Genomic DNA, 113,092 nt, shown 5'->3' with positions numbered 1-113,092 from the left:
CTGTCAGGCGAGTTGTGCAGCGTGTGTTCGTTGCTATACACCAGGCATAGGTACTTCATGGAAGGCTCCGTGTTCGGACTGATCAACTATGGACGGCAGGATGACACCCGGTGAAAAAACCGACGATCAGGGCTGCAGGTCGAACAGCGCCGTCCCGGCCATCGGGTCGAACGGAGCGGACCAATGTTCATGGACGATCCGCCATTGTCCCGCTACACGCTGGTAGCAGGCCGTCACACGCATCCAGCAGGCCTGTTCCTCGCCTTTTTCGTTGGTACCACCGCAATAGGCCAGCCAGTGGGCGAAGGCGATGTTGTCGGCCGGAGTAATCTTGACCTGATGAAAGTCGAACTTATGCGGGCCGGGGCACATTTCCATGCAGGCTTGCCAATGGGCCCGGTAAGCGGTCTTGCCCTTGAATTGCAGGGCCTGGATGGCATCGAACGAGACAATGTTCTCGTCATAGAGCGCCATGACTTTTTCGACGTCCTTGGCCATGACGGCTTGACGATAGGTGTCGATCAGGGCCTGGATTTCGGTTTCAGTGGCTTGCGTATTCATGGTGATTCTCCGCATTTTTTTGTTGAAGACACCTTTTGTCGTTTGGAGAAACAGCGAATCGACAATCCAACAAAATAATTCAAAGAAAAAATTCGCTAGAATCCAAGTCCTATTCTGCCGGCAAACATTGGACGTTTCTGTGACCGCTCAACTCGTCCCCTACGAAGACCTGACCGCGCTGCAACGCGACCAAGTCAGCGCCATCGAACTCCACCCCGAACAGATCAAGTTCGCCGGCGATATCCATGGCGCCCTGCACATGCTGCTGTCCCGGCCCGGCCCGGGGGTAAAAGGCTTTGCGCTATTGGCTGGGGAGGTGCCGGTGGCCTTCCTGCTGCTCAAGCGCCCGCCGGTACTGCCCGCCTGGGCCAACGAACACAGCGCCACCCTGCATGCCTTGCAAGTCGACCACCGGGCCCAGGGCAAAGGGTATGGCAAAGCCTGCCTGCAGGCGCTGCCCGCCGTGGCACGAGCCGCCTGGCCGGATATCCACGGACTGGAGCTCTCGGTCGACCCCGATAATGTCTCGGCCATTGGCCTGTACGCCCGCCTGGGCTGGGTCGACAGTGGCGAAGCCTACAAGGGCCGCATCGGTTATGAGCGGCGGATGGGGTTGGTGTTCTGACAAACAGAATCAACGATCGATAGGCACTGAATGTGGAAGCGAGCTTGCTGGCGATAGCGGTGTTTCAGTCAACATCAAAGTGGCTGGCCTGACGCTATCGCAAGCAAGCTCGCTCCCACAGGGGACCCGCAACGATCAGCTTGGCTTGAGCGGGATCCAGATCTCCAGGGTGCCTTGGCCTGTCCTGGGGTTGAAGTCTTCGCTGTAGCGCTCGAATTCAGGCTCATCCGCCGCTTCGTAACCGGAATGGGGCAGCCACTCGTTCCAGATGTACTGGAACGTATCTGGCAGCTTTTTCAATGGCCCTTTGTGTTCGAAGACCGCGTAATGGCCTGGCTGGACTTCGATCCAGCGGTATTGCTCCGGCAAATCGTCGAGCCGGCTGATTTCCACGCCGGCGATGTATTCGAACCCACCCTTCCCGTCCGGGTTGCAACACACACCGTAGGTCACTTCATCTTTCTGCCCTGGCACCTTGCCGAGCCAGGGCAGGAACTTTTCCCAGAGCAAAGGGATGTCTTGGGCGGTGTCCTGGGTAAACCGAGCACCAAAGCCGGCGATGAGCTGAAAACATCCCTGTTCAAAGCGTGGTACGGCTGTGCAATCGCGTTTGGGCTTTTCCATGCGGCAACACTCCAGCAAAACGTGAAGTCGGGCTTGGCAGTATAGAAGCCAAACCGTGATTGCCAGGCCCGTTTCGCTTGTCAAATGCCAGGGAGGGGCCCGGTGACGGCGTTTCCTACAAACTCGTTGTAGCCAGAAACGATCACGTACACCGCGAAATAACAGAAGATCGCGGCGGATGCCCAATAGGAATAACGCAACAATTTATCCCCCAACAGTTTGCCGCCCTGGGTTGCCGCCAGGCACAAGGCCGCGCACCACAGGAGCCCGGCGCAGAGAAAACCACTGAGAAACAGCGCCGAGCTGAGCAAGGTTCCGCCGCCCGAACGGGCGATCAGCGTACCGCCCACCGCCGCGAACCAGAGGATGGCACTGGGCGATGACATGGCCAGGAAAATCCCGCGCAAGAACTCCTGGCGCGAAGAGTTGCCCTGCACGTCACCCGCCTCGGCCAGTACCGCGCTGTGATAGATCGCCGAGTGGATCATCTTCGCCGCGAAATACAGCAACAGTACCGAGCCGCCGACCCATAGCACCCAGCGCACCGCTTCGTATTGCAGCAATACGGTCATGCCGGCCAAGGCCAGGACGGCATAGATCAGATCGCCCACACAGGTGCCCAGGCCCAGGGCGAACCCCTGGAAATACCCGCGCTGCATCGCCAGGGTGATCATCGCGATATTGGCCACGCCAATGTCCAGGCACAGCGAAAGGCTCAGCAGGAAGCCGCTGGAAAATTCCATCATTCGTTCCATCAGGATTGGGTGAGACAGGTTCAACAAGCCGCTGCGACCGTCGATGGCGCCGCGGCCAGGGCGACAGTGTCGTCGAAAATAGTTCGGCGCGGCTACTGGACAATCCGACATCCGCCCGATTATCTTGCGCCGCAGGCCACCGCAGTGGCCAACGTCGCTCGGACGGTTCCGGGCGCTCACGTATCTCGAGGCAACAATGGCCGAACAAGGTTCGCCGCGCCGCTTTGCGCGCATCGATCGACTCCCCCCGTATGTATTCAATATCACTGCCGAGCTGAAGATGGCTGCGCGTCGGCGCGGCGAAGACATCATCGACTTGAGCATGGGTAATCCCGACGGCGCCACGCCTCCACACATCGTGGAAAAACTGGTTACCGTCGCCCAGCGTGAAGACACCCACGGTTACTCCACCTCCAAAGGCATCCCGCGCCTGCGCCGCGCCATTTCGCGCTGGTACAAGGACCGCTACGAAGTGGACATCGACCCGGAAACCGAAGCCATTGTCACCATCGGTTCCAAGGAAGGCCTGGCCCACCTGATGCTGGCCACCCTGGACCAGGGCGACACGGTGCTGGTGCCCAACCCCAGCTATCCGATCCACATCTACGGCGCGGTGATCGCTGGCGCCCAGGTACGCTCGGTGCCGTTGGTGCCAGGGGTGGATTTCTTCGACGAACTGGAGCGGGCCATTCGCGGCTCGATCCCCAAGCCGAAGATGATGATCCTCGGCTTCCCATCCAACCCCACCGCCCAGTGCGTGGAACTGGACTTCTTCGAGCGAGTCATCGCCCTGGCCAAGCAGTACGACGTGCTGGTGATCCACGACCTGGCCTACGCCGACATCGTGTATGACGGCTGGAAAGCCCCGTCGATCATGCAAGTGCCGGGCGCGAAAGACATCGCGGTGGAATTCTTCACCCTGTCCAAGAGCTACAACATGGCCGGCTGGCGCATCGGCTTCATGGTGGGCAACCCGGAACTGGTCAGCGCCCTGGCGCGGATCAAGAGCTACCACGACTACGGCACCTTTACCCCATTGCAGGTGGCGGCCATCGCGGCCCTCGAAGGCGACCAGCAATGCGTGCGCGACATCGCCGAGCAGTACCGCCAGCGCCGCAACGTACTGGTCAAGGGCCTGCATGAGCTGGGCTGGATGGTAGAGAACCCGAAGGCATCGATGTACGTCTGGGCCAAGATTCCCGAGGCCTACGCGCACCTGGGTTCGTTGGAGTTCGCCAAGAAACTGTTGGCCGAGGCCAAGGTCTGCGTCTCGCCGGGGGTGGGGTTCGGGGAATATGGGGATGATCACGTGCGCTTTGCGCTGATCGAAAACCAGGACCGGATCCGCCAGGCGGTGCGTGGGATCCGTGGGATGTTCCGGGCGGATGGGTTGGTTCACAAAACCAACGGCTGAGACAAAAACCCAATGTGGGTATTTCCCTGGATTTGTTGATCACCAGAAACCAGTGTGGGAGCGGGCTTGCTCGCGAAGGCGATATAACATTCAACCTATTTGTTGACTGTCAGTCCGCCTTCGCGAGCAAGCCCGCTCCCACATTGACTACAGTGTTGTCGGTTAGACCACCAGCGACAGCAGCAGGATAAAGATCAATCCCACCACGGACAGGATGGTTTCCATCGCGGTCCAGGTCTTGAAGGTCTCGGCCACGGTCATGTTGAAGTACTGCTTGACCAGCCAGAAGCCCGCATCGTTGACGTGGGACAGGATCAACGAACCGGCACCGGTCGCCAGCACCAGCAGCTCACGGTTCACACCCGGCATCATCCCCACCACCGGCACCACGATACCGGCACCGGTAATGGTCGCCACCGTCGCCGAACCTGTGGCAATACGGATCACTGCGGCCACCAGCCACGCCAGCAGGATCGGCGAGATCTGCGCACTCACCGCCATGTGACCGATCACATCGCCCACGCCGCTGGTGACCAGCATCTGCTTGAAGCCACCACCGGCACCGATGATCAGGATGATCGCGGCGGTCGGCGCAAGGCTGGCGTCCAGCCATTTGAGCATCTGGCTGGAACCGATGCCCTGCTTGTAGCCGAAGGTGTACAGCGACAGCAACAACGCCAGCAGCAACGCCGAGATCGGGTGACCGATCATGTCCATCCAGGCGCGGAAGAGGTTGCCGTCCGGCAGCGCCACGTCAGCGAAGGTCTTGAGCAGCATCAGGAACACCGGCGACAGCACGGTGATCAAGGTGATGCTGAAGCTTGGCAGCTCGGCGGCGCTCGTCTCGCGGGCCAGTTGGTCCACCAGCTCCTGGTTCGGATGGCCGGGGATGTGCTTGGCAATGAACGTACCGAAGATCGGGCCGGCAATGATGGCAGTCGGCAGCGCGACGATCAGGCCATAGAGAATGGTCTTGCCGATGTCGGCGCCAAATATGCCAATCGCCAGCAACGGCCCCGGGTGCGGCGGCACCAGGCCGTGGACCGCGGAAAGACCGGCCAGCAGCGGGATACCGATCTTGATGATCGACACGCCGGTGCGGCGCGCGACGATGAACACCAGCGGGATCAGCAGCACGAAGCCGATTTCGAAGAATAGTGGGATGCCCACCAGGAAGGCGGCGAACATCATCGCCCACTGCACCTTGTCCTTGCCGAAGGCGCGGATCAGGGTCTGGGCGATCTGATCGGCCCCGCCCGACTCGGCCATCATTTTGCCGAGCATCGTGCCCAGCGCGAGGATGATGCCGACAAAGCCCAGCACGCCACCGAAGCCGTCCTGGAACGCCTTGATGATGGTGCCGGTCGGCATGCCCGACGTCAGGCCGAGGAACGCGGCGGCGATGGTCAGGGCAATGAACGGGTGGAATTTGAACTTGGTGATGAGGACGATGAGTCCGATCACCGTGACCACTGCATCAAGCAGTAGGAACGTCTCGTGGGACATGCCGAACATGGGAGGTGTCTCCTGATTTGTTGTTGTTATTGAAGCAGTTATTTATGAGTCGTCGGGACAGCGCTATCTTTCTGACGCAAATTTTTGAAACTCAACTGGCCAGCTTCAAACCGTGGGCCAACCACCAGAGGTAAGCCTGCTGCGCCAGTTCGTCAACGCTGTGGCTGGACGCGTCCAGAGCCAGGGTCAGGGGCTCGCCGACAGGGGATTCAAGGGTGGCGAACTGGCTGTCGATCAGGGTCGACGGCATGAAATGGCCGGGACGATGGGAAACGCGGTCGGCGGCCACTTCGGGGGTCAATTCAAGGAACACGAAGCCCAGGCCGGGCAAGGCGCTGCGCAGGCGCTCGCGATAACTGTGCTTGAGGGCCGAACAGGTCAGCACCGGGCGCTCGCCCGTGGCATCGACACGGCGCAACTCATCGCACAGGCTGTCGAGCCAGCCGGCACGGTCGTCGTCGTTCAAGGGGATACCGGCGCTCATCTTCTGGATGTTGGCCGCAGGGTGGAACGTGTCGCCTTCAATGGCGGTGGCGCCGCTCAACTGGCACAGGGCCTGGCTGACACACGTTTTGCCGCAACCGGCAACGCCCATGATGACCAGGGCGGTGATGGGATTGTTCATGTAACACCTCAGCGCGCAGACAGCGCTACCTTTGCCAGTTATGACACCGCAGCAAAAGCAGAAGTTGCCGACGCCTTCTTGTCATTTTTGTGGTTGCAGCATGTTCGTTCACGACACCCACGGACGGGGGATCAGGCAACCCCCGCTCACGCATTTGCAGCGGCGTCGAGACAGCGCTACCTTAGTACCTTGATTTTTGTTTGGCAAGCCGCCCTGATGACCGTCCCTAAAAACGATAAGAATACGCGCACCACCGGTCGCCCCACGCTCAACGAAGTCGCACGCCTGGCCGGTGTCAGCCCTATCACCGCCTCCCGTGCCCTGCGTGGCGTCAGCACCGTCGCCTCGGAACTGGTGGAAAAAGTCCGCCGGGCCGCCGTGGAACTCAACTACGTGGTCAATCCCGCGGCCCGTGCCCTGGCTTCGGCCCAGAGCCATTCGGTGGTGGTGCTGGTGCCGTCGTTGTCCAACCTGTTGTTCATCGACACCCTGGAAGCCATCCATCGGGTGCTGCGGCCCAAGGGCTTCGAAGTGGTGATCGGCAACTACCACTACTCCCGGGAAGAGGAAGAAGACCTGTTGCGCAACTACATGGCCTATCAGCCACGGGGGTTGCTGCTGACCGGTTTCGACCGCACCGAAAGCGCCCGGCGCATGATCGAGGCCAGCAACATCCCGTGCGTATACATGATGGAACTGGACCCCGGCGCCGGGCTCAACTGCGTCGGTTTTTCCCAGCTCAAGGCTGGCGAAACGGCGGCCGAGCACTTGATTTCCAAGGGCCGCAAGCGCCTGGCCTACATCGGCGCGCAACTGGACCAGCGCACCCTGCTGCGCGGCGAAGGGTTTCGCCGCGCCCTGCAACAAGCCGGTTTGTATGACCCGGACCTGGAACTGCTGACCCCGCGTCCATCCTCGGTGGGCCTGGGCGGGGAATTGTTCCTGCAATTGCTCGACAGCCACCCGGATGTCGATGCGATCTTCTTCGGCAACGACGACCTGGCCCACGGCGCCCTGTTCGAAGCATTGCGCTGCGGCATCAAGATCCCCGAGCAGGTCTCGGTCCTGGGCTTCAACGACCTGCCCGCCTCGGCCCATATGGTGCCGCGCCTGAGCAGCATCAGCACCCCACGGGAAGCCATCGGCCGCCGCGCCGCCGAACAGATGCTGACGCTGATGGCTGGCAACCGCATCGCGCAGCCGGTGGTGGACATGGGTTTCGAGCTCAAGGTTCGCGAAAGCACCTGAAGCGCCACGCTCAAGCGGTCGATCCATGCCGTCCGACGGCAAGGGTTGGCCGCCCCCGCTCGCCGCGCATTTGTCCATACCCCTTGGAATACGGCCAACGCGCAGGCGGCATGGGAATTGCTCCTGCCCATCGCTCAGCCATTACCTACAGGTGTTCATCATGTTGGTCAGTGCCAAACAGCAAGCGATGGTCTTGCCACTCAAACGCCCGGGCGAGGATCCCACCGCCGAAGCCGCCAGCGGCCTGCAAAGCGCCGCGTTGCAGGCGTTGCGCGATAACGTCCAGGCCCAAGCCAGCCAGGGCAGTGCCCAGGTCCAGGATTCCTTCACCCAACGAGCCACGCAACAGGTCAATGCCGCCACCGCCATCAGCGACAAGGTGGATGAGGCGTTCGCCAAGACGCGCGTGCAATTGCAGACCGTGGCCTCGTCAATGCCTGAAAAGGCCACGACACTGGGCGGCTCCGCCACGGCAGAGTTCAAGGACTACATGAGCAAGACGCCCGAAGAGCGACTGCGCGACAGCATTCTCGAAGAGATGGGCATTACCGAGGAAGAGTTCGAGGCGATGCCGCCCGAGAAGCAGTTGGCTGTCAGCCAGGAGATTGCCCAGCGCATGCAGGACAAGTCGGCGATGGCCCAAGTGGAAAAGGCCCAGGAGAGCCGCACGGGCGACAAAACCTCGGCCACGGACATGTTTCTCGCCTCCCTTTGAGCCTGGGCACATCACGAAGCGTTTGAGCTGGGGCGACCGCCCAGCTCAAACCTGAGGCCCGCCAAGGCGGTACCGGTTCAATGACCGAACAGGTTCACCTTTTTGGTTTTCTTGTCGGCGCGCTTTTCATCGGCGGTCTTCGCCGGTTTTTTCTTTGCCGCTTTTTTTGAATCCATGCCTTTGGCCATGATACGTACTCCAGTCATACGGGATGTGAAGTCAGGTATACACCTATCGCCGCACTCGTGTTCTTTTATAATCGCCCTCCCCTTATCGTCCGCGACCCCGCCATGTCCGAAATCCACTACACACAGCTCGAAGAACCGCTGTGGCCGCTGATGAACAAGTTCTATCGCGCTCACCAATCCTCGATGAAAGCGGTGCGTGACGCGCAGCTGTGGGTGGCACGGTGCGATGAGATCGTCGCCGCCCTGTGCTTGCGGCCGGTGTCGGGTGGGCATTGGTTGACGGGGTTGTTCGTCGACCCGGCGTACCGCGTCCAGGGCATTGCCGCGCGATTGATCGCCGAAGCGGTGAACGGTGTGGACGAGCCGGTGTGGCTGTTCTGTCACCCGGACTTGCGCGGCTTTTATGAGCGGCGTGGTTTCAGCTTCGACCCTGAACTGCCCTATGCGATGGCTGAACGCCTGAGCCGCTATGCCCGCAGCAAGCCGATGATTGCGATGGGGTTGAGCTAAATACCCTGACCTGGAATGCAATACATATCTCATGTGGGAGCGGGCTTGCTCGCGAAGACGGCGGCACATTCAACATCCATGCAAGCTGACCTACCGCTTTCGCGAGCAAGCCCGCTCCCACAGGGGGTTGCGTCCGGCAATCAGTCGTCTGCAGCCGGGTCCAGGTCCGGGAACATCACTTCGGTAAAGCCGAACTTGCTGAAATCAGTGATGCGCGACGGGTACAAGCGCCCGATCAGATGATCGCATTCATGCTGCACCACCCGCGCATGGAAGCCCGATGCGTAACGTACGATCGGCTCGCCCTTGGGATCGAAGCCTTCATAGCGGATGTGTTGGTAGCGCTCCACCGCACCGCGCAGGCCCGGCACCGATAGGCAACCTTCGAAACCCTCTTCCATCTGCGGGCCCAGGGGGGTGATCAGCGGGTTGATCAGGATGGTCTGGGGCACCGTCTCGGCGTCGGGGTAACGCTCGCTGTGCTCAAAGCCGAAGATCACCAGCTGCAGATCGACGCCAATCTGCGGCGCCGCCAGGCCGACACCGCCGACGCTTTCCATGGTCTGGAACATGTCATCGATCAATTGCCACAACTCTGGGCTGTCGAACATTTCGGCGGGCACCGGCGAGGCGATGCGCAGTAGGCGTTCGTCGCCCATTTTCAAGATGTCACGGATCATGGTCGGGCTTCGTCAGGGTGGGTGTGAGGAATGGAATGGTCGCGCCCCAGGCCCGACACATGCTGCTTTTCGTGCTCGCCCGCGCTCTTTTCACCCGGGTTCTTGCCCTCGGTGGACATGTGCTCGATCACCGCATTCATTTCCGCGCCGAGCAACAGCACCGCCGAAGAAATATAGAAATACAGCAACAACACAATGATCGCGCCGATGCTGCCATACATGGCGTTGTAGTTAGCAAAGGTCTTGACGTAAAACGCGAACCCCAGGGACGCGATGATCCACACCACCACCGCCAGCACCGACCCCGGCGTGATGAAGCGAAACTCCTGCTTGACGTCGGGCATCACGTAATAGATCAGCGCCACAGCCACCATCAGCAAGAACACGATCACCGGCCAGCGCACGATCGTCCAGAGCGTGACGATGAACTCCTCCAGCCCGACCTGGGCCGCAATCCAGCCCATCACCTGCGGCCCGAGCACCATCAACGCCGCAGCGGCCAGCAGCATGCCGGCGATGCCGACGGTGTAGAAGATCGACAGCGGGAAGCGCTTCCAGGCCGGACGGCCTTCCACGACGTCGTAGGCAGCGTTCATCGCGCTCATCATCAGCCGCACGCCCGCCGAAGCGGTCCACAAGGCAATGACGATACCCACCGACAACAAGCCGCCCTTGGATTGCTGGAGCTGGTCGATCACCGGGTTGACCTGCTCCAAGGCCTGGGGCGGCAGCACCAGCTCCGATTGCAGGCGCAACCACGAGAAGAAGTCCGGCAAGTGCAGGAAACCGATCAAGGCAATCAGGAAGAGAATGAAGGGGAACAGCGAAAACAGCATCTGGTAGGCCAGTGCCGAGGCATAGGTCGACATCTCGTCGTCGAGAAACTCGGTCACGGTACGCATCATCACACGATGCAAAGGTAAGCCTTTCAAGGCCGGAAACATCATGTGCGTCTCCTTTCGCCGCAAAAAAGGAAGGTCGCCTGGCGACTCATGGGGTTGTTATCCAAGACAAAGTAACCTGTTTGGCGACTTTGGAACAATTTCCCCGGCGCAAGTTCGAGCCGACATGAAAACGGCCACCCGCAGATGACCGTTCCAATCGCGTTACTACAGGCAGGTTATGCCTCGTCGACGCCTTTCTTGACCGCATCCTTGGCCTTGCCCACGGCTTGTTGGGCCTCGCCTTTTTTCTCCTGGACTACGCCCTCGGCGCGCATGCGGTCATTGTCGGTGGCCTTGCCGACGCCCTGCTTGATGTTGCCAACGGCTTCGTTGGCAACGCCCTTCACTTTATCGCTCGTGCTACTCATGATGTCTCTCCTGTGAAAAACAGTACGAAAACTCATTACATAAGGGTTGACCGGGGCCGTTCGCGGGGAGTTTCATTTTTTTCAGCGGCACATTTCATCGTTGAATGCAGGTTGCACTTTATGTTTGTCGATCAACCCCCGAGAATGCCCCACGTATTCAAGCTGCGGCTTGAAGCTCCAACCCCGTAGGAACGTTATGAAACTCGATAAAAAGCAGGCCATCGCCCGCAGGAACCAAGCACTGGGCGGCGCCGTACTGGGCGTCAACAACTGCCACTTCAGCGAATTGAACCGCAACCGCAACATCTTCTGGTTCGATATCCCGGTGGCGCGCCTGGCCATTGGTCAATACGAATGGATCCACCTGCTGCTGCACACGCCGGCCACCGATGAGTTGCTGCACTTGAAGGTACCGACCGTGTTCCTGCGGGAAAAAATGGAAGGCCTGGAAGTGCGCAACCAAGGCAAGCGCAAGGCAGCCCTGAGCCTGGAACTGAGCGCCGACAAGGACGCCTACCTGCAGGACATGCGGCCGGGTGGCACCAACCTGGATTTCGCGCAGTTCAGGTTGTAACCGAACCCGAGAGGCACCGGTTCCCTGTGGCGAGGGAGCTTGCTCCCGCTGGACGCGCAGCGGCCCTTGCGGTGTGTCAGTAGAATCGCAGGGGCCTGCTGCGCAGCCCAGCGGGAGCAAGCTCCCTCGCCACAAAAGCGCTCTCGCTTCAGGTTATCGCCCAACAAAAAGCCCCGCTTCCGCGGGGCTTTCGTCTACAAGCTTTTACTTTTTCAGCCCCAGTTTCCGGAGCTCTTCATCCCGCAACTCGCGGCGCAGGATCTTGCCCACGTTGGTGGTCGGCAAGGCATCGCGGAACTCCACGGCCTTGGGCACCTTGTAGCCGGTGACGTTGGCACGCATGTGTTCCATCACCTGCTCCTTGGTCAACGTGACACCCGGCCGTGCGACGATGAAAATCTTGATCGCCTCGCCAGACTTCTCGTCCGGTACGCCGATGGCCGCGCATTGCAGCACGCCCGGCAGGGTTGCCAGCACATCTTCCAGTTCGTTGGGGTACACGTTGAAACCGGAGATCAGGATCATGTCCTTCTTGCGATCGACGATGCGCATGTAGCCGTCCGGCTGGATCACCGCGATATCGCCGGTCTTGAGCCAGCCGTCGCTGTCGAGGATCTCATCGGTGGCGTCCTGGCGCTGCCAGTAGCCCTTCATGACCTGCGGACCTTTCACACACAGTTCGCCGATTTCGCCCAATGGCTGTTCGACGCCCGCATCGTTGATCACCTTGCACAGCGTCGACGGAACGGGAATGCCGATGGTGCCGATCTGGATGTTCTGGATCGGGTTGACGGTGGCCACCGGACTGGTCTCAGTCATGCCATAGCCTTCGCAGATCGGGCAACCGGTCACCGCTTTCCAGCGCTCGGCCGCGGCCAATTGCAACGCCATGCCTCCGGACAGGGTGACTTTCAGTGCCGAGAAGTCCAGCTTGCGGAAGGCTTCGTTGTTGCACAGGGCCACGAACAGCGTGTTGAGACCGACGAAACCGCTGAACTTCCACTTCGACAGTTCCTTGACCATCGCCGAAAGGTCGCGGGGGTTGCTGATCAGGATATTGTGGTTGCCGATCAGCATCATCGCCATGCAATGAAAAGTGAAGGCATAGATGTGGTACAGCGGCAGCGGCGTGATCAACACCTCGCAACCTTCATTGAGGTTGGAGCCCATCAGCGCCTTGCACTGCAGCATGTTCGCCACCAGGTTGCGATGGCTGAGCATCGCGCCCTTGGCCACGCCGGTGGTGCCGCCGGTGTATTGCAGCACGGCCACATCGTCGCTGGTGGGGTTGGCTTCGTTCACCGGCTGGCCGTGGCCTTTGCTCAGCACGTCGTTGAACTTGACGGCCTTGGGCAAGTGATAAGCCGGGACCATCTTCTTGACGTACTTGATCACGCTGTTGATCAACAGGCGCTTGAGCGGTGGCAGCAGGTCGGCGACCTCGGTGACGATGACGTGCTTGACGCCCGTCTTCGGCACCACGGCTTCCGCCAGGTGCGCCATGTTCGCCAGGCACACCAGCGCCTTGGCGCCGGAGTCGTTGAACTGATGTTCCATTTCCCGCGCGGTGTACAACGGGTTGGTGTTGACCACGATCAGCCCGGCACGGATCGCACCGAACACAGCCACCGGGTATTGGAGGACGTTGGGCAACTGCACGGCGATTCGATCGCCCGGCTGTAAATCGGTATGCTGTTGCAGGTACGCGGCAAACGCCCCGGACAACTCGTAGAGCTCACCGTAGGTGATCGTCTTGCCGAGGTTGCTGAATGCCGGCTTGTTGGCAAAGCGTTGGCAGGACTGCTTCAACACCGCCTGAATATTCGGATACTCGTCTGGATTGATGTCGGCAGCAATCCCAGCTGGGTACTTATCCTTCCAAAAGTCTTCGATCATGGAAGCCCACTCCTCAGCAACGCGAATTCTCACCGCATTTGATGCGATTATTATTGGTGTGTGTTTATTGGTGAATCTGGCTTGAATCAAGGCCGAGAAGTCACAAAGCGCGCCGAGAGTAGCAGCTTTGCCCAGGGTCGCCTAGAGCCAAAAACAACCCCTACAGTCATAAACATGACTCTTGAATATTTCATGGTCATTTTTAGAGTAAAAATTCTAAGCCCTGGATAATGACCCCGAATACATAAAAAACGATGGGAGCGAGCTTGCTCGCGATGGCGGGGTATCAGCCAACATCTCTGTCACTGACCTACCGCCATCGCGAACGAGCTCGCTCCCACAGGGTTTCCATGAGGCAGGTGCCTCAGGCGATATCCCGCAACTCCCGCCGCAGGATCTTGCCCACCGGCGTCATCGGCAATGAGTCCCGCAACACGATGTGCTTGGGGATCTTGTAGCCGGTGAAGTTCTCCTTGCAGTAGGCCTTGAGTTCTTCAAGGCTGACCCCGCTTTCCCGCGCCACCACGAACAACTTCACCGCCTCCCCCGAACGCTCGTCCGGCACGCCGATCACCGCGCAGTTGGCCACCTTGGGATGGGCCATCACCACATCTTCGATCTCGTTGGGGTACACATTGAAACCCGAGACGATGATCATGTCCTTCTTGCGGTCGACGATGCGCACGAACCCGTCCGGGTCGATCACCGCGATATCGCCAGACTTGAACCAGCCCTCGCTGTCCAGCACTTCGGCCGTGGCCTCGGGCTTGTTCCAATAGCCTTTCATGATCTGCGGCCCCTTGATGCACAGCTCGCCGCGCTCGCCCAGGGGCTGCTCGACGCCATCGTCGTTGATCACTTTCATCAGCGTACCCGGCACCGGCATCCCCACCGTGCCCAACCGAGACTTGCCACCATACGGATTGGCACTCGCCACCGGTGAGGTTTCGGTCAGGCCATAGCCCTCGGTAATACCGCAACCGGTGAGCTGCTGCCAACGCTCGGCGGTGGCCTTGATCAACGCGGTACCACCGGAGTTGGTGACCTTGAGGTGGGAAAAATCCAGGGTCTTGAAATCCGGATGGTCCATCAACGCCACGAACAGCGTGTTGAGCCCCAGCAGCAACGAGAAACGCCAGTTCTTCAGTTCCTTGATAAAGCCGCCGATGTCCCGTGGATTGGTGATCAGCACGTTGTGATTGCCGGTCACCATCATGCACATGCAGTTCGCCGTGAACGCATAGATATGGTACAGCGGCAGTGGCGCGATCATGACCTCCTGGCCTTCGCGCAGCAGCGGCTGGCCGTCATCGCCGAGCTGTCCCAGACAGGCCCGGGCCTGTTGCATGTTGGCCACCAGGTTGCCGTGGGTCAGCATCGCGCCCTTCGCCAACCCGGTAGTGCCGCCGGTGTATTGCAATACCGCAATATCGTCGAGGCTGACCTTCAGCGGCTTGATGCCCTGCCCACGTCCCAGGCGCAAGGCGCTTTTGAAGGAAACGGCCTGGGGCAGCGAATAGGCCGGCACCATTTTCTTGACCTTGCTCACCATCGTGTTGACCAGCCAGCCCTTGGCGGTGGGCATCAGGTCGCCCATCTTCGCTTCGATCAGGTACTGCAGGTCCGTATCGGGCAACACCTCCTGGACTTTCTGCCCGAACATGTTCAGGTACACCAGCGCCCGGGCACCGGAGTCCTTGAACTGATGACGCATTTCCCGCGCGGTGTACAGCGGGTTGGTGTTGACCACGATCAGCCCGGCGCGCAAGGCACCGAACACGGCGATCGGGTATTGCAGGATGTTAGGCATCTGCACCGCGATACGATCGCCAGGCGCCAGGTCGGTATGGGTTTGCAGGTAGCCGGCGAAGGCCGCGCTGTAGCGCTCGAGCTCGGCATAGGTGAGGGTCACCCCCATATTGCTGAACGCCGGACGGTCGGCAAATTTCTTGCAGGAACGCTCGAACACCTCGATCACCGACTTGTAGGCGCCCAAGTCGACGTCCAGGGGCACGCCGGCCGGGCGTTTGTCATTCCAGAAATCAGGCTGCATTGTTTTTGTCCTCTTTACCTGAGCATGTCCGGGCCGCGTCTGTATCGCTTGCAGAGGCGGAGCTCTTGGGACACTAGCAGCTATGGCCAATCAGGCAAATATGGCAACCTGCGTCATAGATTGTGTGAATCTTCTTGCCATGGCGTGGCCTGATCAGGCGAGACGCAACGGATGCGCTATACAATGCAGCGACGCTGCGTCTGACTTTGTGCAAAGGAATCGCCATGATCCACCAAACGTTCTGGCTGACCGCGACCGACCATAGCCGCCTGTTCGTCAACCAGTGGCTGCCCGAAACCGCCCCGTTGGCGGTGATCATGCTGGCCCACGGCATGGCCGAACATAGCGGCCGCTACGCCCGCCTGGCCCAGGCGCTGTGCGACGCAGGCTACGGTGTCTATGGGATGGACCTGCGCGGCCATGGCAAGACCGGCGAGGAAGCGACTCTCGGCCACTTTGCCGACGAGGACGGCTGGGCCAAAGTCGTGGGCGACTTGGCCAGCCTCAACCATCACATCGGCCAGCAACATCCCGATACGCCCATCCTGCTGCTGGGTCACAGCATGGGCAGCTACATCGCCCAGGGATACCTGCTGCATCACAGCGCCAGCCTGCACGGGGCGATTCTCAGCGGTTCGAACTTCCAGCCGGTGACGCTCTACCGCAGCGCTCGCCTGATCGCCCGCTTCGAACGCCGGCGCCAGGGTGCGACGGGGCGCAGTGCCTTGATCGAGTGGCTGTCGTTCGGCAGTTTCAACAAGAAATTCAAACCGACCCGTACCCCCTTCGACTGGCTCAGTCGCGATCCGGTCGAAGTCGACAAGTACGTCCAGGACCCGCTGTGCGGCTTTCGCTGCACCAATCAACTGTGGATCGACCTGCTCGGCGGCTTGCAGCAAATCAGCAAAGCGTCCAATCTCGCCCAGATCGATCCGGGCCTGCCCCTGCTGGTGATCGGTGGCGAATGTGATCCGGTGAGCGAAGGCAAGCGTCTGAAGGATCTGGCCGACGCCTTGCGCGACGCCGGCAGCCAGCACCTGCAATTGACGATTTACCCGCAGGCCCGGCACGAATTGTTCAATGAAACCAACCGCGATGAAGTGACCGCCGACGTGCTGGCCTGGATTGCCCAGGCCCTGGACCACAAGCGGCCGCCACGCAGCGAGTAGGCTTGCCGCGTTTTCCTTTATTCCACAGGATCTGAAACAGATGACCCAGGTTACCAACACCCCTTACGAAGCCCTCGAAATCGGCCAGACCGCCAGCTACAGCAAAACCGTCGAAGAACGCGACATCCAGCTGTTCGCGGCGATGTCGGGCGATCACAACCCGGTGCATCTGGACGCTGAATTCGCCGCGGCGAGCATGTTCAAGGAGCGCATCGCCCACGGCATGTTCAGCGGTGCGCTGATCAGCGCGGCGGTGGCGTGCGAGCTGCCTGGGCCGGGCACGATCTATATCGGCCAGCAGATGAGCTTCCAGAAACCGGTGAAAATCGGCGACACCCTGACCGTGCGCCTGGAAATCCTGGAAAAGATGCCGAAGTTCCGTGTACGCATCGCCACACGTGTGTTCAACCAGCGCGATGAGCTGGTGGTGGACGGCGAAGCCGAAATCCTCGCCCCGCGCAAGCAGCAGACCGTGACCTTGCCGACGTTGCCGGCGATCAGCATTGGCTAACAGCTTCTGCGTGACCTTGTGGGAGCGAGCTCGCTCGCGATGAGTCGGACCGTCGACCTCGATGGAGAATGCCAGGCCGCCATCGCGAGCAAGCTCGCTCCCACAAGTTATTGCTGGCCCTCCTGCACCTGCACGCTCGCCGTCATCCCGGCGCTCAGGTTCACGCCCTCCGGCACCTTGTCCAGCTTGATCCGCACCGGGATCCGCTGGGCCAGGCGCACCCAGTTGAAAGTCGGCTCCACCTCCGCCAGCAACTGCGCATCGGGGTTGGTGTTGCGGTCGGTAATGCCGCGGCTGATGCTTTCGACATGCCCCTCTAGCGCATGGCCGGCACTCATCAGCCAGATCTTGACCGGATCGCCCACACGAATCCTGGGCAACTTGGTTTCTTCGAAATAGGCCTGCACATAGAACGTCGAGTCGTCGATCAGCGCCATGACCGGCTGCCCGGCATTCACGTAGTTGCCTTCGGCCAGGCGCAGGTTGGTGATGTGGCCGCTGCGAGGGGCCAGGACCTGGCTGCGGGCCAGGTTGAGCTCGGCGACCTTGGCCTCGGCCTGGGCTTCGCGCAGTTCGCCGCGGGCGATGCCGGCGTTGATCTGGGCGTTTTCCCGTAGTTCGGCACTGATGGCCTGGGGCCCCAGGGCGGCGCGGCGACTGGCTTCATGTTCGCGCAGACTCAGCTGCTGCTGGCGTGTCTGGACCACAGCCCGGGCCTTCTCCACCGCCGCCTCGAAACGCTCGCGGTCGATGCTCAACAATAGATCACCGGCCTTGACCTGCTGGTTATCCACAGCCTTGAGTTCGCGCACCCAGCCCGAGACGTCGGGTGCGATCACCACCACGTCGGCGCGGATCCGCGCATCGCGAGTCCAGGGCGTGAGCATGTAGTACTGCCACAGGTGAAAGCCGGCGAAGATCGCCACGGCCACCATGCACAGCGTGACGGCGACACGTACGGAAGTACGCATGTTCAACTCCTATAGCGGCCCGAGGACCACGGTAATGACAGTCAGGACACAGACATACAGCGCGCAGTCGAACAAGGCTTCATGCCAGATCCAGCGCCCGGCCGGCACCAGGCTGAGCAACAGGCGCAGCGCGCCGGTCACCAGCAACGCCAGCACCACATAAATCAGGAACGGGCTGAGCAACACCCCGCCAATCGACCATTCACGCAAGCCCATGGCTGTGCTCCCGTCGTTCTGGTTCGTGCTGGCTGCACCAGGCGCGCCAGCTGTTTTGCAATTGCACCACCGCCCCCTGGGCCAGCTTCAGTGCATCGCTGGTCGGCTGGGTCGACAACACATTCAGGAATGCGGCGCTCGCCGGGGCCAGCGCATCGGCCTGGTCACCGGCCGGACCACGCTCGAGCACCCGCTCCAGCGCTTCGAAATAACGGCGCTGCGCCCGGGTATCGGGCACTTGGGCGACGGCCAGGCTCAGGCGCAAATGCAACAGTTCATCGCCGATGTCCAGGCCAAGCAAACCATCATCCCAACGGCTGCGCGACTGCACCGGCAGTTCAGGGTAATGCCTGGCGAGCTGTAACAGCCGGTCGGCCATGCGCCCGCCGAACCAACTCTCGGCCCCCGGCAGGCGGCGATGGGTCAGGCGCACCAGATCGTGAAGGGTCGCGGCCAGCAGACGGCGACTGTGCCAGGCCGGGTTGCGCAAAATCAGCAGATTGAAGGCCAGCACCGCCGCCCCCACACCGATCATCATGGCCTGGGCGTTATTGAAGAACGCCGCGACGTCGTATTTCATGGCATTGAGCGGTGAAATCAACACCACGAAATGCAGGCAGAACGACGTCGCCGTGGCGAAGATCTGCGGCTTGGCCATGCCCAATGCCCCGAAAAACAACGGCACGCCCATGGCCAGGCACAGCATCGCGAAACTACTCCATTGTGGCAGCACGAGTTCGCCGATCACGAAGGCCGTCGGCACAGCCAAAAAGATGCCTCGCAGAAAACTCATGCCGATCTGCGCGCCGTTTTCGCGACTGGCGAACAGGCTGCACACCACACACGTCAGTACCAGCGCACCCGATGCGGCGGGCCAGGCGGTCGCCAGCCAGAAACAGGCCACCGCCAGGAATGCCAGGGCGCTGCGCGCGCCGAAGACCATGGCCAGGGACAAGTCGCGATGGGGCGTCAAGGTGCGGGGTGGGTCTGCCGCCTCCCTGCCCTCCTGCACCGCCGTCAAGGCTGCGCAGGCGGCCAGGGCGGTATCGAGCAACAAGGCGAACCGCGCCAGGCAGTAGCTTTGCGCCGCACTGATCTGCGGATCGTGGGACGCATCCCACACCCGAGGGCGCAGGGCTTGCAGGGTCGCGCTGTCGGCATCGAGGGCTTGCTGCACCTCGTTCATCCACGGCTGGAGCGCCACGGTTTCCTCGGGGTCAAGCTGCTTCCACTGTCGGCGCACCGAGCGCGAAATACGCAGCAGCATCAGCAATTTCTGGCTCAAGCCGCTGATGGCCCGGGCTCGCTGTCGACCACGGCTGCCTTCGAACCAGGCATGTTCGCGCTGGGCATCCACCGCGACGATCCTGCCCAGAATTTCCAGCAACCCTTTACGGGCCTGGGCATCGCCCGCTAGGGTCGCACGGGCTGCCTGCATGCCACTCTGCCAGGCAGCCAGGGCCTGACCGGCCAGTTGCCGCTCGACCCGCAACGGCCAGAGCAAGGCACTGGCCGCCGTGGCACAGACGATGCCCAGGCTAATCTCGGTGCAGCGCGCCACCGCTTGGTCAAACACCCCCAGCGGATGGGAAATGGCTGGCAAGGCAATGATCGCCACCGTGTAGCCGGCCAACACGAATGAATACGACCAGGCACTGCGCAGCAGCGTCGAACAGGCCGTGCAAAGGCCCAGCCAGAGCGCCAAGGCCAGCAGGAACAACCAGGGCGCCTGGGCAAACAGGCCCATGAACACCACCGACATGACGGTGCCCACCAACGTGCCGACCAATCGCGCCAGCCCTTTCTGCACCACCATCCCGGACAGTGGCTGGGCGACGATGATCGCCGTCATCAGCGCCCACGACGGCTGCTCCAACCCCCAGCGCAACGCCAGCCACAACGCCAGCCCAGCGCCGAGCACGGTCTTGATGGCGAACTGCACAGCGAGGCGGTCGGGGGCGAACAAGGCCTGGAAGGTAATGGGCACGCGAAAAACTCTTTGGGGGACGCCAATAACAATAGATGCAATGCGGAGGGATAGGTGGCGCAATTATTAGCTAGCTACCTATTAGAGTCCAGAGCTGATTATTGATGGATTGAACAACACACTTTTTCTGATTGAGGCTGAGTGAGCCAACCTGATTCGCTACAACAGTGTCACCTTCAATCCGAGCCCCAAACAAAAAAAACGCCAGGCAAGCTGGCGTTTTTTTAACTCAAGGCGTGTTAAGAGCGGGCACGCGCCTGGTTACGCAGCGCCTTGACCTGATCATGGTTGCGTTGCACACCATGGTACTGGCGCTCGACCAAGTCCCGAATACCGACCAGGTTGTGCTTGTTGATTTTCTCCAGCGCCTCTTTGTAAGCCTTGAGCGCATGGTCCTCGCCTCGCTCGGCTTCGTTGAGCACCGCTTCTTCATCCTTGCCGGTGAACATGGATTTCACGTCCACCCAGCGACGGTGCAGGTCACCGGCGACGCTGGTGGAGGTTTCCGGATCACCGCCCAGCGAACGAACGGCCGCTTGCAGTTCGGCTGCCGCAGTAGCGCAATCGGCGGCACGCTGGACGAACAGCGTCTTGAGCTCTGGATGCTTGATGTCTTCAGCGCAGGTCTTGAACCCTTCCTGGCCATCCTTGCTGGTCTCGATCAGGTCGTTCAAGACGGAGATGGATTCTTTGTTGATGTCAGTCATTTTTCAGTTCCTTTGCTGGTGAATAAAAAACCTGCAAGGGATATTGCATCAGCCATGCCAGCCATCAATCACAATAAAATTACTTAAAAATCAAATAGTTAATAAACAGCCTGAAATCTGTATCCGCGCTATTTGCATGATCTGTCATTTGGCCTGCATGCAGAATGCCTGTATTTTCAGGACAGGTTTGAATCAAGACGATTGCCATGAATCCAGAAAAGCTCGAGTTGCTCGTCACGCGTCAAATGCCCTTTGGTAAATACAAGGGCCGAATCCTTGCCGACCTGCCGGGTCAATACCTCAACTGGTTCGCTCGCGAGGGTTTCCCCCACGGTGAACTCGGTGGTTTGCTGGCATTGATGCAGGAAATCGATCATAACGGTTTGTCCGACCTGCTGGACCCGCTGCGCGCCAAACATGGCCTGCCCAAACCTCGCCATTGACTGAGAGACCCACCATGCCCGAGAACACGCTGCGCGCCCACGATGAAGCCTTCTGGCGAACCTTCGTCGACCGCTACGACATCGATCCCGACGGGCCACTCAACCTGGAAAACGGCTACTTCGGGCGCATGTCCCGCACCGTGGTGGAGGAATACCAGCGCAACATCGAATTCATCAACCGCGGCAACTCGATGTATGTGCGCCAGCAGTTCGACCGGGAACACGGCGAAGCCATTCGGAGAGAGGTGGCCCGGCTGATCCACGCCTCCCCCCAGAGCGTGACGTTGGCCAACAGCGCGGTGGATGCTCTGCAAACGTTGATTCGCAATTACAACGGCCTCAAGCCGGGCGATCAAGTGCTGATCTGTGACGTGGAATATACCTCGGTCAAAAGCGCCATGCGCTGGCTGGCCCGCCAGCGTGGCGTGGAGGTGATCGAAATCGTCCACCAGCACCCCGCCAGTTTCGACAGCCTGGTGGGCACTTACCGCGAAGCCTTCATTCGCTACCCTCGCCTCAAGCTGATGGCGCTGACCTACGTCAACCACCTGACCGGGCTGGTGATGCCGGTCCAGGCCATTGCCGAGAACGCCCGGGAGTTTGCCGTCGACATCATCCTCGACGGTGCCCACGCCCTGGGCCAGATCGATTTCGACCTGAAGAAGCTCGGGATCGAATTTGCCGGGTTCAACCTGCAGAAGTGGATCGGCGGCCCGCTCTCCCTGGGTTTCCTGTACATCGCCCCGCAGCGGTTGGCCGACATCGACCCGGACATGGACGAAGACAACTACCCCGCCACCGACGTCCGCTCGCGCACGCCCCACAGCACGCCCAATATCCCGGCCTTGCTCACCCTGCCCCTGGTCTTCGAAGAACACCGGAGCCTGGGCGGCGCCTTGGCCAAAGGCGCGCGCCTCTGCTACCTGCGCGACCTGTGGGTGAATGCCGTGCGCGATCTGCCGGGCATCGAGGTGATGACCCCGGATGACCGACGGCTCTATTGCGGCATCACGGCGATGCGCTTCACCGCCCAGGCCGATCAACAGGCGATGGCCGATCGACTGCTCAATGAGCACGGGATCTTCACGGTGGTGCGCCATACCAGTGTCGGGCCGTGCATCCGCATTACCCCAGGGTTGATTACCTTGGCGAGTGATATCGAACGGTTGACCGAGGCACTGATCCATCTGAGCCGTACCTAGATCCCTGGCCACAGGAAATCTGTGCCAGCATAAAAACCCAGGCAAAAAAAAACGGTGCGCCGACCAAGCGCACCGTAAAACCGTAGAACACCCAACGAGGTTCGGTAAAACAATCAGTCCAGCAGCGCCAAGGCCTCGGCGGTGCATTCCTGAATGCGGGCCCAGTCGCCGTTCTTGATCCACTCCGGATCAAGCATCCAGCTTCCGCCCACGCACATCACGTTTTTCAACGCCATGTAGCTCTTGATGTTGGCTGGGCTCACGCCGCCGGTCGGGCAGAATTTCACTTCGCCGAACGGGCCGCCCAAGGCCTTGATGGCCGCGACGCCACCGCTGACTTCGGCCGGGAACAGTTTGAAGCGGCGATAGCCCAGGCTGTAGCCTTCCATGATGCCCGAGGCATTGCTGATGCCCGGCAACAAGGGGATGGAGCTGTAGACACTGGCTTCGAGCAGGTCACGGGTGATGCCCGGGGTGACGATGAACTGCGAGCCGGCCGCCTCGGCGGCGTCCAGCATGTGGCGATCGAGCACCGTGCCGGCACCGGTCACCAGTTCCGGACGCTGCTCGCGCAGCACCTGGATGGCCTTGAGGCCGTGTTGAGAACGCAACGTCACTTCCAGCGCCGTCAGGCCACCGGCGGCCAGGGCATCGGCCAGCGGCAGGATGTCCTGTTCACGGGCGACGGTGATCACCGGCAGGATCCGCGCCTTGGCGCAGAGGCTGTCGATCAGGGCAACTTTGTCCGCCATGGAAACGGTCGGGGATGGGTTTGTCATAGCGGCTGATCCTTGGTTCATGGGCACCAGTAAATCTCTAACGTAGGTTGCAAAAACGCACGGATCGGCATTTCGGCGACATCGTCACCTGCCACCGCGGCGTTCAGGGTGGTCAATTTCGACTGACCGGAAATCGACAGCACTTTGTGTTGCGCCGAAGCCAGCAAGGCGCGGCTCATGGTCAAGCGCTGGTGCGGCACGGTCGGTGCCAGCATCGGCCAGCATCGGCGTGCGCCATTGGCGTCCAAGGCTTGGGCCAGGTTCGGACTGTTGGGGAACAGCGAGGCGGTGTGCCCGTCATCGCCCATGCCCAATACCAGCACGTCGATGGGCGGCAACTCGGCCAGCAAACGATCGGCCTGCTCGGCAGCCGCTTCCAGGTGAGCGCTGGCGCTGTAGAGGCTCAGGAACTGGGCCTTGGCCGCCGCGCCTTGCAACAGGTAACGCTTGAGCAAACCGGCATTGCTGTCGGCGTGTTCAACCGGTACCCAGCGCTCGTCGGCGAGGCTGACCACCACCTTGGACCAGTCCAGCGCCTGCTTGGCCAAGTGCTGGAAAAACGCCACCGGGCTGCGGCCACCGGACACCACCAGGGTCGCCGTGCCGCGTGCATCGATCGCATTGCGCAACTGCTCGGCCACGTTCAGCGCCAGGCCTTCGGCCAGCAGCACCGGGTTCTTGAATTCACGGGCGCTGACGCCCTGGGGCAGTTTCACTTCAGATATCGCCATACCATGACCTCCCATCCCGCGTGATCAGTGCAATGGAGCTCATCGGCCCCCAGGACCCAGCCGCATACGGCTTGGGCGCATCGCCGGATTTTTTCCACCCGGCAATCAACTGGTCACACCACGTCCACGCGGCTTCGATTTCATCTTTACGGACAAACAGGTTCTGATTGCCGTTCATGACTTCCAGCAACAACCGCTCGTAGGCATCGGGAATCCGCGCGCTGCGATAGGTGTCGGAGAAGTTGAGTTGCAGCGGACCGCTGCGCAATTGCATGCCCTTGTCCAGGCCCTGCTCCTTGGTCATCACCCGCAAGGAAATCCCTTCGTCCGGCTGCAGGCGGATGATCAGCTTGTTGCTGATCTGCAAACGCTGCTCGGGCGCGAAGATGTAGTGGGACGGCTCCTTGAAGTGGATGACGATCTGCGACAGCTTCTGCGGCATGCGCTTGCCGGTTCGCAGGTAAAACGGTACCCCGGCCCAGCGCCAGTTGCGGATGTCGGCGCGCAGGGCGACGAACGTCTCGGTGTCGCTCTGGGTGTTGGAATTGGGTTCTTCGAGGTAGCCAGGCACCGACTTGCCCTCGCTGTGGCCAGCGATGTACTGGCCCCGCACCACCTGGGTGGTCAAGCCTTCCGGGCTGATCGGCGCGAGGGCCTTGAGCACCTTGACCTTCTCGTCACGGATGCTGTCGGCGGACAAGTCGGCCGGTGGGTCCATCGCGATCAGGCACAGTAGCTGCAGCAGGTGATTCTGGATCATGTCCCGCAGTTGGCCGGCCTTGTCGAAATAGCCCCAGCGGCCTTCGATACCAACCTTCTCGGCCACGGTGATTTCCACGTGGGAAATGTAGTTCTGGTTCCACTGGGTTTCGAACAGACTGTTGGCGAACCGCAGCGCGATCAGGTTCTGGACCGTCTCTTTGCCCAGGTAATGGTCGATGCGATAGGTACGGTTTTCCGGGAAGAACTGCGCCACGGCATCGTTGACCTTGCGCGACGACTCCAGGTCCGAGCCAATGGGTTTCTCCAACACGACCCGGGTGTTCTCGCTCAAGCCGACCTTCGCCAGGTTCTCGCAGATCGCCCCATACACCGCCGCAGGGGTGGCGAAATAGGCAATGACCTGCTGGGTCGAACCGGCTGCTTCGGCCAGGGCGACATAATCGTCGGCCTTGAGGAAATCCACGTGCAGGTAGGTCAAACGTGCCAGGAAGCGCTCGAGTACGGCTTCGTCCAGATCTTTTTCGCCGACATAACGGCGCAGCTCGGCGGCGATGAATGCCAGGTGCTGCTGCTCGCCGCCGGGCTCACGGGCCAGCGCGATGATCCGCGTGTCCTCGTGCAACAATTGGGCGCCATCGAGCTGGTACAGGGCAGGAAAGAGCTTGCGCAAGGCCAGATCGCCCAACGCGCCGAACAAGGCAAAGGTGCACGGTTCAACCGTAATCGAAGGCATGATGTTTGTTCTTTTATCAAGTTAAACTACAAATACCTTTTTTCAAGGTATCACTCAAGGAAAAATGTAGTAATAACCACAACATTTTTCGAAAATACCGATTCCGAGTGGTGGTCCGCCGGAGCCATCAGTAGGATAGGCCACCGCTAAGGGTCGTATCAAAGACCCGTCTTCCTAGGAATCTTGTATGGACCGCGTGCGAAACTTACTGGAACAGATCCAGAGTCGCCTTGAAGACCTGAACAAGGCCGAACGCAAGGTGGCCGAGATCATCCTGCTCAATCCGCAGCAGGCGACCCGCTTCAGCATCGCCGCCCTCGCCCAGGCGGCTTCGGTCAGCGAACCGACCGTCAACCGTTTCTGCCGCTCGTTCGGCGTCAGCGGTTATCCGGAACTCAAACTGCAACTGGCCCAGAGCCTGGCCAGCGGCGCCGCTTATGTCAGCCGCGCGGTAGAAGCCGACGACAACCCGGAAGCTTATACCCGCAAGATCTTTGGCAGTGCCATTGCCTCATTGGACAGCGCCTGCCAGGCCCTTGATCCCAATTTGATCAGTCGCGCCGTGGACCTGCTGATCCAGGCCCGGCAGATCCACTTCTTCGGCCTCGGCGCCTCCGCCCCGGTGGCCCTGGATGCCCAGCACAAGTTTTTCCGCTTCAACCTGGCAGTGACCGCGCACGCCGACGTACTGATGCAGCGCATGATTGCGTCGGTGGCCCATACCGGCGAGCTGTTCGTGATCATTTCCTACACCGGCCGTACCCGCGAGCTGGTGGAAGTGGCACGTATCGCCCGGGAAAACGGCGCGTCGGTGCTGGGCCTGACTGCCGAAGGCTCGCCGCTGGCCAAGGCCAGTACCCTGAGCCTGAACATCCCCCTGCCCGAAGACACTGACATCTATATGCCGATGACCTCGCGGATCATCCAGCTCACCGTGCTTGACGTGCTCGCCACCGGCATGACCCTGCGTCGGGGCGTGGACTTCCAGCCGCATCTGCGCAAGATCAAGGAAAGCCTGAATGCCAGCCGGTATCCGGTGGGGGATGAGTTCAACTGATTCGATCCAGAATCCTCGCCGCCTGATGGTCCGTCTTCGCGAGCAAGCTCGCTCCCACATGGGTTTTGTGTGGGAGCGAGCTTGCTCGCGATGGGGCCAGCAGTCTCACCACCCCCCCTGCATCAAGCCCCCACCCACGCCTGCAAACTCAAATGCGCCCGCTCCCCCGGTGCCAGGCAAAGGCTGTCGGTGCCACCACTGGCCGCCTCGACGCAGACAAATTCACTGACCTCGTCCCAACTCACCCCCAGCAACGGCCGCGCTCCCGGATGCCACACCACGGTGTCGGCACTGTCGCCGGTGTCGATACGCAATTCGCGCTGCCAGGCGTGGTCCTTGAGCTGCAATTCCCCCTCATGCTGGAACACCCGCTGGCAACCACCCTCGACCCGCAACTCGCCTTCCTGCTGGCAAACCGCACGGCTCAACTGGTCGTAACCCTGGGCGCCTTCAAGGCCAGACAGCGCTACCTCACCGACGTCACCAATACGCCAATAGGCGTGCAAGGCCTGGCTCAATTGGCACGGTTGGCTGTCCTGGTGCTCGGTGCTCAAGCGCAGTTCCATGCGCTCACCCAGGTCCGCGTGCAGGTCCACTTGCCAGTCGCACAATTGCAGTTGCCAGTGTAAATGCACACCGTCTTCATCACTGCGGCTGTCGAGCAGCTTCCAATCGATCAACCGCGCCCAACCGTGGGACGGCCAGGCATTTTCGCTGGGATGGCGGCCATACCACGGCCAGCACACCGGCACTCCGCCGCGGATCGCACCGACATGGGGCCATTTGGCCGCGCACCATAACCAGGGCTTCTGGCCTCGCGGCTGGAAGTGCAGCAACTGCGCGCCCTGGCGACTGAACACCGCCTGGCACAACGGATGATCGATCACCAACACATCCCGTTGCCGATAGCGCTCCCACGCGAACACCGGGCGTTCGCGCAAGGATCTGAAAAAGCGTTGTAGCGGATGCTCATGCATGGGCCGCGGTCCTGGAGATCATTGAATACTCAACTAAGTACGACACTATTTTTGTGGCGAGGGAGCTTGCCCCCGCTCGGCTGCGAAGCAGTCGTAAACGGGACAAACGCGATCTGGCTGAAGCACCGCAGTGAATGGCTTTGGGGTCGCTTCGCAACCCAGCGGGAGCAAGCTCTTCGCCACAGGTTGGCCATGCACCCAACGCGCTTCCCAAAAAAAAGCGGACAGCCTTGGCCGTCCGCAAATATGCGCACATAGAGAGGAGCTTATCGCAACAGCGTTAGAACACCGACTGAATTTTCAGGCCGGCCACCAGCGCGTTGTCGACTTCATCCACACCGCCCGGGTGAGTGATGTACTGCAGGTTCGGACGCACGGTCAGCCAGTTGGTCACGTGGAAACCGTAGTTGAGTTCGTAGTTGTACTCAGTGCTACGCAGTGGCGCGAACAGCGGATTATCGTAGTCGCTGACACCATTGGCGGCGTTGACCAGTTCAGAGTTTTTCTTCACATCTTCGTTGACATGGATACGGGAGAAACCGATGCCGACATCGTCTTTTGGACGTGCATCGAACGGCCCTTTGTACACGAACATCAGCGACTGGTAGTTGTCGACGACGTTGGTTTCCTTGTCGTGGAAGGTGGCGTTGGCCGCGATGTTCAGGCCGCGCGAAGCATCACCGTTGTGGGTAGTGAGTTGTTGTTGCGCGACGAACCAGTAGCCGTCCTTGCTGCTGTGGCTGCGATAGGCGTTGCCGGTGGTCGCGGCGTCGTTGCCATCGTCGTCCTCACGGACGTCATCGGCCTTGGCCGTACTTTTGTAGTAACCGACACGGTACTCGCCCGGCAGGTTATTGATCTTGGGTGACCAGACCAACTCGACCGGAATGAGGGTACCCTTGGTACCGCTGCCGCTGAGTTTGTAGCGGTTGTTGTTTTCCAGTTGTGAAGGGTTCTGGTTGTAGGCACCGATTTGCGCATAGAGCTCTGGCGTGAGGTTATATTTGACGCGAATCGCCGCCTGCATGATCGGCCAGTTGTACCAGATGCCGGTCGCCCAGTTACCCGCTTGTGAACCGCAGAACGCCAGGTTCTGGAACTCGCACGGGAAGGTATTGAAGTCTTCGCCCTCACCGAAGTAACCGGCTTTGACATCCAGTTTGCTGTCGAAGTATTTCTGCTTGATCCACAACTGGGTCAGACGAGTGGTTTGCCCACGACCCCAGACTTCCTGGGAAGAACTGAGGGTACCGGCACGGGGATCACCGATACGGTCGTTGGAGATGTTGCGACCGTCACGCCGGGTGAACTGGATCTTGGCTTCCGTATCGCCCCAGCCCGCCAGCTTCTCCAGATCGAGCGCGACGCCCAGGCCAAACTGCTGGGACCAGCGCGCGGTCTTGTCATCGTTGTAGCCGCCGTGGAGGTTGGCACCCATCTCCCCGACAAAGTCAGCCTTGATATCGATACCTTGCTCGATCAGCTTGGTCCGTTCACCGCCCCAATCGCCCGTCATCCACTTCGAGTCGGCGCTGAACGCGTCGGCTGCGTGTGCGCTACCGGCCAGCATCATCGCCGCAACGGCTGACAACTGGCAGATAAGCTGGGCGTTGTTTTTCTTTTTCATCCCTACATCCTCGTCTTTATTTATTGTTATTAACTGTTTTTATCTAACGCGGTTTACAACGATTGCGGCGAATGTCCCCATCCACCGCATACTCCTTTCCTGTGGGAGCAAGCCTGTTCCCACACTTATTCTTCACCGGCCCTTGAACTGCGCTACGTTTGCAGTCCGGGCATCTGTTTGCGGCTGGCCGGCCACGCCCAGGCGTTCGCCGGACTGGGCATCGAACAGCAGCACTTTCGATGGATCGAATTGCAGCGTCAGGGTCTCCCCGACTTGCGGCGCCACGTCCGGTGCCAGGCGGCAGCAAACCTTGGTGTCGTTGAGGCTGACGAACACCAGGGTGTCCGGCCCGGTAGGCTCGGTGACCTGCACTTCGGCGCGAATGGTCGGCAAGCCATTGGGCTCGCTGCCCGCCAGCATGATCTGCTCCGGGCGCATGCCCAGGATCACTTCGCGGTCTTCCAGGCCGGCGTCCTGCATGCCCATCGGCAACTCGCAACGGGCCTGGCCGCTGTCGAGCAGCGCCAGCAGGCGGCCGTCCTTGCGTTGCAGGCGCAGCGGGATGAAGTTCATCGGCGGCGAACCGATGAAGCTCGCCACGAACAGGTTGGCCGGGTTGGTGTAGATGTCTTTCGGAGTGCCGAACTGCTGGATGATCCCGTCCTTCATCACCGCCACTTTGTCGCCCAGGGTCATGGCTTCGATCTGGTCGTGGGTCACGTAGACCGTGGTGGTCTTCAGACGCTGGTGCATCAGCTTCATTTCGGTACGCATCTCGACCCGCAGCTTGGCGTCGAGGTTGGACAGCGGTTCGTCGAACAGGTAGATCTTCGGCCGCCGCGCGAGCGCCCGGCCCATGGCCACGCGCTGTTGCTGGCCGCCGGAAAGCTGGCCGGGCTTGCGATTGAGCAGGTGCTCGATCTGCAGCAGCTTGGCCACGCGATTGACTTCTTCGTCGATGGCCGACTGGTTCATCTTGCGGATTTTCAGGCCGAACTCGATGTTCTCGCGCACGCTCATGGTCGGGTACAGCGCGTAGGACTGGAACACCATCGCGATGTCACGATCCTTCGGGCTCATGCCGCTGACATCCTGGTCACCAATCATGATCGCGCCGCCGGTAATGGTCTCGAGGCCGGCGATGCAGTTCATCAGCGTCGACTTGCCGCAGCCCGAAGGGCCGACGAGGATCAGGAACTCACCGTCCTTGATCGACAACTCGATGTTCTTCAGGGTGTCCGGCAGGCCGGCACCATAGGTCTTGTTTACGTTGCGAAGTTCAAGCGTTGCCATGATTACCCCTTGACTGCGCCGGCCGTCAGGCCGCGCACGAAATACTTGCCTGCGACCACATAGACCAGCAGGGTCGGCAGCCCGGCGATCATCGCCGCCGCCATGTCCACGTTGTATTCCTTGGCCCCGGTACTGGTGTTGACCAAGTTGTTCAGCGCCACGGTGATGGGTTGCGAATCACCGCTGGAGAACACCACGCCGAACAGGAAGTCGTTCCAGATCTGCGTGAACTGCCAGATCAAGCACACCATGATGATCGGGGTGGACATCGGCAGGATGATCCGCCGGAAGATGGTGAAGAAACCCGCACCGTCCAGTCGCGCCGCCTTCACCAGTGCATCGGGAATGCTCACGTAGTAGTTACGGAAGAACAGCGTGGTGAACGCCAGGCCATAGACCACGTGCACGAACACCAGGCCCGTTGTGGTGCTGGCCAGGCCCATCTTGCCGAGGGTGAACGAGGCCGGCAGCAGAACCGTCTGGAACGGCAGGAAGCACCCGAACAGCAACAGGCCGAAGAACAACTGCGAACCGCGAAAACGCCACATCGACAACACGTAGCCGTTCAAGGCACCGATAGCGGTAGAGATCAGCACCGCCGGAACGGTGATCTTGATCGAGTTCCAGAAGTAGCCATCCACCGTGGCCCAGGCCTTGACCCAGCCAATGCCGCTGACCACGGTCGGCCAGCTCAACAGGTTGCCGGTACTGATGTCTTCCGGCGTCTTGAAGCTGGTCAACAACATGACCACCAATGGCACCAGGTAAAGCAGTACGGCGAGGATCAGCACCGCGTAGATCGCGATGCGACTCAGGCTGATGGAAGGTTTGGCAGCGAGACTAGTCATGACGCTTGGTCCTCAGCTCGGAGTACAGGTAAGGCACGATGATTGCGAGGATCGCACCGAGCATCAGGATTGCACTGGCCGAGCCCATGCCCATCTGGCCGCGACTGAAAGTGAAGGAATACATGAACATCGCTGGCAGGTCGGAGGAATAACCCGGCCCACCGGCCGTCATCGCCGCCACCAGGTCGAAGCTCTTGATCGCGATGTGCGCCAGGATCATCACGGCGCTGAAGAACACCGGGCGCAGGCTCGGCAGCACCACTTTCCAGTAGATGCGCGGCATGCTCGCGCCATCGATCTGCGCGGCACGGATGATCGATTGATCGACACCCCGCAGGCCAGCCAGGAACATCGCCATGATGAAGCCCGAGGCCTGCCACACCGCCGCGATCACCAGGCAGTACACCACGCGGTCCGGGTCGATCAGCCAGTCCAGGCGGAAGCCTTCCCAACCCCAGTCACGCAACAATTTGTCCAGGCCCATGCCCGGGTTGAGCAGCCATTTCCAGGCCGTACCGGTGACGATCATCGAGAGCGCCATCGGGTACAGGTAAATGGTGCGGATGAAACCTTCGCGACGAATGCGCTGATCGAGAAACACCGCCAGCAGCACACCGATCACCAGGGTGATGCCGATGAACATGCCGCCAAAGAGCACCAGGTTCTTGCTCGCCACCCACCAGCGGTCGTTGTCCATCAGCCGCGCGTATTGCGCCAGGCCGGCCCATTTGTAGTTCGGCAAGAACGTCGAGGTGGTGAACGACAGGACGAGCGTCCACAAGATATAGCCATAGAAGCCCACCAGAACGACGAACATGCTCGGCGCCAGCACCAGTTTCGGGAGCCAGCGCTGCAATACATCGAACGGCGAGGCCTTGCTGAACACAGCAACAGAACTCATGGGAAGATCCAAAACAAGGTTACAAGGGTATCCCTTTGTGGGAGCGAGCTTGCTCGCGATGACAGTGTGTCAGTGACTCATCTGCTGCCTGACACTTCGCTATCGCGAGCAAGCTCGCTCCCACAAGGGACCGGGACCGCGGCGCAAATTACTTGGCCGATGCGACCGCTGCGCCCAGTTTCTTCGCAGCATCAGCCGGGTCGGCTTTCGGGTCGTTGATGTAGTTGGTCACCACGTCAAAGAACGCACCCTGTACCGCCAGCGTGGTCGCCATGTTGTGCGCCATGCTCGGTTGCAGGCCGCCGGACTTGGCGTCCGCCAGGAAGTCCTTGGCCGCGGTCTGGGCGCAGGAATCGAAACCGTACTTGGCCATATCGCCCAGCATGTCGTTGCGCACCGGGATCGAGCCTTTGTTGATGCTGAAGACTTTCTGGAAGTTCTCACCCAGCACGACCTTGGCGATATCCTGCTGACCGGCCGCAGTGCCTTTGTCTTTCTGCTTGAACACCGCCAGGGAGTCGATGTTGTAGGTGAAGGCCTTGTCGGTGCCCGGGAAGGCCACGCACTCGTAGTCCTTGCCGGCGACTTTCTTCGCCGCGGTCCACTCGCTCTTGGCCCAGTCACCCATGATCTGCATGCCGGCCTTGCCGTTGATGACCTTGGCCGCTTCCAGGTTCCAGTCCTGGCCCTTGCCATCGGCGTCCATGTAGGTCGCGACTTTCTTCAGTTCGGTCAGTGCCTTGACCATTTCCGGACCGGTCAGGGCCTTGTTGTCCAGGTCGACCAGGGCCTTCTTGTAGCCATCAGCCCCCATCACCGAGAGCACCACGGCTTCGAACACGGTGCTGTCCTGCCAAGGCTGGCCACCGTGGGCGAGCGGAATGAAGCCTGCGGCCTTGAGCTTGTCGCCGGCCGCGTAGAATTCTTCGAGGGTGGTTGGGTTCTTGGTGATGCCGGCCTTCTTGAAGACTTCCGGGTTGATCCACAGCCAGTTGACGCGGTGGATGTTCACCGGCACGGCGACGTAGTCACCGTCGTACTTCACGGTATCGGAGACTTTCTTGTCGAGCAGGCTGTCCCACTTCTCGGCCTTGGCAACGTCCTTGAGGATATCGGTGTCGAGCAGCCCGGTGGACGCCCATTCCTGGATGTCCGGGCCCTTGATCTGGGCGACACCCGGTGGGTTGCCGGCCACGGCACGGCTCTTGAGCACGGTCATGGCAGTGGAACCGCCACCACCGGCGACAGCGCCGTCCTTCCAGGTAAAGCCGTCTTTCTCTACCTGGGCCTTGAGCACATCGACCGCGGCTTTTTCACCACCCGACGTCCACCAGTGGACAACTTCCACGGAACCTTTGGATTCGGCGGCAAGGGTAGTGACAGGGAAGGCTGCGACGGGAAGCAGGGAAGCAAGAGAAATGACAGTAGCGAGGCGAGAAATCGCATTCATCTAGAATTACCTTTCTTGTTGTTATGCATGCAAGTCTGGTGCTTGCGCTGCATGGATTCTAATCAGAGGGAATCCCTTCGCAGGTAACGAAGGGACGTGCAAATGTCACGACATGGTTACACAGGCGCAGGGCTGGATAACTGCGCCAGGGCTGACGCCATGCTCGGCGCCAGGGGCAGGCGCGGGATCAGGACCGCCTGCCAGGCGTGATACAGGTCCGGCTTGCCCGGCCAGATATCGGCGCTGGGACGGTTTTGCGGATCGAGTTCGTGATGCCAGCTGCCGTTGCAGCGATCGATGAAATGTTTGTCACAGAACTCCCAGAAGCACCGGTACCAGGCTTCGTACTTCGCCTCGTCGGTGCGTTTGAGCAAGGCGCTGGCAGCCGCCGCCGCTTCGGCGTGGACCCAATGCAGGCGGTGACGAACCACCGCGCGGTTATCCCAGTCCAGGGTGTAGACGATGCCCGGCGCGCCATCGACGTCCCAGCCATGGCGGCAGTTCTGATCGAAGAGTTTTTGCGCGTCCTGGGCCAGCCATCCCGGGGTCAGCATGCCGATCTGGACCCGCGCGGCTTCAAGGTGCAGAAGCAACCGCGCCCATTCGAAACCGTGGCCGGGAGTGGTGCCATAAGGGCGAAAACCATCGGCAGGATTGTCCTGGTTGTATTCGCGCAGCGGCTGCCAGTGGCGGTCGAAATGCTCCACCACCAGGTAGTCGTTGGCGGCGGCATGGCCGTGGATCACCCGCTCGACGATACGCAGGGCACGGGCCAACCAACGAGGATCGTCGGCGGCATCGGCCAGGGCCAGGAAGGCTTCGGTGGCGTGCATGTTGCTGTTGGCGCCGCGATAGGCCTCTTCCTCGCTCCAGTCACGGTTGAAGGATTCGCGCAACGCGCCCTCCTCCTCACACCAGAAATGCTCATCGATGATCCGTACCGCTTCGTCCAGCAACGCCGCAGCGCCAGGACGCTGGGCCACCACCGCGGAACTGGCCGCCAGGGCAACGAATGCATGCAGGTAGGCCGCCTTGCCAGCACCGTCTTCATCAGGCCGTGTCGTGGCGAACCAGCCACCGTGCTCGGCGTCGCGCAAACGGCCGTTGAGGGCCTGGATGCCGTGGTCCACCAGTTCGGCAAAACCCGGCAGGCCCTGGATGTGAGCCATGGCGAAGCTGTGGGTCATGCGCGCGGTGTTCATGGTTTCGGCCCGGGCATCGGCCGGCAGGCGCCCAAGCTCATCCAGGTTGCCAAAGCCGTCCGGCAGCTTCGAGGCCTTGGCGAACGCCAGCAGCCGCAAGCCTTCGGCGGCAAGCCATTGCTGGTGGGCAGGGGCATTCAGCCAACTGCTGAAGGCCGGTTGGAAGGTGTCCATCGGGGTACCTTTTTTTGTTGTTTTGACGCAGGGAGTCTAAACAAGGGATGGCCGGCGACAGGTAACGAAAGGGGCGAGTTATGTCACCGACTTGTGACATTTGAATGAGAGAGATGGATTGAGACGACTGGCGCCATCGCGAGCAAGCTCGCTCCCACAGGGGTTTTGTGAACGCAGAAGATCCAGTGTGGGAGCGAGCTTGCTCGCGATGAACGATAACGCGGTCCGATCAATCCACACTGCGAGGCAACTGTAAGGTCACCCTCAACCCACCCTCACGCAGATTCTGCAGGCTCACCTCACCACCATGGCTGTGGGCGATGTTGCGGGCGATGCCCAGGCCCAGGCCATAGCCCTGCTGTTGCCCGGCGAGGCGGAAGTGCGGTTCGAAGACTTGCTCCAGGCGCTGCTCCGGCACCCCCGGCCCTTCGTCGTCGACGTGCAGGATGAACGCGGTTTCATCGTCGTCGATGTGCAAGTGGGCGTTCTGTCCGTACTTCAAGGCGTTGTCGATCAGGTTGCCGATGCAGCGCTTGAGGGCCAGCGGCTTGCCGGGATACGGCGCCAGCGCCCGGCCATCCTGGGTCACCCGGCCGTTGCCGTTAGGCGCCAGGTAAGGCTCGACCAGGCAATCGAGCACATGGTTGAGATCCACCGGCTCGATGTTTTCGTGGATGTCGGTGTCCTTGACGCATTGCAGCGCACCTTTGACCAGCAGCTCCAGCTCATCCAGGTCACGGCCGAACTTGGCTTGCAGGTTTTCGTCCTCCAGCAGCTCGACCCGCAGCCGCAATCGAGTGATCGGTGTGCGCAAGTCGTGGGAAATCGCGCTGAACAACTGGCTGCGCTCCGTCAGGTAACGGCTGATGCGTTCGCGCATGGCATTGAACGCTCGCCCCACTTCCACCACTTCGCTGCCACCGCCCTCGGCCACCGGTTCCACTTCGGCCCCCAGGGACATGTCGCGCGCGGCCCGGGCCAGACGCTTGAGGGGCCGGCTCTGCCAGTGCACCAGCAAACCGATGAACAGCAATAACAGGCTGCTGGTGAGCACGATGAAACCGACCTGTTGCTTGGGCAAGTCTTGTTCTTCGAGGCTGGTGTAGGGTTCTGGCAGCAGCGAGGCGATGTACAGCCATTCCCCCGGCGCCATCTGGATTTGCGTGACCAGCACCGGCGGATTCACCGGTTCCAACGTCAGGGCATAGTGGGCCCACGAACGGGGCAGCTCATCGAGCTTGAGCCCGGCGTTGAAAATCCGCAGGTCGTCGGGGCTGACAAACGTCACCGAGATGTCGGCGTTGGCGCCCAAGGAGCGACGCAGCACTTCATCCACGGCCTTGAGCACCGCTTGCTTGCGCGGCGTCACCGGCAGCACGTCCATGCCCAGGGGCTTGTCGTTGAGGGTGACGACGAACCGCGTACCGCCCATGCTGCGCAGTTGGTCCAGCACCAATGGCCGGTACGCCACTGGCAGCGAACGCAAGTAACTGACGCTGGCGGTCATCGAATGGGCCAGGCTACGGGCGCTGGTGACCAGGCCTTCGAGCTGGGTGGCGCGCAGTTGCGAGACCCAGATCAGGCTGGACAAGGTCTGGGCGAACAACACCACCAGCAAGGTCAGCAGCAGCATCCGGCCCAGCAACGAGTGCGGTACCGGCACCCGTCGGGCGATTTTCCTGACCCAGTCAATGCCCATTGCTGGCAACCACACTGGCCGCCAGTTGATAACCGCTGCCACGCACCGTGCGAATCAGCCGCGGTGGTTTGTCGGTGTCACGCAGGCGCTGGCGCAGGCGACTGACCGCCATGTCGACGATCCGGTCCAGGGGCATCAACTCACGACCACGGGTCGCATTGCCGATGGTGTCGCGGTCGAGGATTTCCTGGGGATGATCGAGAAACAGCTTGAGCAGGGCGAAGTCGGCGCCGGAGAGAATCACTTCTTCACCGTCGGTGTGGAACAGCCGATGGCTGACCATGTCCAGCCGCCATTCATCGAAGGCCAGCACTTCCCCGCCGGAGCGTTCCTGGCCGAATTGCGCCCGGCGCAGCAGCGCCTTGATGCGCGCCTGCAATTCACGCGGGCTGAAAGGCTTGCCCAGGTAATCATCGGCGCCCAGCTCAAGGCCGATAACCCGATCGGCCTCGTCGGAACTGGCGGTGAGCATGATGATCGGCACATGAGCCTGGCGTGGGTGCTGGCGAACCCAGCGGCAAAGGCTGAAGCCGTCTTCATCGGGCAGCATCACATCGAGGATCACCAGGTCGCTCGGCGCATCGTTGAACGCCTGGCGAAACCCGGCGCCGTCGGGCGTGGTCCGCACCTGGAACCCCGCACGACTGAGGTAGGTGTCCAGCAGTTCGCGAATCTCCTGGTCGTCGTCGACCAACAAAATCGATTTGTTTACTGAACTCACGAGCCTCGTCCTTGTTGTTTGGATTGGGGCGATTATGCCTGATGGACAAGGCCTACAAACACACTGCAAAAACTCTGTGGGAGCGGGCTTGCTCGCGATAGCGGTGCAGCAGTCAACCTCAATGGCGACTGGCACTCCGTCATCGCGAGCAAGCTCGCTCCCACAGGGGGTGGGTATCTACCAAACTTTAAGCGGCGGCGGATTGCTCCAACGCCACGCCGGCGCCCATCAGGCCGGAATACGGCGCCGTGACCAGCCAGACCGGAATGCCCTTGAAGTAATCGCTCATGCAACCCTTGTCGGCGAAGCAGCGGGCGAAACCGCTTTCGAGGAAGAAATCGGCAAAGCGCGGGACCACGCCACCGACGATGTAGACCCCGCCGCGTCCGCCCAGCGTCAACACGTTGTTGCCGGCCACACGCCCCAGCCAGCGGCAGAACTGCTCGAGCACTTCCAGGGCGATGGGGTCGCCGGCCAGGCCGGCCGCGGTGATGGATTCGGGAGAATCGAGTACCGGCGCATGGCCGTCCACTGCGCAAATGGCCCGGTACACCCGAGGCAAACCGCTGCCGCTCAAGGCGGTTTCGGCGCTGACGTGGCCGATCTCGTTGTAGATGTGCTGCCACAGCTGGGTTTCCCGCGGACTGCTCATGGGCAGGTCGACATGGCCGCCCTCCCCCGGCAACGCGGCGAAACGGCCCTCACCCAGATCCAGCAACGTGCCGACGCCCAACCCGGTACCCGGCCCGATCACCACCGCCGGACGCATCGGCTCCGGGGTGCCTTCGCACACGACCCGGTACTCATCGGGACGCAAGCAGGTCATGCCCAAGGCCATGGCCGAGAAATCGTTGACCAGCAACAGCTGCTCCACCTGCAGGGTCTGGCAGAACGCCAGATTGCTCAGGCGCCAGTGATTGTTGGTAAAGCGAAACTCATCGCCGCTCACGGGTCCGGCCACCGACAGGCACACCGAACCGATGGCGCCCGGTTTCAGACCCAGGCCGCCCAGGTACACCTGGATGGCATCTTCCGGGCAGGCATAATCCGCCGTTGCCAACACCTGGATGTTTTCCAGGGTGTGGTTTTTCCACAGCGCGAAGCGTGCGTTGGTCCCACCGATGTCACCGACCAAAGCCAGTTTCAATTAAGCGTCTCCAGGGCAGATGTGAAGGCGCTGGCGCCCTGCTCCGCCGAGCTGAAGGCCATGCGCATGAAACCGAACAGCTCGCGGCCGGTGCCGATGTTGTTGCCCAACAGGCCCTTGGCCGGCGTGCGCGCGGCGAATTCCTCGGCGTCCACCTTCAATTCCAAGGTGCCTTTGACGCCATCGACACGGATGATATCGCCCTCCTGCACCCGGGCCAACGCACCACCGACATAAGCTTCAGGACTGACATGGATGGCCGCCGGGATTTTCCCCGACGCGCCGGACATTCGGCCGTCGGTCACCAGCGCCACTTTGAAGCCACGGTCCTGCAATACCCCCAGGAATGGCGTCATCTTGTGCAGCTCCGGCATGCCGTTGGAGCGCGGGCCCTGGAAGCGCATCACCGCGACAAAATCCTTTTCCAGCAGGCCGGCCTTGAACGCGTCCGCCAGGTCCTGTTGGTCCTGGAAGACCATGGCCGGGGCTTCGACAATCTGGTTTTCCAGGGCCACGGCCGAGACCTTCATCACCCCACGGCCCAGGTTGCCTTCCATCACGCGCAACCCACCTTCTGGCGAGAAGGCGCGGGCCACCGGGCGCAGGATGTTTTCGTCGAGACTTTCGATCGGGCCGTCGCGCCACACCAACTCGCCATCCTCCAGGAACGGTTCCTGGGTGTAGCGGCTCAGGCCATGACCGAGCACGGTGTTGACGTTTTCATGAAGCAAACCGGCTTCGAGCAACTCACGGATCAGGAACGACATGCCGCCGGCCGCCTGGAAGTGGTTGATGTCGGCCTTGCCGTTCGGGTAGACGTGGCTCAGGGTCGGCACTACCTCGGAGAGGTCGGCCATGTCTTGCCAGGTCAACTGGATACCCGCCGCCATGGCGATGGCCGGCATGTGCAGGGTGTGGTTGGTGGAGCCGCCGGTGGCGTGCAGCGCAACGATGGAATTGACCAGCGAGCGCTCGTCGACGATTTCGCCGATGGGCATGAAATTGCCGCTTTGCTTGGTCATGCGCGTCACCTGGAACGCCGCCTCACGAGTCAGGGCATCGCGCAGCGGCGTGTTCGGGTTGACGAACGAGGCGCCCGGCAAGTGCAGGCCCATCACTTCCATCAGCAACTGGTTGGTGTTGGCGGTGCCGTAGAAGGTGCAGGTGCCGGGACTGTGGTAGGACTTCATCTCCGATTCCAGCAGCTCTTCGCGGGTGGCCTTGCCTTCGGCGTAGCGCTGGCGCACGTCGGCTTTTTCCTTGTTGGAAATGCCCGAGACCATCGGCCCGCCTGGCACAAAGATCGTCGGCAAATGACCGAAGCGCAGCGCGCCCATCATCAGGCCTGGGACGATCTTGTCGCAAATGCCGAGCATCAGCGCGCCGTCGAACATGTTGTGGGACAGCGCCACCGCCGTGGACAGCGCGATCACTTCGCGGCTCGGCAGGCTCAGTTCCATCCCCGCCTCGCCCTGGGTCACGCCGTCGCACATCGCCGGCGTGCCTCCGGCGAACTGGCCGACCGAGCCGACCTCGCGCAGGGCTTTCTTGATCTGCTCCGGGAAGGTTTCGTAGGGCTGGTGGGCCGAGAGCATGTCGTTATAGGACGACACGATGGCGATGTTGGCGGCGTTCATCATCCGCAGGTGGTGTTTATCTTCGGTGCCGCAACCGGCCACACCGTGAGCGAAGTTGGCGCATTGCAGCTTGCCGCGCATCGGACCGTCGCTGGCGGCACCACGGATCAATGCAAGGTAAGCCTGACGCGTGGCGCGGCTGCGGGCGATAAGCCGTTCGGTGACCTCAAGAACGCGGGGATGCATGTGTAGAACTCCAGGCTAACGGGTGTGGCGACCTGATTGTCTATGCTGGTCAAAAGCCCGCTGCACGCTGTGTGGAAGGCGAGGCGACAGACGGTTTTTGACCATTCGGACCAGTTGATTCAGGTCACTCGTTGTAGATAAAACAAAATATTGCCACTAAAAAGGCTTGTTTTCTATTTTTATGCGAATAATCTTGTAATTCCAACAACAAATCGACGGCGGCGCAGTTAATGACTCTTCGAATCGCAATCAATGGTTTTGGCCGCATCGGCCGCAACGTCCTCCGTGCACTGTATACCCAAGGCTATCGTCGCGACTTGCAGATCGTCGCCATCAACGACCTGGGCGACAGTGCAATCAATGCTCATCTGCTCAAGTTCGACACCGTGCATGGCACCTTCGACGCCGACGTCCAGCACGATCACGAAAGCCTGACGGTCAATGGCGACCGCATCTCGGTCAGCGCCATCCGCAACCCGGCCGAACTGCCTTGGGCGGCCGAGAAGATCGACGTGGTGTTCGAATGCACCGGCCTGTTTACCGACCGCAACAAGGCGGCCGCCCATATCAGCGCCGGTGCCCGCAAGGTGATCATCTCGGCCCCGGCCAAGGGCGCCGATGCCACCGTCGTGTATGGCGTGAACCACGACATCCTGCGCCAGTCCCACCAGATCATCTCCAACGCTTCGTGCACCACCAACTGCCTGGCCCCGGTGGCCCAGGTGCTGCACCGCGAGCTGGGCATCGAAAGCGGCCTGATGACCACCATCCATGCATACACCAACGACCAGAACCTGACCGACGTCTACCACAGCGACCCGTACCGTGCTCGCTCGGCCACCCAGAACATGATCCCAAGCAAGACCGGCGCCGCCGAAGCGGTGGGCCTGGTGCTGCCGGAACTGGCCGGCAAGCTGACCGGCATGGCGGTGCGCGTACCAGTGATCAACGTCTCGCTGGTCGACCTCACCGTGCAGCTCAAGCGCGAAGCGTCGGCCGAGGAAGTCAACGAACTGCTGCGCCAGGCCAGCCAGCATTCGAAGATCCTCGGCTACAACACCCTGCCGCTGGTCTCCAGCGATTTCAACCACAACCCGCTGTCGTCGATCTTCGACGCCAACCACACCAAGGCCAGCGGCAAGCTCCTCAAGGTATTGGCCTGGTATGACAACGAGTGGGGTTTCTCCAACCGCATGCTGGATAACTGCCTGGCGTTGTGTAATGCCGAATAACTGACACGGCAGTATCGAGCTTCTGTGGGAGCGAGCTTGCTCGCGATAGCGCTGTATCAGCCAACATCGATGGCGACTGACACGCCATCATCGCGAGCAAGCTCGCTCCCACAAGGCTTCAAATTCTTGAAATGAATGAAGGCTTGACCCGCGACGTAGATGATAAGCATTATCATCAACTCAAACCGGATCGGGCCCTACCGTGAGTCAATCGCGCTTTCATCACGTCTTCCTCGCCCAGCGCACGCCGCTGCTGCGCACCCTCGAGCGCATGGTCAGCAACCCCAGTACCGCCGAAGACCTGCTTCAAGAAACCTACCTGCGTGTCACCCGCGCATTGGCCGAACGCACGGTCGAGCACCTCGAACCTTTTGTTTTCCAGACCGCCCGCAACCTCGCGCTGGACCATTTGCGTGCCCGACGCGCCCAGGCCCGGACCCTGCTGGATGACGTGCCGCTGGAAGTCGTCCAAAACGTCGTCGCCCCCCAGAGCAGCGCCGAGGACGCCGCCCATGCCCAGCAACTGCTCGAGCGCCTGAATGTCAGCCTGCAGGCCTTGAGCCCGCGACAACGGCAGATCTTCATCCTCAGCCGCCTGCATGGCCACCGTTACCAGGAAATCGCCGAACGGCTGGGCGTGTCCTTGAGTACGGTGCAAAAGGAACTGAAACTGATCATGGCGATCTGTGTGGGACAACTGCAGCGATGAGATTCAAGCTGCAGTTGTGTGCAGGCTTGGGCTTGCGACTTGAAACTTGAAGCTTGTAACTTGCCGCTGAACCGAGAAACGAGAACCCACCGTGACGGACAACTCCCCTTCTCCTGCACCGACGCCGGAAACCGCCCATGCCATGGAGCAGGCGCTGGATTGGCTGATCCTGCTGGACAGCCCCTGCGAGGAACAGACGCGGCAGTTCCAGGCCTGGCTGGCGGCCGACCCACGTCATGGCGAGGCGTTCGCCCGGGCCCAGGCGATCTGGAACGGGCCACAGGTGATGGAAAGTGCCCGCCAACTTGAAACCGCGCCCAAGGTCACCGCGCTGTCGCGCCTGCGTGCCCACTGGAAACCCCTGGCCACCGCCGCCGTGTTGTTTCTCGGCCTGTTCAATTTCAGCGACCTGCCCCTGCGCTTGCAGGCCGATCACCTGACCGTGGTCGGTGAGCGCCAGCGCCTGCAATTGGAAGACGGCTCCAAGGTCCTGCTCAATACCGACTCGGCGTTCTCCAGCACATTCAACGAACAACGGTACGTGGCCCGCTTGTACAAGGGCGAGGCCTTCTTCGAGGTCCCGGGCAACCGCACCCTGCCGCTGGAAATCGACGCTGGCCCGGTCACCGCCAGCGTCAGCGACACCACGTTCGCCGTGCGTTACCTCGACGGCGTGGCCCAGGTCCAGGTCCAGCGTGGCGATGTGGATCTGCGGGCCAATCGCAACGACACCCATGTGCGGCTGTCGGCCGGGGAGAGCATCCGCATCGGCCCCAACGGCTTCGACCGTCCGGCCCGTCTCGATGCCAACACCGACCTGGCCTGGGTCCAGGGTCGGCTGGTGTTCAAGAACCGGCCGTTGAGCCAGGTACTGGCCGAGCTGCGCCGCTACTACCCCGGCTGGATCATCAACAGTAACGAACAGTTGGCCAATGTCGCGGTGACCGGCAATTACCGCCTCGATCAGCCGTTGGACGTGGTCCGCTCCCTGGCCCATATCACCTCGGCGCGGCTTCAGGAGTTCCCGGCACTGGTGATCTTGAACTAAATGAGAATTATTTTTACTCGATAGGCTCCGCTGGTTCGTCTCGTTATAGCCAATGCAATTGATTCGCATCCAGCGATGCGATCTGCACCTATAACAGATGCGACACGGAGCGCTATCGATGTCCTCTCGCCTTACTTGCCGGTTTCTTTCCCCCTCTTGCACGCTGTCATTGCTCACCGCCGCCATCCTGATGGCCGGCACTGCGCCGCTCGCCTTGGCTGCCACCGCCGTGCAGCCCCCTGCCCGCAACATGGGCGACTACACCTTTGCCATCGCCCGACAGCCACTGGTCTCGGCCTTGAATGCATTCACCGCGGTCACCGGCTGGCAAGTCGGCATGCCGGCGGAGCTGGCCGAAGGCGTCGCGTCGCCAGGGGTGAACGGCTCGCTGCCGCCTGAAAAAGCCCTGGAGCGCCTGTTGGTGGGGACCCAACTGGGCTACCGCAAGCTCGGCGACAACAGCATCGTGCTGGAAAGACGCAGCAGCGGCAGCGCGATGGAGCTGCAACAGGTGACAATCAGCGCCACCCGCCAGGAACAGGACATCACCAGCGTACCCAGCACGGTCACCGTCCACGACCGCCAGGAACTGGACCGCAACAACGTCAATACCCTCAAGGACCTGGTGCGCTATGAACCGGGCGTGTCGGTGGGCGGTGCGGGCCAGCGCGGCGGCATCAGTGGCTATAACATTCGCGGCATCGACGGCAACCGGATCCTGACCCAGGTCGACGGCGTGGAAGTACCCGGCGGTTTCTTCAACGGCCCCTACGCCAAGACCCAGCGCAATTACGTCGACCCGGAAATCATCAAGCGCGTGGAAATCCTCCGCGGTCCGGCCTCGGTGCTGTACGGCAGCAATGCCATTGGCGGTGCCGTCAGCTACTTCACCCTCGATCCGGACGACATCATCAAGCCCGGCCAGGACGTTGGCGCCCGCCTGAAGACCGGCTACAGCTCCGCCGACGAGAGCTGGCTCAAGTCCGCCACCGTCGCCGGCCGCAGCGGCCCATTCGACGGCCTGCTGCACTACAGCCAGCGCGACGGTCACGAAACCGAGTCCTACGGCAGCCACAACGGCACCGGCCTGGACCGCACCGCGGCCAACCCGGAAGACGTGCGCGCCAACAACGTGCTGGCCAAGCTCGGCTGGAACTACAGCGATGACGCACGCCTTGGCCTGGTCTACGAGAAATACAAGGACGACCGCGACAGCGACCTGAAAAGCGCCTACGGCGGCCCCTACGCCAACGGCCAGCCGGCGATCCCCGACTTTGTACTACCCGGGGGCATGTACCAGTGGCGTACCGGCAACGACACCATCACCCGCGAGCGTTTCGGCCTGGAGCACAGCTTCGCCCTCGACAGCCTGCTGGCCGACCACGTCAAGTGGAGCCTGAACCACCAGGTCGCCAAGACCGACCAGAGCACCGCCGAGTTCTATTTCCCGATCACCCGCCAGGTCCTGCGCACCCGGGACACTCTCTACGAAGAAAAGCAGTGGGTCTTCGATGCGCAACTGGACAAGGCCTTCAGCATCGCCGACACCGATCACGCGCTGACCTACGGCACCACGATCAAGCAACAGAAAGTCACCGGTTCGCGCAGCGGCAATGGCGTGTGCCTGGCGGTCGGGGTCGGTTGCTCTGCGGTGGGCGCCATCAGTACCCGGGACGTGCTGGCAAAAGCCAGTGACTTCCCCGATCCGACCATCAATAGCTATGCCCTGTTCGTCCAGGACCAGATCAGTTGGGATAAATGGACCTTCACGCCCGGCCTGCGCTACGACTACACCCAGCTCAAGCCCCATCTGACCGAGGAATTCCTCAACACCGTGGACCCCACCGGCGGTGGTGAAGTCAGCGACAAGAACAAGACCTGGCATCGCGTCTCGCCCAAATTCGGCCTGACCTATGCCCTGAACGATGAGTACACCTGGTATGGCCAGTACGCAGAAGGCTTTCGCACGCCGACCGCCAAGGCCTTGTACGGTCGTTTCGACAACCCCAACGCCGGCTATAGCGTGGAACCCAACCCCGACCTGGAACCGGAAAAAAGCAAAAGCTACGAGACTGGCCTGCGTGGGCGTTTCGACTCCGGCTCGTTCGATGTGGCGGTGTTCTATAACAAGTACCGCGATTTCATCAACGAGGACGCCATCACCCCCGGCGCCAACCAGTTGACCTTCCAGAGCAACAACATCAAGCACGCCACCATCAAGGGCGCCGAGGTCAAGGGACGCCTTGAGCTGGATGTGCTGGGCGCGCCAAAGGGCCTGTACACCCAAGGTTCGGTGGCCTACGCCTACGGTCGCAACAACGACACGGGCGAGCCGCTCAACAGCGTCAACCCGCTCACCGGCGTGTTTGGCCTGGGCTACGACCAGGAGCAGTTCGGCACGTTGCTCAGCTGGACCCTGGTCAAGAAAAAGGACCGCGTCGACGACAGCAACTTCAACTCGCCCGATGGCGTGAGCAGCCAGTTCAAGACACCAGGCTTCGGCATCCTCGACCTGACGGGTTTCTACAAGGTGACCCGCGACGTGACCGTCAGCGGCGGCCTCTACAACCTCACCGACAAGAAATACTGGCTGTGGGATGACGTACGCGGCTACGACAGCGTCGGCGAAGCGGCCGTGCTGAGCCCCGCCAACCTCGATCGCCTGACCGCGCCCGGGCGTAACTTCGCGGTGAACCTGATCTGGGATATCTGACCCAGACCCAAGGATTTCCCCTGTGGCGAGGGAGCTTGCTCCCGCTGGGCTGCGAAGCGGCCCCTGGATTTTGCGGTCGCTGCGCAACCGAGCGGGAGCAAGCTCCCTCGCCACAATGTGCTCACTCAAAGGATTCTTTTCATGAATACCCAGCGTCCCGCTTCACGCTCCCAACGCCTGAACCAGATCACCCACGAGCCTCACAGCAAGCTCGACGCCCTGGTCAAGGCCCACGCCCCGTTCGAAACCCCGGCCAGCTTCGCCCGTTTCGTCGTCGCCCAGTACTTGTTCCAGTCGGAACTGGTGGCGCTGTACAACGACGCCGAGCTGTCCGCCCTGATTCCCGACCTGCCGGCCCGTTGCCGGGCCGACGCTGCCAGGGCAGATCTCGCCGACCTGGACACCGAAGTCCCCGCGCCGGTGACCGGTGCGGTACACAATCCGACCCAGGCCGAAGCCCTGGGCTGGCTGTTCGTCTCCGAAGGTTCCAAGCTCGGCGCCGCGTTCCTGATCAAGCGTGCCGTGGGCCTGGGGCTGAGCGAAACCTTCGGCGCCCGGCACCTGGCGGAACCTGCCGGCGGGCGCGCCGAAGGCTGGAAAACCTTCACCCGCACCCTCGACGGCCTGGCCTTCACCGAACAGCAGGAAGCCGAGGCGGATAAAGGCGCGCTGGATGCTTTCAACCGCTTTACCGTGCTGCTGGAACAGGCTTATGCGGTGGAACAGGCCTGAGCTTAGTCCACTGTGGGAGCCGGCTTGCTCGCGAAAGCGGTGTGTCAGTCAAAATAACTGTGCCTGTTACTCCGCCTTCGCGAGCAAGCCCGCTCCCACATGGAAATGTGTATGCCTGAAAGGTACCGATGAACCATCCCTCGAAACTCACCCAATTTCTCTTCACCCTGCTTGCCTACACCAGCCTGGCCATCGGCCTGGTCGCCATCGTCGTGCCCGGCCTGCCGACCACCGAGTTCATCCTGCTGGCCGCCTGGGCCGCGACCCGCAGTTCGCCGCGCCTGAGCGCCTGGCTGGAGAACCACCGGTTGTTCGGGCCGATGCTGCACAACTGGCGCAACGGCAAGGTCATCCCGCGCCGGGCCAAGGTGGCTGCCACCGTCAGCATGCTGCTGTGTGCCGGGCTGATGCTGGTAATGCTCGACCACGGCTGGCCGGTTTACCTGGCGCTCGCGGGCATGGGCCTGGGCAATCTGTGGATCTGGTCGCGCCCGGAACAGGCACAGGGCACTTGTGGCGAGGGCGCTTGCTCCCGCTGGGCCGCAAAGCGGCCCCCAACGGATTTTTGATCTATGATCGCCCTCTCGTACTGGAGGGCTTTCGATGTCAGATCTGCTCACGTCCATGCAAACCGCACTCGGCTTGCCCACGACCCCAATCACCTTCAGCGACGAAGGCGCCCTGCCCTCGGCCTTCGCCGTCACGGAGTTGGCCAGCGCCAGCATCGCCGTGGCGGGCCAGGCAGCGGTCGCGCTCATCCACCAGCAAACCGGACGCCAGGCGCCCGTCGAGGTCGACCGGCGCCTGGCGTCGTTCTGGTTCTCTACCTCCCTGCGCCCCATCGGCTGGAGCGTGCCGCCGATGTGGGACCCGGTGGCCGGTGACTATGCCTGCGCCGACGGCTGGATTCGCCTGCACACCAACGCGCCGCATCATCGCCTGGCCGCGGAAAAGGTCCTCGGCACCTGTACCGACCGCGCCGACATGGCGGCGAGGGTGGTCCGTTGGAACAAGGCCGAGCTGGAACAGGCCGTGGTCGACGCCGGCGGTTGCGCCGCCCAGATGCGTTCGTGGCAGTCCTGGCAGGCTCACCCCCAAGGCATGGCGGTGAATGCCGAACCGCTGGTGCATCTGAGTGAAACGACTGCAGAACAGCGCAAGCCCTGGCTCGGCTCCGTGACCCAGCCACTGGCGGGCCTCAAGGTGTTGGACCTGACCCGCGTGCTGGCCGGCCCCGTCGCCAGCCGATTCCTCGCTGGCCTGGGAGCCGACGTGCTGCGCATCGACCCACCGACCTGGAACGAACCCGGCGTGGTCCCGGAAGTCACGCTGGGTAAACGCTGCGCCCGCCTCGACTTGCATCGGCCCGATGATCGCGCGGTGTTCGAGGCACTGCTCAAAGACACCGACATCCTCCTGCACGGCTACCGTGCCGATGCCCTGGAGCACCTGGGTTATGGCGCCGAACAGCGTCGACAACTGGCCCCGGGCCTGATCGACGTCAGCCTCAACGCCTACGGCTGGAGCGGCCCTTGGCAGAACCGGCGCGGCTTCGACAGCCTGGTGCAGATGAGCAGCGGCATTGCCGAGGCCGGCATGGCTTGGAAACACACCGACAAACCGACACCGCTGCCGGTGCAGGCGCTGGACCATGGCACCGGCTACCTGATGGTGGCCAGCGCCCTGGTGCTACTGTCCCGACGCCTGGAAAGCGGTCACGGCGGCTCGGCACGCCTGTCACTGGCACGCACGGCGAAGCTGTTGATCGAGCGTGGCCCAGGGGACCCTACGCCATTGCGCGCCGAGAACGACGATGATCAGGGTCTGGTGGTCGAACAAACGCCATGGGGGCCAGCCCACCGCTTGCAGGTGCCGTTGAAAATCACCGGGACGCCTCTGCAATGGACCTTGCCGGCGGCAGAACTGGGCGCCCATCGCCCGCAGTGGTGAAGAAGGCCTGTGGCGAGGGAGCTTGCTCCCGCTGGGGCGCGTAGCGGCCCTGTTTTTTTGGGGCTGCTGAGCAGCCCAGCGGGAGCAAGCTCCCTCGCCACGGGAACCGCACGAGCCTTACAACACCAGCACGCCAACGTACAACCCATACGCCGCCACGCCCGCCCCGGACATCACACACGCAAAGACGCCTTTCTCCACAGGGGTGAACAAGGGTTGGCGCTGCTCGCGCTTGGCCTGGGCAAACAGGATCACCCCCGGCGCGTACAACAGCGCCGACAGCAGCAGGTATTTCACGCCGCCGGCATACAGCAGCCACACCGCATAGCACAGCGCAACGCCACCCATGCACAGGTCCTTCATGCGCCGGGCCGAGGCCTGCCCATAGGTTTCGCCCCGTGCGCAAAGCAACACCGCATAGGCTGCCGACCACAGGTACGGCACCAGGATCATCGATGACGCGAGGTAGATCAGGCTGGTATAGGTGCCTGCGGAAAACAGGGTAATCAGCAAAAACATTTGGATCATGCCATTGGTCAGCCACAACGCGTTGACCGGCGCACGGTTGGCGTTTTCCTTGGTCAGGAACGCCGGCATCGTCTTGTCCCTGGCGGTGGCATAGAGAATTTCGGCGCATAACAGCGCCCAGGACAACAGCGCGCCCAACAACGACACCGCCAGGCCGAGGCTGATCAACACCGCGCCCCAAGGCCCGACGATATGTTCCAGAACGCCGGCCAGGGACGGGTTCTGCAGTTGCGCCAGGGCAGGCTGGCTCATGATCCCCAGGGACAACACGTTCACCAGCACTAGCAGCGCCAGGACCCCGAGGAAACCGATCACCGTCGCACGTCCGACGTCCGCGCGTTTTTCCGCCCGCGCCGAGTAGACACTGGCGCCTTCGATGCCAATGAACACGAACACCGTGACCAGCATCATGTGGCGCACCTGGTCCATCACGCTGCCCAGGTCCGGGTTCATCCCGCCCCAGATGTCCCGGGTGAACACCTCGGCTTTGAACGCCACTGCGGCGATGACAATGAACATCACCAGCGGCACCACTTTGGCGATGGTGGTCACCAGGTTGATGAACGCCGCCTCCTTGATCCCGCGCAATACCAGGAAATGTACCGCCCACAGCAGCAACGATGCACAGGCGATGGCCACCGGCGTGTTGCCCTGGCCGAACACCGGGAAAAAATACCCCAGGGTGCTGAACAGCAACACGAAGTAACCCACGTTGCCCATCCAGGCACTGATCCAGTAGCCCCACGCACAAGAGAAGCCCATGTAGTCGCCGAAACCGGCCTTGGCGTAGGCATAGACACCCGAGTCCAGCTCGGGCTTGCGATTGGCCAGGGTCTGAAAGACAAAAGCGAGGGTCAGCATGCCGACGGCGGTAATCGCCCAACCGATCAGCACCGCGCCGACGTCGGCCCGGGCCGCCATGTTCTGCGGCAGGGAAAAGATCCCGCCGCCGATCATCGACCCCACCACCAGCGCGACCAGCGCACCGAGTCGTAACTTTTCAATCGGCTGCGGCATCTTTTTCGCTCATTAAGTAAATAATGCGGCATAACGTTTTTGAATAACGTCGTGCGCGTAAAGTCCAAGGATTATTTCCTCGATCACTGTCCAGAACGGCAATAATAAAGGCCAATACAGCCAATTGTTTTTTGCCAGAAAGCCACCTACAAAATAGTTGCGATCCACTGGAAATCAACTAGCTTGAATAGTCCCACGGGGGATTGATCCCGCCTCGCTTGCCTGTCGGAGCCTCTAGAACGGGGCTCACGTCGATTTACGGACGTGAAGGAAAGCATTTAACTCCTTCATTAACAACGGAATGTTGTCATGTACTGATCCAGATCAGCTATTTAACTTTCAAATCGACTTAGTCTGTTGACTCTCTTCTCCTGCATTGGAGTCTCGCAAAATGTCTGATACCCCCGGAAAACTTCGATTGGGTGCGCTAGTTGCACTGGTTGTCGGCTCCATGATCGGCGGCGGGATATTTTCCCTGCCACAAAACATGGCCGCCAGCGCCGACGTCGGCGCGGTGCTGATTGGCTGGGCGATTACCGCCGTCGGCATGCTGACCCTGGCGTTCGTATTCCAGACCCTGGCCAACCGCAAACCCGATCTGGACGGCGGTGTGTATGCCTACGCCAAGGCCGGTTTCGGCGACTACATGGGTTTCTCGTCGGCCTGGGGATACTGGATCAGCGCGTGGCTGGGCAACGTCGGTTACTTCGTGTTGCTGTTCAGCACCCTGGGGTATTTTTTCCCGGTTTTTGGTGAGGGCAATACCGTAGCGGCAGTAATCGGTTCGTCTGTGCTGCTCTGGGCGGTGCACTTTTTGGTACTGCGCGGCATCCGGGAAGCGGCATTCATCAACCTCGTGACCACCATCGCCAAGGTCGTGCCACTGGTGTTGTTCGTGCTGATCGCCGTGTTCGCCTTCAAGCTGGATATCTTCACCAGAGACATCTGGGGCACGATGAACCCGGACCTGGGTAGCGTGATGAACCAGGTGCGCAAGATGATGCTGGTCACCGTGTGGGTGTTCATCGGCATCGAAGGCGCGAGTATCTTTTCCGCCCGTGCCGAGAAACGCAGCGATGTCGGCAAGGCCACCGTGATCGGCTTCATCACCGTGTTGCTGTTTCTGGTGCTGGTCAATGTGTTGTCCCTGGGGATCATGACCCAGCCGGAACTGGCCAAGCTGCAGAACCCGTCCATGGCCGCCGTGCTGGAGCATGTCGTGGGCCACTGGGGCGCGGTGCTGATCAGCGTCGGCCTGATCATCTCGCTGCTCGGCGCCCTGCTGTCCTGGGTGCTGCTGTGCGCCGAGATCATGTTCGCCGCCGCCAAAGACCACACCATGCCCGAGTTCCTGCGCCGGGAGAACGCCAACCACGTACCGGCCAACGCCCTGTGGCTGACCAACGCGATGGTCCAGCTGTTTTTGGTCATCACCTTGTTCTCGGCCAGCACTTACCTGTCACTGATTTACCTCGCCACCTCGATGATCCTGGTGCCGTACCTGTGGTCGGCGGCCTACGCCGTGCTGCTGGCGGTGCGCGGCGAGACCTACGAAGGCTTCGTGGCCGAGCGGCGCAAGGATCTGGTCATCGGCACCATCGCCCTGATCTACGCGGTGTGGCTGCTGTATGCCGGCGGGATCAAGTACCTGCTGCTCTCCGCCCTGCTCTATGCCCCCGGCGCGATTCTGTTCGCCAAGGCCAAGCGCGAGTTGGGCAGACCGGTTTTCACCTCTGTCGAGAAGCTGATTTTCGCCGCAGTGATCGCAGGCGCCCTGGTGGCCGCCTATGGGCTCTACGACGGCTTCCTGACCTTGTAGCTGGCTGATTGTTTAACAGGAGGATTTCTAATGACCACGGAAAAAGTGAAGTACGGCGTTCATTCCGAAGCCGGTAAATTACGTAAAGTCATGGTGTGTTCCCCAGGCCTGGCCCATCAACGCTTGACCCCGAACAACTGCGACGAGCTGCTGTTCGACGACGTGATCTGGGTCAACCAGGCCAAGCGCGATCATTTCGACTTCGTCACCAAGATGCGCGAGCGTGGCATCGACGTGCTCGAGATGCACAATCTGTTGACCGACATCGTCGCCATCCCCGAAGCCCTGGACTGGATCCTGCAGCGCAAGATCACCGCCAACTCGGTGGGCCTGGGCCTGGTGAACGAAGTCGGTTCCTGGCTGCGCAGCCTGGAACCGCGCCATATCGCCGAGTTCCTGATTGGCGGCGTCTCGGCCGACGACCTGCCGGACAGTTTCGGTGGCAAGACCATCCAGATGTTCCGCGACTTCCTCGGACACTCCAGCTTCATCCTGCCGCCGCTGCCCAACACCCAGTTCACCCGTGACACCACCTGCTGGATCTACGGCGGCGTGACCCTGAACCCGATGTACTGGCCGGCGCGCCGCCAGGAAACCCTGCTCGCCAGCGCCATCTACAAGTTCCACCCCGAGTTCACTCAGGCTGACTTCCAGATCTGGTACGGCGACCCGGACCAGGAGCATGGCAACGCTACCCTCGAAGGCGGCGACGTGATGCCCATTGGCAACGGCGTGGTGTTGATCGGCATGGGCGAACGTTCGTCCCGCCAAGCCATCGGCCAACTGGCGCTGAACCTGTTCAAGCACAAGGCCGTGGAGCGGGTGATCGTCGCCGGCTTGCCGAAGTCCCGCGCCGCCATGCACCTGGACACGGTGTTCAGCTTCTGCGATCGCGACCTGGTCACGGTTTTCCCGGAAGTGGTGAGCCAGATCGTCGCCTTCTCCCTGCGCCCTGACGAGAGCAAGCCCGGCGGCATCGATGTGCGCCGTGAAGAAGGCAGCTTCCTCGACACCGTGGCCGCGGCGCTCAAGCTGCCGGCGCTGCGGGTGGTGGAGACCGGCGGCAACAGCTTCGCCGCCGAACGCGAGCAATGGGACGACGGCAACAACGTGGTGGCGGTGGAGCCAGGCGTGGTGATCGGTTATGACCGCAACACCTACACCAACACGCTGCTGCGCAAGGCCGGGGTGGAAGTCATCACCATCAGCGCCAGCGAGCTGGGCCGCGGCCGCGGCGGCGGCCATTGCATGACCTGCCCGATCATTCGCGACCCGATCGACTACTGACCTTCGAGCCTGGGCCAGTGTTTATCGAACGCAGCCCAGGGGATAACCGAAACCCAAGGAGATCCATATCATGGCTTTCAACATGCGCAACCGCAGCCTGCTGAGCTTGATGCACCACACCAACCGCGAGCTGCACTACCTGCTGGACCTGTCCCGCGACCTCAAGCGTGCCAAGTACACCGGCACCGAACAACCGCACCTCAAGGGCAAGAACATCGCGCTGATCTTCGAGAAGACCTCGACCCGCACCCGCTGTGCCTTCGAGGTCGCGGCCCACGACCAGGGTGCCCACGTCACCTACATCGACCCGGTGTCGTCGCAGATCGGCCACAAGGAAAGCATGAAAGACACCGCCCGGGTCCTGGGGCGGATGTTCGATGCCATCGAATACCGGGGCTTCGAACAGGAGATCGTCGAGGAACTGGCCAAGTTCGCCGGGGTGCCGGTGTTCAACGGCCTGACCGCCGAATTCCACCCCACCCAGATGATCGCCGACACCCTGACCATGCGCGAACACAGCGACAAGCCGCTGCATGACATCAGCTACGCGTACCTGGGCGACGCGCGCTACAACATGGGCAATTCGCTGCTGATGATCGGCGCCAAACTGGGCATGGACGTGCGCATCGGCGCGCCGAAAGCCCTGTGGCCGCATCAGGATTTCATCGACCAGTGCCAGGCCTTCGCCGCCGAAAGTGGCGCACGCATCACCATCACCGAGGATCCGAAAGAAGCGGTCAAGGGCGTGGACTTTATCCACACCGATATCTGGGTGTCCATGGGCGAACCGGTGGAAGCCTGGGATGAACGCATCGAGCAATTGCTGCCCTACCAGGTCAACGCGCAAATGATGAAAGCCTCGGGCAACCCACGGGTGAAATTCATGCATTGCCTGCCGGCGTTCCACAACAGCGAAACCAAGGTCGGCCAGGACATCGCCGCCCGCTATCCGAACCTGGCCAACGGCGTGGAAGTGACCGAAGAGGTCTTCGAATCCCCGGCCAATATCGCCTTCGAGCAGGCGGAGAATCGCATGCACACCATCAAGGCGATCCTGGTGTCGGCGCTGGCGGATATCTGAAACCAATGCAGTTCCCTTGTGGGAGCGAGCTTGCTCGCGATGGCGCAGGAACAGGCAACATTGATGTCGACTGGCACACCGCTATCGCGAGCAAGCTCGCTCTCACAAAGGACCGCGTTGTTCGTCCATTTTTTTGAAGGACAACACCATGCGCATCGTCGTTGCCTTGGGCGGTAACGCCCTCCTGCGTCGGGGTGAACCCCTGACCGCAGAGAACCAACGCAGCAATATCCGCACCGCGACCGAACAGATCGCCAAGATCCACCCCGGCAACCAACTGGTCATCGCCCACGGCAACGGCCCGCAGGTTGGCCTGCTGTCGTTGCAGGCGGCGGCCTACACCGCGGTCACGCCGTATCCGCTGGACGTGCTCGGCGCCGAAACCGAAGGCATGATCGGCTACATCATCGAACAGGAACTGGGCAATCTGCTGGCCTTCGAAGTCCCCTTCGCCACGCTGCTGACCCAGGTCGAAGTGGATGGCAACGACCCGGCCTTCCAGAACCCCACCAAGCCCATCGGCCCGGTCTACAGCCAACAAGAGGCGCAGAAGCTGGCGGCTGAAAAAGGCTGGACCATCGCCCCGGACGGCGACAAGTTCCGCCGCGTGGTCGCAAGCCCCAGGCCCAAGCGCATCTTTGAGATCCGCCCGATCAAATGGCTGCTGGAAAAAGGCAGCATCGTGATCTGCGCCGGCGGTGGCGGCATTCCGACGATGTACGACGCCGACGGCAAGCTGCAGGGCGTCGAAGCGGTGATCGACAAGGACCTGTGCTCGGCGCTGCTGGCCGAACAGCTGGAAAGCGATCTGCTGGTGATCGCCACCGACGTCAACGCCGCGTTCGTCGACTTCGGCAAGCCGACCCAGAAAGCCATCGCCCAGGCCCACCCCGACGAACTGGAACGCCTCGGCTTCGCCGCAGGCTCCATGGGGCCGAAGGTGCAGGCCGCCTGCGAGTTCGCGCGCAACACTGGCAAGGTCGCGGTGATCGGGTCGCTGTCGGACATCGATGCTATCGTCCAGGGCCAGGCCGGAACCCGCGTCAGCACGTCAACACCTGGCATCGCTTATCGATAACAGGAAACTTGCAGGGCGGATCCGGGGTCTGCCCTACACCCACGCCTTCGAGGAGAGTCGTTTATGGCCATGTTCGAACCCGGTCACCTGCACATGGAACGCCATGCGCTGAACAAGGAAGATTTCAGCTACAACCTGTGCATCGACTACGAGGTCGCACAGGACCCCAAGGAAGGCACCGGCATGTCGTTCCGGGTGCATGGCACGGTGGAGGACAAGTCCTTGGACGAGACCTTCTTCCTGGCCAAGGACCAGGCCTTCGACTTCGCCCGCCACGCCACGCGTATCGCGCAGCAATATGGCCTGCCCAAGACCGCCAGCATCGGCTCGATGCACAAGTATTACGACGAAATGTTCGAAGACGTGCGCAAGCAACTGGACGTCAAGCCGGGCGATCCGATGAAGCCAGAGCACCTGGCATAACCCGCCCAAAAAACACCTCTATCCCTGTGGGACCGGGCTTGCTCGCGAAGACGGAGCAACAGTCAACATTGATGGTGACTGACACACCGCTTTCGCGAGCAAGCCCGCTCCCACAGGGGATATCAGCGCCCTGAATGTCGGGTTAAATGCGACGCTTACCAGGCTGGCAACCCGTCACGGCTGACCTATGCTGAAAGTAGTACCCCCGGGTATTCGTTCAGAGGTCATCGCCATGAACATCAAAACAAGAAGACGCTTCGCCATTTTCGTCACCTGCGCCGCCACGCTTGCGCTGTATGGCACTGCGGCCTACCGGGTCGAGCAGGCCAGGCAACTGCCCCGTGAATACGCCAGTTGCAACTTCGAACGCTGCATCCCCCACAGCGCGACCCTGAACGCCCTGCGCTGAGGCGTGGTCAGTCGTCCTGTTGATCGGTCTTGAGCCGGTCCCGGAACGCCTTGGGCGAGATACCGACGCGCCGGCGGAACAGCCGGGTGAAGTTGGTCGGGTCGGAAAACCCGAGCAGTTCGGAAATCTCGTAGATAGTCATGCCGGTGTAGGTCAGCAGGCGCTTGGCTTCCAACAACTGACGCTCGTGCATGATCTGCAACGCCGGTTGGCCCGCCAGTTCCCTGCAGGTGCCATTGAGGTGCGACACGGAAATGCCCAGGCGATGGGCCAGGTCTTCGACCTTGACGTGCTCGCGATAGGTTTCTTCCACCAACTGAATGAACCCGTTGAGGTATTCCCGGGCCCGTTGCGGGCGCTGGGCCTGGGTATGTCGCTGCATCACCTGGCGGCTGACCCAGACCATGATCACGCTGACCAGCGCATGCATCAGCATTTCCCGAGCCGGCTGATGCCCCATGTATTCATTCTGCAGGGCGCTGAACAGGCTGTTGAGGTACTCGGCGTTCTCGAGGGCGGGGTAGCTTTCGGCCTGGGCCAGCACATTGACCGAATGCCCCAGTTGCCCTTGCAGGTGCGTGACCAACGGCGCCGCCAGGGTCACCACGTAACCTTCCACATCCTCGGAAAAACGAAAGCCATGGACCGACAGCGGCGGCAGAATCTGCACGGCCGGCTCGGTGAGCTGCGTGCGCCGGCCTTCGATTTCCAATTCCGCCTGGCCCTTGAAGACAAACAACAACTGACACAGATCGGCGTGCCGATGGGGTTTGATTTCCCAGTGATGCTCGCGGCTGCGCTTGGAGATGGTTTCGCAGTGCAGCAGGTCCGGGGTCGGCCATTCCTGGCTCTCACCGTAGAGTTTGAACACCGGGATCGAAGGCAGATCAGTTTTTTTCATAACGTGGATCCGGGCCTGGGGTTGCGGGCGATAATCGCACCAATTGGTAGAAAGTACAGGTATCGGCTCAGTTTTCCCCTTCAACTGACAGGTCCGCAAGCGAAAAATGTAGGCACTCGATTTCTAATAATCAACACCGACCCTGGTCGCGTGCTTCGTGCGAGTCATAAGAACAATGAAAACCCTCAAGACCCAAGTCGCTATCATCGGTGCCGGCCCCTCTGGCCTGCTGCTCGGCCAGTTGTTGCACAACGCCGGAATCGCCACTGTCATCCTCGAACGCCAGACCCCCGACTATGTATTGGGCCGCATCCGCGCCGGCGTGCTGGAGCAAGGCATGGTCGAACTGCTGCGCCAGGCCGGCGTCGGCCAACGCATGGACGCCGAGGGCCTGCCCCATGACGGCTTTGAACTGGTGCTCAACGACCGGCGGGTGCACATCGACCTCAAGGGCCTGACTGGTGGTAAAAACGTCATGGTCTACGGCCAGACCGAAGTGACCCGTGACCTGATGGCCGCCCGCGAAGCCGCCGGCGCCCGCACGTTGTACTTGGCCAGCAACGCCCAGCCCCACGACATGCAAACCGAGCACCCTTTCGTGACCTTCGAGCATGAAGGGCAAACCTTGCGCCTGGACTGCGACTACATTGCCGGTTGCGACGGTTTCCACGGCGTGGCGCGACAGTCCATTCCGGCGGAAAAACTCAAGGTTTTCGAGCGTGTCTACCCGTTTGGCTGGCTCGGCGTACTGGCCGACACCCCGCCGGTTCACGAAGAGTTGGTCTACGCTCGGCACGCCCGCGGTTTTGCCCTGTGCAGCATGCGCTCCAAGACCCGCACCCGTTACTACCTGCAAGTCCCTGCCGAGGAACAAGTGGCCGACTGGCCGGACGAGCGTTTCTGGCATGAACTGAAAAACCGCCTGCCCACCGACCTGGCCGAGGCCTTGGTGACCGGCCCGTCCATCGAGAAAAGCATCGCGCCGCTGCGTAGCTTCGTGGTCGAGCCGATGCAATACGGACGGATGTTCCTGGTGGGCGACGCGGCCCACATCGTCCCACCGACCGGGGCCAAGGGGCTGAACCTGGCCGCCAGCGATGTCAGCACGTTGTTCAACATCCTGCTCAAGGTCTATCGCGACGGCCGTGTGGACTTGCTGGAGCAATATTCGGCCATCTGCCTGCGGCGCGTCTGGAAAGCCGAACGGTTCTCGTGGTGGATGACGTCGATGCTGCACCGCTTCGACGACGATGCCTTCAACCAGCGCATCAGCGAAGCCGAGCTGGAATACTTCCTCGACTCCGAGGCCGGCCGAAAAACCATTGCGGAAAATTACGTCGGACTCCCTTACGAGGCTATCGAATAGCCGCCTACCGACTTAAACTGCGGGCTTCATCCCATTCGCCTCTTCGGCGCAATGCCCGCAGGTTCTGTCGTGACTCAGCTCGATACGCTCCAAGCCCCGAAACCGGCCATCCGCAGCGTGCTGGTGGCCCTGATGCTGGCGATTTTCCTGGGTGCTCTGGACCAGACCATCGTCGCCGTCTCGATGCCGGCCATCTCCGCACAATTTGCCGACGTCAGCCTGCTGGCCTGGGTAATTTCCGGCTACATGGTCGCCATGACCGTGGCGGTGCCCATCTACGGCAAGCTCGGTGACCTCTACGGACGCCGGCCGCTGATGCTGTTCGGCATGGGCCTGTTCACCCTGGCCTCACTGTTCTGTGGCCTGGCGCAAAACATGGAGCAACTGGTGCTGGCGCGGATTGTCCAGGGCATCGGTGCCGGCGGGATGATTTCGGTGAGCCAGGCGATCATCGGCGACATCATCCCGCCCCGCGAGCGGGGTCGCTACCAAGGGTATTTCAGCAGCATGTACGCGGTGGCCAGCGTGGCCGGGCCGGTGCTCGGTGGCTACATGACCGAATACTTGTCGTGGCGCTGGGTGTTCTGGATCAACCTGCCGCTGGGCCTCACGGCCTGGTGGGTGGCCCGCCGCACCCTGGTGGGGCTGCCAGTGCCGCAACGCACGCCGATCATCGATTACCTGGGCACCGTGTTGCTGATCATTGGCCTGACGGCGTTGCTGCTGGGGATCACCGAGGTCGGCCAGGGCCATGCCTGGCACAGCCGTGAAGTGCTGGGATTACTGGGTTGCGCGGGGATAGCCCTCGGAGCGTTCGCCTGGTACGAGCGACGGGCGCGGGAACCGTTGCTGCCGATGCATCTGTTCGCCAACCGCAGCGCGGTGCTGTGCTGGTGCACGGTGTTCTTCACCAGTTTCCAGGCGATTTCCCTGACGGTGCTGATGCCGTTGCGCTTCCAGAGCGTGACCGGCGCCGGTGCCGACAGTGCGGCGTTGCACTTGCTGCCGCTGGCCATAGGGCTGCCGATCGGTGCGTATTTCGCTGGCCGCCGGACCTCGGTCACGGGGCGCTACAAACCGATGATCCTGAGCGGTGCCCTGCTCTTTCCCTTCGCCATCCTCGGCATGGCCTTCACTGCGCCTGACGCGTTCTGGCTCAGCAGCCTGTTCATGCTGCTCAGCGGCATCGCCTCGGGCATGCAGTTCCCCACGTCGCTGGTGGGTTCGCAGAACTCCGTACACCAACAGGACATTGGCGTCGCCACCAGCACCACCAACCTGTTCCGTTCCCTTGGCGGCGCGGTGGGCGTGGCGTTGATGTCGGCCTTGCTGCTGGCCTTGCTGCAGGATTCAAACTTCGCCCAGCTCGCCGGCTCGTCGCTGCTCGGCGAGGGGCATAGCGGCAATGTCTTGCTGGACGGTCTGAACGCCGCCCCGGGCGAGGCGCAGGAGGCCTTGCGCCAGGCATTGCAGGCGACATTCCGGCATTTGCTGTTGATCAGCGCGGCGGTATCGCTGTTGGGGCTGGCGGCCGCGGTGGCGATGCCCAATCGCTTGCTGCGTGGGCGGGATGAGAAGGTTCGCTAGGCACCATTTCGCTGCCATGCACAAACCTGTGGCGAGGGGATTTATCCCCTCGCCACAAAAGCAGGCTCATCACCGGAGCTGAGTCTGGTGCTATCAAGCCGTCGCCGCGACGCCCTGCGCCATCACCTCCGCGCTCATCCCGTCCTTCATCCGCTTGGCATCGCGCACGAAGCAGCGTGACGCCAGGAACAGGAACACCATGGTCAAGAGCAGCGCCACCGGGATCAGGTACATCGCGTCATGCAGGCCGATGGCCTTGAATGCTTCGGTCATCTGATCGACACCCGCGCTGGCCATGGCCGTGCGGGCGAAGTAGTCGGACAAGCCGCCCACTACCACCGGCCCCAAGCCGCCGCCAAGCAAATACAACCCGGCAAAGTACAACGCCATCGCCGTGGCGCGCAGGCGCGGCTCCACTACGTCCTGGATGGCGGTGTAGACGCAGGTGTAAAAGTTATAGGCAAACAGCCAACCAACGCTGAATACCGCCACGAACACGCCGATCTCAATGCGCCCGGCATGCAGGGCCCACGCCGTGGTGACCGTCGAGATCGCCAGGCTGAACGCTGCAAACAGCAGGCGGCCGTTGGGCACGCGCTGGTGGATCTTGTCCGCGACCCAGCCGCCCAGGGTGAGCCCGAACAACCCCGTCACGCCCACCATGATGCCGGTGGCCACAGCCGCTTCGTGCAGCGGCATCAGGAAATAACGTTGCAGCATTGGTACCAGGAAGGAGTTGCAGGCATAGGTGGCGAAGTTGAAGCACAGCCCCGCCAGCACCAGCCACAGGAAGGTGGGAATCGCCAGCACCCGGCGAACCGGCTTGTCGATCTTTTCCTGGGAGACCTGCACGGTTTCCGCCGCGCCGCGCTTGGGCTCCTTGATGAAAAACATGAACACCGCCAGCACCAGCCCGGGTACCGCCGCGATGAAGAACGGCGCTCGCCAGCTGTCGAACGCCTTGACCATCGCGCCAATGGTGAAAAACGCCAACAGCAGGCCCAGCGGCAGGCCGAGCATGAAGATACCCATCGCTCGAGCCCGGCGGTGGGCCGGGAACAGATCGCCAATCAGTGAGTTGGCGGCTGGTGCGTAGCTGGCCTCGCCGATACCGACGCCCATGCGCACCACCAGGAACGCCCAGAAACTGCCCACCAGGCCGTTCACCGCCGTCAGTCCGCTCCAGGCCGCCAGGCCCCAGCCCATCAACTTGCTGCGCGAACCGGTATCGGCCATGCGCCCCAACGGCAAGCCAGCAATGGCATAAACGATGGTGAAGGCGGTGCCGATGATGCCGATCTGGAAGTCGCTGAGGCTCCACTCCATGCGGATCGGCTCGATGATGATCGCCGGGATGGTGCGGTCGAAGAAATTGAACAGGTTGGCCAGGAACAACAGGAACAGAATGCGCCAGGCATTCGCCGCTTGGGTCGAGTTCTGCATGGGTCCGTCTCTTTTATTGTTATGGGCCAACGGTCCGTGGCCTGGATATGCAATCTAGACAGCGGTACGGGCGCTGTCTCCAATCATTCGCAAGACTGATACCCACCCATGGGAAGCGGCGTATTTCTTGATGCCAATCAAACTCCTGTAACAATTGCCACCATTTTGCCTTTTGCTGGTTAAAGATCGAAGTCCGGTGGCCGATCCAACGTGATCAAGAAAAAAGAATATCCCGAGCGCTGCTCAGGCCGCAGCCCTGACCGCTTGGACCGATTTTCGCGTTTACCCAGGCGCGAATTCCCATCCGTGAGCGTTCGATGACCGCACTCGTCGAGCCACCAGTTCAGGCACATGGCGCACAATGACTTCAAAAAAAACAGCCACTGCGGTATCCGATCTGACCTTGAGCCCCGCCGCCAACGGCCCGGAAGTCTCGAAGCCGTCGAGCCCCCCGCGCCCTCTGTCGACCCAGCAATATCTGTATTTCACCGAAACCAACACCGACCGTATCCTCGATAACCTCGACGGCCTGCGTGACACCGTGTTCCCGCGTCCGCCGCACCTGGTGGACGACGAATACGACCGCGCCCAGCAGGAGTTCCCGTCGGTGTGCCTGATCGGCCTGGGTCGCTGCGGCTCCAACATCGCCCTGGACGTGGCCGAGCTGGTGTACAACGCCCGCAAGTTCTACCTCAACGAATTCAACGCCGAAGACAAAGGCTACAGCGACAAGGGCTACAGCCCCGCACAATGGATCCGCAACAACCTGCGCCTGGGCACCAGCAAGGCCAGCAAGCCGGTGTTCCTGGTAGAGCCGCTGGTGATGCTCGGCGACCTGGACAAGGACATCGCCGGGCGCATCCGTTTCTCGCGCAAGGGCGAAAAAAGCGGCTTCTTGCGCGACTACAGCAAAATGAAAATCATGGACCTGTCGGAAGTCCACGCCGGTGGCGCCGGTAACGCGCCGATCCTCGGCCAGTACCTGGCCAAGATCATCCTGAACAAGGACACCCAGCGCTTCTCCAGCCCCGACTGGAAAATGATCCATTCGTACCTGATCGACAGCTGCGGCATCAAGGCCAACCAGTCGCGCCTGTACTTCTCGATCTTCAGCGCCGGCGGCGGTACCGGTTCGGGCATGGCCTCGGAATTCGGCCTGGCCCAGCAGTACTCGTACATGAACAAGACGTTCGACACCAAGCCGATGGACGAACACGACAGCAAGAGCGGCCACTCCTTCGTCTTCGAGCCGATCTTCACCAGCGGCATCTGCGTGCTGCCGAACATTTCCGACCACCGCAGCGAAATGTCCGAAGCCTTGCACATCAACGCCGGACGCCTGCTGTGCAAGTACCTGTCGGAAGAATGGGATTTCTCGTACAACTTCGCCAATGAAGACAGCAGCGAGGCCAGCGTGATGGGCCGTATCCGCCCGTGGAACGCGATGATGCTGATCTCCAACGACATCATGCGCTATGCCGAAGAAAGCGATGACGGCAACATCCAGAACATTGATGTCAATGCCATGGAGAAGCACGCCAACCAGTACATCTCCCAGCAGATCTTCAACATCCTGACGGCCCAGGCCGTCACCACCGACTACGACCAGAACTACTTCCGCCGTGCCGGCATCGACATCGGCGAAACCATTCGCCTGGACGCCAACGACCTGTTCATGAGCCTGGCCGGCCCGGTGGCAATCGCCTACGCCGAGTCTGTCGTCCCGGAAACCCCGGCGCCGAGCGGCGACAAGTTCAAGGTATTCGAGAAAGAGCCGCCGCGCCTGAACATCGACGACCTGTTCTTCCGCTCCATCGACCTGCCGCACTTCAACAAAGTCACCCAGGCCATCGAAGGCATCAGCCTGTTGCCGATCGAATCCAAGCGCTACCGCGCCTCGCTGGAGCAATACAAGAATTCCGGCTACGACGCCGCGGCCCTGCATGACCTGCACTTCTTCAAGAACTGCTCGTCGGTGGTGTCCATCGTCTCCTTGCCCAAGGACTACAAGCTGTCCTACATGGACCTGAACCGGCTCAAGACCCACCTCAACAGCCTGTTCCCCAACACCACGCTCAAGCGTTACGCATTGGTGATCGGTGCCTCGGCGAACCTGTCGCTGACCACCCTGATCGCCAAGAGCCCGTGCCTGTCGGATGATTTCCTGACCCTGATCGTGGCCTTCATCAAACGCTGCTTCGCCCGTACTCCATACCGTTTCGACGACACCCTGGACAACTCGATCCTGGACTTCATCATCAATGAAGACTTCGACGAAGCACGCATCGACGACCTGCTCAACGAGTTCGAAAACCCGGCGAAGATCCTCGACACCAACTGGTACGCGATCAAGCCGATGTACGAGAAAAAGTACCGCGAGCTGATCAGTGACAAGGACAAGTTCGTCTCGATCAACGACATCCGCCTGTCCCGCGACTGCGTGAAGAAATCCATCAAGTACCTGCGCGAGATCTACCGTCACCGCATTGGCAAGACCAAGGTCATTTCCTTGAATAACCATACTGGCAGGACTTACTGAGGCTGGTGCGGAGACCGCGTCGCCTCGATCGCGAGCAAGCTCGCTCCCACAAGGGTTCTGTGCACACAGGCCCACTGTGGGATCGAGCCTGCTCGCGATAGCGGTCTTGGCTCAACCACCGGAACAACATCCAGAAACAATTAAGCAGCCCAAAGGCTGCCCAATAAACTGTTCCCGTTACGTATACGTCACCCTGCCCTGTGGCGTTTCGCCACGGCAGGCTGCCATCACGCTACTCACCTACACACTTTTGCACGACAAAAATAACGACCCATATTGGTGCGCCGATCAATTCGACGCCCTTTCCTGGATCATAATCCACGGCGAAACCACCACCGCCCAAAGCTGCGGATCGCGCTTCAGAAAATCCAGCGCCCGCGTTTCAGACAGCTTGGCGAGCTGGTCGGCGGCCAGCCAGGCGGCGACTTTGGTACCTTCGTCCTGGGCAACGGCCTCGGCGGCGGCGATCAAATCCAGTGCCGGATCGACCCACAATAGGGCACCCTTGGCAAAGAACGGCTCCAGCTCTTTCCAGGTGATGGATGCGGTTTCTCCAAGCAGCTTGGCATAGAGGGTGCTAGGTTCTTGATTCATGGGACCTGTCCGGAAAAGAAATCGGCGCGAATGATAACGTCGGTGGTCTGGCAGAAAAACCCGGTAGCAAATTGCGGTACCGATTGAAAAGCGCAGGAAAGCCAAGGATTGCCGAAACGACCGGACAAGCCCCGCCGCTATTCTGTCTTTTTCTTTCAATTAAGCGACACCCCCAGGTTTTGCCCCCAAGCGCCAGCTTCCCTTGCCAACAATCGGCGCTCTACACTGTACCGGTACAGTTGCCGGGGGCATTTTCCGCGAGGGTATCCAAGATATCTGACCCGGTTCTGCTGCTACGGCGCCAGGACTATAAAAACTACAACAGCATGAGTGGAGCACTATGACTAAGGCTACTAAGCAGATTTCCAAACTGTTTGCCGCTATGGTTCTGGCCGGGGTTGCCAGCCATTCGTTTGCCGCCGACACCATCAAGATCGCCATCGCCGGCCCGAAGACCGGCCCTGTAGCCCAATACGGCGACATGCAGTTCAGTGGCGCGAAAATGGCCATCGAACAGATCAACGCCAAGGGCGGCGTCGACGGCAAGCAGCTCGTCGCCGTCGAGTACGATGACGCCTGTGATCCAAAACAAGCGGTCGCGGTCGCGAACAAAGTCGTCAACGACGGCGTCAAGTTCGTGGTCGGCCACCTGTGCTCCAGTTCTACCCAGCCAGCTTCCGACATCTACGAAGACGAAGGCGTGATCATGATCACCCCGGCGGCTACCAGCCCGGACATCACCGCTCGCGGCTACAAGATGATCTTCCGCACCATTGGCCTGGACAGCGCCCAAGGCCCTGCGGCCGGCAACTACATCGCCGACCACGTCAAGCCAAAGGTCGTTGCGGTCCTGCACGACAAGCAGCAGTACGGTGAAGGCATCGCCAGCGCCGTGAAGAAAACCCTCGAAGGCAAAGGCGTGAAAGTGGCCGTTTTCGAAGGCGTGAACGCCGGCGACAAAGACTTCTCCTCGATGATCGCCAAGCTCAAGCAAGCCAACGTCGACTTCGTCTACTACGGCGGCTACCACCCGGAGCTGGGCCTGATCCTGCGTCAATCCCAGGAAAAAGGCCTGAAGGCCAAGTTCATGGGTCCGGAAGGCGTGGGTAACGACTCCATCTCGCAAATCGCCAAGGAGTCCTCCGAAGGCCTGCTGGTGACCCTGCCGAAATCCTTCGACCAGGATCCGGCCAACGTTGCCCTGGCTGACGCGTTCAAGGCCAAGAAAGAAGATCCGAGCGGTCCGTTCGTGTTCCCGTCCTACTCCGCTGTCCAAGTGATTGCCCAGGCCATCACCGCAGCCAAGAGCGAAGACGCAGGCAAAGTGGCTGAAGCCATCCACGCCGGCACCTTCAAGACGCCGACGGGCGACCTGAGCTTCGACGCGAAGGGCGACCTGAAGGACTTCAAGTTCGTGGTCTACGAGTGGCATTTCGGCAAACCTAAAACCGAAGCTTCGCCTCAGTAAGGCCTGGCCTGACTGACTGCCAATAAAGCCCACGGCGTGCCGTGGGCTTTGTTTTAAATGTATTGGGCCGCGCTGGCGTGATCCGCCAGTCTCCCCACCTGAAAATCTCAAAACCGTCATCAGCGGTTCGCTGGCAAACCTCGTGTTCGAAGTGGATGCAGATCCACGGGGCCCGGGCGGGAAAATGACTCCACCAGTGAAATGCGTATCAGGTTTTTAGGAGCGCTGTAATGCCTGACATCTATCACTTCTTCCAGCAGCTGGTTAACGGTCTGACCGTTGGCAGCACGTATGCCCTGATCGCCATCGGCTATACGATGGTCTACGGCATCATTGGAATGATCAACTTCGCCCACGGCGAGGTGTACATGATCGGCTCCTACGTGGCGTTTATCGCCATCGCCGGGCTGGCCATGATGGGACTCGACAGTGTCCCGCTGTTGATGACCGCGGCGTTCATCGCGAGCATCGTGGTAACCAGTTCCTATGGCTACAGCATCGAACGGATTGCCTACCGCCCCCTGCGCGGCAGCAACCGTCTGATCCCGCTGATTTCCGCCATCGGTATGTCGATCTTCCTGCAGAACACGGTACTGCTTTCGCAAGACTCCAAGGACAAATCCATTCCCAACCTGATCCCGGGCAACTTTGCCATCGGGCCAGGCGGGGCACATGAAGTGCTGATTTCCTACATGCAAATCGTGGTGTTCGTGGTGACCCTGGTCGCCATGCTCGGCCTCACGCTGTTCATCTCCCGTTCCCGACTCGGTCGCGCCTGTCGCGCCTGTGCCGAGGACATCAAGATGGCCAACCTGCTGGGCATCAACACCAACAACATCATCGCCCTGACCTTCGTCATCGGTGCGGCCCTGGCGGCCATCGCCGCGGTGCTGTTGAGCATGCAATACGGCGTGATCAACCCCAACGCCGGCTTCCTCGTTGGCCTGAAAGCCTTCACCGCCGCGGTACTGGGCGGCATCGGCAGCATCCCCGGGGCGATGCTCGGCGGGCTGGTGCTGGGCGTGGCGGAAGCCTTTGGCGCCGACATCTTCGGCGACCAGTACAAGGACGTCGTGGCGTTCGGCTTGTTGGTTCTGGTTCTGTTATTCCGGCCGACCGGCATCCTGGGCCGCCCGGAGGTTGAGAAAGTATGACTAGGCATCTCAAATCGGCGCTTTTCAGCGCCCTGCTGGTGTGGGCCGTGGCCTACCCGGTACTGGGTCTTAAACTGACCATCGTCGGCATCAACCTGGAAGTTCACGGCACCAGCCCGGCGATCCTGGCGACCATCGCCGTGTGCTCGCTGCTGATGTTCGTGCGCGTGCTGTTCAGCACGCAGATCAGCGCGGCGTGGAAGTCTTCGCCCGGCCTGCCGGTGATCCCGGCCAAGGCCAGCCACTTCCTGACCCTGCCGTCGACCCAGCGCTGGATCGTGCTGGGCCTGATCGTCGTGGCCCTGGTATGGCCGTTCTTCGGCTCTCGCGGCGCGGTGGACATCGCCACGCTGATCCTGATCTACGTGATGCTGGGCCTGGGCCTGAACATCGTCGTAGGCCTGGCCGGCCTGCTGGACCTGGGTTACGTCGGCTTCTACGCCGTCGGCGCCTACAGCTATGCGCTGCTGTCCCACTACTTCGGCCTGAGCTTCTGGATCTGCCTGCCAATCGCCGGGATGATGGCCGCCACCTTCGGTTTCCTGCTGGGTTTCCCGGTCCTGCGCTTGCGCGGCGACTACCTGGCGATCGTGACCCTGGGCTTTGGCGAGATCATCCGGCTGTTCCTGCGCAACCTGACCGACATCACCGGCGGCCCGAACGGCATCAGCAACATCGAGAAACCGACGTTCTTCGGCCTGACCTTCGAACGTAAAGCCGCCGAAGGCCTGCAAACCTTCCACGAGTACTTCGGCCTGGAATACAACTCGATCAACAAGGTGATCTTCCTCTACCTGGTTGCCCTGTTGCTGGCCCTGGCCGCGCTGTTCGTCATCAACCGCCTGCTGCGCATGCCGATCGGTCGCGCCTGGGAGGCACTGCGTGAAGACGAAATCGCCTGCCGTGCCCTGGGTCTCAACCCAACCGTGATCAAACTGTCGGCCTTTACCCTCGGCGCTGCGTTCGCCGGTTTTGCCGGCAGCTTCTTCGCCGCTCGCCAAGGCCTGGTGACGCCGGAATCCTTCACCTTCATCGAGTCGGCGATCATCCTCGCCATCGTGGTGCTGGGCGGGATGGGCTCGCAGTTGGGCGTGATCCTGGCGGCGATCGTGATGATCCTGCTGCCGGAAATGATGCGTGAATTCAGCGAATACCGCATGTTGATGTTCGGCGCCTTGATGGTGCTGATGATGATCTGGCGTCCTCAAGGTCTGCTGCCTATGCAACGCCCCCACATGGAGCTGCGCAAATGAGCCGCGAGATCCTGAAAGTCGAAAATTTGAGCATGCGCTTCGGCGGTTTGCTGGCGGTCAACGGCGTGGCCCTGACCGTGAAAGAGAAGCAAGTGGTTGCCTTGATCGGGCCGAACGGCGCGGGCAAGACCACCGTATTCAACTGCCTGACCGGCTTCTACCAGCCCACCGGCGGCACCATCCTGCTGGACGGCGAGCCGATCCAGGGCCTGCCCGGCCACCACATCGCCCGCAAGGGTGTGGTGCGCACCTTCCAGAACGTGCGGCTGTTCAAGGATATGACGGCGGTCGAGAACCTGTTGATCGCCCAGCATCGTCACTTGAACACCAACTTCTTTGCCGGCCTGTTCAAGACCCCTGCGTTCCGCAAAAGCGAACGCGAGGCCATGGAGTACGCCAAGTACTGGCTGGACAAGGTCAACCTCACCGAGTTTGCCAACCGTACCGCCGGCACCCTGGCCTACGGTCAGCAACGGCGCCTGGAAATCGCCCGCTGCATGATGACCCGCCCGCGGATCCTCATGCTCGACGAGCCGGCCGCCGGCCTGAACCCCAAGGAAACCGAAGACCTGAAAGCCCTGATCGGCGTGCTGCGTGAAGAGCACAACGTCACCGTGCTGCTGATCGAGCACGACATGAAGCTGGTCATGAGCATTTCCGACCACATCGTCGTGATCAATCAGGGCACGCCCCTGGCCGACGGTACGCCGGAACAGATCCGCGACAATCCTGAAGTGATCAAAGCCTACCTGGGGGAAGCGTAAATGCTGCAGTTCGAAAACGTTTCCACCTTCTACGGCAAGATCCAGGCCCTGCACAGCGTCAACGTCGAAGTCCGCCAGGGCGAAATCGTCACGCTGATCGGTGCCAACGGTGCCGGCAAATCCACCCTGCTGATGACGCTCTGCGGTTCGCCCCAGGCCCACAGCGGCAGCATCCGCTACATGGGTGAGGAACTGGTGGGCCAGGAATCGGCGCAGATCATGCGCAAGAGCATCGCCGTGGTACCTGAGGGCCGTCGGGTATTTGCCCGGCTGACCGTGGAAGAAAACCTCGCCATGGGCGGATTTTTCACCGACAAGGGCGACTACCAGGAACAAATGGACAAGGTCCTGCACCTTTTCCCACGCCTGAAAGAACGCTTCACCCAGCGCGGCGGCACCATGTCCGGCGGCGAACAGCAAATGCTTGCCATCGGCCGTGCGCTGATGAGCAAACCCAAGCTGCTGCTGCTCGACGAGCCTTCCCTGGGCCTGGCACCGATCATCATCCAGCAGATCTTCGACATCATCGAGCAACTGCGCAAGGATGGCGTGACGGTGTTTCTGGTGGAGCAGAACGCCAACCAGGCGCTGAAAATCGCCGACCGGGCGTACGTGCTAGAGAACGGTCGCGTGGTGATGCAAGGCACCGGTGAAGCCCTGCTGACCGATCCGAAAGTGCGCGAGGCGTATCTGGGCGGTTGAGTCTGTCGCAGTAAAAGAAACGGCCTTCGGGCCGTTTTTTTTGCCCGGACCGCTCGCAATCCCCTGTGGCGAGGGAGCTTGCTCCCGCTGGGCTGCGCAGCGGCCCCAAGATTTTGCGGTTGCTGCGCAACCGAGCGGGAGCAAGCTCCCTCGCCACGGGCTTTGCAGTGCATAAAAATCGAGAGTCCGCTGTAACGCTTTCACACCGCCCTTTTCTAGTTCAGCAGACCGGCGCTAACGCCAGTTCATTTCCCTGAAGACTGGAGAATCACCATGACTGCCTCGACCCGTACCCTGTCCGCCGCTGCCTTGGTCCTCGCCCTCGGTTCAGCCCTGAGCATGACAACCGTCCCGACCGTTCACGCAGCCGACGACACAACAAGGGTTTTCCCTGACGGCTGCCATTGAGGCCTCAATCGATCTTGACCTGGAACACACCCTGGCGGGGCTCATCCGCCACCAGGCCATTGCCCATCTCCTAACCGAACAGGTATTGCGCTCGGCATGACCGTGACCCTCCGGGTGTTCGTCTACCCCGACGCCTACCCGACCCATGGCACCTGGGCGGCGGTCTTGCTCTACCTGATGGCCCGTGATCACCTGATAGCCAAGCGTTACGCCCGCGGCTGAACACAGCCCCCCTCACAGATCCCCTGTGGGAGCGAGCTTGCTCGCGAAGGCGGTGGTACATCCGGTATTTGTGCAAGCTGACCCACCGCTATCGCGAGCAAGCTCGCTCCCACAGGAATCTGGGCAGGTCGAAACATCCAGGCCACCCACAGGGACTGACCAATGGATGGACTATCGCTGTAGCCGATCCAACGCCTCGCCACTGCGCTTGAACCAGTCGATCAAATAGTCGGCCAGCACCTGGGTGCGCTTGGGCAGGCCGCCCTGGTACGGGTGTACCAGGTACATTGGCATGCGCCGGGTCTGGTAGTCGCGCAGCAGCCAATGCAGGCGTCCGTCTGCCAACTCTTCATGCAGCAGGTACGACGGCAGCCGGGCGATTCCGGCACCGGCCAGGGCGGCTTTTTTCAGCAGGCTGTAGTGATTGCTGGCGAACGGCCCCGACACTCGGACCCGCAACAGTTCGTGTTGTTGATGGTAAAGCCATTCTTCCCGGCCGCTGTAGTGGCTGTTGAGCAAACAGCGGTGCTCGGCCAGGGCCTGGGGCGTCTCAGGCTCGCCATAGTGTTCAAGGTAGGCCGGGCTGGCGCAGGTCATTTCGTGCCACGCCAACAATGGCCGGGCCACCAGCCGCTCATCGATGGCGGCGTCGGAGCGGATCGCCAGGTCGAAACCATCGCGGCTCAAGTCACGGTAGCCGTTGTTGAGCTCCAGTTCGATCTGCACGTTGGGATACGTGCGAGCGAACTCCATCAGCAAGCCCTCGAAGAAGGTTTCACCCAACGAAACCGGAACCGTCATACGCACCGGCCCGGAAATGTCATCCTTCAACCGAGCCAATGCCTGACGCGCCCTTTCCACCTGCACCAACAGCGCCTGGGCCTGAGGCAACAACGCCGCCCCTGCCGCCGTGAGGCTCAAGCGCCGTGTAGTGCGTTGCAGCAACACCACTGAAAACCGGCTCTCCAACAGGCTGATGCGCTTGGACAACTGGCCCTTGCTGCACCCCAATTGCTGGGCCGCCAAGGTAAAACTGCCGGCCTCCATCAACACGGCAAACGCCGCCAGGTCATCCATTTCGCTCATTGGATTGTTTCCAAATGAAAACCAAAGGTTGCCTATTAGCATGATTATCAGTGGAAAGAACCCCTCTAGACTGAAAACTCGTTCAACCCACTAAGGAACAGCTCATGAAAATCCTGTTGATCGGCGCCAACGGCACCATCGGTTCGGCCATTGATAAAGAACTGTCGCCCCGCCACGAAATCGTTCGGATCGGCCGCCACAGTGGTGAATTGCAGTTGGATATCAGCGACAGCGCCTCGATTCGCGCCCTGTTCGAGAGGACTGGCCGATTTGACGCCCTGGTCTGCGCCGCCGGCAACGTCACCTTTGCGCCCCTGGCCGACATGACCGAAGACAGCTTTGCCTTGGGCTTGAAAGACAAGCTGATGGGCCAGGTCAACCTGCTGCTGATCGGTCGCGAATTCGCCAATGACGGTGCCTCCTTCACCTTCACCACCGGCGTGCTCAGCCACGATCCGATCAAGAGCGGTGCTTCGGCGGCCCTGGTCAACGGCGCCCTGGACAGCTTCGTGCGCGCCGCGGCAATCGAGTTGCCACAGGGCATGCGGGTCAACTCGGTGAGCCCGAACGTGCTGCTGGAAGCCATGGACCAATACGCGCCTTATTTCCGCGGCTTCAAACCCGTCCCCGCAGTGGATGTAGCATTGGCCTACGCCAAGAGCGTCGAAGGCCTGCAAACCGGTCAGACCTTTCACGTGGGCTAACACCCCTTGTGATGCAGGATCAGTCTGAGTAACGTGGCGGCACTTGTCTGGAGACCCAATGATGCGTGCCGCCCGCTCCCTGCTGTTTGTCGCCCTCCTGCCGCTGTTCACCGGCTGCCAATTGCTCGACACCCCACGTCAGAGCGCCTCCCACGCCGGCCAGCCACGCCTGCAAGGCGAACTCACGGCGGCCGATGGCAAACTGGTGTTCCAGCCCTGCCAGGAACAGCGCCGCTACATCGTCAACGACAGCGGTGGCACCAGTGTGCTGCAACAGGCCGCCAGCCTGGCCGATGACCAGGGCAAGCTGTTTGCCGATGTACGTGGCCGTATCGTTTCCAGCGCAGCGGCCGGCACCGACAGTCAGTTGGACGTTGAACAGCTGTATCGCCTGGAACGCTCGGGAACGGCTTGCGAGGACGTCGACTTCAAACGGGTGACCCTGCGCGCCGCGGGACACAGCCCGGAATGGACGCTCAAGGCCAGTGGCAAGGGCCTGGTGCTGGACCGCGAAGGCCAGCCGCCGCTGGCGGTGCCTTACGTCGAGGAGCAATTGGGCGATGGCCGCTTCAACTTGGGCACCGAGGCCAACGGCCAGAAAGTCGAGCTGTGGGTCACACCTGCCCGTTGCGTCGACAGCGTCAGCGACAGCGTGCAACACATGAGCGCCGAGCTACGGGTCAATGGCCAGGTCCAACGCGGCTGCGCCTACTTCGGTGGCGCGCGCGACGACTGATTCACAGCTTTTGGCTTATAATCGCCGGTTCACGCCCTGGTGCAGTTGTGCATCCCGCGAACCGGACCCCGCCATGTTACGAATCACCGAACTCAAGCTGCCAATCGATCACCCCGAAGAAGACCTGCGCCCTGCCATCGTGCAGCGCCTGGGCATCGCCAGCGATGACCTGCTCGACTTCACCCTGTTCAAGCGCAGCTACGATGCGCGCAAGAAATCCTCCGAACTGTGCTTTATCTACACCATCGACCTGACGGTCCGTGATGAAGCCAGCCTGCTGCGCAAGTTCGCCGATGACCGTAACGTCAACGAAGCGCCGGATATCAGCTACAAAGTGGTGGGCCAGGCACCGGCCGACTTGAGCGAGCGGCCGATCGTGGTCGGCTTCGGCCCGTGCGGGATTTTCGCCGCCCTGTTGCTGGCACAGATGGGTTTCAAGCCGATCATCCTCGAACGTGGCCCCGAAGTGCGCCAGCGCACCAAGGACACCTGGGGCCTGTGGCGCAAAAGCGTGCTCAACCCCGAGTCCAATGTGCAGTTCGGTGAAGGCGGCGCAGGGACGTTTTCCGACGGCAAGCTCTACAGCCAGATCAAGGATCCGAAATTCCTTGGCCGCAAGGTCCTGCACGAATTCGTCAAGGCCGGGGCGCCGGAAGAAATCCTCTACGTCAGCAAGCCGCACATCGGCACGTTCCGCCTGACAGGCGTGGTGGAAACCATGCGTGAGCAGATTCGCGCCCTGGGCGGCGAAGTACGCTTCCAGCAGCGGGTCACCGATGTGCTGATCGAGGACGGCCAACTGGTCGGCGTCGAATTGGCCGGCGGTGAACGCATTCATTCGAAACACGTGATCCTGGCCCTCGGCCACAGTGCCCGGGACACGTTCCGTATGCTCCACAGCCGTGGCGTGTATATGGAAGCCAAGCCGTTCTCGGTGGGTTTTCGCATCGAACACCCGCAATCGCTGATCGACAGCGCGCGCCTGGGCAAGTACGCCGGCCATCCGAAACTTGGCGCCGCCGACTACAAACTGGTGCACCACGCCAAGAATGGTCGCTCGGTGTACAGCTTCTGCATGTGCCCGGGCGGCACCGTGGTAGCGGCGACGTCCGAGCCGAACCGCGTCGTCACCAACGGCATGAGCCAGTATTCGCGCAATGAGCGCAACGCCAACTCTGGCATCGTCGTCGGCATTACCCCGGAAGTGGATTATCCGGGTGGCCCGCTGGCCGGTATCGAGTTGCAGGAACGCCTGGAATCCCACGCGTTCGTGCTCGGCGGCAGCAACTACGAGGCCCCGGCGCAATTGGTGGGCGATTTCATCGCCGGCAAGCCGTCTACGGCGCTGGGCAGCGTCGAACCTTCCTACAAGCCTGGGGTGTCCCTGGGTGATCTGGCCCTGGCCTTGCCGGACTTCGCCATCGAAGCCATCCGCGAAGCCTTGCCGGCGTTCGAGAAACAGATTCGCGGCTACTCGCTGCACGACGCCGTGCTGACCGGCATCGAAACCCGCACCTCGTCGCCCCTGCGCATCACCCGCAACGAATCGCTGCAGAGCCTGAACGTCAAGGGCCTGTTCCCGGCGGGTGAAGGCGCCGGTTATGCGGGCGGGATTCTGTCAGCGGGGGTGGACGGGATCCGGATTGCCGAGGCCGTGGCGCGGGACATTCTCGGTCTCGAAGCCTGACAGTTGGCCCTGTGGGAGCGGGCTTGCTCGCGAAGGCGTACTGTCAGCCAACATTGATGTTGAATGATCTGCCGCCTTCGCGAGCAAGCCCGCTCCCACAAGGGACCTCGGTTTACTCAGGATCAGATATTGGCCCGCAATACACTCTCTGGCAGTGCCTCGCCCCGCTCCACACTCGCCGCCACGATGTCCATCAGCCCGCTCAGCTCATAGCCTTGGGCCTTGAGCCATGCCGGATCGTAATAGGTCGTGGCATAGCGCTCGCCGCCGTCACACAAGATTGCCACGATCGAGCCCGACTCCCCCGCATCTGCCATCTGCCGGGCCGCCATGAGCGCGCCGATCAGGTTGGTGCCGCTGGACCCGCCGACCCGTCGTCCCAGGCGCTCGGCCAGGTAATGCATGGCCGCCAGCGACAAGGCGTCCGGCACCTTGACCATCGCATCGATGACGTTCGGCAGGAACGACGCTTCGACTCGCGGCCGGCCGATACCCTCGATGCGCGAACCGCAATCCAGGCGCAGGCTGGCGTCGCCACTGCGGTAGTAATCGAAGAACACCGAACGCTCGGCGTCGGCACACAGCACGCGGGTGCCGTGCTGGCGGTAACGGACATAGCGTCCCAGGGTGGCCGCGGTACCGCCGGTGCCGGGGCTGGAAATCAGCCACGTGGGCTCCGGATGCCGCTCGAAGCGCATCTGCTGGAAGATCGATTCGGCAATGTTGTTATTGGCCCGCCAGTCCGTGGCACGCTCGGCATAGGTGAATTGGTCGATGAAATGCCCGTCATGCTCGCGGGCCAGGCGCTCGGATTCGGCGTAGATCTGCGTAGGATCAGCCACCAGGTGGCTTTGGCCGCCATAGAAAGCGATCTGTGCGATTTTTTCTCTGGAGGTGGTCGCCGGCATCACCGCAATGAACGGCAGGCCCAGCAACCTGGCGAAGTAAGCCTCGGAAATCGCCGTCGAGCCGCTGGAGGCCTCGATCACCGGCGCACCGGGCTTGAGCCAGCCATTACACAATGCATAGAGAAACAGCGAGCGGGCCAACCGATGCTTGAGGCTGCCGGTGGGATGACTGGACTCATCCTTGAAGTACAGCTCAATGCCCGGCAGGCCAGGCAGCGGCAGCGGAATCAGGTGGGTATCGGCGCTGCGCTGGAAGTCTGCCTCGATGATGCGGATCGCTTCACGGGCCCACTGGCGGTGGTCGTTCATGGTGTGTTTGCTCACTGATCGTGTTCGGCGTGGGGGAGATCACGCGGCCGTGCAGGCACGGCTAGAGTTCGGAAAAAACCAGACGCCAGCTTAGGAAAAAACCGACATCACGCACAGGTACAGCTAAGGTCCAATATGGCCCGTAACTGCCGACTGCGTGGCGCAGGCCTTGTAACGCCATATAACAAAAAAGAATATAACTTTTGTTTTAACAACTAACAGTACGGGTTAGGGTGTGCCATCTTTTTGATTCGATACATGGAGAGCGATCGTGGCTCTACGCAATTCTCTGACACGTTTTTTCCAACTGGAGGCTGCTAGCGGCCTGCTGCTGATCGCCGCCGCCGTACTGGCCCTGGTCATCAACAATTCACCGCTGTCCTGGTTGTATAACGGCCTGCTGGATACCCCGGTGGTCGCCCAGGTGGGCGCTCTGAAGATCGCCAAACCCCTGCTGCTGTGGATCAACGACGGCCTGATGGCGATGTTCTTCCTGCTCATCGGTCTCGAAGTCAAACGTGAAGTACTCGACGGGCAACTATCAAAGCCGTCGCAAATCGTCTTGCCGGGCGCGGCGGCGATTGGCGGCATGGTGGTGCCGGCGCTGATCTACTGGTTTCTCAACCGCGACAACCCGGCCGCCCTCGCCGGCTGGGCGATTCCGACGGCCACCGACATCGCGTTCGCTCTCGGCGTGCTGGCCTTGCTCGGCAAGCGGGTGCCGGTGTCGCTCAAACTCTTCCTGATGACCCTGGCGATCATCGATGACCTGGGCGCCATTATCATCATCGCCATCTTCTATTCCGGCGCCCTGTCGACCGTGTCGCTCATGCTGGCAGCCGCCTGCATCGCCACGCTGGTGGCGATGAACCGGATGGGCGTGGTCAAGCTCGGGCCCTACATGGTGGTGGGCCTGATCCTCTGGATCTGCGTGCTCAAGAGCGGTGTCCATGCCACGTTGGCGGGGGTCACCCTGGCGTTCTGCATCCCGCTACGCACGAAAAACGCCGAGACTTCGCCGCTGCTCACCTTGGAACATGCCCTGCATCCCTGGGTGGCCTATGGCATCCTGCCGCTGTTCGCCTTCGCCAACGCCGGCCTGTCCCTGAGCGGCATCACCGTCGAGAGCTTCACCCATCACGTGCCGATGGGCATCGCCATCGGCCTGTTGCTGGGCAAGACCGTCGGCGTCTTCGGCCTGACCTGGCTGGCCGTGAAAATCGGCATCGCCAGCCTGCCCGCCGGCGCCAATTGGGGCCAGGTCCTGGGCGTGGCAATCCTCTGCGGGATTGGTTTTACCATGAGCCTATTCGTTGGTTCCCTGGCGTTCGAACCGGGTGTGAGTGACTACGCTGGCATGGACCGAATGGGGATCCTCACCGGTTCGATCCTGGCGGCGTTGCTGGGTTATGCGGTGACGGCGGCGGCCAGTCGCAAGCAGCCTGCATTGCCTGGCTGATCCTTGCTTCTGCGTTAGCGTCTTGAGAGCCATGGGAGGTTAAGGAATGGTGTGTATATCCGTTTCTGCGGTAACGCAAAAAACGGATATACACCCGTCACCCGAAACGAAGCCATAAAAAAACGGCGCTTTCCATTCCCGGAATAAGCGCCGTTTTCACTTACCGACTCAAGCTTAGTGCGATACGCGACTCGTACCATCCACAGTGGAAATACGAACCCGCTCACCCACACGGAACACCTCGTTTTCCTGAACCTGCTGCACATAGGCACGCATGCTGCCGTCATCTTCACGAACGGTAATTTCCACACCCTGGGTACGCGTCAGGCCTTCTTCGGTAGCGGAACCAATCAGGCCACCCGCCACGGCGCCGATCACGGCAGCGACGATGCTGCCACGGCCACCACCGATGGCGCTGCCGCCTACACCACCGACCACAGCACCGGCCGCACCGCCGATAGGGGTCTTGGTGCCTTCGATCTTGACCGGACGCAAGGCTTCGATCGTGCCCATGCGAATCGTCTGCACGCGACGCGCTTCGTCACGGGAATAGGAGTCACCGGTCAGGCTCGACTGACAGCCAGTGAGCAACATCGCCATCGTGGAAAAGGAAGCAACCAGCAAAACAGACTTACGCATAGCATCAAACTCCAAAAGACAGGGATTCATTAAACTCCGCAGCTTGACGCCTGTCACGGCCTCGCCGGGATAAAATTGTTTTCATTCAGGTGGGATACAGGCGCGCCCGAAAAATTCACCAAACAGTAGCGTCAATTTCCGAAACCTGCGTCATCAACCCTGGAATTTTTCATGGATTATTTCATTATCGTCGCCACCACCGTGGCCGGTTTGTACTTCCACTGGTGGCTGTACCTGCGGATCAAACGCTGGATGGATCGCGATCTGGCGCTTTCACTGGCGGGGCCGGATGGGCAAAAGAAAACCTACATGTTGCAACAATTGGCCCGCGCCCAGGCACAAGGCATCAAGCGCCGTGACCTGCCGCTGTGGCTCCAGACCGCCGCGGCAGGTTATTCCGATGCTAAGGCGCCAGACGCTCGCGAGTCCACTGCGCCCCTTGCAGGCGATAGTTGAGGCGATCGTGCAGGCGGCTCGGCCGGCCCTGCCAGAATTCGATGCGCTCGGGCAGTAAACGATAACCGCCCCAATGCTCCGGGCAGTGGGGTTGGCTGTCACTGAAGCGCTGTTCGGTGGCCTTGAGCAGGTCTTCCAGTTCGCCGCGCCCGGCAATCACGCGGCTCTGGGGTGACGCCCAGGCGCCCAAGCGGCTGCCCAGCGGACGGACTTGGTAGTAGGCGTCCGATTCCTGCGCCGTGACCTTCACCACTTTGCCCTCGATGCGCACCTGGCGCTCAAGGGTCGGCCAGAAAAACGTCATGGCGGCAAACGGATTCGCGGCCAGTTGCTGGCCCTTGGCGCTGTCGTAGTTGGTGAAGAACGTAAAACCCTGGGCATCCAGGCCCTTGAGCAGCAGGATCCGGCAGTGCGGACGTCCCTGCTCATCCACTGTGGCCAGCGTCATGGCGTTGGCCTCCACCGGGGCCTGCTCGGTTTTCACCGCGTCGGCGAACCATTGGTGGAACAGTGCAAACGGCTCGGCCGGGGCTTGTGCCTCGGTCAAGCCGTCGCGGGTATAGTCGCGGCGCATATCAGTCAGCGCTTGGGTCATGGCGCATTCCTTGTGTTAGCCCATCACTGCTTGGGGGTATCGGTAGCCGCGACTTTCTTGGTGTCGGTGGCGGCTTTGGCCGGTTGAGGCTTCTTCGCTGAGGTAGCGGGCTTGGCCGCGGCCTTCTTTGCAGGCGCTTTGGTCGCGGCTTTTTTGGCCGGTGCTTTCTTGGCCGAGGCTTTGCTGGTCGAGGCCACCGCTTTTTTGGCCGCAGGCGCAGGCGCCGGCGCAGCAGGCTTCACATCCTGGGCGGCAACCATCGTCAGTGGGGCTGGGGCTGGCATGTTGTATTTGCTCAGCAGCGCGACCATGGTGTTGGCCGGCGTAACCAGCAATTCCACACGACGGTTCAAAGCGCGGCCCTCAACGCTGTCGTTGGCCGCACGTGGCGCCACTGCGCCCATGCCGCGCAGCATCAGGCGATCACGTTGCAGACCGCTGAGGCGGAAAATCGCCGCCACGGACTGGGCACGCTCCTGGCTGAGTTTGAGGTTGGCCGGTGCGGCGCCCGAGGTGTCGGCGTGACCAAGGATCAGCACGGCAGTCTTCGGATCGGCTTCAAGGATCTTCGCCACGCGGGTGAACGGGCCGAGAGTCACGGGCAGCAGCATGGCCGGACGGTCCGGGTTGAAAGAGCCGTCCACGGGGGCGGTGACCACCAGCACGTCGTCGCGGCGCTCGAGTTCGAGCTTGCTGTCCTGGATCGCCGTGCGCAGCTTCGGCTCGTAATCGTCGAGCCAGGCTTGGGTGACTTTAGGATCGGGCATCGGCACCGCCTTGGCGGTTTCCTGATCCTTGCCACCGAACGGCCACCACCACTTGCCATTGCTTTCGGCTTCGGCCTTGGCAACAGCTGTCGGCGCCTTGGCCTCAGGCTTGGCTTGGGCTTCTGCCTTTGCTTCGACTTTTCTGGCGGCGTCTGCGGCGGTTTCCTCGGAAGAGAATGGCCACCACCAGTGGCTCGCGCCTTCGGCCTTGGCTTGCGGTGCGACGGCGGCAGGCTTCAGGGGCGCCGCTGGCGCCGTTTCCTTGGCCGCCACCTTGTCGGAAGAGCCGAACGGCCACCAGCCACTGCTGCCCTCGGCATCATTTTGTGGGGTTTGTGCGCAACCAGTGATAGCGAAGCACAGCGCCAGAGCGAGGGTTTTATTCGATGACATTGGATATCCACAAAATGATCAAAATGAAAAAACAAGGCCGTGTCTTGGCCGCATAAACAGACGCTTCGAAACTGAAAAGGACACGAGGTTCCTGTGTCCATGGCTTTCAATGGCGTTTTATAGACAAGTGGCAAACACCCGCGCAAGATTTTGCGCGCGCGGGTCCATCAAAACGTAAGGCCCGAGCGTGTTGGTCACGAAACCGAACGCTACATCATGTTCGGGATCGGCAAACCCGATGGAGCCCCCGGCCCCCGGATGACCGAACGCCCGTGGGCCAAGGCCATAGGTCGCGTTCGGCACATCCGGCTGGTCGAGCATGCAACCCAGGCCGAAACGGGTCTGGGTCAACAATGTCTTGTCCTCGCCAAAGCTGTGCTGGCGAGTCAGTTCGTCGAGCATTTCACCTTCCAGCAGGCTGCCGTCCAGCAGCCCAGCATAGAAGCCCGCCAGGCTGCGGGCATTGCCGTGGCCGTTGGCCGCCGGTTGTTGCATGCGCCGCCATTCCGGCTTGTTGGTGCTGGTCATGATCGACGGTGGGTTGGTAAAGGCCCGGGTAGTCATGGCCGTGGGCTCACGCATCGTCACCTGCAGCAGGCGCTGGGCCGCCGCATCGCCGGCATTGCCTTTGCCACGGGCGATGTGGGCCACGCGATGGAACTCGTCGTCGGCCAGGCCAACGTGGAAATCCAGGCCCAATGGCTTGGCGACCCGGGCGACGATGGACTCTCCCGGACCACGACCGTCGGCCCTGCGCAGCAACTCCCCCACCAGCCAACCATAGGTGATCGCGGCGTAGCCATGGCCTTCGCCAGGCGTCCACCAAGGCGTTTCGGCAGCCAGGGCATCGACCATGGCTTGCCAGTCATAAAGCGCTTCGGGGGGCAGCAGTTCATGCAGCGCCGGCAGCCCAGCCTGGTGGCAGAGCAGTTGGCGCAGGGTGATGGATTGCTTGCCGGCCGCGGCAAACTCCGGCCAATAGCGGGCTACCGGGGCGTCCAACTGCAGCTTGCCTTCGGCCACCAGTTGCAGAGCGGTGACGGCGGTGAACGTCTTGGTGCAGGAAAACAGGTTGGCGATGGTGTCGCTGTGCCAGACTTCACGGCCGTCCTTGTCGGCGCTACCAGCCCACAGGTCGATCACCGTGCGGCCACCCATCTGGATGCACAACGCCGCGCCGCGCTCCTGGGGATCATCGAACAGCGCCGCGAACGCGTCACGCACCGCCTCGAACTGAAGTTCATAATGGCCTTGAATCTGCACCCGCAACTCCCTTGAAACAAAGACTTTTTAGAGTGGCTGGCATTGTTTCAGGCATTAGGTCATTTGGGAACCGCCACAGGACGGCTGGCTGGACACTGTCATTGTGGCGAGGGGATTTATCCCCGCTGGGTTGCGAAGCAGCCCCCGAACAGCCAACTCTGTATATCTGGCACTCCGAGTCGCCTGGCTTCAGGGCCGCTTCGCGCCCCAGCGGGGATAAATCCCCTCGCCACGAATAGCTCCCTAACCACAAAATGACAGGGCATCAAGAAATCTCCCGCCGAAACGGCGGCAATGCATTGAGGATCGCCTTGCCATAGCGCTGGGTTACCAGCCGTCGGTCAAGCAAGGTGATGGTGCCCCGGTCTTCTTCAGTACGTAGCAAGCGGCCACACGCCTGGACCAGCTTCAGCGAAGCGTCCGGCACGGAGATTTCCATGAACGGGTTGCCACCGCGGGCCTCGATCCACTCGGCCAGCGCCGCCTCCACGGGGTCGTCGGGAACCGAGAAAGGGATCTTGGCAATCACCACGTGCTCGCAATAGGCACCGGGCAAGTCCACGCCTTCGGCGAAGCTCGCCAGGCCGAACAGCACGCTGGAGTCCCCACCGTCGACCCGTGCCTTGTGCTTGTTCAGGGTTTCCTGCTTCGACAGGTTGCCCTGGATGAACACCTGCTTGCGCCAGTCACGATCAAGGCCATCGAACACGTCCTGCATCTGTTTGCGCGAGGAAAACAGCACCAGCGTGCCCCGTGAGCCTTCCACCAGTTCCGGCAGATCGCGGATGATCGCCGCGGTGTGGGCAGCAGCATCCCGTGGGTCGGCCTTGAGGTCGGGCACCCGCAGCACGCCGGCGTCGGCGTGATGGAAGGGGCTCGGGACCACGGCGGTCACGGCTTTCTTGGGCAGGCCTGCGCGCATGCGGAAGCGGTCGAACGTGCCCAGGGCGGTCAGCGTGGCGGACGTCACCAGCGCGCCATAGGCCACGTTCCACAGGTTGCGCCGCAGCATTTCCGCCGCCAGGATCGGGCTGGCATTGACCTCGATGTCGAATAGCGAACCGCTTTCGGCCAGGGTCAGCCAGCGCGCCATCGGCGGGTTGTCCTCCGGGTCTTCGGCAGTGAATGCCGTCCACAGCTCCCAGTTGCCCTGGGATCGGGACAACAGGCTGCCGAACAGCGGGTACCACTCCTCGGCCTGGTTGCTGGCGATACCGATGTTGACCTCGCCGTCCATGCCTTCCTTGAGCAGGTCGGTCAGGCGCGTGAACAGGTCGGTCAGGCGCGCGAAACCTTTCTTGAGCTCGATGCCCATTTCGCGCATGTGTTCAGGAATCACTCCGCCGACGAAGCGATGGCGTGGCCGCTCCCGGCCCTCGACGTCTTCGCCGGGCTTGAAATCGGCCACTTGCTCGCACGCGGTGAACATGAACTGCTGGTTCGTCTTGATTTCCCGCGCCAGTTCCGGCACCTGTTCGATGAACTTGCCCAAGTCACCCGGCAACGGATGCTGGGCCAGCAGTTTGGTGAGGTTCTTGGCGGTGGTTTCCAGCCAGTCGGCGGTGGAACGCAGTCGGGTGTAATGGGCGAAATGGCCGATGGCCTTGTCCGGCAGGTGATGGCCTTCGTCGAACACGTAGATCGTGTCGCGCGGGTCCGGCAGCACCGCACCGCCGCCCAGGGCCAGATCGGCCAGGACCATGTCGTGGTTGGTGACGATGACGTCGACCTTGCCCATGCCCTCGCGAGCCTTGTAGAAGGCGCACTGGCCGAAGTTCGGGCAATGGCGGTTGGTGCACTGGCTATGGTCGGTCGTCAGGCGGGACCAGTCGGCATCTTCCAGGGCCGTGGACCAGCTGTCGCGGTCGCCGTCCCATTTATTGCCGGCCAGCTTCTCGATCATGCTGGTGAACAGCTTCTGGCTGGCTTCATCCACCTCGATCTTGAAGCCTTCTTCTTCGAACAACTGGGCCGTGGCGGTCTGCGCGTGGCCTTCCTGGAGCAACATGTCGAGCTTGGACAGGCACATATAACGCCCGCGGCCCTTGGCCAGTGCGAACGTGAAGTTCAGCCCACTGTTGCGCATCAGGTCGGGCAGGTCCTTGTAGACGATCTGTTCCTGCAGGGCGACGGTGGCCGTGGCGATCACCAGGCGCTTGCCGGCGGCCTTGGCGGTGGGAATCGCCGCCAGGCTGTAGGCCACGGTCTTGCCAGTACCGGTGCCGGCCTCCACCGCCACAACGGCAGGCTCGCCGCTGCGCCGGCCTTCGTCGTCGGTATCGATGTCACCCAGGACTTTTGCCACTTCGGCAATCATCAGGCGCTGGCCATATCGCGGCTTGAGGCTCTTGGCTTCGAGAAAACGCGAATAGGCGCCCTGGATCGTGGTTTTGAGTTCGGTGCTGATCATGAATGGTCGGGCGCAAAAAACGCTGGATAAATTTTCAGTGGTTCGGATCGGCGGCTATCATACCCCGCTAATGAATCCTGCGCAGAACGGAGTAACCCAATGACACCCTTCGCCCTCGTCTACACCCTGCATTTACTGGCGGCCCTGGTCTGGGTCGGCGGCATGTTCTTCGCCTGGATGATCCTGCGCCCCGCCGCAATGACGGCGCTTGAGGGCCCTGCCCGGCTCAAGTTGTGGGTAGAAGTGTTTCAGCGTTTTTTCGTCTGGGTCTGGATCGCGGTCGCACTTTTGCCGATCAGCGGCGTCGGCCTGATCCATCTGCGCTTCGCCGGTTTCGAAACCGCGCCGCGTTATGTGCAGGTGATGATGGGGTTGTATGTGGTGATGACGGCGCTGTTTATCCGCATCCAGGGCTTGCAGCTGCCCGCATTGCGCAACGCCGTGACGGCGCAGGACTGGCCGACGGGTGCGGCGGTGCTGGGGAAGATCCGGCGGTTGGTGGGGATCAATTTGTTGATCGGGTTGCTGGTGGTGGCGATTGGTGCGGTGCGGCCGATGTTCTGAAAATCACATAGAGACCTGTGGGAGCGAGCTTGCTCGCGATGACGGTGTATCAGCACTACTTCATCGACTGACACAACGCCATCGCGAGCAAGCTCGCTCCCACAGGTCGGGACAGATTTTTCGTCAGAACCGCTGTACCGTCACAGTCCCCGCCGCTCCGGCAGGCCCTGGCTGGCCATCGGCGCCAGGGCGGCCACTTTTGCCGCCATCCGCGGTATAGACCAGGCACCCCTTGGCCTTGCCTCCCGCCCCGGGTTTGCCGCCGTGTCCCGCCGCGCCACCGGCACCGCCGTCCACCGTCACCTTGATCTGCTCGGCTGGGTAGGCCCGTGGCAGCTCGAGGCGTACCTGCGCACCAGCGGCTCCCGGCTGGCCATCACTGCCATTGCTGCCGTCGGCACCGCGACCGGCCGAACCCCAAGTGCAACCCGGCGCCTGGCCATTGGCACCGTCAAGACCGACGAAACCCGGTGCACCATTGCCGCCACGGGCGTCCACCGACAACAATGGCGCATTCAACACCTTGAAATGCAGGTTGAGATCACGCCCCGGCCGCGCGGCCTTGGTGTAGGTCCCCGGTGCACCGCGCGAAGTGATCTGGCTGCCCTCGGCCAGTTCTGCCTGGGCCACTTTCATTTCCAGTACCTGCTGCGCCGGCACGATGGCGATCCGCGCCTCACGCCCCAGGTGCAACTGGTCGATAGTCAATTCAGTGACATTGGAAGGCACCAGCAGCGTGCCGTAATCGGCCACGTCCAGCCGCTCCAGGGTCAGGGTGCTGGTGGTATTGGGCAAGCGCATCAACGAATGGCCTTCGACCTGGAGCACCTGGGCCGAAGCCCATGGGCATACGAGTGCGGCAAGCAGACACAATTTACGCATGGGAAGCCTCTGGCGCGGTCGGGAGGGTTTGCACGTGGAAGATGCCGAACAGCAGCACTCTGAGGCGATCACGGCCAGGCGCAGGACGGCCACGGAAACTGGCCCGGAAAAACAGCAGTTCCAGCAAATGGAGTACCAGCAAAAACGCACCGGCGACATTGACCAGCAGATGCAGCGGATGGACGAACGGCACGACCAGATTGACCAGCACCACCAGCCAGAACAGCAGGGTCAGCAAGCGCCCCAGCCCCCAAAACACCTTCATACGCCCCCCTGATCGAGCATTATCCTTTGCCCGCACAGTAACGGCTTGCGCGCAGGATAAGCCAGAGGGTCCGGTAAATTTAATCTAACCCGGGCCCTGGCCAACCGGATCGTCCTCCCGACGACCCGGCAGCCCTGGGCCGCGCCTCAGCGTTGAACATGCAATTCAACCCGACGGTTCTGCGCCCGTCCTTCATCGGTATCATTGTCGGCCACCGGCTCGCTTTCACCCTTACCTTCGCTGGTGATTTTGCCGGGGGCCAGCCCCTGGGTCAGCAAATACTCCACAACGCTGCTGGCCCGACGCTCGGACAGCCCTTGGTTATAGGCATCAGTGCCGACACTGTCAGTGTGGCCCACCACCCGGATGCTGGCGACATTGGCATGGCTGAGTTTGCCCATCAGCCCATCGAGCTGGCTTCGAGCGTCGGCGGTGAGATCGGATTTGTCGAAATCGAACAGCACGTTGCCCGCGTCGTTGAGGGTGATGACCTCGCTCGCCGGTGCTTGCGGTTCGACCGGTGGCGCACTGGCCGGGTATTGCGGCACCGGGCAACCGTGATGCTCGACCGGGGTATTGGCCGGGGTATCGGGACAACGGTCGCGCCGGTCGAACACACCGTCGTCGTCTTCATCGCCATCCTGGGCGTAGCAGATCAAGCCACCGCCCAGCAGCCCCAATGCGGCGCCGCCGGCGGCCCAACCACTGCTTTCAATGGCCCCCAACCCGCCGCCGACGAGGCCACCGACCAGGCTACAGATTGGCCAGGTGCGTTGATTGAGGGGTGCGCTGCCGTCGCTGTGAGTGGCGCAGCCGGACAACAGACTGCTTGCCAGCAGTACCGGTAAGGCGGCCCTGATTAGAACGTTCATGGTGAAGGCTCCTGTGTCACCGGCCCATACCGGTCACACAGGAGTAAAGACCCGCATCCGCAACTCAACAAGCCGCGGATGACAAGGGTTTCAGCGGTTTATCTTGATTTCCGTGCGGCGGTTCATTGCGCGCCCATCGGCGGTCTTGTTATCGGCCACCGGCTGGCTCTCACCGGCACCGGACACCGAGACGAAACTGGCGCGCGGTACGCCGTTTTCGACCAGGTATTGCACCACCGAGTTGGCCCGTTTCTCCGACAGTTTCTGGTTGTAGGCATCGCTGCCGACGCTGTCGGTGTGGCCGGTGACCCGCAGTTGCGCGGTGGACGTTTCCTGTTTCAGACGGGTGGCGACCGTGCTCAGTACATCTTTGTCGGCCGGGGTCAGCGTGGCTTTGTTGAATTCAAAGTGCACGTCGCGGATCACGATGGTTTCTTCCTTGACCACCACGGCTTCTTCAACAACCACCGGCGCCGGAGCAGGCGGCGGGCAGCCATCGGCATCGACCTGCACGCCCTTCGGTGTGCCCGGGCACTTGTCGCGGCTGTCCGGCACGCCATCACCGTCTTCGTCGCCATCGCCGTGCACCCAGCAATAAGCTGCCGCCATGCCGCCAACGTACAGCGCGCCGCCGCCAGCCCAGGAAGTGCTTTCTATGGCGCCTAATCCCGCACCGATCGCACCGCCGACGGCCGCACAGGTCGGCCAGTCGGTTTTCTGCAAACCTGCGCAACCAGTCAACACACTGGTTAGCAGAACCAGGGGTAACGCTGTCCGAACTATGCTCATCGGGTTTCTCCTTGAGGGATCGGCTTTGCGCCGATTCAGGGGAGTAAAGACCCGTCTTCGAGTCTGCGCCAGCTTGAGCAATCGCGGGTTTTCGCCCCGTGTTTGCGAAGATTCCGCACGTTCAGGGACAAACCGCTCTAGGCCATGCTGTCCGGGCAGGCTATCGTGGTGGTTCTGACTGAGGAACTTCGATGACCGTTGCCATTTCTTCGCGTACGCCCCAGCAAGCCCTGGCGGCCGTGCTTGACCGTTATGCCCCGCAAAAACTGCTGTTGATCGGTGCCAGCGGCTTTCCCGCACTCGAAGCATTCCAGCAGGCCCACCCCGACACCGAAGTGGTCCACGCCGGTCCCGGCGCGCTGCCGGCGGACGTGGCGGCGCGACGTTTTGACCTGGCCCTGGCGCTCGATTGCCTGGAGCATTTGCCCAAGCGCGAGGGTCTGAACCTGTTGGGCGGCATCCGCAATCTCAACGCCAGCCGCATCGCCGTACTCGCCGACCTCAACGCCTGCGGCTGGCAAGAGACGGACTTTTTTTCCCTGGCCTTGCAAGCCAGCGAGCGATTCCAGCGTGAAGATCAGGTGTTGACCCTGTTCACCTACGATCTGCTTGAATACAAACAGGTCCCCGACTGGCTCAACTCACGTTTCTGGGCCAACCCGGAAAACTTTGGAAAATATTGGTGGTAATTGTGAATACAAGCGCCCATTCGCCCATTTGTCCCTGCGGCAGTGGCAACTCGCTGGAGGCCTGCTGCGGCCACTACCACGACGGTCACCCGGCGCCCTGCGCCGAAGCCTTGATGCGCTCGCGCTATAGCGCCTATGTGCTGGGCCTGGTGGATTACCTGGTCGCCACTACCCTGCCCGCCCAGCAGCAAGGCCTCGACCGCCAGTCCATCAGCGAGTGGAGCGCCAACAGCACCTGGTTGGGGCTGGAGGTGGAAAGCAGCGAAGTGTTCGGCGGTCAACCGGAACATGCCTTCGTCACGTTCACGGCACGCTGGCATGACGGCCAGGGCGAGCATAGCCACCGTGAGCAATCCTCGTTCGTGCAGAACGACGGGCGCTGGTATTTCATCGATCCGACCGTGCCGGTCAAGACAGGACGCAACGACAGCTGTCCGTGTGGCAGCGGGCACAAATTCAAGAAGTGCTGCGCCGGCTACTTCAATCGCTGAATTTAGGAAACGTCCGACGCTCGTCCATCGGCCCATAGGGCTAGACTGGGGATAAACCAGAGGCACGGACATGACCCCTCCATCATTCTTGCTACGCATCACCTGCCTGCTGCTGTTCGTTGGATTCGGCGGCTGTGCATCCTGGCGAGGTGAAGAAGCTCCGGAACCACAGGTACATCTGGTCAAAGTCGAGGTGGTGCGGGCCAGGTTGCTGGAACAGAAGTTCATGCTGCACTTTCGCGTCGACAACCCCGGCGACAGCGACCTCACCGTTCGCGGCCTGACCTACCGCATCCACCTGGGCGACCTGTTGCTGACCGAAGGCGAGCATGAGCACTGGTTCACCGTACGTCCCAAGCACAGCGCCTACTTCAAGGTGCCGGTGCGCACCAACCTGTGGCCACAGGTGCGGGAAGTGGTGAAGCTGCTGGAGAAACCCCGGGAACAGATCCCCTATCGTCTGGAAGGTGAGCTGGAAACCGGATTATTCATCGCCCACTACGTGCACCTTGAGCGCAATGGCGTGATAATCGCCGCCGATTTAATTGCGGAGTAACCCCGATGACCCAGCAACCCCACGTCCACGGCCCTGATTGCAACCACGATCACGACCATCATCACGACCATGACCACGGCCACGTCCACGTCCACGGCCCGAACTGCGGCCACGCCCACCAGGAACCGGTGCGCAACGCCCTGAAGGATGTCGGTCGCAACGACCCTTGCCCTTGTGGCAATGGCAAGAAATTCAAGAAGTGCCACGGGGCTTGAGCGTCCGGGCGAAGATTATCTTCGTCTGTTCAATCATCATCGCGAGCAGGCTCGCTCCCACAGGAGATGTGCGGTGAGGCGATATTTAATGATCGCCGAAGAATCAATGTGGGAGCGGGCTTGCTCGCGAATGCGGTGGGTCAGCGGGCATTGATTAACCTGACACGCCCTCTTCGCGAGCAAGCCCGCTCCCACAGGGGATTTGCGGTGAGGCGATATTTACTGATCACTGCAGAATCAATGTAGGAGCGAGCCTGCTCGCGATGAGGCCGGCCCATTCACAGCTTTGTATCAGCCCGCCTGCAGAATCCGCTTCACATCGACCACCGTTGCGTACTCACCGTGCAAGTTCCCCAGGGACATGGCATGCACTTCGGCTGCCGAACGGGCGTTGCCGAAGTAATCGTTCTTGTCGAAGGTGAAGCAGGCATCCTCGGCCACCCAGGTGTCGAATCCCAGATTGCCGGCCGTACGCGCCGTGGACTCCACCGAGTTGTGCGTTGCCACACCGACGATCACCAATTGCCTGATTCCGGCTTTGCGCAGGTCTTGCTCCAGGTGCGTGCCACTGAACGCATCCGGCACCTGCTTTTGCACCAACCATTCCCCTGCCTTCGGCTCGAACCGTGGCTGGACCTCCACCCCCGACTGCCCCGGCCAGAACACCGAGTCCGGCGACCGGGACAGGTGGTGGACGTGAATCACCGGTCGTGCCGTGTGCCTCCAGAAAGCCAGCAGTTCCAGCATGCGCAGCTCTGCCTCGGTGTTGTTGCGAGGGCCGAGCCTGGGGTGAAGGATGCCTTTTTGTTGATCGATGAGGATCAGCGCCGCGTCGTTCTGTAGCTCCATGCCGGTTTTCTCTTGATCGGTCTTTGAATGTCCCACACTTGAGCATTACCTTTTCCAACAGGCAAGCCTTCGGGCAAAAGCGATGACCCGGTCCTGGGCTTTCATCGCCAAATCAACAAATAACCCTCGCCCCCGCTTGCGCGGCCCCCGCCTGCTCACTAACGTAGCGCCTTTATTGGTGCCACCCCCCTCCCGCAGGAGCTTTGCCATGGCCTCGCCAGCCTCTATTTCCTTCATCCCCCGGCTCGGCGTTGCCGCCGCAGTGGCCAGTGTGCTCGGTTTGAGCGGATGCCAGACCTGGAATGCCCAGGACACGGTCCCGCCCACGTCCGGTGTGCAACCGCTCAAGGGGCTGGCGCAGAACGTCTCGGTCCGCCGCAACGCCACGGGCATGCCGCTGATCGAAAGCAACAGCTTCCATGACGCCTTGTTCACCCTCGGCTACGTCCATGCCAGCGACCGCATCACCCAGATGGTGACCCTGCGCCTGCTGGCCCAAGGGCGGTTGGCAGAGATGTCCGGCGCCGAACGGCTGGAGGTCGACCGCTACATGCGCGCCGTCAACCTGAAGAAAAACGCCGACGAGCTGTACAAAGCGTCTTCGCCACGGCTCAAGCGTTTCTTCGAAGTTTATGCCCGTGGTGTAAACGCCTACCTGTTCCGCTACCGCGACAAGTTGCCGTCGGACCTGGCCACCACCGGTTACAAACCGGAATACTGGAAACCGGAAGATTCGGCGCTGATGTTCTGCCTGCTGAACTTCAGCCAGTCAGCCAACCTGCCGGAAGAAATCGCCAACCTGGTGCTGGTCCAGACCGTCACCAACGACAAACTCGCCTGGCTGAGCCCGTCCTATCCGGACGAGCAACTGCCCGTGGCCGAGGCCGACAAGCTCCAGGGCCTTCGCCTCAATGGCCAGATCCCGGGCCTGAACGAAATCAGCAAGGCCACCCACCAGTTGGCCGGGCTGAACCTGTTGGGTGCTGCGTCTTCAAGCAACTGGGCCATCGCGCCACAACGCAGCCGCAGCGGCAAGAGCCTGCTGGCCAGCGACAGCCACGGGCCGCTGGGCATGCCAGGGCTGTGGAGCCCGGTACAGATCCGCGCGCCCAAGTACCAGGCGGCCGGGATTTCCGTGGCGGGCATCCCGATGATCCTGGCCGGGTTCAACGGCAAAGTGGCCTGGAGCATGACCAGCGTGCTGGGGGACAACCAGGACCTGTTCCTGGAAAAAATCCGGCGCCAGGGCAATGGCCTGTCCTACGAGGTCAACGGCAAATGGCAACCGGCGATCGTGCGCAACGAAACCTACTTCGTCAAAGGCCAGCGGCCGATTCGTGAAGCGGTGTTCGAAACCCGCCACGGCCCGTTGCTCAACAGCGCCCAAGGCCCGACCATGGCCAACGGCTTTGGCCTGGCCTTGCAGATGCCGAACTTCAGCGACGACAAGACCCTGGACGCCTTCTTCGACCTGTCCCGGGCGCAGAACGTCGAGAAAGCTTCCGACGCCAGCCGGGAAATCCGCGCCATGGCCGTGAACCTGGTCTTTGCCGACGCCAGCCATATCGGCTGGCAAGTCACCGGTCGCTACCCGAACCGTCGTGAAGGCGAGGGTCTGTTGCCGTCGCCGGGCTGGGACGGTCGCTACGATTGGGACGGTTACGCCGACCCGATGCTGCACCCCTACGATCAAGACCCGGCCCAAGGCTGGCTCGGCACGGCCAACCAACGGGTCATTCCCCATGGCTACGGCATGCAACTGTCCAATTCCTGGGCTTCGCCGGAGCGTGGCGAACGCATGGCCGAGCTGGCCGGCGCAGGCAAGCACGACACCCGCAGCCTGACCGCCATGCAATACGACCAGAGCACGACGTTCGCGGCCAAGCTCAAGCGAGTCTTCGAAGCCCCGGGCATGGCCCAGCCGCTCAAACAGGCCATCGAAGCCCTGCCAGTGGCTGACCGGGCCAAGGCTCGCGAGGCCTATACCCGCTTGATGGCATTCGATGGCCGGCTCAGCCCGACCTCCGCCGACGCGGCGACCTATGAGCTGTTCCTGCAGGAAAGCATGAAGCAGATTTTCCTCGACGAGCTGGGCCCGGACAGCAGCCCGGCGTGGCAGGCACTGGTCGCCAACGGCCAATTGTCCTACTCGGCCCAGGCCGATCATCTGCTGGGGCGTGAAGACAGCCCGTTCTGGGACGATGTGCGCACCCCTCAGAAAGAAGACAAGGCCGTTATCCTCGCCCGCAGCCTGGCCGCCACCATCAACGCCGGTGACAGTCAGTTGGGCGGTGACCACAAGGCCTGGCAATGGGGCCAATTGCATCGCTACGCCTGGAAGAACAGCAACGGCCAGATCGTACGCGGCCCACTGCCGGCCGGTGGCGACGCCACCACGATCAACACGGCGGCGTTCGCCTGGGGCCAGGATTTCACCACCACCCTGGCGCCGGCCATGCGCTTTATCGTTGACTTCGGCCAGCCCGAACCGTTGATGATCCAGGACGGCGCCGGCCAGTCCGGCAACCCGGTCAGCCCGCACTATGCCAATGGCATCGATCCGTGGATCAAGGGGCAGTACCAGAGCCTGCCGTTGCAATCGCAGAACTTCGATCGGGCGTATGGCAAGACGCGGTTGACGTTGGTGCCTGGCAAGTAACTGCAGCCCTTTTTTGCGGGCGCTGCGCACCCGATCGCGAGCAAGCTCGCTCCCATAGGGGCCGATGTTGAATCCGTATTGCGATTCGACACAAAGCCAATGTGGGAGCGAGCTTGCTCGCGATGGCGTCAGTCCATCCCCCACTAAATCCGATAGAACTTCCCCCCTCGCCTGCGCCTCTACCTGACAAGCCCATCGCTCCGGTGATTGCATGGATCTTGTCATTGCCCGCCCCGAAGGCCTGTACTGCCCGCCCGGAGATTTCTACATCGACCCGTGGCGTCCGGTTGAACGCTCGGTCATTACCCACGCCCACGGCGACCATGCCCGCAGTGGCAACCAACACTATTTGGCAGCGGCACCCGGCGAAGGCATCCTGCGGTCACGCCTGGGCCAGGATATCAACCTGCAAACCCTGCCCTACGGCGAACGCCTGTCGCACCATGGCGTGACCTTGAGCTTTCATCCCGCCGGCCATGTGCTGGGCTCGGCCCAGGTGCGGCTGGAATATCAAGGCGAGATCTGGGTGGCGTCGGGGGATTACAAAGTCGAGCCTGACGGCACCTGCACCCCGTTCGAGCCGGTGAAATGCCATACCTTTATCACCGAATCGACCTTTGGCCTGCCGATCTACCGCTGGCAACCCCAGGTGCAGATTTTCGACGAGATCAATCAGTGGTGGCGCGGGAACATCGCCGTCGGCCGGGCCAGCGTGTTGTTCTGCTATTCCTTCGGCAAGGCCCAGCGGATTCTCCACGGCATCGATGAAAGCCTCGGCCCGATCCTGGCCCATGGGGCGGTGGAACCGCTAAATCGGGTCTACCGCGAGGCCGGGGTTCATCTCCCGCCAACGATCTATGCCGGCGATATCAAGAAGAACGACCCGATCATGGGCCAGGCCCTGGTCATCGCCCCCCCCTCTGCCGGAGGCAGTAGCTGGATGCGCCGCTTCGGCGACTACAGCGACGCCTTCGCCAGCGGCTGGATGCGCCTGCGCGGTACGCGTCGGCGGCGCGGCGTGGACCGGGGTTTTGTGCTGTCCGACCACGCCGACTGGCCTGGCCTGCTCTGGGCCATCGAACAGACCGGCGCCGAACGGGTGATGGTCACCCACGGGTCAGTCGCCGTACTGGTGCGCCACTTGTGCGAGCAAGGCCTCGATGCCCAGGGGTTCACTACCGAATACGGCGACGACGAAGAAGACCTCGCTACGGCCACCGACAGCGGTGAGGAGGCGCCATGAAAGCCTTCGCCGAGTTGTACGCCGAACTGGACGCCACCACCTCCAGCAATGCCAAGCTCACCGCCATGCAGGACTATTTCAGCAAGGCCCCTCCCCAGGACGCGGCGTGGGCCGTGTATTTCCTTTCCGGCGGGCGTCCACGGCAATTGGTGCCGGTAAAAATCCTGCGGGAGTTGGCGGTCCAGGTATCCGGGTTATCGCTCTGGCTGTTCGAAGAAAGTTATCAGGCCGTGGGCGACCTGGCCGAAACCATTTCGCTGGTATTACCCGAATCGCCCCACAGCTCCGATGAAGGCCTGGCGCTGTGGATCGAAGAGAAACTGCTGCCGTTGCGCGGTGAGTCGCCCGACGTCCTGGCTGAACGGCTTCCGGCGCTGTGGGCGCAGCTCGACCGGCCGAGCCTGATGCTTTGCATCAAACTCATCACCGGCAGTTTCCGGGTAGGCGTATCCAAACTGTTGGTGACCCGGGCCCTGGCGGCCATGGCCGGGCTGGACAGCAAACGGGTGGCCCAACGCCTGGTGGGCTACACCGACCTGTCCCATCGTCCCACGGCCGCCAGCTACCTCAAACTGATCGCGGCCGAGTCCGACGATGAACATGCCCAGCGCGGCGGCCAGCCTTATCCGTTTTTCCTGGCCCATGCGTTGTCTGCGCCAGTGGAGCAATTCGACGCGCTGCTGGGGCCGGCCAGCGACTGGCAGGTGGAATGGAAGTGGGACGGCATCCGGTCCCAGGTGATCAAACGCGACGGCCATTTGTGGGTCTGGTCGCGAGGCGAGGAATTGGTCACTGAGCGATTTCCGGAATTGCATTCACTGGCCCAGGCGTTGCCTGACGGCACGGTGATCGACGGTGAAATTGTGGTTTGGAAAGCCCCTCAGTCGGTCACCGAAGACGCCTTCGACCCAGATGCACCGTTGCAGCCGGCGGTACAACCCTTCGCCCTGTTGCAACAGCGCATCGGTCGCAAGACCCTGGGCAAGAAAATCCTCGACGACGCCCCCGTGGCGGTGATGGCCTACGACCTGTTGGAGTGGCAAGGCGAGGATTGGCGCAGCCGCCCCCAGGCCGAGCGCCGCGAACAATTGGAAGCACTGATCGCCCGTATCCACAGCCCGGTGCTGTTGCCCTCGCCGATCGTCACCGGGCAGGACTGGCTCGACCTCGCCCGGCAGCGCGAAGCCTCTCGCAGCCTCGGTGTCGAGGGCATGATGCTCAAGGCCCGCAACGCGCTGTACGGCGTCGGACGCACCAAGGACATGGGCGTGTGGTGGAAATGGAAGATCGACCCGTTCAGCGTCGACGCGGTGCTGATCTACGCCCAGCGCGGCCACGGCCGACGCGCCAGCCTCTACAGCGACTACACCTTCGCCGTGTGGGACAACCCGCCAGACAGTCGCGAGCGCACCCTGGTGCCATTCGCCAAGGCCTATTCAGGGCTGACCGATGCAGAAATGCGTCAGGTCGACAGCATCGTGCGCAAGACCACCGTTGAGAAGTTCGGCCCGGTGAGCAGCGTCACCCCCACCCTGGTGTTTGAACTGGGCTTCGAAGGCATCGCCTTGTCCAAGCGCCACAAGAGCGGGATCGCCGTGCGGTTTCCGCGGATGTTGCGCTGGCGCCAGGACAAGCGCGTCGATGAAGCCGACACGTTGGCGACGCTGCAGGATCTGCTGAAATAAAATCCTCCTGCCGTTCCGGAGTTGGTCAACGAAAGGCTGACCACCTTGTGGTGAGGGGACAAGTTCCCCTACGGATTATCCTCCCGAGCAGTATATTCCCGGCAACGCGCGCGCTATCACGGTGCGCTTTTTGATGTACGCTCATCCTCGCGCACCATTGCGTTCCGTCTCCCGCCACCCGTGCTTTTAAAACACTTGTTCGGCACTATGGTTCGGAAATTGCTACCTTTATGCCGTCATACCGTTCAGACCTTCACCGGTAACAATCTTACGCGCCACAAGCGCTCAAATTGGTTTTAGGGACTCAATAATGAAAAAAGCACTGCTGACCCTTTCTGCACTGGCGTTGTGCATGGCCGCTGGCGTCGCCACAGCCAAGGAATACAAGGAACTGCGTTTTGGTGTCGACCCTTCCTACGCCCCGTTCGAGTCCAAGGCGGCCGACGGCAGCCTGGTTGGTTTCGACATCGACCTGGGCAATGCGATCTGCGCAGAGCTGAAGGTCAAATGCAAATGGGTCGAAAGCGATTTCGACGGCATGATCCCGGGCCTCAAGGCCAATAAATTCGACGGTGTGATCTCCTCCATGACCGTGACCCCGGCCCGGGAAAAAGTCATCGATTTCTCCAGCGAGCTGTTCTCCGGCCCAACGGCCTATGTCTTCAAGAAGGGCTCGGGCCTGAGCGAAGACGTTGCCTCGCTCAAAGGCAAGACCGTCGGCTACGAGCAAGGCACCATCCAGGAAGCCTACGCCAAGGCCGTGCTAGACAAGGCCGGCGTCAAGACCCAGGCCTACCAGAACCAGGACCAGGTTTATGCCGACCTGACCTCCGGCCGCCTCGACGCCGCGATCCAGGACATGCTCCAGGCGGAGCTGGGCTTCCTGAAGTCGCCAAAAGGCGAAGGCTATGAAATCAGCAAGCCGGTGGACAGCGAACTGCTGCCCTCCAAGACCGCCATCGGTATCAAGAAAGGTAACAGTGAGCTGAAGGCCCTTTTGGATAAAGGTATCAAAGCGTTACACGAAGACGGCAAGTACGCCGAAATCCAGAAAAAACACTTTGGCGATCTGAATCTGTACAGCGGCAAATAATGCGCGGCGCCCATCCGGTCTCGGATGGGCGCTTTTTTTCTGCCAAAGGCCTCTTTCATGTTCGAACAACTCCTACAAAATCTGGGGCTCTCCGCCTTCAGCCTGCAGGGCTTCGGCCCGCTGCTGATGCAAGGCACCTGGATGACCATCAAGCTGTCGGCCCTGTCCTTGTTGTTGAGCGTCTTGCTCGGCCTGCTGGGCGCCAGTGCCAAGCTGTCCCGCGTCAAACTGCTGCGAATCCCTGCCCAGCTCTACACCACGCTGATCCGCGGTGTGCCGGACCTGGTGCTGATGCTGCTGATCTTCTACAGCCTGCAAACCTGGCTGACCTCGTTCACCGACTTCATGGAATGGGAATACATCGAGATCGACCCATTCGGCGCCGGGGTGATCACCCTGGGCTTCATCTATGGCGCGTACTTCACCGAAACCTTTCGCGGCGCGATCCTCGCGGTCCCCCGGGGCCAGGTCGAAGCCGCCACGGCTTATGGCCTCAAGCGTGGCCAACGCTTTCGCTTCGTGGTGTTCCCGCAAATGATGCGTTTCGCCCTGCCGGGTATCGGCAACAACTGGATGGTGATGCTCAAGGCCACCGCGCTGGTATCGATCATCGGCCTGGCCGACCTGGTCAAGGCGGCCCAGGATGCGGGCAAGAGCACCTACCAGCTGTTCTACTTCCTGGTACTGGCGGCGCTGATTTATCTGCTGATCACCAGCGCGTCCAATTTCATCCTGCGCTGGCTTGAACGCCGCTACGCCGCCGGAGCCCGGGAGGCGGTGCGATGATCGAACTCCTGCAAGAATACTGGCGGCCATTCCTGTACAGCGACGGTGTCAACATCACTGGCCTGGCCATGACCCTGTGGCTGCTCAGTGCCTCGCTGCTGATCGGCTTCGTGGTGTCGATTCCGCTGTCCATCGCCCGGGTTTCGCCCAAGTTCTACGTACGCTGGCCCGTGCAGTTCTACACCTACCTGTTCCGTGGCACGCCGCTCTATATCCAGTTGCTGATCTGCTACACCGGCATCTACAGCATCGAGGCGGTGCGCGCTCAACCCATGCTTGACAGTTTCTTTCGCGACGCGATGAACTGCACGATCCTGGCATTCGCCTTGAACACCTGCGCCTACACCACGGAAATTTTCGCCGGGGCGATTCGCAGCATGAACCATGGCGAAGTGGAAGCGGCCAAGGCCTACGGCCTGACCGGTTGGAAACTGTACGCCTACGTGATCATGCCGTCGGCGCTGCGCCGCTCGCTGCCGTACTACAGCAACGAAGTCATCTTGATGCTGCACTCGACGACCGTGGCGTTCACCGCTACCGTTCCAGACGTGCTGAAAGTCGCCCGGGATGCCAACTCGGCGACGTTCCTGACGTTCCAGTCGTTCGGGATCGCCGCGTTGATCTACCTGACCGTCACCTTTGCGCTGGTGGGCCTCTTCCGCCTCGCCGAACGCCGGTGGCTGGCCTTCCTCGGGCCGACCCACTAGGGCTTTTGTTCCAGGACACACACGCACATGCGCCACCAGATCCATGACCTGCTGGCCCCGGTACCGGGGACCGCACGCAAGATTCACAGCTTCCATTTCGGCCCGGAAAAAGCCGTCGGCAAAATCTATATCCAGTCGTCCCTGCACGCCGATGAACTGCCGGGCATGCTGGTCGCCTGGCACCTCAAGCAACGCTTGGCCGAGCTCGAGGCGTCCGGCCACCTGCGCCACGAGATCGTGCTGGTGCCGGTCGCCAACCCCATCGGCCTCGAACAAGTGCTGATGGACGTGCCCCTGGGTCGCTACGAAACCGAAAGCGGGCAGAACTTCAACCGCCGCTTCGTCGACCTGAGCGAAGAGATCGGCAACGAAATCCAGGACCTGCTCACCGACGATCCCCAGCACAACCTGATGCTGATCCGCACCAGCCTGCGCGATGCCCTCGCCCGACAGACCCCTGGCACCCAATTGCAATCCCTGCGCCTGGCCCTGCAACGGCTGGCCTGCGACGCCGACATGGTGCTGGACCTGCATTGCGACTTCGAAGCCGTGGCCCACCTCTACACCACGCCAGAAGCCTGGCCGCAGGTCGAGCCGCTGGCCCGCTACATCGGTGCCGAAGCCAGCCTGCTGGCGACCGATTCAGGCGGCCAGTCGTTCGACGAATGTTTCACCCTGCTCTGGTGGCAACTCAAGGAACGCTTCGGCGAACGCTTCGAGATTCCCCTGGGCAGTTTTTCGGTGACCGTGGAGTTGCGTGGCCAGGGTGACGTCAACCATGGTCTGGCGAGCCTCGACTGCCAGGCCTTGATCGAATACCTGATCCGCTTCGGCGCCATCGACGGCGAACCGATGCCCATGCCTGAGCTGCCCTACCCGGCCACGCCGCTGGCCGCAGTCGAGCCGGTGGCCACGCCCGTGGGCGGGTTGCTGGTCTACAGCGCCCTGCCCGGCGAATACCTGGAGGCAGGGCAGCTGATCGCGGAAGTCATCGATCCGGTCAACGACACCGTCACCCCTGTTCATTGCCGTAACGCCGGGCTGCTGTACGCCCGTTCGCTGCGCCGCATGGCGACCGCCGGCATGGTGATCGCCCATGTCGCCGGCACCGAGGCCTACCGCAGCGGCTACCTACTTTCGCCTTGAGGATGCATGCTCCATGTACAAACTGACCATCGAAGGCCTGCATAAAAGCTATGGCGAACATGAAGTACTCAAAGGCGTTTCGCTCAAGGCCAAGACCGGCGACGTCATCAGCCTGATCGGCGCCAGCGGCTCGGGCAAAAGTACCTTTCTGCGCTGTATCAACTTCCTGGAACAACCCAATGACGGCGCCATGACCCTGGACGGTCAGCCGATCCAGATGATCAAGGACCGCCATGGCATGCACGTGGCCGACGCCGACGAACTGCAACGCATCCGCACGCGCCTGGCCATGGTGTTCCAGCATTTCAACCTGTGGAGCCACATGACCGTGCTGGAAAACATCACCATGGCGCCGCGCCGGGTGTTGGGTGTGAGCAAGCAGGAAGCCGACGACCGTGCGCGTCGTTATCTCGACAAGGTCGGCCTGCCGGCACGGGTTGCCGAGCAGTACCCCGCTTTCCTCTCCGGCGGCCAGCAACAGCGCGTGGCCATTGCCCGAGCCCTGGCGATGGAGCCAGAGGTGATGCTGTTCGACGAACCCACTTCTGCCCTGGACCCGGAGCTGGTGGGCGAAGTGCTGAAGGTGATCCAGGGCCTGGCCGAAGAGGGCCGGACCATGATCATGGTGACCCACGAAATGAGCTTCGCCCGCAAAGTCTCGAACCAGGTGCTGTTCCTGCACCAGGGTCTGGTGGAAGAAGAAGGCGCGCCGGAAGACGTACTGGGCAACCCCAAGAGCGAACGGCTCAAACAGTTTCTCAGTGGCAACCTGAAGTAAACCGCGGCACACCTGAATTGAGGAGCCAGGCACTGCTCTTGTGGCGAGGGGATTTATCCCCGCTGGGCTGCGAAGCTGCCCTTCAGTTGATCACCTCGGTGCGTCTGGCAAATTATTCTTGAGCTTTTTTGGGGCTGCTTCGCAGCCCAACGGGGATAAATCCCCTCGCCAAAGGGTTTTTAAAACCTTTCACATCCCGCCGTGGTCACTGAAGAAGGACTTCCAGGACGCACGCGGCAGGCATGGCGACATCCAACAATTTCGCAAATCAGTGGTTCGGCGCCCGCGGCTGGAAGCCGTTTGCCTTTCAGAAGCAGGTATGGGCCGCGGTCAAGCGGGGGGAGTCCGGGCTGTTGCACGCCAGCACCGGTGCCGGCAAGACCTATGCCGCGTGGTTTGCCGCCCTCAACCGTTTCGCCCGCCCGGCACCGCCGCCGGCCAAACCACGCAAACGCAAGCCGCCGGCCGAACCGCTGACCGTCCTGTGGATCACGCCGATGCGCGCATTGGCGGCCGACACCGGCAAGGCCCTCGAAGCGCCCCTGGCAGACCTGCAAGTGCCCTGGAGTGTCGGTCTGCGCACGGGCGACACCAGCGCCAGCGAACGCGCCCGGCAGGGCCGGCGCCTGCCCACCGCGCTGATCACCACGCCGGAAAGCCTGACCCTGATGCTCGCCCGGGCCGATGCGCAAGCCGCTGTCTCAACCCTGCGCATGGTCGTGGTGGATGAATGGCACGAATTGCTCGGCAACAAACGTGGCGTGCAGTTGCAACTGGCCCTGGCGCGCTTGCGGCACTGGCATCCCGAACTCATCGTCTGGGGCGTGTCCGCAACCCTCGGTAACCAAGCCCACGCCGAGCAAGTGCTAATCCCGCAAGGCAACGCAATCAGCGTCCAAGGGGCCAACAGCAAGGCGCTGCAGGTCGACACGCTGCTGCCCCCGGCCCTCGAACGTTTCCCGTGGGCTGGGCACATTGGCCTGAAAATGCTGCCTCAGGTCGTTACTGAAATCGACACCAGCCGCAGCTGCCTGGTCTTCACCAACACCCGGGCACAGTCGGAAATCTGGTATCAGGCGCTTCTTGAGGCGAGACCCGATTGGGCCGGGCTGATCGCCCTGCACCATAGCTCCCTGTCGCGTGACACCCGGGATTGGGTGGAACAGGCATTGAAGGATGGTCAGCTCAAAGCGGTGGTCTGCACCTCCAGCCTGGACCTGGGGGTGGACTTCCTGCCGGTGGAACGGGTGCTGCAGATTGGCTCGGCCAAGGGCGTGGCGCGGCTGATGCAACGGGCCGGACGCTCCGGTCACGCACCGGGGCGGGCCTCACGGGTGACACTGGTGCCGACCCACAGCCTGGAGTTGATCGAAGCCGCCGCCGCCCAGGACGCCGTGGCCCAGCGGCGCATCGAACCTCGCGAATCGCCGCACAAGCCACTGGACGTCCTGGTGCAGCATTTGGTGAGCATGGCCCTGGGCGGCGGCTTCGTTCCCGACGAGTTGTTCGAGGAGGTGCGGGGAGCCTGGGCCTACCGCGACCTCAATCCGGCCGAATGGGCCTGGGCCCTGGCCTTTGTACGCCACGGCGGCCTGTCATTGACCGCCTACCCCGATTACCAACGGGTCGAACCGGACGAACACGGGGTCTGGCGCGTGCCCGACGCCCGCCTGGCCCGGCGTCACCGCATGAGCATCGGTACCATCGTCAGCGATGCCAGCCTGCAATTGAAGTTCTGGAGCAAGGGCGGCGGCGGCAAGACCCTGGGCAGCGTCGAGGAAGGCTTCATCGCTCGCCTGCGACCCGGCGACGGTTTCCTGTTCGCCGGGCGACTGCTGGAATTGGTCCGGGTCGAAGACATGACCGCCTATGTGCGACGCAGCCAGGCCAAGAAGGCCGCTGTGCCACGCTGGAACGGCGGGCGCATGCCACTTTCCAGCGAACTGGCGGCCGCTGTCGTGGCCCGGTTGAGCGAAGCCGCCGCGGGCCGCTTCGAGGGCCCGGAGATGCAAGCCGTGCAGCCCCTGCTGTTGACCCAGCAACGTTGGTCGGGTTTGCCTACGCAACAGACCTTGCTGGCCGAAGGCCTCAAGTCCCGGGAAGGCTGGCATCTGTTCCTGTACCCATTTGCCGGGCGCCAAGTGCATCTGGGTCTGGCCAGCCTGCTGGCCTGGCGCGTCAGTCGGCAACAGCCGCTGACGTTTTCCATTGCGGTCAACGACTACGGCTTGGAACTGCTCAGCGCCACGGCAGTGGATTGGTCGCACTACCTGACCCCGAGCCTGCTGAGCATCGATCACCTGCTGAACGACGTGCTCGCGAGCTTGAATGCCGGGGAACTGGCCCTGAGGCGCTTTCGCGAAATCGCCCGGATCGCCGGGCTGGTCTTCGCCGGCTACCCCGGTGCGCCGAAAAGCACCCGGCAAGTCCAGGCCTCCAGCGGGTTGTTCTTCCAGGTGTTCAAACAATACGACGCCGACAATCTGTTGCTGGCCCAGGCCGGGGAGGAAGTCTTGCGTGAAGAATTGGATATCCGTCGACTGGAGCAGACCTTGCAACGCCTCAATACCTTGAAGCTGGACCTGCACATGATCAAACGCCCCACCCCACTCGGGTTCCCGCTGCTGGTGGAGCGGTTCCGGGAAAGCATGAGCTCGGAAAAACTCGCCGACCGCATCCGGCGGATGGTCAGCGAGCTGGAAAAGACTGCCGATCGCGGTGACGTCTGATGCCAGCGCCGTATCCTGTCAGCCTGGCCGGCGAAGCGCTCTGGTTGCTCCCGGAAAAAGCCTTGTATTGGCCCGCCCAGGAAACCTTGATGGTGGCCGACGTTCATTTCGGCAAGGCCGCCGCCTATCGTCGCCTCGGGCAACCGGTGCCCCACGGCACCACCGCTAGCAATATCGCGGTGCTGGATGCATTACTGGCCAGCCTGGCGTGTCGGCAGTTGATCTTTCTCGGGGATTTTCTCCACGGTCCTGGCTCCCACGCACCCGGCACCTTGAAGGCACTTTCCGATTGGCGTGAACGACATCCGCACCTGGCCATGACGCTGATTCGTGGCAACCACGACAAACGCGCCGGCGACCCACCGCCAACGCTGAACATTCGCGTCGTACCGGAGCCGTTGCTACTGGGCCCTTTCGCCGTGCAACACGAGCCTACCCCCCACCCCAGCCGCCATGTACTGGCCGGCCACGTGCACCCGGTCTACCACTTGAGTGGCAAGGGCCGGCAACGCCTGCGCCTGGCTTGCTTTCGGCTGGGCAGCGAAATCAGCCTGCTACCGGCCTTCGGCGCGTTCACAGGCGGTTATCGAGTCGATCAAGACAGCGATTGCAGGATTTTTGTCATCGGCGATAACGAAATATGGCCCGTCAACTGAAGTACTCTGCCTGCGCTACCGCTGACGGGCCAGCGTCTCATCAGGCAACAGGCGCAGGAGGCGGCTCGTCCGGCAGGGTAGGTTCGCCGGGTTCGGTAGGCTGTTCATTGGGCGTATCGGGATCGGGCTGGCCGGGGATGCCGCCTGCCGCTTCGGCAGGGTGTGCCAGCAGTGACCAGGCCATGACGCCGATCTGGTTGGGCTCAAGCCTTGCCAGCTCGGCACTGATTCGCGGATCGATCTTCATAGAGCAACTCCTGAGCGAAGGCCCGCTGCGCTGACGCACAAAAACGGGCAGTACACGCAATAGAGTGTCTGCCCGCTCAGGAATTCCAAACAGCTCGTCAGATTCAGGTACGCGGCAGCGTCACGCCGCGCTGGCCCTGGTATTTGCCGCCACGATCTTTGTAGGAGACTTCGCATTCTTCATCGGATTCAAGGAACAGCATCTGCGCCACACCTTCGTTGGCGTAGATTTTCGCCGGCAGGGTGGTGGTGTTGGAGAATTCCAGGGTCACGTGGCCTTCCCACTCGGGTTCCAGGGGCGTGACGTTGACGATGATGCCGCAACGGGCGTAGGTGCTCTTGCCCAGGCAGATGGTCAGCACGTTGCGCGGAATGCGGAAGTATTCGACGGTGCGGGCCAGGGCGAAGGAGTTCGGCGGGATGATGCAAACGTCGCTCTTGACGTCGACGAAGCTCTTCTCGTCGAAGTTCTTCGGGTCGACGGTGGCCGAATTGATGTTGGTGAACACCTTGAATTCGTCGGCGCAGCGCACGTCGTAGCCGTAGCTGGAGACACCGAAGGAGATCAGCCGGTCGGCGCCTTCGCCACGCATCTGGCGCTCGACGAAGGGCTCGATCATGCCGTGCTCTTGCGCCATGCGGCGAATCCACTTGTCCGATTTGATGCTCATGGCGATTTCCTGAAATAGCGAGGTGGAAAAAATACGTCCGGCATCTTACCGGGGCACGGGGCCGGGTTCAAAGCGCAGCACGCAAATCTCGCCGATCCACCTTGATTTCCGGGTCCTGCCGGCCATCGCCCGCGCCGTCAGTCACCAAATAAGAGAAACCTTCGCAAAGACCATTGGCACATTCTGGAAAAAGGGTTAAGGTGGCGCCACTGTGTTGCTTGTGTCACTGAGAATCTCTACACGATATGTTGAATTTCGATCCAACCATCTACAAGAATTTTTCCTGCTCTTTGCACTCAGTCTCGGCCAGGGTTCTTCCTGAGTCGCAGTTATCTTTGTTCAAGGAGTTACACCATGTCTAATCGCCAAACCGGTACCGTTAAGTGGTTCAACGATGAAAAAGGCTTCGGCTTCATCACCCCACAATCCGGTGACGACCTGTTCGTTCACTTCAAAGCTATCCAATCCGACGGCTTCAAAAGCCTGAAAGAAGGCCAACAGGTTTCTTTCATCGCTACCCGCGGTCAGAAAGGCATGCAAGCTGAAGAAGTTCAAGTTATCTAACTTGCACTTGCTTTAGTAAAAGGCCCCGCCCTCAAAAGCGGGGCTTTTTTGTGCCTGGGTGTTTTGCAGGCACAAAAAATCAATGTGGGAGCGGGCTTGCTCGCGAAAGCGGCGGGTCAGCAACATCATTACTGACTGACACACCGCCTTCGCGAGCAAGCCCGCTCCCACACTGTTTTTTCCTTGGCCTGGATTACCAGGTCACGCCAAACCCGGCCGTGTACCGCGTCCTGCTCAAGTCACTGTCTTCAGTACCTTCAATGACATCCTTCTCGGCCTTGAGGTTGAGTGACGCCCAGTCGGTGACCTTGTAGCGCAGCCCCATCTCAGCGTCATAGGCGTACTCCGCCACACCGGACAGCGGCTTGCCCACTTCGCCGTTGGTGAAGAACTCGACGCGCTTGCCAATCAGGTAGCGGTTGTAGTCCCACTTCATGGCCACAGAATAGAAGTTATCCTTGCCGCCATCGCGGTATTCGTAGTCGGTGCGGTTCAACAGCGAGCCCAGGGAGAACGCACCCAGCTCGTCATCCCAGAACTGGTAGCCCGGACCGGTACCCACGACGCGCTGGCGCGCCAAGTCTTCGACCTTGTCGCGCTTATAATTCAAGCGGCCTTGCCAAAACCATTTATCAGTGAAAAACCGGTCGAGGGAATACTCCAGGCGCCAGTTGTCGGTCGACACCACGTCGTCCTGGAATTCACGGTTGTATTCGCCTTCAGCGTTATGCCGCCATCTGCCGTGGCGCGCCGAGGTCTTGAAGTCGACATCGTAATCGTCGGTATCGTTTTCCGCGCGCTTGTAATCCAGTGCGGCATCGATATTGCCCTTCCATACCAGATCCTCGACCACCGGCTTGGGCTTGAGGATCTGCTGGATGCTGGCCAGCTCGACGGTCTTGGGCGCATCACCGTTGGCCAGGGTGACCTTACCATCCTCGGCGGCCTGCAGCGCCTTGGCCTTCTCGCCGGTGTAGGCATCCTGCTTGACCAGCAATTGCTGGTCGCTTTCGAGGGTCTTGACCTGCTTCCAATCAATAGGAACTGCGCCGGCGTAATCAGTCTGGATCAGCAACTTGCCGCCATCGAAAACGGTGATTTTACCGGTCAGCTTGTCACCGTTCTTCAACCAGACGGTATCGGCAAGCAAGGGCATGGAGGCGCTGGTAACAGCTAGGCACAACAGGGTTCTAGACAACATAAGCGATAATGGGCTCAAGTTTTCAGTGAAAAGGCGGCATTATCCCCCAGGATGACACCTCAGCAAGGACTGACCCGTGTAGGGCGGATGAGTTCATTTCTCAACCCGTCCTGTAGGAATTAATCTACAGACGGACACCTCATTCAGGAACCTTTACGTGACTGACACCTCTGCGGACACCGAGAACGCCGCCCAGATCCGCCGCACGACCCTTTACCTGACCCTGGCCCAAGTGCCGGCGGGCAAAGTCGTCACCTATGGCCAACTCGCCGAAATGGCCGGCCTGGGGCGCGCGGCGCGCTGGGTCGGGCGAACCCTCAGCCAACTGCCAAACGACACCAAGCTGCCCTGGCATCGGGTATTGGGTGCCGGCGGTCGGATCAGCCTGCCGGCAGGCAGCGCCTCGGGGGATGAACAGCGCGCACGCCTGCGCCTGGAAGGGATCAGTGTCCTGAACAATCGTGTTGATATTCAGCGCCATGGCTGGCGCCCGGTAGAGCACAGCGGTTAGAGTGCGCGCTTTGTTTTCGCAATTTTTGAGGCAGACTCCAGCCCATGCCCCGTAAAACCTGGCGCGCCGCCCTCGCCGCCTATGCCAGTCCCTCAACGCTCGTGCTGTTGCTGCTTGGCTTCGCCGCCGGCTTGCCATACATGCTGGTGTTTTCCACGCTTTCAGTCTGGTTGCGCGAAGCCGGCGTGGCCCGCGAAACCATCGGCTACGCGAGCCTGATCGGTCTGGCATACGCCTTTAAATGGGTCTGGTCGCCACTGCTCGACCAATGGCGCCTGCCGCTGCTGGGCAAACTGGGGCGCCGTCGCTCATGGCTGGTGCTCTCCCAGGCTCTGGTGATCCTCGGCCTGATCGGCATGGGTTTCTGTGACCCACAAAAACACCTGTCATGGTTGATCGCCATCGCCGTGATCGTAGCCTTCGCCTCCGCGACACAGGACATCGCCGTCGACGCCTATCGCCTGGAAATCGCCGACGACACCCGCCAGGCCGCGCTCGCCGCCAGCTACATGTCCGGTTACCGCATCGCCGCGCTACTGGCCACCGCCGGCGCCCTGTTCTTCGCCGAAGGCTTTGGCTCCACCGGTTTCAACTACAAACACTCGGCATGGGCCGGTACTTACCTGTTGTTCGGCGTGCTGATGGTCCCGGCGCTTCTCACCTCGCTGTTCATGCGCGAGCCGCCGGTGCCGCTGCGTACCCAATTGCAGGCCGGACGCTACACGTTCGTTCATCAGTTGGCGTCGGTATTCGTGCTGATCGTGCTGCTGGTCTCCGTCCCGGCGATGTTTACCCAGCTGTTCAACACCGACTTCGCCAGCGTGCTGTTCGAGGGCGTCAGCCTGCTCGACCTGCTGCTCGAAGACCGCGCGTTCCTGCGGGCCATCCTCTATACCATCCTGACCGCCCTGTGCCTGTCGGCCATGGGTCGGCGCGGACTGGCGCCGGTTCTGACGCCGATCAATGATTTCATCCTGCGTTATCGCTGGCAGGCCCTGCTGCTGCTCGGGCTGATCGCAACCTATCGGATGTCCGACACGGTCATGGGCGTCATGGCCAACGTGTTCTACATCGACCAAGGGTTCACCAAGGACCAGATCGCCAGCGTCAGCAAGATTTTCGGGCTGATCATGACCCTCGTCGGTGCCGGCATGGGCGGCCTGCTGATCGTACGTTTCGGCATCCTGCCCATCCTGTTCATCGGCGGTGTCGCTTCGGCCGCCACCAATATCCTCTTCCTGATGCTGACCGACATGGGCGCCAACCTGAAGATGTTGATTGTCACCATCTCCCTGGACAACTTCAGCTCCGGCCTGGCCACGTCGGCGTTCGTCGCCTACCTGTCGAGCCTCACCAACCTGAAATTCTCCGCCACCCAATACGCCCTGCTCAGCTCGATCATGCTGTTGCTGCCGCGCTTGATCGGGGGTTATTCAGGGGTGATGGTGGAGAAGTTCGGCTACCACAATTTCTTCCTGATCACCGCCCTGCTGGGCGTGCCGACCCTGCTGCTGATCGCCTTGCACTGGTTCCAGGAGAACCGTCGCCAGGATTCGACACCCACCGAGGAGCCGGCGCCCACTCGGCCCGCGGAAGAGTCGTAGGAAACTTCAGCAAACGCCGGGGAAACCGGCGTTCGCACCTGGCGACCGGCCACGCGCCTGTACGCCAGGGCATCTCGCCCGTACAATGCTCCGTCACTTCTCGTCATCAGCAACCGACAACGGCCAACCATGCGCACCAGTCAATATTTGCTCGCCACACAGAAAGAAACGCCTTCCGACGCCGTCGTGATCAGCCATCAGTTGATGCTGCGTGCCGGCATGATCCGCAAGCTCGCTTCCGGCCTGTACACCTGGCTGCCGATGGGTTTGCGCGTCATGCGCAAGGTGGAAGCCATCGTTCGTGAAGAGATGGACGCCGCTGGCGCCCTGGAAGTATTGATGCCGGGCACCCAACCGGCCGAGCTGTGGCAGGAATCGGGACGCTGGGAAGAATACGGCCCTGAGCTGCTGCGCATCAAAGACCGTCACGGTCGCGACTTCTGTGCAGGCCCGACCCACGAAGAAGTGATCACCGATCTGATGCGCAACGAGTTGAGCAGCTACAAGCAGTTGCCCATCAACCTGTACCAGATCCAGACCAAGTTCCGTGACGAGATCCGTCCACGCTTCGGCCTGATGCGCGGTCGCGAATTCATCATGAAGGACGCCTACTCGTTCCATGCCGACCTGGCTTCGCTGCAGGTCACCTACGACCGCATGCACCAGGCGTATTGCAACGTGTTCACCCGCCTGGGCCTGAAGTTCCGTCCGGTTGAAGCCGACAACGGTTCCATCGGTGGCGCCGGTTCCCACGAGTTCCACGTACTGGCCGAGTCCGGCGAAGACGACATCGTCTTCAGCAACGGCTCCGACTACGCCGCGAACATCGAGAAGGCCGAAGCCGTGCCTCGGGAAACTACCCGCGCCGCGCCGACCGAAGAGCTGCGCCTGGTGGACACGCCGAACGCCAAGACCATTGCCCAGTTGGTGGAAGGCTACAACCTGCCGATCGAGCGCACCATCAAGACCCTGATCGTGCGGGCGGAAGAAGCCGGCAAGCTGATTGCCCTGATCGTCCGTGGCGACCACGAACTGAATGAAATCAAGGCCGCCAACCAGCCAGGCGTCGCCAGCCCGCTGGTCATGGCCACCGAAGCCGACCTGCGCGACGCCATTGGCGCCGGCGCCGGCTCCCTCGGCCCGTTGAACCTGCCACTGCCTATCATCATCGACCGTTCGGTGGCATTGATGAGCGACTTCGCCATCGGTGCCAACATCGACGACAAGCACTACTTCGGCGTGAACTGGGAACGCGACCTGCCGGTTCCAACCGTCGCGGACCTGCGCAATGTCGTGGCCGGCGACCCGAGCCCCGATGGCAAGGGCACCCTGGAAATCAAGCGGGGCATCGAGGTCGGGCACATCTTCCAGCTGGGCAACAAGTACAGCAAGGCGATGAAGTGCGAAGTGCTGGGCGAGAACGGCAAGCCGGTCACCCTGGAAATGGGTTGCTACGGCATCGGCGTTTCCCGCGTGGTAGCAGCCGCCATCGAGCAGAACAACGACGAGAAAGGCATCATCTGGAGCGACACACTGGCGCCGTTCCAGGTGGCCCTGGTGCCGCTGCGCTATGAAACCGACCTGGTGCGTGAAGCCACCGACAAGCTCTACGCCGAACTGACGGCCGCCGGCTTCGAAGTGCTGCTGGACGACCGCGACAAGAAAACCAGCCCCGGCATCAAGTTCGCGGACATGGAACTGATCGGCATCCCCCACCGGATCGTCGTCAGTGACCGTGGCCTGGCCGAAGGCAACCTGGAATACAAGAGCCGCACCGAGGCCGAGCCGCAAGCGCTGCCGGTCGCCGACGTGCTGTCGTTCCTCCAGGCCCGTATCCGCCGCTGACACCAGATAGAGACGTCATGTTCAAGCGAAACACCTTAGGCCTCGGTGGCGCCGCCCTGTGCGGCGCCCTGCTGGTCAGCGGCTGTGCCAACCAAATGTCACAACGCAGCGAGCACGAAGAGCGGGTCGAGCGCAAACTGCTCGACCACAGCCTGCAAATCGACGTGGGCGAACCGAAGGTGCTCGACCTGCCGCAGCGCCGGGTGCGCATCAATGAGCAGAAGACCTTCGAAGTCACTGAGTTCGAGGTCACCCGCCATTACGATCGCTACACGCCGTACCAACCCTGGCGCGAGATCTACGAGATCCCCCTGGGCGCGGTGGCCGTGGTGGCCGGTGTCGGTGCGAACGTGGTCAATGTGTTCGCCCTCGGCAACCTGCCAGACACAGCGACCCGCGACTGGATCAGCTACGGTTTCGCCGGGCTCAACCCGTTCATGAACGTCCCCTCCCATGGCCGTGCCCAGCAGAATCTGGCGGGCATCGACGAAGTCCAGCGCGACAAGCGCACGGAACACTCGAGCCTGCCCTGGAGCGAACGCCCGGTGGAGGTCAAGGCCGCCCGGCAGACCTTCGAGCTGAGCACTGACCGTAACGGCGTGCTGCGCTTGAACCTGCTGGAAAGCCCGTTCGCCGAACAGGACCTGAGCCAGTTCGGCAAATTGCAGATCAGCGTGACGGATGCCCAGGACGAAGTGCACACCGACTCATCCCTGAGCATCAGCAGCACCTTGCGCAGCAAACTGCTGGAAGCTCACGCACTGATCTACGACGATCTGGAAGACGACGAGGTGAGCCAGTGGGTTCATCGGGTCAAGCGCCTGTCGGAGCTGGGACTTGAAGAAGAGGCCAGCGAACTGGAACAGAGCCTGATCGAACTGACGCGCAACGATCCAGAGTTGCAGACCGAATTCATGAAAGCCCTGACCAAGGATGGCGGGCGGTTGGTGGCGGATCCAGGGGCTCACTGAAACCCCCTTTGCTCCCACTGGACCTGTAGGAGCTGTCGAGCGAAGCGAGGCTGCGACCTTTCCCCAGACACTTGAGTCTCAAGCGAAAGATCAAAAGATCGCAGCCTTCGGCAGCTCCTACAGCCCCAGCGGGAGCAAGCTCCCTCGCCACAAGAGCAAGACAAGGCATTCAGCCAAGCAGTCTCATCGCTCGAACAACTCCAACTGCTCGAACCCACCCCGCAAATCTTCCAGCCGCACCCCGATCCCCAATAACCGCACCGGCTTGCCGCCCCGGTTGAACGCCTGGGTCAACAGCAACTGATAACTGCCCAGGTCCCGCCCTGCCCCGGCCTGTTCCAGTGTGGTCTGGGTGAAGTCGTGAAACTTCACTTTGACGAACGGCTTGCCCGGTCGATAACTGCTGTCGATCCGCGCCATGCGCCCTTTGAGGGTTTCCATCAGTTCCGGCAGTTTGTCGAGACAACTCACCAGGTCGGGCAGGTCGACATCGTAGGTGTTTTCCACACTGATGGACTGCCGTCGGCTATCGTTGTGCACCAGACGTTCATCGATTCCACGGGCCAGGCTCCAGAGCCGCTCACCGAAACTGCCGAATTCGCGCACCAGCGCCAGCTTGTCCCACTGACGCAACTGCAGGCAATCGACGATACCGAGCCGGTTCAGCTTCTCGGCGGTGACCTTGCCTACACCGTGGAGCTTGCTGACCGGCAGGGCCGAGACAAAATCCTCGACCTGGTCCGGGGTGATGACAAACAATCCGTTGGGCTTTTTCCAGTCACTGGCGATCTTGGCCAGGAACTTGTTCGGCGCGACGCCGGCGGACACAGTGATGTGCAGCTGGTTGGAGACACGCCGACGAATGTCCTGGGCGATGCGGGTGGCACTGCCGCCGAAATGAGCACTGGCAGATACATCCAGGTAGGCCTCGTCCAGGGACAGTGGCTCGATCAGGTCGGTGTAATCGCTGAAAATCGTATGAATTTCCTTCGACGCTTCCCGATAGGCCTCCATCCGTGGCTTGACGATGGTAAGGTCCGGGCAAAGCTTCAAGGCGTGGCCGGAAGACATGGCCGAGCGTACGCCGTAGGCCCGCGCTTCGTAGTTACAAGTGGCAATCACACCTCGCCGATCCGCCGAGCCCCCCACCGCCATGGGCTTGCCGGCCAGCCGCGGATCATCGCGCATCTCGATAGCGGCATAGAAACAGTCACAGTCGACATGGATGATTTTACGTTGCGTCATAGAAGAACAGGGTGCGGGACGAATCGGGCCACCAGTATCGCACCGGCACCTGTATATAGCACCAGTAGTTTGAAAGATCCTTCGTCGGGCTTCGAAAACACCTACACAAATTTACTTCTTCAATCGTAACGCCCCCTCCAATAGAGCTTCAGCCCTTGCCAGGCCTGCGTCACAGCGCTGTCACAATGCCCACACGGAAGGCTAAGCGCTTGAAGCGGAACAGTTTTTTATGACGCAAGGGTTGACAGCGGCTCGATCCTCTGTAGAATGCCGCCACACAGACGCGGGATGGAGCAGTCTGGTAGCTCGTCGGGCTCATAACCCGAAGGTCGTCGGTTCAAATCCGGCTCCCGCA

The 113,092-nt window shown here is 61.5% G+C and carries 107 protein-coding genes, 1 tRNA gene and 1 pseudogene (1 of these 109 cut by a window edge); 60 read left to right on the top strand and 49 right to left on the bottom strand.

The annotated features are described in order from the left end of the window. Window positions 1-59: the 5' portion of a YciI family protein gene (locus BT125_RS20510; protein WP_072409735.1), read on the bottom strand. Its footprint begins 286 nt before the window's first position; the window shows 59 of its 345 coding nt (coding positions 1-59); it begins with the start codon at window positions 57-59; its stop codon lies off the left edge, out of view. Between the two features lie 67 nt (window positions 60-126). Beyond that, on the bottom strand, window positions 127-561 hold the full coding sequence (locus BT125_RS20505; protein WP_072409732.1) for a YybH family protein: 435 nt from the start codon (window positions 559-561) through the stop codon (window positions 127-129). A gap of 139 nt (window positions 562-700) precedes the next feature. Here BT125_RS20505 and BT125_RS20500 point away from each other — a divergent pair, with 139 nt between their 5' ends. Next, a complete protein-coding gene (locus BT125_RS20500) occupies window positions 701-1,186 on the top strand; it encodes a GNAT family N-acetyltransferase (RefSeq protein WP_072409730.1) in 486 nt (161 codons plus the stop codon). A gap of 135 nt (window positions 1,187-1,321) precedes the next feature. Here BT125_RS20500 and BT125_RS20495 read toward each other — a convergent pair whose 3' ends face one another. Beyond that, window positions 1,322-1,810 carry a GyrI-like domain-containing protein gene (locus BT125_RS20495; protein ID WP_072409728.1) on the bottom strand — a complete coding sequence of 163 codons (489 nt, stop codon included), beginning with the start codon at window positions 1,808-1,810 and terminating at the stop codon, window positions 1,322-1,324. An 80-nt stretch (window positions 1,811-1,890) separates the two neighbouring features. Continuing rightward, window positions 1,891-2,553: a LysE family translocator gene (locus BT125_RS20490; protein WP_072409726.1), complete on the bottom strand. Its 663-nt coding sequence runs from the start codon at window positions 2,551-2,553 to the stop codon at window positions 1,891-1,893. A gap of 208 nt (window positions 2,554-2,761) precedes the next feature. Here BT125_RS20490 and alaC point away from each other — a divergent pair, with 208 nt between their 5' ends. Continuing rightward, window positions 2,762-3,979: an alanine transaminase gene (gene alaC / locus BT125_RS20485; RefSeq protein WP_072409724.1), complete on the top strand. Its 1,218-nt coding sequence runs from the start codon at window positions 2,762-2,764 to the stop codon at window positions 3,977-3,979. A 162-nt stretch (window positions 3,980-4,141) separates the two neighbouring features. Here the strand turns inward: alaC and BT125_RS20480 are convergent, their stop codons facing one another. Both BT125_RS20480 and BT125_RS20475 read right to left on the bottom strand, forming a co-directional pair. After that, window positions 4,142-5,494 carry a GntP family permease gene (locus BT125_RS20480; protein WP_060738845.1) on the bottom strand — a complete coding sequence of 451 codons (1,353 nt, stop codon included), beginning with the start codon at window positions 5,492-5,494 and terminating at the stop codon, window positions 4,142-4,144. 91 nt (window positions 5,495-5,585) lie between these two features. Then, window positions 5,586-6,119, bottom strand: coding sequence for a gluconokinase (locus BT125_RS20475; protein WP_072409722.1), 534 nt, complete (start codon window positions 6,117-6,119; stop codon window positions 5,586-5,588). Between the two features lie 216 nt (window positions 6,120-6,335). Here BT125_RS20475 and BT125_RS20470 point away from each other — a divergent pair, with 216 nt between their 5' ends. The 3 genes from BT125_RS20470 to BT125_RS20460 all read left to right on the top strand — a co-directional run bounded on the left by BT125_RS20470 (window position 6,336) and on the right by BT125_RS20460 (window position 8,780). After that, on the top strand, window positions 6,336-7,367 hold the full coding sequence (locus BT125_RS20470; RefSeq protein ID WP_072409721.1) for an HTH-type transcriptional regulator GntR: 1,032 nt from the start codon (window positions 6,336-6,338) through the stop codon (window positions 7,365-7,367). 160 nt (window positions 7,368-7,527) lie between these two features. Further along, window positions 7,528-8,082, top strand: a complete 555-nt coding sequence (locus BT125_RS20465; RefSeq protein WP_072409719.1) for a hypothetical protein — start codon at window positions 7,528-7,530, stop codon at window positions 8,080-8,082. Window positions 8,083-8,372: 290 nt separating this feature from the next. Continuing rightward, the gene (locus tag BT125_RS20460; protein WP_072409717.1) at window positions 8,373-8,780 is read left to right on the top strand and encodes a GNAT family N-acetyltransferase; all 408 of its coding nucleotides are present in this window, start codon (window positions 8,373-8,375) and stop codon (window positions 8,778-8,780) included. 140 nt (window positions 8,781-8,920) lie between these two features. Here the strand turns inward: BT125_RS20460 and def are convergent, their stop codons facing one another. The 3 genes from def to BT125_RS20440 all read right to left on the bottom strand — a co-directional run bounded on the left by def (window position 8,921) and on the right by BT125_RS20440 (window position 10,772). Further along, a complete protein-coding gene (gene def / locus BT125_RS20450) occupies window positions 8,921-9,460 on the bottom strand; it encodes a peptide deformylase (protein WP_072409713.1) in 540 nt (179 codons plus the stop codon). Further along, complete coding sequence (locus BT125_RS20445; RefSeq protein WP_072409711.1) at window positions 9,457-10,407, bottom strand: YihY/virulence factor BrkB family protein; 951 nt, start codon at window positions 10,405-10,407, stop codon at window positions 9,457-9,459. Before BT125_RS20445 ends, def begins: the two co-directional genes overlap by 4 nt. A 173-nt stretch (window positions 10,408-10,580) precedes the next feature. Beyond that, window positions 10,581-10,772 carry a CsbD family protein gene (locus tag BT125_RS20440; protein ID WP_072409709.1) on the bottom strand — a complete coding sequence of 64 codons (192 nt, stop codon included), beginning with the start codon at window positions 10,770-10,772 and terminating at the stop codon, window positions 10,581-10,583. 196 nt (window positions 10,773-10,968) lie between these two features. On the opposite strand from BT125_RS20440, the gene BT125_RS20435 reads away from it, so the two are divergent. Continuing rightward, window positions 10,969-11,346 (top strand): hypothetical protein, encoded by a 378-nt coding sequence (locus BT125_RS20435; protein WP_072409707.1) that lies wholly within the window; start codon window positions 10,969-10,971, stop codon window positions 11,344-11,346. Window positions 11,347-11,550: 204 nt separating this feature from the next. Here BT125_RS20435 and fadD1 read toward each other — a convergent pair whose 3' ends face one another. Together fadD1 and fadD2 are read right to left on the bottom strand one after the other, a co-directional pair. Next, window positions 11,551-13,242 carry a long-chain-fatty-acid--CoA ligase FadD1 gene (fadD1, locus tag BT125_RS20430; RefSeq protein WP_072409705.1) on the bottom strand — a complete coding sequence of 564 codons (1,692 nt, stop codon included), beginning with the start codon at window positions 13,240-13,242 and terminating at the stop codon, window positions 11,551-11,553. 364 nt (window positions 13,243-13,606) lie between these two features. Continuing rightward, window positions 13,607-15,295: a long-chain-fatty-acid--CoA ligase FadD2 gene (gene fadD2 / locus BT125_RS20425; protein ID WP_072409704.1), complete on the bottom strand. Its 1,689-nt coding sequence runs from the start codon at window positions 15,293-15,295 to the stop codon at window positions 13,607-13,609. Window positions 15,296-15,519: 224 nt separating this feature from the next. Here fadD2 and BT125_RS20420 point away from each other — a divergent pair, with 224 nt between their 5' ends. Next, entirely contained in the window at window positions 15,520-16,464 is a 945-nt protein-coding gene (locus tag BT125_RS20420) for an alpha/beta hydrolase (protein ID WP_072409702.1), read from the top strand. 40 nt (window positions 16,465-16,504) lie between these two features. Continuing rightward, on the top strand, window positions 16,505-16,975 hold the full coding sequence (locus tag BT125_RS20415) for a MaoC family dehydratase (protein ID WP_060738857.1): 471 nt from the start codon (window positions 16,505-16,507) through the stop codon (window positions 16,973-16,975). A 107-nt stretch (window positions 16,976-17,082) separates the two neighbouring features. Here the strand turns inward: BT125_RS20415 and BT125_RS20410 are convergent, their stop codons facing one another. The 4 genes from BT125_RS20410 to BT125_RS20395 all read right to left on the bottom strand — a co-directional run bounded on the left by BT125_RS20410 (window position 17,083) and on the right by BT125_RS20395 (window position 20,856). Beyond that, window positions 17,083-17,946, bottom strand: a complete 864-nt coding sequence (locus BT125_RS20410) for an efflux RND transporter periplasmic adaptor subunit (RefSeq protein WP_060738858.1) — start codon at window positions 17,944-17,946, stop codon at window positions 17,083-17,085. Between the two features lie 9 nt (window positions 17,947-17,955). Continuing rightward, window positions 17,956-18,162, bottom strand: coding sequence for a DUF1656 domain-containing protein (locus BT125_RS20405; RefSeq protein WP_003198565.1), 207 nt, complete (start codon window positions 18,160-18,162; stop codon window positions 17,956-17,958). Further along, entirely contained in the window at window positions 18,149-20,149 is a 2,001-nt protein-coding gene (locus BT125_RS20400) for an FUSC family protein (RefSeq protein WP_072409700.1), read from the bottom strand. Before BT125_RS20400 ends, BT125_RS20405 begins: the two co-directional genes overlap by 14 nt. Before the next feature lie 239 nt (window positions 20,150-20,388). After that, on the bottom strand, window positions 20,389-20,856 hold the full coding sequence (locus BT125_RS20395) for a PA2169 family four-helix-bundle protein (protein WP_072409698.1): 468 nt from the start codon (window positions 20,854-20,856) through the stop codon (window positions 20,389-20,391). Window positions 20,857-21,062: 206 nt separating this feature from the next. On the opposite strand from BT125_RS20395, the gene BT125_RS20390 reads away from it, so the two are divergent. Beyond that, window positions 21,063-21,299, top strand: coding sequence for a DUF3820 family protein (locus BT125_RS20390; protein ID WP_060738861.1), 237 nt, complete (start codon window positions 21,063-21,065; stop codon window positions 21,297-21,299). Between the two features lie 14 nt (window positions 21,300-21,313). Then, complete coding sequence (locus tag BT125_RS20385; protein WP_072409696.1) at window positions 21,314-22,501, top strand: aminotransferase class V-fold PLP-dependent enzyme; 1,188 nt, start codon at window positions 21,314-21,316, stop codon at window positions 22,499-22,501. A gap of 113 nt (window positions 22,502-22,614) precedes the next feature. Here the strand turns inward: BT125_RS20385 and BT125_RS20380 are convergent, their stop codons facing one another. The 3 genes from BT125_RS20380 to zwf are packed head-to-tail and all read right to left on the bottom strand — an operon-like array spanning window position 22,615 to window position 25,467. After that, window positions 22,615-23,280, bottom strand: coding sequence for a bifunctional 4-hydroxy-2-oxoglutarate aldolase/2-dehydro-3-deoxy-phosphogluconate aldolase (locus BT125_RS20380; RefSeq protein ID WP_072409694.1), 666 nt, complete (start codon window positions 23,278-23,280; stop codon window positions 22,615-22,617). 17 nt (window positions 23,281-23,297) lie between these two features. Beyond that, window positions 23,298-24,011: a 6-phosphogluconolactonase gene (gene pgl / locus BT125_RS20375; RefSeq protein WP_072409692.1), complete on the bottom strand. Its 714-nt coding sequence runs from the start codon at window positions 24,009-24,011 to the stop codon at window positions 23,298-23,300. Then, window positions 23,998-25,467 (bottom strand): glucose-6-phosphate dehydrogenase, encoded by a 1,470-nt coding sequence (gene zwf, locus BT125_RS20370; RefSeq protein ID WP_060738865.1) that lies wholly within the window; start codon window positions 25,465-25,467, stop codon window positions 23,998-24,000. Before zwf ends, pgl begins: the two co-directional genes overlap by 14 nt. Before the next feature lie 196 nt (window positions 25,468-25,663). On the opposite strand from zwf, the gene BT125_RS20365 reads away from it, so the two are divergent. Continuing rightward, window positions 25,664-26,524, top strand: a complete 861-nt coding sequence (locus BT125_RS20365; protein WP_170842276.1) for a MurR/RpiR family transcriptional regulator — start codon at window positions 25,664-25,666, stop codon at window positions 26,522-26,524. 122 nt (window positions 26,525-26,646) lie between these two features. Here BT125_RS20365 and BT125_RS20360 read toward each other — a convergent pair whose 3' ends face one another. The 11 genes from BT125_RS20360 to edd all read right to left on the bottom strand — a co-directional run bounded on the left by BT125_RS20360 (window position 26,647) and on the right by edd (window position 40,386). Then, window positions 26,647-27,501, bottom strand: a complete 855-nt coding sequence (locus BT125_RS20360) for a D-hexose-6-phosphate mutarotase (RefSeq protein WP_072409690.1) — start codon at window positions 27,499-27,501, stop codon at window positions 26,647-26,649. Window positions 27,502-27,781: 280 nt separating this feature from the next. Further along, the gene (locus tag BT125_RS20355; protein ID WP_072409688.1) at window positions 27,782-29,128 is read right to left on the bottom strand and encodes a carbohydrate porin; all 1,347 of its coding nucleotides are present in this window, start codon (window positions 29,126-29,128) and stop codon (window positions 27,782-27,784) included. A 132-nt stretch (window positions 29,129-29,260) separates the two neighbouring features. Beyond that, complete coding sequence (locus BT125_RS20350) at window positions 29,261-30,421, bottom strand: ABC transporter ATP-binding protein (protein WP_060738868.1); 1,161 nt, start codon at window positions 30,419-30,421, stop codon at window positions 29,261-29,263. A gap of 2 nt (window positions 30,422-30,423) precedes the next feature. Beyond that, complete coding sequence (locus BT125_RS20345) at window positions 30,424-31,269, bottom strand: carbohydrate ABC transporter permease (RefSeq protein WP_003198539.1); 846 nt, start codon at window positions 31,267-31,269, stop codon at window positions 30,424-30,426. Then, window positions 31,262-32,170: a carbohydrate ABC transporter permease gene (locus BT125_RS20340; RefSeq protein WP_072409686.1), complete on the bottom strand. Its 909-nt coding sequence runs from the start codon at window positions 32,168-32,170 to the stop codon at window positions 31,262-31,264. The genes BT125_RS20345 and BT125_RS20340 overlap by 8 nt, the downstream gene beginning before the upstream one ends. A gap of 148 nt (window positions 32,171-32,318) precedes the next feature. Then, window positions 32,319-33,620 carry an ABC transporter substrate-binding protein gene (locus BT125_RS20335; RefSeq protein ID WP_072409684.1) on the bottom strand — a complete coding sequence of 434 codons (1,302 nt, stop codon included), beginning with the start codon at window positions 33,618-33,620 and terminating at the stop codon, window positions 32,319-32,321. Window positions 33,621-33,736: 116 nt separating this feature from the next. After that, window positions 33,737-34,996 carry a D-mannose isomerase gene (locus tag BT125_RS20330; protein WP_072409682.1) on the bottom strand — a complete coding sequence of 420 codons (1,260 nt, stop codon included), beginning with the start codon at window positions 34,994-34,996 and terminating at the stop codon, window positions 33,737-33,739. A gap of 229 nt (window positions 34,997-35,225) precedes the next feature. Beyond that, the gene (locus tag BT125_RS20325; protein WP_072409680.1) at window positions 35,226-36,695 is read right to left on the bottom strand and encodes an ATP-binding protein; all 1,470 of its coding nucleotides are present in this window, start codon (window positions 36,693-36,695) and stop codon (window positions 35,226-35,228) included. After that, complete coding sequence (locus tag BT125_RS20320) at window positions 36,685-37,416, bottom strand: response regulator (protein ID WP_060738873.1); 732 nt, start codon at window positions 37,414-37,416, stop codon at window positions 36,685-36,687. Before BT125_RS20320 ends, BT125_RS20325 begins: the two co-directional genes overlap by 11 nt. Before the next feature lie 187 nt (window positions 37,417-37,603). Next, entirely contained in the window at window positions 37,604-38,563 is a 960-nt protein-coding gene (locus tag BT125_RS20315) for a glucokinase (RefSeq protein ID WP_072409678.1), read from the bottom strand. Beyond that, the gene (gene edd / locus BT125_RS20310) at window positions 38,560-40,386 is read right to left on the bottom strand and encodes a phosphogluconate dehydratase (protein ID WP_072409676.1); all 1,827 of its coding nucleotides are present in this window, start codon (window positions 40,384-40,386) and stop codon (window positions 38,560-38,562) included. The genes BT125_RS20315 and edd overlap by 4 nt, the downstream gene beginning before the upstream one ends. Window positions 40,387-40,616: 230 nt before the next feature. Between edd and gap the strand changes: the two genes are divergently transcribed. The 7 genes from gap to BT125_RS20275 all read left to right on the top strand — a co-directional run bounded on the left by gap (window position 40,617) and on the right by BT125_RS20275 (window position 48,770). Further along, window positions 40,617-41,618 carry a type I glyceraldehyde-3-phosphate dehydrogenase gene (gene gap / locus BT125_RS20305; RefSeq protein WP_072409674.1) on the top strand — a complete coding sequence of 334 codons (1,002 nt, stop codon included), beginning with the start codon at window positions 40,617-40,619 and terminating at the stop codon, window positions 41,616-41,618. Between the two features lie 202 nt (window positions 41,619-41,820). Continuing rightward, the gene (locus BT125_RS20300; RefSeq protein WP_072409672.1) at window positions 41,821-42,327 is read left to right on the top strand and encodes an RNA polymerase sigma factor; all 507 of its coding nucleotides are present in this window, start codon (window positions 41,821-41,823) and stop codon (window positions 42,325-42,327) included. 142 nt (window positions 42,328-42,469) lie between these two features. Continuing rightward, window positions 42,470-43,375, top strand: coding sequence for a FecR family protein (locus tag BT125_RS20295; protein WP_083564530.1), 906 nt, complete (start codon window positions 42,470-42,472; stop codon window positions 43,373-43,375). 118 nt (window positions 43,376-43,493) lie between these two features. Further along, entirely contained in the window at window positions 43,494-46,088 is a 2,595-nt protein-coding gene (locus BT125_RS20290; protein WP_072409668.1) for a TonB-dependent receptor, read from the top strand. A 141-nt stretch (window positions 46,089-46,229) separates the two neighbouring features. Beyond that, window positions 46,230-46,820 carry a biliverdin-producing heme oxygenase gene (locus tag BT125_RS20285; protein WP_072409666.1) on the top strand — a complete coding sequence of 197 codons (591 nt, stop codon included), beginning with the start codon at window positions 46,230-46,232 and terminating at the stop codon, window positions 46,818-46,820. A 128-nt stretch (window positions 46,821-46,948) separates the two neighbouring features. Next, entirely contained in the window at window positions 46,949-47,389 is a 441-nt protein-coding gene (locus BT125_RS20280; protein ID WP_072409664.1) for a YbaN family protein, read from the top strand. A 34-nt stretch (window positions 47,390-47,423) separates the two neighbouring features. Continuing rightward, a complete protein-coding gene (locus tag BT125_RS20275; protein ID WP_072409662.1) occupies window positions 47,424-48,770 on the top strand; it encodes a CoA transferase in 1,347 nt (448 codons plus the stop codon). 117 nt (window positions 48,771-48,887) lie between these two features. Here the strand turns inward: BT125_RS20275 and arcD (BT125_RS20270) are convergent, their stop codons facing one another. Continuing rightward, window positions 48,888-50,315: an arginine-ornithine antiporter gene (arcD, locus tag BT125_RS20270; protein ID WP_072409650.1), complete on the bottom strand. Its 1,428-nt coding sequence runs from the start codon at window positions 50,313-50,315 to the stop codon at window positions 48,888-48,890. A 391-nt stretch (window positions 50,316-50,706) separates the two neighbouring features. Between arcD (BT125_RS20270) and arcD (BT125_RS20265) the strand changes: the two genes are divergently transcribed. The 6 genes from arcD (BT125_RS20265) (at window position 50,707) to BT125_RS29475 (ending at window position 56,412) form a co-directional block, all read left to right on the top strand. Further along, window positions 50,707-52,134 (top strand): arginine-ornithine antiporter, encoded by a 1,428-nt coding sequence (arcD, locus tag BT125_RS20265; protein ID WP_072409648.1) that lies wholly within the window; start codon window positions 50,707-50,709, stop codon window positions 52,132-52,134. A gap of 30 nt (window positions 52,135-52,164) precedes the next feature. After that, on the top strand, window positions 52,165-53,421 hold the full coding sequence (arcA, locus tag BT125_RS20260) for an arginine deiminase (protein ID WP_060738884.1): 1,257 nt from the start codon (window positions 52,165-52,167) through the stop codon (window positions 53,419-53,421). 70 nt (window positions 53,422-53,491) lie between these two features. Then, window positions 53,492-54,502, top strand: coding sequence for an ornithine carbamoyltransferase (locus BT125_RS20255; RefSeq protein ID WP_072409646.1), 1,011 nt, complete (start codon window positions 53,492-53,494; stop codon window positions 54,500-54,502). A gap of 148 nt (window positions 54,503-54,650) precedes the next feature. Beyond that, window positions 54,651-55,580, top strand: coding sequence for a carbamate kinase (gene arcC, locus BT125_RS20250; protein WP_072409644.1), 930 nt, complete (start codon window positions 54,651-54,653; stop codon window positions 55,578-55,580). 63 nt (window positions 55,581-55,643) lie between these two features. Beyond that, window positions 55,644-56,003, top strand: a complete 360-nt coding sequence (locus BT125_RS20245) for a DUF5064 family protein (RefSeq protein WP_072409642.1) — start codon at window positions 55,644-55,646, stop codon at window positions 56,001-56,003. 232 nt (window positions 56,004-56,235) lie between these two features. Continuing rightward, the gene (locus BT125_RS29475; RefSeq protein WP_170866856.1) at window positions 56,236-56,412 is read left to right on the top strand and encodes a hypothetical protein; all 177 of its coding nucleotides are present in this window, start codon (window positions 56,236-56,238) and stop codon (window positions 56,410-56,412) included. A 7-nt stretch (window positions 56,413-56,419) separates the two neighbouring features. On the opposite strand, the gene BT125_RS20240 is transcribed toward BT125_RS29475, so the two are convergent. Beyond that, window positions 56,420-57,313, bottom strand: a complete 894-nt coding sequence (locus tag BT125_RS20240) for a helix-turn-helix domain-containing protein (RefSeq protein ID WP_072409640.1) — start codon at window positions 57,311-57,313, stop codon at window positions 56,420-56,422. A 175-nt stretch (window positions 57,314-57,488) separates the two neighbouring features. Between BT125_RS20240 and pobA the strand changes: the two genes are divergently transcribed. Continuing rightward, entirely contained in the window at window positions 57,489-58,679 is a 1,191-nt protein-coding gene (pobA, locus tag BT125_RS20235) for a 4-hydroxybenzoate 3-monooxygenase (protein ID WP_072409638.1), read from the top strand. A gap of 51 nt (window positions 58,680-58,730) precedes the next feature. Beyond that, a complete protein-coding gene (locus tag BT125_RS20230) occupies window positions 58,731-60,266 on the top strand; it encodes an MDR family MFS transporter (protein WP_170866855.1) in 1,536 nt (511 codons plus the stop codon). 93 nt (window positions 60,267-60,359) lie between these two features. On the opposite strand, the gene BT125_RS20225 is transcribed toward BT125_RS20230, so the two are convergent. Beyond that, complete coding sequence (locus tag BT125_RS20225; protein ID WP_072409634.1) at window positions 60,360-61,709, bottom strand: spinster family MFS transporter; 1,350 nt, start codon at window positions 61,707-61,709, stop codon at window positions 60,360-60,362. Between the two features lie 361 nt (window positions 61,710-62,070). Between BT125_RS20225 and BT125_RS20220 the strand changes: the two genes are divergently transcribed. Continuing rightward, the gene (locus BT125_RS20220; protein ID WP_072409632.1) at window positions 62,071-64,248 is read left to right on the top strand and encodes a hypothetical protein; all 2,178 of its coding nucleotides are present in this window, start codon (window positions 62,071-62,073) and stop codon (window positions 64,246-64,248) included. A 288-nt stretch (window positions 64,249-64,536) separates the two neighbouring features. Here the strand turns inward: BT125_RS20220 and BT125_RS20215 are convergent, their stop codons facing one another. After that, window positions 64,537-64,842, bottom strand: a complete 306-nt coding sequence (locus BT125_RS20215) for a DUF2288 domain-containing protein (RefSeq protein WP_072409630.1) — start codon at window positions 64,840-64,842, stop codon at window positions 64,537-64,539. A 340-nt stretch (window positions 64,843-65,182) separates the two neighbouring features. Here BT125_RS20215 and BT125_RS20210 point away from each other — a divergent pair, with 340 nt between their 5' ends. The 7 genes and pseudogenes from BT125_RS20210 (at window position 65,183) to BT125_RS29720 (ending at window position 70,813) form a co-directional block, all read left to right on the top strand. Beyond that, on the top strand, window positions 65,183-66,310 hold the full coding sequence (locus BT125_RS20210; RefSeq protein ID WP_072409628.1) for a branched-chain amino acid ABC transporter substrate-binding protein: 1,128 nt from the start codon (window positions 65,183-65,185) through the stop codon (window positions 66,308-66,310). Window positions 66,311-66,540: 230 nt separating this feature from the next. Then, window positions 66,541-67,464, top strand: coding sequence for a high-affinity branched-chain amino acid ABC transporter permease LivH (gene livH / locus BT125_RS20205; RefSeq protein ID WP_014336891.1), 924 nt, complete (start codon window positions 66,541-66,543; stop codon window positions 67,462-67,464). Beyond that, window positions 67,461-68,717, top strand: coding sequence for a high-affinity branched-chain amino acid ABC transporter permease LivM (locus BT125_RS20200; RefSeq protein ID WP_060738895.1), 1,257 nt, complete (start codon window positions 67,461-67,463; stop codon window positions 68,715-68,717). The genes livH and BT125_RS20200 overlap by 4 nt, the downstream gene beginning before the upstream one ends. Then, window positions 68,714-69,481 carry a high-affinity branched-chain amino acid ABC transporter ATP-binding protein LivG gene (livG, locus tag BT125_RS20195; protein ID WP_072409626.1) on the top strand — a complete coding sequence of 256 codons (768 nt, stop codon included), beginning with the start codon at window positions 68,714-68,716 and terminating at the stop codon, window positions 69,479-69,481. The genes BT125_RS20200 and livG overlap by 4 nt, the downstream gene beginning before the upstream one ends. Continuing rightward, on the top strand, window positions 69,482-70,183 hold the full coding sequence (locus BT125_RS20190; protein WP_072409624.1) for an ABC transporter ATP-binding protein: 702 nt from the start codon (window positions 69,482-69,484) through the stop codon (window positions 70,181-70,183). 273 nt (window positions 70,184-70,456) lie between these two features. Then, window positions 70,457-70,555, top strand: a pseudogene (locus BT125_RS29020) (DUF2282 domain-containing protein); the annotation flags it as partial. Window positions 70,556-70,687: 132 nt separating this feature from the next. Next, window positions 70,688-70,813 carry a hypothetical protein gene (locus tag BT125_RS29720; protein ID WP_256573803.1) on the top strand — a complete coding sequence of 42 codons (126 nt, stop codon included), beginning with the start codon at window positions 70,688-70,690 and terminating at the stop codon, window positions 70,811-70,813. Window positions 70,814-70,984: 171 nt separating this feature from the next. Here BT125_RS29720 and BT125_RS20185 read toward each other — a convergent pair whose 3' ends face one another. Then, window positions 70,985-71,899 (bottom strand): LysR family transcriptional regulator, encoded by a 915-nt coding sequence (locus tag BT125_RS20185; RefSeq protein ID WP_072409622.1) that lies wholly within the window; start codon window positions 71,897-71,899, stop codon window positions 70,985-70,987. Window positions 71,900-72,003: 104 nt separating this feature from the next. On the opposite strand from BT125_RS20185, the gene BT125_RS20180 reads away from it, so the two are divergent. From BT125_RS20180 to BT125_RS20170, 3 genes are all read left to right on the top strand, one after another. Then, window positions 72,004-72,603, top strand: coding sequence for a short chain dehydrogenase (locus BT125_RS20180; RefSeq protein WP_072409620.1), 600 nt, complete (start codon window positions 72,004-72,006; stop codon window positions 72,601-72,603). Window positions 72,604-72,664: 61 nt separating this feature from the next. Then, window positions 72,665-73,339 (top strand): COG3650 family protein, encoded by a 675-nt coding sequence (locus tag BT125_RS20175; RefSeq protein ID WP_072409778.1) that lies wholly within the window; start codon window positions 72,665-72,667, stop codon window positions 73,337-73,339. A gap of 73 nt (window positions 73,340-73,412) precedes the next feature. Next, a complete protein-coding gene (locus BT125_RS20170) occupies window positions 73,413-75,026 on the top strand; it encodes an NAD(P)/FAD-dependent oxidoreductase (protein WP_072409618.1) in 1,614 nt (537 codons plus the stop codon). 122 nt (window positions 75,027-75,148) lie between these two features. On the opposite strand, the gene BT125_RS20165 is transcribed toward BT125_RS20170, so the two are convergent. Continuing rightward, window positions 75,149-76,243: a PLP-dependent cysteine synthase family protein gene (locus BT125_RS20165; RefSeq protein WP_072409615.1), complete on the bottom strand. Its 1,095-nt coding sequence runs from the start codon at window positions 76,241-76,243 to the stop codon at window positions 75,149-75,151. 271 nt (window positions 76,244-76,514) lie between these two features. On the opposite strand from BT125_RS20165, the gene nhaA reads away from it, so the two are divergent. Further along, entirely contained in the window at window positions 76,515-77,702 is a 1,188-nt protein-coding gene (gene nhaA / locus BT125_RS20160) for a Na+/H+ antiporter NhaA (protein ID WP_072409613.1), read from the top strand. 174 nt (window positions 77,703-77,876) lie between these two features. Here the strand turns inward: nhaA and BT125_RS20155 are convergent, their stop codons facing one another. Continuing rightward, the gene (locus tag BT125_RS20155; protein ID WP_047228399.1) at window positions 77,877-78,341 is read right to left on the bottom strand and encodes an outer membrane lipoprotein; all 465 of its coding nucleotides are present in this window, start codon (window positions 78,339-78,341) and stop codon (window positions 77,877-77,879) included. A gap of 171 nt (window positions 78,342-78,512) precedes the next feature. Between BT125_RS20155 and BT125_RS20150 the strand changes: the two genes are divergently transcribed. Next, window positions 78,513-78,797 carry a hypothetical protein gene (locus BT125_RS20150; RefSeq protein WP_072409611.1) on the top strand — a complete coding sequence of 95 codons (285 nt, stop codon included), beginning with the start codon at window positions 78,513-78,515 and terminating at the stop codon, window positions 78,795-78,797. Here BT125_RS20150 and pdxH read toward each other — a convergent pair. From pdxH to dinG, 4 genes are all read right to left on the bottom strand, one after another. Further along, complete coding sequence (gene pdxH / locus BT125_RS20145; protein ID WP_072409609.1) at window positions 78,745-79,392, bottom strand: pyridoxamine 5'-phosphate oxidase; 648 nt, start codon at window positions 79,390-79,392, stop codon at window positions 78,745-78,747. The two genes, BT125_RS20150 and pdxH, sit on opposite strands and share 53 nt — an antisense overlap. A gap of 23 nt (window positions 79,393-79,415) precedes the next feature. Next, a complete protein-coding gene (locus tag BT125_RS20140; protein WP_072409607.1) occupies window positions 79,416-80,552 on the bottom strand; it encodes an OmpA family protein in 1,137 nt (378 codons plus the stop codon). Between the two features lie 117 nt (window positions 80,553-80,669). Continuing rightward, on the bottom strand, window positions 80,670-81,815 hold the full coding sequence (locus BT125_RS20135) for a serine hydrolase domain-containing protein (RefSeq protein ID WP_072409605.1): 1,146 nt from the start codon (window positions 81,813-81,815) through the stop codon (window positions 80,670-80,672). A 265-nt stretch (window positions 81,816-82,080) separates the two neighbouring features. Next, window positions 82,081-84,225: an ATP-dependent DNA helicase DinG gene (gene dinG, locus BT125_RS20130; RefSeq protein WP_063322679.1), complete on the bottom strand. Its 2,145-nt coding sequence runs from the start codon at window positions 84,223-84,225 to the stop codon at window positions 82,081-82,083. A gap of 99 nt (window positions 84,226-84,324) precedes the next feature. On the opposite strand from dinG, the gene BT125_RS20125 reads away from it, so the two are divergent. Beyond that, window positions 84,325-84,789: a CopD family protein gene (locus BT125_RS20125; protein WP_072409603.1), complete on the top strand. Its 465-nt coding sequence runs from the start codon at window positions 84,325-84,327 to the stop codon at window positions 84,787-84,789. Between the two features lie 123 nt (window positions 84,790-84,912). On the opposite strand, the gene BT125_RS20120 is transcribed toward BT125_RS20125, so the two are convergent. From BT125_RS20120 to BT125_RS20105, 4 genes are all read right to left on the bottom strand, one after another. After that, window positions 84,913-85,671 (bottom strand): collagen-like triple helix repeat-containing protein, encoded by a 759-nt coding sequence (locus BT125_RS20120; protein ID WP_072409601.1) that lies wholly within the window; start codon window positions 85,669-85,671, stop codon window positions 84,913-84,915. Beyond that, window positions 85,664-85,936 carry a DUF1145 domain-containing protein gene (locus BT125_RS20115; protein ID WP_072409599.1) on the bottom strand — a complete coding sequence of 91 codons (273 nt, stop codon included), beginning with the start codon at window positions 85,934-85,936 and terminating at the stop codon, window positions 85,664-85,666. Before BT125_RS20115 ends, BT125_RS20120 begins: the two co-directional genes overlap by 8 nt. Window positions 85,937-86,082: 146 nt before the next feature. After that, on the bottom strand, window positions 86,083-86,808 hold the full coding sequence (locus BT125_RS20110; RefSeq protein WP_072409597.1) for a PA1041 family peptidoglycan-binding anchor lipoprotein: 726 nt from the start codon (window positions 86,806-86,808) through the stop codon (window positions 86,083-86,085). A 90-nt stretch (window positions 86,809-86,898) separates the two neighbouring features. After that, entirely contained in the window at window positions 86,899-87,597 is a 699-nt protein-coding gene (locus BT125_RS20105) for a PA1041 family peptidoglycan-binding anchor lipoprotein (protein ID WP_072409595.1), read from the bottom strand. Between the two features lie 191 nt (window positions 87,598-87,788). On the opposite strand from BT125_RS20105, the gene BT125_RS20100 reads away from it, so the two are divergent. From BT125_RS20100 to BT125_RS20085, 4 genes are all read left to right on the top strand, one after another. Then, complete coding sequence (locus tag BT125_RS20100) at window positions 87,789-88,286, top strand: DUF6231 family protein (RefSeq protein WP_060738918.1); 498 nt, start codon at window positions 87,789-87,791, stop codon at window positions 88,284-88,286. A gap of 2 nt (window positions 88,287-88,288) precedes the next feature. Then, window positions 88,289-88,777, top strand: coding sequence for a YchJ family protein (locus BT125_RS20095; protein ID WP_072409593.1), 489 nt, complete (start codon window positions 88,289-88,291; stop codon window positions 88,775-88,777). Between the two features lie 70 nt (window positions 88,778-88,847). Then, entirely contained in the window at window positions 88,848-89,333 is a 486-nt protein-coding gene (locus BT125_RS20090) for an LEA/WHy family protein (protein ID WP_072409591.1), read from the top strand. Between the two features lie 5 nt (window positions 89,334-89,338). Continuing rightward, the gene (locus BT125_RS20085; RefSeq protein WP_072409589.1) at window positions 89,339-89,548 is read left to right on the top strand and encodes an SEC-C metal-binding domain-containing protein; all 210 of its coding nucleotides are present in this window, start codon (window positions 89,339-89,341) and stop codon (window positions 89,546-89,548) included. A gap of 291 nt (window positions 89,549-89,839) precedes the next feature. Here the strand turns inward: BT125_RS20085 and BT125_RS20080 are convergent, their stop codons facing one another. Next, window positions 89,840-90,397, bottom strand: coding sequence for a cysteine hydrolase family protein (locus BT125_RS20080; protein WP_072409586.1), 558 nt, complete (start codon window positions 90,395-90,397; stop codon window positions 89,840-89,842). Between the two features lie 208 nt (window positions 90,398-90,605). Between BT125_RS20080 and BT125_RS20075 the strand changes: the two genes are divergently transcribed. The 10 genes from BT125_RS20075 (at window position 90,606) to pdeM (ending at window position 103,879) form a co-directional block, all read left to right on the top strand. Further along, on the top strand, window positions 90,606-93,056 hold the full coding sequence (locus BT125_RS20075; RefSeq protein WP_072409584.1) for a penicillin acylase family protein: 2,451 nt from the start codon (window positions 90,606-90,608) through the stop codon (window positions 93,054-93,056). A 211-nt stretch (window positions 93,057-93,267) separates the two neighbouring features. Then, entirely contained in the window at window positions 93,268-94,299 is a 1,032-nt protein-coding gene (locus BT125_RS20070; RefSeq protein ID WP_072409582.1) for a ligase-associated DNA damage response exonuclease, read from the top strand. Continuing rightward, entirely contained in the window at window positions 94,296-95,984 is a 1,689-nt protein-coding gene (locus BT125_RS20065; protein ID WP_072409580.1) for an ATP-dependent DNA ligase, read from the top strand. The genes BT125_RS20070 and BT125_RS20065 overlap by 4 nt, the downstream gene beginning before the upstream one ends. 310 nt (window positions 95,985-96,294) lie before the next feature. After that, complete coding sequence (locus BT125_RS20060) at window positions 96,295-97,077, top strand: transporter substrate-binding domain-containing protein (RefSeq protein ID WP_072409578.1); 783 nt, start codon at window positions 96,295-96,297, stop codon at window positions 97,075-97,077. A 57-nt stretch (window positions 97,078-97,134) separates the two neighbouring features. Next, window positions 97,135-97,863: an ABC transporter permease gene (locus BT125_RS20055; protein ID WP_060743074.1), complete on the top strand. Its 729-nt coding sequence runs from the start codon at window positions 97,135-97,137 to the stop codon at window positions 97,861-97,863. Further along, window positions 97,860-98,570, top strand: a complete 711-nt coding sequence (locus BT125_RS20050; protein WP_053118991.1) for an ABC transporter permease — start codon at window positions 97,860-97,862, stop codon at window positions 98,568-98,570. The genes BT125_RS20055 and BT125_RS20050 overlap by 4 nt, the downstream gene beginning before the upstream one ends. 27 nt (window positions 98,571-98,597) lie before the next feature. After that, window positions 98,598-99,716, top strand: coding sequence for a succinylglutamate desuccinylase/aspartoacylase family protein (locus BT125_RS20045; RefSeq protein WP_072409576.1), 1,119 nt, complete (start codon window positions 98,598-98,600; stop codon window positions 99,714-99,716). 13 nt (window positions 99,717-99,729) lie between these two features. Beyond that, window positions 99,730-100,494: an ABC transporter ATP-binding protein gene (locus BT125_RS20040; protein WP_072409574.1), complete on the top strand. Its 765-nt coding sequence runs from the start codon at window positions 99,730-99,732 to the stop codon at window positions 100,492-100,494. 242 nt (window positions 100,495-100,736) lie between these two features. After that, complete coding sequence (locus BT125_RS20035) at window positions 100,737-103,223, top strand: ligase-associated DNA damage response DEXH box helicase (protein WP_072409572.1); 2,487 nt, start codon at window positions 100,737-100,739, stop codon at window positions 103,221-103,223. Then, window positions 103,223-103,879 carry a ligase-associated DNA damage response endonuclease PdeM gene (gene pdeM / locus BT125_RS20030; protein ID WP_072409570.1) on the top strand — a complete coding sequence of 219 codons (657 nt, stop codon included), beginning with the start codon at window positions 103,223-103,225 and terminating at the stop codon, window positions 103,877-103,879. Before BT125_RS20035 ends, pdeM begins: the two co-directional genes overlap by 1 nt. A 40-nt stretch (window positions 103,880-103,919) precedes the next feature. Here the strand turns inward: pdeM and BT125_RS20025 are convergent, their stop codons facing one another. Next, window positions 103,920-104,126 (bottom strand): hypothetical protein, encoded by a 207-nt coding sequence (locus BT125_RS20025; protein WP_041022879.1) that lies wholly within the window; start codon window positions 104,124-104,126, stop codon window positions 103,920-103,922. Window positions 104,127-104,229: 103 nt separating this feature from the next. Beyond that, complete coding sequence (gene dcd, locus BT125_RS20020; protein ID WP_003184751.1) at window positions 104,230-104,796, bottom strand: dCTP deaminase; 567 nt, start codon at window positions 104,794-104,796, stop codon at window positions 104,230-104,232. A 354-nt stretch (window positions 104,797-105,150) separates the two neighbouring features. Between dcd and BT125_RS20015 the strand changes: the two genes are divergently transcribed. After that, window positions 105,151-105,360, top strand: coding sequence for a cold-shock protein (locus BT125_RS20015; protein WP_002554837.1), 210 nt, complete (start codon window positions 105,151-105,153; stop codon window positions 105,358-105,360). A gap of 193 nt (window positions 105,361-105,553) precedes the next feature. Here BT125_RS20015 and BT125_RS20010 read toward each other — a convergent pair whose 3' ends face one another. Further along, window positions 105,554-106,561, bottom strand: a complete 1,008-nt coding sequence (locus BT125_RS20010; RefSeq protein WP_072409568.1) for a DUF481 domain-containing protein — start codon at window positions 106,559-106,561, stop codon at window positions 105,554-105,556. Window positions 106,562-106,718: 157 nt separating this feature from the next. Between BT125_RS20010 and BT125_RS20005 the strand changes: the two genes are divergently transcribed. The 4 genes from BT125_RS20005 (at window position 106,719) to BT125_RS19990 (ending at window position 111,492) form a co-directional block, all read left to right on the top strand. Next, the gene (locus BT125_RS20005) at window positions 106,719-107,072 is read left to right on the top strand and encodes an MGMT family protein (protein ID WP_072409566.1); all 354 of its coding nucleotides are present in this window, start codon (window positions 106,719-106,721) and stop codon (window positions 107,070-107,072) included. A gap of 44 nt (window positions 107,073-107,116) precedes the next feature. Continuing rightward, a complete protein-coding gene (locus tag BT125_RS20000) occupies window positions 107,117-108,676 on the top strand; it encodes an AmpG family muropeptide MFS transporter (RefSeq protein ID WP_072409564.1) in 1,560 nt (519 codons plus the stop codon). A 129-nt stretch (window positions 108,677-108,805) separates the two neighbouring features. After that, window positions 108,806-110,521: a proline--tRNA ligase gene (locus tag BT125_RS19995; protein ID WP_072409562.1), complete on the top strand. Its 1,716-nt coding sequence runs from the start codon at window positions 108,806-108,808 to the stop codon at window positions 110,519-110,521. A 17-nt stretch (window positions 110,522-110,538) separates the two neighbouring features. Continuing rightward, window positions 110,539-111,492, top strand: coding sequence for a hypothetical protein (locus BT125_RS19990; RefSeq protein WP_072409560.1), 954 nt, complete (start codon window positions 110,539-110,541; stop codon window positions 111,490-111,492). 183 nt (window positions 111,493-111,675) lie between these two features. On the opposite strand, the gene dinB is transcribed toward BT125_RS19990, so the two are convergent. Beyond that, window positions 111,676-112,737: a DNA polymerase IV gene (gene dinB, locus BT125_RS19985; protein ID WP_072409558.1), complete on the bottom strand. Its 1,062-nt coding sequence runs from the start codon at window positions 112,735-112,737 to the stop codon at window positions 111,676-111,678. 282 nt (window positions 112,738-113,019) lie between these two features. On the opposite strand from dinB, the gene BT125_RS19980 reads away from it, so the two are divergent. Then, window positions 113,020-113,092, top strand: a tRNA-Met gene (locus BT125_RS19980).

The sequence above is a fragment of the Pseudomonas sp. NFACC04-2 genome (assembly GCF_900119265.1).
Lineage (GTDB): Bacteria > Pseudomonadota > Gammaproteobacteria > Pseudomonadales > Pseudomonadaceae > Aquipseudomonas > Aquipseudomonas fluorescens_AA.
This window is presented reverse-complemented; position numbering and strand designations above follow the sequence as displayed.

Bases quoted from the DNA above. Each gene is read 5' to 3' on its own strand.
- BT125_RS20505 (WP_072409732.1), bottom strand. From the start codon at position 561: ATGAATACGCAAGCCACTGAAACCGAAATCCAGGCCCTGATCGACACC.
- BT125_RS20495 (WP_072409728.1), bottom strand. From the start codon at position 1,810: ATGGAAAAGCCCAAACGCGATTGCACAGCCGTACCACGCTTTGAACAG.
- BT125_RS20490 (WP_072409726.1), bottom strand. From the start codon at position 2,553: ATGGAATTTTCCAGCGGCTTCCTGCTGAGCCTTTCGCTGTGCCTGGAC.
- alaC (WP_072409724.1), top strand. From the start codon at position 2,762: ATGGCCGAACAAGGTTCGCCGCGCCGCTTTGCGCGCATCGATCGACTC.
- BT125_RS20480 (WP_060738845.1), bottom strand. From the start codon at position 5,494: ATGTTCGGCATGTCCCACGAGACGTTCCTACTGCTTGATGCAGTGGTC.
- BT125_RS20475 (WP_072409722.1), bottom strand. From the start codon at position 6,119: ATGAACAATCCCATCACCGCCCTGGTCATCATGGGCGTTGCCGGTTGC.
- BT125_RS20470 (WP_072409721.1), top strand. From the start codon at position 6,336: ATGACCGTCCCTAAAAACGATAAGAATACGCGCACCACCGGTCGCCCC.
- BT125_RS20465 (WP_072409719.1), top strand. From the start codon at position 7,528: ATGTTGGTCAGTGCCAAACAGCAAGCGATGGTCTTGCCACTCAAACGC.
- BT125_RS20460 (WP_072409717.1), top strand. From the start codon at position 8,373: ATGTCCGAAATCCACTACACACAGCTCGAAGAACCGCTGTGGCCGCTG.
- def (WP_072409713.1), bottom strand. From the start codon at position 9,460: ATGATCCGTGACATCTTGAAAATGGGCGACGAACGCCTACTGCGCATC.
- BT125_RS20445 (WP_072409711.1), bottom strand. From the start codon at position 10,407: ATGATGTTTCCGGCCTTGAAAGGCTTACCTTTGCATCGTGTGATGATG.
- BT125_RS20440 (WP_072409709.1), bottom strand. From the start codon at position 10,772: ATGAGTAGCACGAGCGATAAAGTGAAGGGCGTTGCCAACGAAGCCGTT.
- BT125_RS20435 (WP_072409707.1), top strand. From the start codon at position 10,969: ATGAAACTCGATAAAAAGCAGGCCATCGCCCGCAGGAACCAAGCACTG.
- fadD1 (WP_072409705.1), bottom strand. From the start codon at position 13,242: ATGATCGAAGACTTTTGGAAGGATAAGTACCCAGCTGGGATTGCTGCC.
- fadD2 (WP_072409704.1), bottom strand. From the start codon at position 15,295: ATGCAGCCTGATTTCTGGAATGACAAACGCCCGGCCGGCGTGCCCCTG.
- BT125_RS20420 (WP_072409702.1), top strand. From the start codon at position 15,520: ATGATCCACCAAACGTTCTGGCTGACCGCGACCGACCATAGCCGCCTG.
- BT125_RS20415 (WP_060738857.1), top strand. From the start codon at position 16,505: ATGACCCAGGTTACCAACACCCCTTACGAAGCCCTCGAAATCGGCCAG.
- BT125_RS20410 (WP_060738858.1), bottom strand. From the start codon at position 17,946: ATGCGTACTTCCGTACGTGTCGCCGTCACGCTGTGCATGGTGGCCGTG.
- BT125_RS20405 (WP_003198565.1), bottom strand. From the start codon at position 18,162: ATGGGCTTGCGTGAATGGTCGATTGGCGGGGTGTTGCTCAGCCCGTTC.
- BT125_RS20395 (WP_072409698.1), bottom strand. From the start codon at position 20,856: ATGACTGACATCAACAAAGAATCCATCTCCGTCTTGAACGACCTGATC.
- BT125_RS20390 (WP_060738861.1), top strand. From the start codon at position 21,063: ATGAATCCAGAAAAGCTCGAGTTGCTCGTCACGCGTCAAATGCCCTTT.
- BT125_RS20385 (WP_072409696.1), top strand. From the start codon at position 21,314: ATGCCCGAGAACACGCTGCGCGCCCACGATGAAGCCTTCTGGCGAACC.
- BT125_RS20380 (WP_072409694.1), bottom strand. From the start codon at position 23,280: ATGACAAACCCATCCCCGACCGTTTCCATGGCGGACAAAGTTGCCCTG.
- pgl (WP_072409692.1), bottom strand. From the start codon at position 24,011: ATGGCGATATCTGAAGTGAAACTGCCCCAGGGCGTCAGCGCCCGTGAA.
- zwf (WP_060738865.1), bottom strand. From the start codon at position 25,467: ATGCCTTCGATTACGGTTGAACCGTGCACCTTTGCCTTGTTCGGCGCG.
- BT125_RS20360 (WP_072409690.1), bottom strand. From the start codon at position 27,501: ATGCATGAGCATCCGCTACAACGCTTTTTCAGATCCTTGCGCGAACGC.
- BT125_RS20355 (WP_072409688.1), bottom strand. From the start codon at position 29,128: ATGAAAAAGAAAAACAACGCCCAGCTTATCTGCCAGTTGTCAGCCGTT.
- BT125_RS20350 (WP_060738868.1), bottom strand. From the start codon at position 30,421: ATGGCAACGCTTGAACTTCGCAACGTAAACAAGACCTATGGTGCCGGC.
- BT125_RS20345 (WP_003198539.1), bottom strand. From the start codon at position 31,269: ATGACTAGTCTCGCTGCCAAACCTTCCATCAGCCTGAGTCGCATCGCG.
- BT125_RS20340 (WP_072409686.1), bottom strand. From the start codon at position 32,170: ATGAGTTCTGTTGCTGTGTTCAGCAAGGCCTCGCCGTTCGATGTATTG.
- BT125_RS20335 (WP_072409684.1), bottom strand. From the start codon at position 33,620: ATGAATGCGATTTCTCGCCTCGCTACTGTCATTTCTCTTGCTTCCCTG.
- BT125_RS20330 (WP_072409682.1), bottom strand. From the start codon at position 34,996: ATGGACACCTTCCAACCGGCCTTCAGCAGTTGGCTGAATGCCCCTGCC.
- BT125_RS20325 (WP_072409680.1), bottom strand. From the start codon at position 36,695: ATGGGCATTGACTGGGTCAGGAAAATCGCCCGACGGGTGCCGGTACCG.
- edd (WP_072409676.1), bottom strand. From the start codon at position 40,386: ATGCATCCCCGCGTTCTTGAGGTCACCGAACGGCTTATCGCCCGCAGC.
- gap (WP_072409674.1), top strand. From the start codon at position 40,617: ATGACTCTTCGAATCGCAATCAATGGTTTTGGCCGCATCGGCCGCAAC.
- BT125_RS20295 (WP_083564530.1), top strand. From the start codon at position 42,470: ATGGAGCAGGCGCTGGATTGGCTGATCCTGCTGGACAGCCCCTGCGAG.
- BT125_RS20290 (WP_072409668.1), top strand. From the start codon at position 43,494: ATGTCCTCTCGCCTTACTTGCCGGTTTCTTTCCCCCTCTTGCACGCTG.
- BT125_RS20285 (WP_072409666.1), top strand. From the start codon at position 46,230: ATGAATACCCAGCGTCCCGCTTCACGCTCCCAACGCCTGAACCAGATC.
- BT125_RS20280 (WP_072409664.1), top strand. From the start codon at position 46,949: ATGAACCATCCCTCGAAACTCACCCAATTTCTCTTCACCCTGCTTGCC.
- BT125_RS20275 (WP_072409662.1), top strand. From the start codon at position 47,424: ATGTCAGATCTGCTCACGTCCATGCAAACCGCACTCGGCTTGCCCACG.
- arcD (WP_072409650.1), bottom strand. From the start codon at position 50,315: ATGCCGCAGCCGATTGAAAAGTTACGACTCGGTGCGCTGGTCGCGCTG.
- arcD (WP_072409648.1), top strand. From the start codon at position 50,707: ATGTCTGATACCCCCGGAAAACTTCGATTGGGTGCGCTAGTTGCACTG.
- arcA (WP_060738884.1), top strand. From the start codon at position 52,165: ATGACCACGGAAAAAGTGAAGTACGGCGTTCATTCCGAAGCCGGTAAA.
- BT125_RS20255 (WP_072409646.1), top strand. From the start codon at position 53,492: ATGGCTTTCAACATGCGCAACCGCAGCCTGCTGAGCTTGATGCACCAC.
- arcC (WP_072409644.1), top strand. From the start codon at position 54,651: ATGCGCATCGTCGTTGCCTTGGGCGGTAACGCCCTCCTGCGTCGGGGT.
- BT125_RS20245 (WP_072409642.1), top strand. From the start codon at position 55,644: ATGGCCATGTTCGAACCCGGTCACCTGCACATGGAACGCCATGCGCTG.
- BT125_RS29475 (WP_170866856.1), top strand. From the start codon at position 56,236: ATGAACATCAAAACAAGAAGACGCTTCGCCATTTTCGTCACCTGCGCC.
- BT125_RS20240 (WP_072409640.1), bottom strand. From the start codon at position 57,313: ATGAAAAAAACTGATCTGCCTTCGATCCCGGTGTTCAAACTCTACGGT.
- pobA (WP_072409638.1), top strand. From the start codon at position 57,489: ATGAAAACCCTCAAGACCCAAGTCGCTATCATCGGTGCCGGCCCCTCT.
- BT125_RS20230 (WP_170866855.1), top strand. From the start codon at position 58,731: ATGCCCGCAGGTTCTGTCGTGACTCAGCTCGATACGCTCCAAGCCCCG.
- BT125_RS20225 (WP_072409634.1), bottom strand. From the start codon at position 61,709: ATGCAGAACTCGACCCAAGCGGCGAATGCCTGGCGCATTCTGTTCCTG.
- BT125_RS20220 (WP_072409632.1), top strand. From the start codon at position 62,071: ATGACTTCAAAAAAAACAGCCACTGCGGTATCCGATCTGACCTTGAGC.
- BT125_RS20215 (WP_072409630.1), bottom strand. From the start codon at position 64,842: ATGAATCAAGAACCTAGCACCCTCTATGCCAAGCTGCTTGGAGAAACC.
- BT125_RS20210 (WP_072409628.1), top strand. From the start codon at position 65,183: ATGACTAAGGCTACTAAGCAGATTTCCAAACTGTTTGCCGCTATGGTT.
- livH (WP_014336891.1), top strand. From the start codon at position 66,541: ATGCCTGACATCTATCACTTCTTCCAGCAGCTGGTTAACGGTCTGACC.
- BT125_RS20200 (WP_060738895.1), top strand. From the start codon at position 67,461: ATGACTAGGCATCTCAAATCGGCGCTTTTCAGCGCCCTGCTGGTGTGG.
- livG (WP_072409626.1), top strand. From the start codon at position 68,714: ATGAGCCGCGAGATCCTGAAAGTCGAAAATTTGAGCATGCGCTTCGGC.
- BT125_RS20190 (WP_072409624.1), top strand. From the start codon at position 69,482: ATGCTGCAGTTCGAAAACGTTTCCACCTTCTACGGCAAGATCCAGGCC.
- BT125_RS29720 (WP_256573803.1), top strand. From the start codon at position 70,688: ATGACCGTGACCCTCCGGGTGTTCGTCTACCCCGACGCCTACCCGACC.
- BT125_RS20185 (WP_072409622.1), bottom strand. From the start codon at position 71,899: ATGAGCGAAATGGATGACCTGGCGGCGTTTGCCGTGTTGATGGAGGCC.
- BT125_RS20180 (WP_072409620.1), top strand. From the start codon at position 72,004: ATGAAAATCCTGTTGATCGGCGCCAACGGCACCATCGGTTCGGCCATT.
- BT125_RS20175 (WP_072409778.1), top strand. From the start codon at position 72,665: ATGCGTGCCGCCCGCTCCCTGCTGTTTGTCGCCCTCCTGCCGCTGTTC.
- BT125_RS20170 (WP_072409618.1), top strand. From the start codon at position 73,413: ATGTTACGAATCACCGAACTCAAGCTGCCAATCGATCACCCCGAAGAA.
- BT125_RS20165 (WP_072409615.1), bottom strand. From the start codon at position 76,243: ATGAACGACCACCGCCAGTGGGCCCGTGAAGCGATCCGCATCATCGAG.
- BT125_RS20155 (WP_047228399.1), bottom strand. From the start codon at position 78,341: ATGCGTAAGTCTGTTTTGCTGGTTGCTTCCTTTTCCACGATGGCGATG.
- BT125_RS20150 (WP_072409611.1), top strand. From the start codon at position 78,513: ATGGATTATTTCATTATCGTCGCCACCACCGTGGCCGGTTTGTACTTC.
- pdxH (WP_072409609.1), bottom strand. From the start codon at position 79,392: ATGACCCAAGCGCTGACTGATATGCGCCGCGACTATACCCGCGACGGC.
- BT125_RS20140 (WP_072409607.1), bottom strand. From the start codon at position 80,552: ATGTCATCGAATAAAACCCTCGCTCTGGCGCTGTGCTTCGCTATCACT.
- dinG (WP_063322679.1), bottom strand. From the start codon at position 84,225: ATGATCAGCACCGAACTCAAAACCACGATCCAGGGCGCCTATTCGCGT.
- BT125_RS20125 (WP_072409603.1), top strand. From the start codon at position 84,325: ATGACACCCTTCGCCCTCGTCTACACCCTGCATTTACTGGCGGCCCTG.
- BT125_RS20120 (WP_072409601.1), bottom strand. From the start codon at position 85,671: ATGCGTAAATTGTGTCTGCTTGCCGCACTCGTATGCCCATGGGCTTCG.
- BT125_RS20115 (WP_072409599.1), bottom strand. From the start codon at position 85,936: ATGAAGGTGTTTTGGGGGCTGGGGCGCTTGCTGACCCTGCTGTTCTGG.
- BT125_RS20110 (WP_072409597.1), bottom strand. From the start codon at position 86,808: ATGAACGTTCTAATCAGGGCCGCCTTACCGGTACTGCTGGCAAGCAGT.
- BT125_RS20105 (WP_072409595.1), bottom strand. From the start codon at position 87,597: ATGAGCATAGTTCGGACAGCGTTACCCCTGGTTCTGCTAACCAGTGTG.
- BT125_RS20100 (WP_060738918.1), top strand. From the start codon at position 87,789: ATGACCGTTGCCATTTCTTCGCGTACGCCCCAGCAAGCCCTGGCGGCC.
- BT125_RS20090 (WP_072409591.1), top strand. From the start codon at position 88,848: ATGACCCCTCCATCATTCTTGCTACGCATCACCTGCCTGCTGCTGTTC.
- BT125_RS20085 (WP_072409589.1), top strand. From the start codon at position 89,339: ATGACCCAGCAACCCCACGTCCACGGCCCTGATTGCAACCACGATCAC.
- BT125_RS20080 (WP_072409586.1), bottom strand. From the start codon at position 90,397: ATGGAGCTACAGAACGACGCGGCGCTGATCCTCATCGATCAACAAAAA.
- BT125_RS20075 (WP_072409584.1), top strand. From the start codon at position 90,606: ATGGCCTCGCCAGCCTCTATTTCCTTCATCCCCCGGCTCGGCGTTGCC.
- BT125_RS20070 (WP_072409582.1), top strand. From the start codon at position 93,268: ATGGATCTTGTCATTGCCCGCCCCGAAGGCCTGTACTGCCCGCCCGGA.
- BT125_RS20065 (WP_072409580.1), top strand. From the start codon at position 94,296: ATGAAAGCCTTCGCCGAGTTGTACGCCGAACTGGACGCCACCACCTCC.
- BT125_RS20060 (WP_072409578.1), top strand. From the start codon at position 96,295: ATGAAAAAAGCACTGCTGACCCTTTCTGCACTGGCGTTGTGCATGGCC.
- BT125_RS20055 (WP_060743074.1), top strand. From the start codon at position 97,135: ATGTTCGAACAACTCCTACAAAATCTGGGGCTCTCCGCCTTCAGCCTG.
- BT125_RS20050 (WP_053118991.1), top strand. From the start codon at position 97,860: ATGATCGAACTCCTGCAAGAATACTGGCGGCCATTCCTGTACAGCGAC.
- BT125_RS20045 (WP_072409576.1), top strand. From the start codon at position 98,598: ATGCGCCACCAGATCCATGACCTGCTGGCCCCGGTACCGGGGACCGCA.
- BT125_RS20040 (WP_072409574.1), top strand. From the start codon at position 99,730: ATGTACAAACTGACCATCGAAGGCCTGCATAAAAGCTATGGCGAACAT.
- BT125_RS20035 (WP_072409572.1), top strand. From the start codon at position 100,737: ATGGCGACATCCAACAATTTCGCAAATCAGTGGTTCGGCGCCCGCGGC.
- pdeM (WP_072409570.1), top strand. From the start codon at position 103,223: ATGCCAGCGCCGTATCCTGTCAGCCTGGCCGGCGAAGCGCTCTGGTTG.
- BT125_RS20025 (WP_041022879.1), bottom strand. From the start codon at position 104,126: ATGAAGATCGATCCGCGAATCAGTGCCGAGCTGGCAAGGCTTGAGCCC.
- dcd (WP_003184751.1), bottom strand. From the start codon at position 104,796: ATGAGCATCAAATCGGACAAGTGGATTCGCCGCATGGCGCAAGAGCAC.
- BT125_RS20015 (WP_002554837.1), top strand. From the start codon at position 105,151: ATGTCTAATCGCCAAACCGGTACCGTTAAGTGGTTCAACGATGAAAAA.
- BT125_RS20010 (WP_072409568.1), bottom strand. From the start codon at position 106,561: ATGTTGTCTAGAACCCTGTTGTGCCTAGCTGTTACCAGCGCCTCCATG.
- BT125_RS20000 (WP_072409564.1), top strand. From the start codon at position 107,117: ATGCCCCGTAAAACCTGGCGCGCCGCCCTCGCCGCCTATGCCAGTCCC.
- BT125_RS19995 (WP_072409562.1), top strand. From the start codon at position 108,806: ATGCGCACCAGTCAATATTTGCTCGCCACACAGAAAGAAACGCCTTCC.
- BT125_RS19990 (WP_072409560.1), top strand. From the start codon at position 110,539: ATGTTCAAGCGAAACACCTTAGGCCTCGGTGGCGCCGCCCTGTGCGGC.
- dinB (WP_072409558.1), bottom strand. From the start codon at position 112,737: ATGACGCAACGTAAAATCATCCATGTCGACTGTGACTGTTTCTATGCC.